This is a genomic window from Flagellimonas iocasae, from assembly GCF_042682725.1.
Lineage (GTDB): Bacteria > Bacteroidota > Bacteroidia > Flavobacteriales > Flavobacteriaceae > Flagellimonas > Flagellimonas iocasae.
In genome coordinates this window covers 692,058-807,400 of record NZ_JBHUHU010000005.1, presented here as the reverse complement: position 1 = coordinate 807,400, position 115,343 = coordinate 692,058, and the positions used below count along the sequence as shown (strand labels likewise).

The window sequence follows — 115,343 nt, the reverse complement described above, 5'->3', positions numbered from 1 at the left end:
TGAGTAGTTCAAGAGCATAATTTTACTTTTACAAGTGTGAAATTAACGCTTATTAATCGTTAAGAAAGTATCAAGATTTTGAGTGGCAATTTCCAAGAGTAGAATCAAACTGAACTAACTAAAATGTATTATGAAATTGGCTAAATTTTTATCAAAAGCATTTTTGGAAAGCAATGGGTTCAAGAAACAATTTTTCTTCCCCATTGTATGTCTATTATTTGCACAAGCAGCATTTTCACAACAACAGGTAACAGGTACAATTACCGATGCTAACGGCATTCCCGTTGCAGGTGCTTCTGTTGTGGAAAAAAACACTACAAACGGAACTGTTTCCGATTTCGACGGTAATTTTGCCATTACCACCACATCGGGATCTAATGCGGTTTTAATTTTTTCGTATTTGGGTTTTGCAACCCAAGAAGTTCCTGCATCCTCTAATATGAGTGTTGTACTTCAGGAAGACTTGGAGCAACTATCCGAAGTGGTGGTGATTGGTTATGGAACGCAAAAGCGGGCCGATGTAACCAGCTCCGTTGCTACGGTAAAAGCTGAAGATTTCGTTCAAGGTAACGTAAGGGATGCCGCCCAACTTATTCAAGGTAAAGTGGCTGGTCTTTCCGTATCCGCGCCTTCTGGAGATCCAACGGCTGGAACCCAAATCAGCTTAAGGGGTATTTCATCTTTATCAGGTGGGTCCGCTCCCTTGGTATTGGTAGATGGGGTTCCTGGTAGCTTAAACACAGTGGCTCCTGAAGATATTGAATCCATCGACGTATTGAAAGATGGTTCCGCTACAGCAATCTATGGTACGCGAGGTACCAATGGTGTTGTGATCATAACCACCAAAAAAGGAACCAATGATATGAAGTCTACCATTGAATACAATGGCTATGCTTCGTTGGCAACAATTGCTGATAGGATGGACTTTTTGGATGCTTCAGAGCTTCGCGAAAAATTTGCAGAAGGGTATACCTTTACGGGAGCCAACCTACAAGATTACGGAGCTGACACGGACTGGGTGGATGAAATTACCAGAGATGCCTTCAGCCAAGTGCACAACGTTATTTTTAGAGGCGGTAACTCTACTTCAAATATGACAGCTTCCCTTAACTATAGGGATATTGAGGGTATCTTCTTGAAATCCAACAATGAAAGATATACCGGTAGGATCAGTGTTAACCATGCCATGTTCGACAACAAATTGAAAACCAATTTGGGTGTTATCATGAGTGAGCAGGTGTATAACGCTTTGGGTGATGGAACTAGTTTCAACCCAGGGATTTACCGTCAAGCTATTATTCACAACCCAACGGAACCTGTATATAATGAAGACGGAAGTTGGTTTGAAAGACCGGTTTATTTCTATGATAACCCAGTTTCCATGATTGAGGAGACCATTGGGGAAAACCGTTACAGAGCAAGTAGGATTGATTTTTCCATGAGCTATGACTTTGGAGATCACCTTACCGTAAAAGGTTTGTACACCAGAAAAGGAGAGACCAATATTAGAGGTTTCTATCAAACCAAGAACCACGTTTCCACAACAGAAAGTGGTCAAGATGGATTTGCTTCTAGAGGTACCGACAACTACGTGGGTAACTATGGTCAGTTTACCGTTGATTATGACAATTCCTTCGGAAAACATAAAGTAACAGGTTTGGTTGGTTACAACTATGAGGACAACATGAATGAAGGGTTCTGGGCTACCAACCGTAGATTCCCAACCGATGGATTCACGTATAACAACTTGGGTAGTGGACAAGGACTACAGTTGGGTGAAGCTGGAATGGGAAGCTCCAAGAATGCCGATAAATTGATTGCATTCTTTTCTCGAGTTACCTATAACTATGATGACCGTTATTTGTTGATGGCCAGTATGCGTCGTGAAGGTTCTTCCCGTTTTGGTGAAGATTACAAATGGGGTAACTTCCCTGGTATCTCTTTAGGATGGCGTATTGACCAAGAGTCATTTGCTGAAAACTGGGATTGGTTGTCCAGCTTAAAATTAAGAACAGGTTTTGGGGTAACCGGTACCAATGCAGGTGCTAGATACCAATCCTTGAGTGGTCTCTCCTACGGAGATTATTTTTTCAACAACGGTCAATGGGTAAGACAATTGGTGCCTACACGTAACGCCAACCCAAATTTACGTTGGGAGAAGAAAGAGGAATTTAACGTAGGTTTGGATTTTGGAGTATTGGAAGGTCGTATCAATGGATCTGTTGATTACTATAACAGAACCACCAAAGATGCCTTGTTCAACTACAGTGTTCCTACGCCTCCATACTTTTATGGTAGCATTGCAGCCAACGTTGCGCAGATCCAAAACACAGGTTTGGAATTCTTGGTTAACATAATTCCTTTCCAAACAGAAAACTTTGAGTGGACTGCAAACTTGACGTATTCAACCAATACCAACGAGATTGTTTCCCTTTCAAATGATGAGTTCCAATTGACCAACGATTTCTTTGATCAAGGATACACCGGAGAGCCTATTCAGATTTCTACACACAGAGTGCAAGAAGGACAGCCTATCGGTAACTTCTACGGATTAAAGAGTGTTGATATTACTGATGATGGTATTTGGATCATTGAAAGACCTGATGGTTCCAGAGTTCCTGCCACTGAAGCTACCAACGATGATCGTCAAGTATTGGGTAATGGTCTTCCAAAGGCGTACTACAGCTGGAACAACACAGTACGTTACAAGAACTGGGACCTTATGTTCAACTTAAGAGGGGCATTGGATTACCAAATCTTGAACTTCTCACGTATGTTCTATGAAAACCCAACTATCGGATACAACACCTTGGATTCTGCTTATGACTTGGTATACGGTAAAGCCGTACTACAAGATGTACAGCGTTTCGTTAGCCATTACGTGGAAGATGGTGATTTCTTGAAAATTGACAACGTTACCTTGGGATACACACTTCCTAAGGATGCTATTAAGTTTGCTCAGACGTTCCGTATTTACGCGTCAGGTCTAAACTTGGCAACCTTTTCAAAATATAAAGGTATCGACCCAGAAGTTAACAGAAATGGATTGGCGCCAGGTAATGATGATAGGGATAAATATCCTACCATTAGGACATTCACATTGGGTATCAACTTTACATTTTAAAATAAAAAACTATGAAAAATATACTAAACAAAGTGACTACACTTAGACAAAGAATTTTGATACTGTCGGTCAGTGTGCTTCTACTGCAAATAGGCTGTACCGACCTAGAGGAGGAAGTTTTTTCCGAAGTAACGGAATCATCCTTCGTGCCAGCTGAGTCAGATATTATTTCGGTAATGGCCTCTGCCTATACACCCATGCGTTTTGTAATGGGATGGCAAGGATACTTTGACGTTCAGGAAGAACCTGCAGATATGTTTGTGACCCCAACAAGACCTAATGGTTGGGATGATGGTGGAACTTACAAAAGAATGCACTTCCACGAATGGACAGAGACCCAATGGCAACCTAGAAATACTTGGATTACTTGCTTTAACGGTATCAACAGTGCCAACCGAGTAATTCTTCAAGTAGAATTGGGAGAGCTTCCCGTTAGTGAAGCACAAGCAAGTTCAATCATTGCAGAAATGAGAGCATTGCGTGCCTTGTACTATTCCATGTTGGTGGATACCCATGGAAATGTGCCGATCATTTCTAGCTATGGTGATGAACTTCCTGTTCAGAGTACCCGTGCCGAAGTATACAACTTCATCGTTTCTGAATTGACTGATGTTATTCCTAGCCTAACCGAGACAGTGGATCAGTCTACCTACGGTCGTATGACCAAATGGGCTGCCTATCACGTTTTGGCAAGAGTTTACTTGAATGCTGAAGTGTATTCAGGTACTGCCCAGTGGGAAAATGTTATTGCCGCTTGTGATGAGATCATTGGTAGTGGTGCTTTTGAACTTTCCTCTAGCTATTCAGATATTTTCGCTACTGAAAACCAAGGAAATTCAGAGATGGTATTTGCCATTCCTTACGATCAGATCTTTGCAGGTCAGTGGAGTGCCCATATGAAAATGATGAATCCAGAACACCGATTGGTTTTTGGTATGCAAGCACAACCTTGGGGAGGATCTAGCTGTAACCCACAATTTATTGATAGCTATGAGCCTACTGACAACCGTTTGGGTGACACTTGGTTGATGGGTGATCAGTTGAACTATTCAGATGGTAGCGTTGTATTTACTTTGGAAAAAGAAATGCCAAGTATCTATTACTGTGAATTTACCGAAGGATTTAAGTGTGGTAAATACGAAATTGAGCCAGGAGCAACAGGTGGTCTTAGTGTGGATTTCCCATTCTTGAGATATACCGATGTTTTGATGATGAAAGCAGAGGCACTGCTTAGAACTAACAGAGCTGACCAAGCTGCCACTATTGTTACCCAAGTTCGTATGCGTTCTTTTGATGATCCAGCGGACGCTGCCGTAACAGGTGCTGAGTTGGAAGGTGACACTACCGTACAATACGGAACTTTGGCTGAAGATGGAACCATTGATCAGCCTGGTGACCAATCCGTAGTGCCTTACGGTCGTTTCTTGGATGAATTGGGTTGGGAGTTTGCTGCTGAGGCTAGAAGAAGAAGCGACTTGATTAGATTCGGAGTTTACCAGACCAAAAACTGGTACAATCATACACCTAAGGGAGATTACACAACACTTTTCCCTATCGGTTTAGAAGAATTGAATACGAATACAAATCTTACCCAGAACCCTGGATACAATTAAGATTTGGAATTTCTATTCAAGTGTTTTCAAATAATTGTTTGAGTTTGTTGTTAGTGAAGAAAGCGGATGGGGAGCCATCCGCTTTCGACTTTTCTATACCATTCGCTATCTTTTTTGACACAGGATTAATAAATTAATAGTTTAATTATGGCAAAGTCTTTTTTTTGGAAGTGTTTCCTAGCGTTGTTTTTCATGGGTCCATGCCTAATGATGGGTCAACACCAAATTACATCGCCGGACGGAAAGCTATCCGCGGTGGTGACTCCAGCGGAGCAGTTCAACATCAGCATAAGCTATGAGGGCCAGTTACTGATTGATGATATTGCCAGTGATATGGATATCGCTGGGAAAGGAAGTTTGTTTGGCGCATCAAGGTTCAAAAAGGCGGAAGTTACCAAGGTAAACTCGGTAATGGAGGCACTCGTTCCAACAAAAAGTAAGGAGATAAAAGATGAGTATGGTCTATTGGTGCTTCACTATACCAAATTCGACTTTGAGGTACGATGCTACAATAATGGATTGGCGTTCCGATATCGAACAAAATTGGGTTCAAAACCAGTAGAAGTCGAATTTGAAAAATTGGATTTTAGCATTCAGCCAGAGACTACTTGCTACTTGCCAGAAGAGAAGCGTCTGATTTCCCATTTTGAAAATTATTTTGAAGTCCTTCCTGTTTCTGATATAAAGTCAGGGACCATGGCCAATTTGCCCATGCTTTTCACCCAAGAGGACCAACCTAGCATCAGTTTTACCGAATCCAACATTTATGATTACCCTCAAATGTTCCTGCAAAAAGGTGCAGCAGGTTTTTCTAGCATATTCCCAAAAGTGGTCTTAAAGACCAAGGAAGGTAGACGGGATAGGGATGAGATTATTGGTGAAGAAGCCAACTATATTGCCAAAACCAGTGGTAATCGGGCATTTCCATGGCGGGTTTTCATGATATCTAAAACCGATAAGGATATTGTATCGAACAACTTGGTGTACCAACTTGCTGATCCTTTAAAGCTTGAAGATGCTTCATGGATCAAACCCGGGAAAGTGGCTTGGGATTGGTGGAATGCCAATAATATTGATGGAGTGGATTTTGAATCGGGAATTAACACCCAAACCTATAAATACTATATCGATTTTGCAGCCCATTATGGCCTGGAGTACATTATTTTGGATGAAGGATGGTCAAAGACCACCACCAATGTAAGGGAGCCCAACCCCAATATTGATGTTGCTGAGTTAGTGCGGTATGGCAACGAAAAGGGGGTAGGCGTCATTCTTTGGAGCTTGTGGCGACCCTTGGATGAAGATATGGACGGCATTTTGAATCAGTTCCAATCCTGGGGCGTAAAAGGAGTGAAAGTAGATTTCATTCAAAGGGCCGATCAATATGTGGTCAATTTTTATGAAAGACTGGCCCAAGAAACCGCAAAACGCAAAATGCTAGTGGATTTTCATGGAGCGTTCAAACCGTCTGGGCTTCGGAAAGCATATCCAAACGTAATCAACTATGAAGGCGTAAAAGGATTGGAAAATGACAAATGGGAAGATTTAATCACCTCGGAGCATGAGCTTACCATTCCGTTTACGCGAATGACAGCGGGTATTTTGGATTTCACCCCTGGAGGTTTGGATAATGTCCACAAGGAAAATTTCATGGCTCGTTTTGATAGACCTATGGCGATGGGAACCCGGGCCCACCAAGTAGCCCTTTATGTAGTGTATGAAGCGCCGCTCCAAATGTTGAGCGACACGCCAAGCAACTATTATCGGGAAAATGAAACCACTTCGTTTATCGCCAAGATTCCAACCACTTGGGATGAAACGGTGGTATTGGATGCCAAAGTATCCGATTACATTCTGCTAGCACGCAAAAATGGTGACTCTTGGTTTGTGGCTGGGATGAACGATGCCACACCTAAGGAATTCACTTTGGATTTCTCGTTTTTGGGAGAAGGGAGTTATAACGTCCAAATATTCAGGGACGGCATCAATTCAGATAAAAATGCAAGGGATTATGTTTTGGAGGAAGCCTCTGTCAATGCCTCCACAAAAATGGACATCAAGCTGAATAAATCAGGAGGCTGGGTGGCCATAGCTACAAAATTATAACAAGGTTTAAAACTGAAACTGCATGAAACAGCGATGTAATTTTTGGATTTTGGTCAATATGCTTTTGCTATTGACCTGTTCTTTTGCTTTGGGCCAAACAACCATGAACTATCAGGTTAGTTTTGTGGAACCTGGAAAGCACTATGCAGAGGTGCAATTGGATTGTAGCGGTATATCTGAAGGTCAAACCAGTTTTGTGCTTCCGGTTTGGTCCCCAGGATATTACCAAATCTTGGACTCTCCAAAACACATTATTGATTTTAGTGTGAAGAATTCCAAAGGGGCAACCGTGGGTTGGCGCAAAAAATCCAAGAATGTCTGGGAGGTGGAAAACGGAGCCAATGAGGCGGTTACCATTACCTATCGCGTATTCGCCAATCGGAAATCCGTGGCAGAATCCAAAATCGATTCCAGCAAAGCCTTTATCATGCCCAACAATATGTTCATGCATGTTCAGGATAAAATCAATCAGCCTGTGAGCGTACAGTTTTTACCCTACAAGGATTGGAGCAAAATCTCTACGGGTTTAAAATCAACCGCAGAAAACACGTTTTACGCCGAAGATTTTGACATTCTATATGATAGCCCGGTTTATATAGGAAACCAAAAGACGGTTGAATTTGAAAACGATGGTAAATTCTATCATTTGGGAGTGGTTACCCCTGAAGGGTTGAATGAGGAAAAATTTGTGGGGGATTTAAAGAAAATAATGAATGCCACCACAGAGTTGATGCAACACATTCCCTATGACAATTACAGTTTTATTATGATGGAAGCCGGAGGTGGCGGATTGGAGCATTGGAACTCTCAAGCGGTTTTTACCAGCGGTTCGTTCAATTTTAGGTCGGAGGACCACTATGTTGATTTTCTGAATTTCATCACCCATGAATATTTCCACCTTTATAATGTAAAGGCCATTAGACCTATTGAATTGGGTCCTTTTGATTACAGCAAGGAAAATTATACCGATATGCTTTGGGTCTCGGAGGGTGTCACGGTATACTACGAATATCTCATTATGATGAGAGCTGGCTTATTGGCTTCCGAGCCTGCTTTGAATTATTTAAGCAGCTCCATCCGAAGGTATGAAAACATTGAGGGGAAAAATCACATGTCGCTTTCCCGGTCCAGTTTTGATATTTGGTTGAATTTTTTGAGTAGGGATGAGAATACAAATGAAACTACCATTTCATACTACAACAAAGGACCAATAATTGGGTTGCTGTTGGATTTGGAGATTCGCCACAGTAGCAATAACCAGAAATCACTGGACGATGTCATGCGCTATTTGTACAATGAGTATTACCTAAAGCAGGGCAGGGGATTCAAAAAAGAGGAGTTCTGGTCCATTTGTGAAGAGATGGCAGGCAAACCGCTCAATGAAATTAGAACCTATGTGGATACCGTGGAGCCCATAGATTATCAAAAATATCTGGATTATGCCGGTTTACAAATAGACCTGAGTCCTTTGGAAGAGCAGGATACGGATTCGGAATTGGTAAAACGTTCGTATCAGATTTCGGAGAAGTCAGGAGCGACAAAAGAGGAACTTCAGATTCGTAATTCTTTATTCAGGACGAATTAGAACTGGGAACGGTACTTGGATGGGGTACAACCCTTCAATTCCTTGAATTTTCTATTAAAATTGGGAATGTTGGTAAAACCACATTGCTCACAAATCAGGGATATAGAAAGATCAGGTTGGTTTACGATGAGTTTACAAGCATTTTCAATACGGATCTCGATCAAAAACTGAAAAAAGGTCTTGTTGGTCCGTTTTTTAAAATAGCGGCAAAAGGCATTCTTGCTCATATTGGCCTTTTCTGAAATTTGATCTAGTGTGATCTGCTCGTGATAGTGTTCCATGGCGAACTTGAAAACATTGCTCATGCGTTTACCTTCATCATCCGAATAGATTTTCCGATAAACAAAAGAGGAAAGTGGCTGTGTTTCGGATTTGGCTATTTCATTGATTACCAATAAAAGTGAAGCGATCTGCTCCACCTTGTTTTGCTGTGACAACTTATTAAAGAGTGCGATAATCTCATCCTTGTTGGAAAGGACTTTCATGCCATGTTCGGCCAAGGTGAAAAAATCATGGGTCGGCGCAAGGTCGGCCAATTTAAAAAAGTCTTTTCCAAAGGAGCCATAGTCAAAGAACAGGGTATACATGACAGACTCATCAGAGGCATTTGCATCACTCCGAAAAACGTGGGGAATGTAACCTCCGATCACCAAAATATCACCCTCTTTGTAATCGTTGATGGAATCACCTACAATTAAAGAGCCAGAGCCTTTTTCAATGTAACTGATTTGTATTTCCCCGTGTTGGTGTAGTTGGCCATAAAAAATCTTCTCCCGGTCTACTTGGTAAACCAGCGCCTCATCCTTGGGTTTTGGGATTTTAAAGGGGAGAACTCTCAAGGTTTTATGCAATAATTATTAATAAATATACGTCAAATCAATTTATGGGTCAACATAGTATTACAAGAGGCTAATAATCAAACAAATTATTGAAGGTGTGTAATTTATTTTTGTATCAAAATATTAAGTATTATGATAAATTGGGAAGGCGTAATGCCAGCTGTAACCACAAAGTTTACCAGCGAGGATAAATTGGACCTTGCGATGTTTGAGAAGAATATTAAAGCACAAATTGATGCTGGGGTTCATGGAATCATTTTAGGAGGAACGTTGGGTGAGGCCAGTACACTTGAAAAAGAGGAAAAGGAGATCCTTATCAAGACCTCTTTGTCATTGGTGGAAGGAAAAATACCCGTTATCATCAATATTGCCGAACAAAGTACCAAGGAGGCCATTGCTGTGGCGCAACATGCCGAAAAGGTAGGTGCCCAAGGCTTGATGATTCTTCCTCCAATGAGGTATAAGGCAACAGATTTTGAAACTGTTACTTACTTTAAAAGTATTGCCAACAGTACTTCTTTGCCAATTATGATCTACAACAACCCAGTCGACTACAAGATTGAAGTGACCTTGGATATGTTGGAAGATTTGATGGAATGTGAGAACATTCAGGCTGTAAAAGAATCAACAAGAGATATTACCAATATCCTTCGTGTAAAAAGCCGTTTCGGAGACCGTTTAAAAGTATTTACCGGAGTAGATACTCTTGGTTTGGAAAGTTTGGTCATCGGTGCCGATGGATGGGTTGCCGGTTTGGTTTGTGCTTTCCCAGCTGAAACCGTTGCCATCTACGAATTGGTAAAAGCAGGAAAAATCACTGAGGCTCTTGAAATCTACAAATGGTTCATGCCATTGTTGGAATTGGACATCAGCCCTCAATTGGTTCAGAACATCAAATTGGCAGAGGTTGCCACTGGAATCGGAACAGAAAACGTTCGAGCTCCAAGATTGCCTTTGCAAGGTGCTGAAAGAACCCGTGTATTGGATGTAATTAATAAAGCAATGGAGTGCAGACCTGCACTACCTGAATATAAAAATCTCAGCAGCGTAGCCTAAATGATTACTGGGAAAAACTATATAGGAAATAAACTTAGTGAAAATGGGGGTAAAGGGTTCAAAACCATTAACCCCCATTTAAATATTGAAAATCCAACAACATTCGTAGAAGCCACAACCGAAGAGGTGAAAGAGGCAGTTGAATTGGCGTGGAGTGCATTTCGTGAGTACCGAAAAGTTTCAGGTGCGCAACGGGCAGCATTCTTAAATGCCATTGCCGATGAAATCTTGGCCTTGGACCAAGAGTTGGTGGATACCTATACCATGGAATCGGGTCTCCCAGAAGGTAGGGCCGTGGGTGAAAGGGGCAGAACCGTTTTTCAACTGCGCTCATTCGCCGATTTGGTAAGCAATGAAGATTGGAGGGAAAATACGTTTGACAAGGCAGAACCAGACCGAAAGCCACTTCCAAAGGAAGATTTAAGAAAAACCTTGATTCCCCTTGGTCCTGTGGCGGTATTTGGAGCCAGTAACTTTCCGTTGGCATTCTCCACTGCAGGTGGTGACACGGCGAGTGCACTAGCGGCTGGATGTCCGGTGATAGTTAAAGCGCACCCCATGCATGCCGGAACCTCAGAACTTGTAGCCTCGGCCGTTATTAAAGCCGCTGAGAAAACAGGTATGCCAAATGGGGTGTTTTCTTGTGTCAATGGTGGAATCGATGTAGGTGTGGCTCTTGTGGATCACCCTAAAACAAAAGCCGTAGGTTTCACAGGAAGCATCAATGGAGGTAGAGCTTTGTTCGATTTGGCCGCAAAACGGGAAGAACCAATCCCTGTTTTTGCAGAGATGGGAAGTATCAATCCCGTGGTCATAACGCCAAGCGCAATTGCCGAAAGGTCTAATGAGATAGCTAAGACCTACGCAGGTTCAATCACCTTGGGAACCGGTCAATTTTGTACAAACCCCGGTTTGTTGTTGACCATCAAGGATGAAAATACCAAAGCGTTTGTTGAGGAGTTGGGCAAACAGGTGGTTGCTATTGAGCCTCAATGCATGTTGCATCCCAATATTAAAAGTGGGTTCGATAAAAATGGGGCCGGGATTCTAGCACAACCTGGAGTGGAAGTTGTGGCAAAGGTAGAAGGTGATTTGAAGGATAATTGTGCTGCATCGGTCATAGCAACAGTTTCGGGAACCGAGTTTTTGGCTAACCCAAAACTACATCACGAGGTGTTCGGGCCTTTTTCTTTGGTGGTACAATGCCAAGATGAGGATGAATTGCTTGCAGTGATTGAAGGTTTGGAAGGTCAGCTTACCGGAACTTTGATTGCGGAAAAGAATGATAGTTCAGATTTGCAGGAAATCGTGGAAACCTTACAGCATAGAGTAGGTCGAATTTTGTACAACGGAGTTCCAACCGGAGTTGAAGTTTGTCCTTCCATGCATCACGGAGGTCCATATCCGGCATCTTCAGATTCAAGGTTTACCGCAGTGGGTACCCATGCCATCAAAAGATGGGTGCGTCCCGTAAGCTATCAATCGTTTCCCAATGAACTATTGCCAGTTTCTTTAAAAGGATAGGCATTTTAGCTTACTTTGCGTGTAAAATCATAATACTGTTTTAACAAACAACGCGTGGCAAGAAAAACATTTTTTTGTGTTGATGCCCACACCTGCGGTAATCCCGTTCGTGTTGTGGCAGGAGGTGGTCCCAACCTTTTGGGCAAGAACATGAGTGAGAAAAGACAACATTTTCTCAAGGAATATGACTGGATTCGTAAGGGGTTGATGTTTGAGCCTCGGGGTCATGATATGATGAGCGGAAGTATTTTATTTCCACCCCACCAACCCGAAAACGATTTTTCCATTCTATTCATTGAAACCTCTGGTTGTTTGCCCATGTGCGGGCATGGGACCATCGGCACAATTACCATTGCCATAGAAGAAGGGTTGATCGTACCCAAGACACCGGGGAAAATTAGAATGGAAGCCCCAGCAGGATTAGTAGAAATAGAGTATCAGCAATCTGGCAAGAAGGTGGATTGGGTACGGTTGGTCAATGTTAAATCGTACCTGGCAGCAGAAAATTTGACCGTGGAATGTCCAGAGTTAGGAGAACTTACGTTCGATGTCTCCTACGGAGGGAATTATTACGCCATTGTAGATCCACAGAAAAACTTCAGTGGTGTCCATAATTTTACCGCTGCCCAAATCATTCAGTATTCCAAAGTGGTGAGGGAACGCATCAATGAAAAATATCCCGATATGTTCATTCACCCAGACGACCCAACCATTAGGGATGTAAGCCATATGCAGTGGACAGGTGATCCATTAGATCCAACATCGTCTGGAAGAAATGCCGTTTTTTATGGTGATAAAGCCATTGACCGTTCACCATGTGGAACAGGTACATCGGCACGTTTGGCTCAATTGAATGCCAAAGGCAAGCTGAAAATTGGTGAAGATTTCATCCATGAGAGCTTTATCGGAAGCAAATTTATCGGTAGAGTGGTAGAGGAAACCACCTTGGCGGGGAAAAAGGCCATTATTCCAAGTATACAGGGTTGGGCACAGGTTACGGGATACAATAATATTATTATTGACGACGATGACCCATACGCCCACGGGTTTCAAGTGTTGTAAAAATCAGTTGTTTTAGATGAAGAGAGTAGTAGTAGTTGGCGGAGGTATTTCCGGACTCTGCAGTGCCTATTATTTGGTGCAAGAAGGATATCAAGTGACCATTTTGGACAAATCTGATGTGTCTACCGGCGCTTCGTTCATAAATGCGGGATACATAACTCCGAGCCATTTTATCCCACTGGCGGCGCCAGGTATCATTACCCAAGGTATCAAATGGATGATGAACAGTTCCAGTCCATTTTACATTAAACCCAGATGGGATGTTGATTTTTTTAAATGGACGTTATTGTTCAAAAAATCAGTCAGTGCATCAAAAGTAAAAAAAGCAATTCCCGTAATTAAGGAACTCAATCTGAAGAGTAGGGATTTGTATGAGGAAATGATTTCGGCAGTCGATTTTCCGTTTCAATTTGAGAAAAAGGGATTGTTGATGGCTTACCGGACCGCAAAAAGTGAAGAGGAAGAACTGGAAGTGGCTGAAATGGCCGCAAAGGAAGGGTTGGAAGCCATTCCGTTATCCAAAGAAGAGGTCCACAAAATGCAACCGGCATTTTCTGATGATGTTATCGGTGCGGTGCATTATACCTGCGATGCCCACATGACCCCCAATTACTTTATGGAACAAATGAAAACTTGGTTGAAATCCCAAGGTGTCGTTTTTGAATTCAATCAAACCGTGGAGGAATTTGTGGTCAATGGTAAAAAGATTACCGGTGTTAAAACCAAAGATGCTGTCTTTGGGGCTGACGAGGTTGTTTTGGCAGGTGGCACATGGACCTATGAATTGGCAAAATCCCTCAATCTGTACATTCCAGTGCAGGGTGGAAAGGGATATAGCATGGATGTCCGAAGAAATACAGGAATAACCATGCCAGCCATTTTGGTGGATGCCAAAGTAGCTGTAACACCCATGGAAGGGTTTACGCGGTTTGCCGGAACCATGGAATTTTCTGGAAACAACGACATTGTTCGTAAAGAACGCGTAGAGGCCCTAGCAGGTGCCGTAAAAAGCTACTATGCGGATTTTGAAATAAATCAAGAGGAAAAAGATAAGGCCACATCTGGGTTGAGACCCGTGTCCCCAGATGGACTTCCGTACATTGGCAAGACATCTAAATATGATAATTTGACTGTTGCTGCTGGTCACGCTATGATGGGATGGAGCCTTGGGCCCATTACCGGAAAATTGGTGACGCAGAGCATCACCGAAAGTACTCCGTCCATAGATTTGAAGCCGCTTTCTCCAGAACGGTTCAGATAAACTTAGTTTTAAAATATTTAGTGTAGTGAGTAGGTTAGAGATTGCCCCAACTTTTGGGCCAATTCCTAATTTACTCACTCTTTTTTGGTGTAAATCCACTGTTAAGAGCAATATAGTATAAGTATCAGTTAATAATGGCTGAGAACCGAACAGAGATTATCTCTAGTTTTAGGGATAATTTAAACTATGGAATCTTTTGTCAAAAAAATAAGTGTATTTTTTATACTTATTACCTGTGGAACCACACTCGCTCAAGGAACATTAAAGGAATACAAAAAAGCAATCATTGTAGACTCGCTTTTTAGGAATAAAGTATTCAATTCGCCCTCCTCTTTTCAATGGTTGGATACCAATTTAGTATGGTATGTGAACAATTCAGCCGATGGAAAAAAATACCTACTGGTTGATCCTGAAAAAAAGACCCAAAATGAATGTTTTGACCATGAAGCTCTGGCGGCCACATTGTCCAAGGAATTCGAGAAGGATATTGACCCAAAAGACATCGATATCAGTAGATTGGAGTTCAATGATGACCTTTCTGAAATCACCTTTGTCTACGGTGATGCCAAAGTGTCTTACCAACCAAGCTCCAATACCTTAAAAGTCATTGACCCACAGGGAGGTAAAAGAGATTTCAACAGAAGATATTGGGGAAGTAGATTTGATGAAAAAACAAATCCTCCTGTAGTTTCCCCCGATTCTACCATGACAGCTTTCATTAAGAACGATAACCTTTATATAAAAGATAACGCCACTGAAAAGGAAACCCGATTGAGCTACGATGGTGCTCCCGGTTTTTACTATTCCACCTACATCAAGTGGTCGCCAGATGGCAAAAAGATTATGGCGTACAAAGTACGTCCGGGGGATGACCGCAAGATTTATTTTGTGGAGTCCAGTCCCGAAGATCAATTTCAGCCCAAATTGCAGTCAAGGGATTATCTAAAACCGGGGGATGAAATGCCCTTCAAAAGTCCTCAATTGTTCTTGGTAGATTCCAAAAAGCACCTTGAGGTGCCCACAGATGAGTTTAGCCATCAATTCGGACTAAACCGCATCGATTGGAGAGAAGATAGTCGCGCCTTTACATTTGAATACAACCAAAGGGGACATCAAGCCTACAAGGTTATAGAAGTGAACGCTTCAACTGGAAAAGTGAAGGTTTTGGTAAATGAAACCAGTGAAACCTTTATCGACTACAGCAGTAAAAAATATCGTTACGATGTTGCCGATGGTAAAGAAATGATTTGGACCTCTGAGCGTGATGGTTGGAATCACATCTACTTGTATGATGCCAATGGTCAGGTAAAGAAACAATTGACCAAAGGCGATTGGGTGGTGCGCGAAGTCATTCATGTGGATGAGGATAACGGTGAGGTCTATTTTACGGCCAGCGGAATGGACAAGGATCAAGATCCTTATTTCTTGCACTATTGCAAGGTGGATTTTGATGGAAAGAACTTTACCCGTTTTACCAAGGAAGATGGAAACCACAGCGTAACCTTTTCTGATGATTACAATTACTACATTGACCAATATTCCAAAGTGGATACGCCTCCGGTCACCGTGTTGAAATCGGCCAAGGGTAGCAAAAAAATTATGGACTTGCAGAAAGCGGACCACTCCGAACTTTTAAAAGAGGGTTGGATTGCCCCTGAAGTCTTTACTGCAAAAGGTCGTGATGGTGTTACGGATATTTGGGGCATCATCATGCGTCCCACTTCTTTTGACCCCAACAAAACCTACCCCATCATTGAATATATTTATGCAGGACCGCACAGTTCTTTCGTTCCAAAGGATTTTAGACCGTATAATTGGTCCATGTCTTCCATTGCAGAGTTGGGCTTTATTGTGGTTCAGATTGATGGTATGGGAACGTCCAATAGATCCAAAGCATTCCATGATGTTTGTTGGCAAAACCTAAAAGATGCCGGTTTCCCGGATCGGAAATTGTGGATCAAGGCTGCGGCCAAGAAATATCCATACATGAATGCGGACAAAGTGGGCATCTTTGGAACATCGGCCGGAGGGCAAAACTCAGCTGCCGCATTGGTCTTCAATTCGGATTTTTATGATGTGGCGGTTTCTTCATGCGGGTGCCATGACAACAGAATGGATAAAATTTGGTGGAATGAGCAGTTTATGGGGTATCCTGTTGGTCCTCACTACGCAGCATCATCCAATATTGAAAATGCGGCCCAAATGGGTGGTGATTTAATGCTTATCTTAGGGGAGGTTGATGACAATGTGGATCCATCCACAACCATGCAATTTGCCAATGCCCTGATCAAAGCCAATAAGAATTTTGAGTTGGTGACCATCCCAGGAATGGGGCATTCATCCGGTGGCGATTTTGGAGAACGTAAGCGTAAAGACTTTTTTGTAAAGCACTTGATGGGTGTTGAACCACCTTCTTGGGAAGAAGTCTACGAATAGAAAAACAAACATAAAGATTAAGGAAGTATCAGTTATTAAACATTCTAGAAAAGGAAATGATTATGAGATTAAAGAAGTTGTTCGTTGGTGTGGTGTTGGCGTTTTGTGCTTTGAGCACGACCAGCGTGATGGCACAGGAAGGTGATCAGATATTGGATGGTATCGGTGAAACAGGAATGATTGCCAGATATACTTTTGAGGGTGATACCAAAGATTGGTCCCGAAATAATTTACACGCTACCGTTGAAGGTGCAGAGGCCAAATTTGTAGACGATGAATTTTTTGGCAAGGTCATTTCCCTTGCAAAGGACAGTAAGTCCTTCATTACAATTCCCGGTGAAGCAGTTACCAATGAGGAATCCATCAGTATAACTGGTTGGGTTCACATCGAATCGAATCAACCTGGCGCACGCCTTTTTGATTTTGGAACAAGTGCCAATTCCCACTTTTCAATTGCCCCAACCGGTACCCAAGACAAAAAAGGAGTTCAAGTTGAGCTTTCTTCCGGTAAAGGGGATGCGTATACCACTAGTTACACGGGCTTGGAAACTGGTAGATGGAACCATTTGGCCGTTGTGATCAACATTCCTTCCAAAACCGTGAATACCTATGTGAATGGAAGACAGGCTGGTGAAGCCAAAGATGTAGAACTTATTTTAGAACAAGTCTTTGACTTTACAGACGGGGATAAGAACAAACTTTATATTGGAAAATCATTGGCTGCCAATGATCCTTACCTAACGGCAAAATTGCATGATTTTAGAATTTATAGAATTCCATTGAGTGAAGGGCAGGTGACCCGAATTCTTCGCGGTTCGTTCCGGAATGCAAGTGGTGGTGGAAGAGAAAGGGAAGAGGTCAACCTTCCAGAATTTGCTCCAGAGACCCCTCAACTTTATGCCGAATACCTTACCGGAGTTTCTGATGTTCAGGTGGAAACCGTGGTTGGTTTCTTGCCAAGATTGCCTCGTTTCGTTCAAGGGACTTATGGCAACGGAGTAAAAGGCCCTAAAGAAGTACGTGTACTTTGGCCAGCACCAACCGATAACTCCCAAGTGCTTCAACCTGGTACATACACCGTTACTGGTAGTATTTCTGGGTCGGACATAAAGCCAAAAGCAACGGTGACCGTTAAAGCAGCTTCAACAGCCGCAACCCCAAGTCGTACCTTGGAAGGTTTTGAGTTGAATCAAGTATCCTTGAACTCAGATGTTCAAGGGCATCAAACAAAATTTATTGAAAACCGGGATAAGTTCATCAATACATTGGCAGAGACCAATCCTGATGCGTTTTTGTACATGTTCCGAAATGCTTTTGGGCAAGAACAACCTGAAGGTGCAGAACCATTACGTGGCTGGGATAGCCAAGAAACCAAATTGCGCGGTCATGCCACAGGACATTATTTGACGGCTATCGCACAAGCCTATGCAAGTACCGACTACGACAGAGCTTTGCAGTCGAATTTTGCAGATAAGATGAATTACATGGTGGATGTGTTGTACGAGCTATCCCAAATGGCAGGAAAGCCAAAAGTTGCTGGCGGACCTCATGTATCTGACCCAACTGCTGTTCCTCCCGGACCAGGTAAAGATGGGTATGATTCAAACTTGAGTGAAGAGGGTATCCGTACAGATTACTGGAACTGGGGTGAAGGCTTTATCAGTGCCTATCCTCCCGATCAATTCATCATGTTGGAAAATGGAGCTTCCTACGGAGGTCAACCTACCCAAGTTTGGGCACCTTACTACACCTTGCACAAGATTTTGGCCGGGTTGATGGATATTTATGATGTAAGCGGTAATGAGAAAGCTTTGGATATCGCCAAGGGAATGGGAACTTGGGTACATGCCCGTTTGAGTCAAGTACCTACCGATACCTTGATCAGCATGTGGAACACGTACATCGCTGGTGAGTTTGGTGGTATGAACGAGGCCATGGCACGTTTGTACAGAATGACCAACGACCGTCAATTCTTGGAAGTTGCACAATTGTTCGATAACATCAAAATGTTCTTTGGTGATGCAGAGCATTCCCACGGATTGGCAAAAAATGTGGATACCTTCCGCGGTCTTCATGCCAATCAGCACATCCCACAAATTATGGGCGCTTTGGAAATCTATCGTGATTCCAACGCACCTGAATATTATCACGTGGCCGATAACTTTTGGTACAAAGCCAAAAATGACTACATGTATAGCATCGGGGGAGTTGCGGGAGCCCGTAACCCCACAAACGCTGAATGTTTTATTGGTCAACCTGCAACGCTATACGAAAACGGATTTTCTGCGGGCGGCCAGAATGAGACCTGCGCTACATACAACATGTTGAAATTGACAAGAAACTTGTTCATGTTCGATCAGCGAACCGAGTTGATGGATTACTACGAGCGTGGATTATATAACCACATTCTTGCTTCCGTGGCAGAGGATAGTCCGGCCAATACCTACCACGTTCCATTGCGACCAGGTTCTGTGAAGCGTTTTGGAAATTCCAACATGACCGGATTTACGTGTTGTAACGGAACCGCTTTGGAAAGTAGCACCAAGCTTCAGAACTCTATCTATTTCAAAAGTCAGGATGAGAACGCTTTGTATGTGAACTTGTACATTCCTTCCACTTTGAACTGGACGGAGAAGAACATCACTATTGAGCAAAAAACAGCCTTTCCAAAAGAAGATAACACCCAATTGACCATCAAAGGCAAAGGAAAATTTGATTTGAATGTACGTGTACCCCAGTGGGCAACCAAAGGCTTCTTTGTGAAAATCAATGGTAAAGCTGAAAAAGTTAATGCTACCCCAGGCACCTATCTAACCTTGTCACGTAAATGGAAAGATGGTGACACCGTGGAGTTGCAAATGCCATTTGAATTTCATTTAGATCCCGTAATGGATCAGCAAAATATTGCCAGCCTTTTCTATGGACCTGTATTGTTGGTGGCTCAAGAGCCAGAACCAAGAGATGATTGGCGAAAAGTAACATTCGATGCGGAGAACATCGGAAAAAATATTCAGGGAGATCCAAAAACCTTGGAGTTCACCATAGATGGGGTTGAGTTCAAGCCTTTCTATGAAACCTATGGACGCCATTCCGTGTATTTGGATGTTACCTTGGAATAACCAAACCATGTAAAACTAGAGTGTATGACAATTAGAAAAACAGGGCTAATGTTGGTTTTCTTGATAACCACGTTGGCAACAGCACAAACCAGTAACCTGGCCGACTTGGTGGATGAGTTTAGGGCGGATACCCAAGCATTGGATCGCACCTATATCATTGACGAATCGGAGGAATATTACCAACGTTATACCGATTTCTATAACAATTGGGAAAAGAAAATCGGAGCCTTGGATTTCAATGCACTCTCACAGCAAGAAAAAGTGGACTATGTCCTTCTGAAAAATACTGTTGCAGAAGGGAAGTATTTTTTAGATCAAAACTATACAGCTTATAAAGAAGTGGCCGATGTGGCCAGTTTTGCAAAAGACCTTTTTCCTTTCATCAAAGAGCGACGAAGAGGTAAGAAGCCAGATGCAAAACTAGTTGCACAAAACTTGAATAATGCGGCCATCGCTATTGGCAAGGAAATGGAATCCAGAAAATCCAAACCCCTTGCAGATTGGAGAGTTGCTGACAAAGCATCTGGAATCATCACATCATTCCAGAAAGGGTTGGAAGAAGCCTATAAATTTTACTATAGCTATGATTCCGATTTTACCTGGTGGGCTGAAAGACCATTTGAACAATTGAATGGGAAACTTACCGAATATGCTGAGTTTTTAAAAAATAACTACTCCCAGACCAGTGTTAAGGATGATGGAAGTGGAATCATTGGGAAACCTGTTGGTGAAGCTACCCTGAATCAACTTTTGGCCATGGAATTTATTCCATATTCGCCTGCCGATTTGATCAAAACGGCAGAAGAGCAATTTGCATGGTGCAAGAACGAAATGATTAAGGCATCCCGTGAAATGGGGTATGGTGACGATTGGAGAAAAGCCTTGGAGCATACCAAGAACACTTATGTTCCTGTTGGAGAACAACCACAGGCCATTTTGGACCTTTACGATCATTCCATAAAATTTATCGAAGACAGGGACCTTATTACGTTGCCAGATTTGGCCAAAGAGACTTGGGGAATGGTGATGATGACGCCAGAGCGCCAAAAAGTCAATCCTTTCTTTACCGGAGGAAGAAATATTAGTATTTCATACCCCACAGATGGTATGGACCATGATGACAAATTGATGAGCATGCGTGGAAACAATCCTAATTTTTCATTCCCAACCGTTCAGCATGAATTGTTGCCAGGTCATAACCTGCAATTCTTTATGACCAGCCGTCATAAAAATTACCGAAGTGCCTTCTCCACACCATTTTGGGGTGAAGGATGGGCGCTGTATTGGGAGATTATTTTGTGGAACAAAGACTTTCCTGTGACGCCCGAACAAAAAATGGGAATGCTGTTCTGGAGAATCCACCGATGTGCCCGTATCATCTTTTCGCTCAAGTTCCATTTGGGTGAAATGACCCCACAGGAATGTATCGACTTTTTGGTCAACGATGTAGGACATGAATATGCAAACGCTGCTGCAGAGGTAAGACGTTCATTTACAGGAAGAACTCCCCCGTTGTATCAATTGGCGTATATGATAGGTGGATTGCAGTTCTATGCATTAAGAAAGGAAATGTTGGAGAAAGGATGGACAGAAAAGCAGTTTCATGACAGAGTAATGCATGAAGGAAGAATACCAGTGGAGTTATTGCGAGCATTGCTCCAAGACCTCCCACTGAGCAAGAATTATAAAACAAAGTGGAAGTTTTCCACAGCCTTTAATTAACCAACCTAACCCAAGCCAATGCGGTCATTTGCCCCCATTTTTATTTTGTTGATTTTCTTAGTGTCCAGCTGTACAGACAGCGAAAAGATACTTAGATTATCAACAGAAAAGGGGGCTTCCGTGTTGGACAATGGCTGGGAAAAGGAATATTGGAGCAATCAAGAAAATTATTCTTCCATTCCTTCTGAAAATCACAACACAGAAGTTTTGGTTTTAAATGCCGACACGCTTTCCGTAAGTCGTTGGTACAAGAAAATCAATATAAAACCATACACCACCTATAAAGTTTCAGGATATGTAAAAACAGAAGGTGTTGAAGGCAACCGCGAGGGTGCTGGTGCGGGAATTGGTTTAGAGCGAATGGAAATTGCACAGGATACCGTTTTTGTGGGTGACAATGACTGGACTTTGGTGGAAATGGTATTCAACTCTGGTGGCGATGACAGTTTTATGCTGGAAGGCCTCTTGGGAAAACGCGGGTTGGCCAAAGGAAAAGTCTATTTCGACAATTTTCAACTCGAAGAGTTGGATTCTAAAGAGCTACACCCCAAAGTAAGTATAGACCTTTCTGAAAAAATGGAACCCATGTCGCCCTATATCTATGGGCAGTTTATTGAGCACATGGGCAAAGGAATTTATGGGGGTATTTGGGCCGAAATGCTTCACGACCGTAAATTTTACTACCAGCCGGGGACTCAAAAATCACCTTGGAAAGTCAATGTGGATACCTTGAGCATCCAGAAAGATGCCAGTCATTCATTTGCCGAATTGGATTTACCGAAGTTTGTCTTGAATGCTGAAGGAATTTTGCTTTCACAAGACAGTTTGGCTGTCATCCAAGGAAAAAAATATGAAGGAAGAGTGGTCTTGAGCCATTCAGGAACTATCACAAATGCTTCCATTGCATTGATCACAGAAAATGGGTCATCGGAACAACCGCTAGATATTTCAGGAAGTGGATTTCAGAAAATTCCATTTCAATTGGATTCCAAAGAAACTTCCAATGCCCGTTTGGAGATTAAAATTGCAGGAACTGGAACCATTACCTTAGCAGCCGTTTCACTCATGCCTTCGGATAATGTGGAAGGCTTCCGTCCAGATGTGCTTGCACTTTTAAAAGAATTAAACTCTCCCATTTATCGGTGGCCTGGAGGAAACTTTGTTTCTGGCTACGATTGGAAAGATGGAATTGGAGACCCGGACCGTCGCCCAACAAAATATGAACGTGCTTGGAACGGATTGGAATACAACGATGTTGGTGTTCATGAGTTCATGGATTTATGCCGATTGTTGGATGCAGAGGCCAATGTGGCCGTCAATACCGGGTTGGGTACTGCAGAGTTGGCCGCCAATGAGGTAGAATATTTCAATGGAGACCAGACCACTAAAATGGGAAAATGGAGGGCGGAAAACGGCCATCCTGAACCTTATGGTGTGAAGTTGTGGGCCGTGGGTAATGAAATGTTCGGGGATTGGCAATTGGGTCACATGCCCATTGAAGAGTATGTGGTAAAACACAACAAAGTCGCCGAAGCTATGTGGGCCGTGGACCCAACTATTGATTTGATTGCTGTTGGATTTCCAGGGGAATGGAACGATATGATGTACGAGCATACGCTGGATAACATGACCTACATCAGTGAGCATTTTTATCGACAGGATTGGCATCCAGGCGGATTACTCACGCACGTAAAGCAGATTCCAGATGCCATTCGGGAAATTGCAGATGAGCATAGAAGATGCCGGGAGGAAATGCCAAAAGTGGGTGAAAAGAAGGTAAAAATCGCTTTGGATGAATGGAATTACTGGTACGGCCCCCATGTATACGGATTATTGGGAACCCGATATTTTTTGCGTGATGCTTTGGGTATCGCAGCGGGAATCAATGAGTTTTCCAGACAATCGGATATGTTCTATATGGCCAATTATGCTCAAACTGTGAATGTAATTGGGGCCATCAAAACCACAAAAACGGATTCTTGGTTAGAAGGCACTGGATTGGTTTTGAAACTATATCGAAAAGAATTTGGAACACAACCTGTGGCCGTTGAAGGTGCTCCGGAACCTCTGGATATCGCCGTAACGACCAATGAAGAGGGTACGGTAGTGACCGTTTCCATAATCAATGCTACGCACCAAGAATATCCGGTAGCATTGGATTTTAAGAATATAGAACTCCCTGAAAGCGGTACGCGCTATTTTATTTCAGGGGCTAATGATATGGTCTTCAATGATGAGTCCAGTAAAGACAGAATCTCAATTCAGGAAGAACCCATTTCATGGGATGGACAAACCCTTGTAGTTCCCAAGGAAAGTGCCAACATCTACTCATTTAAACTAAACTAATACGCAACTTGAGATGAAAAAGAAACTATTATGGATAGGATTGGTATTGTTTTTCAGTACCATTTTTAGAATGGAGGCCCAAGGGTATTGGGGCAGGATAGAACAGCGTGAGCCCACTTTGGGTATAGCAGAGGTGTATCAGAAATTCAGTACACCCGATTTTCAATTGAAATTGGTCAAGGCATCTCAGACGGTAGCGGCCCTTCGTCCAAGTACGGGAAGGTCGACCAACTTCGACTTCACTCCGGGGGACCGATTGGAACTACGGGACAAGGATAGTCTCTATCATTTGGGGGACATCAACCTTAGAATAAAGGATGCCAACGGAAACTGGATGGATTTTTCCACAGCAACCACAAGAGCAGAGGTCACACCATTGACAGTCAGTGGTAACGTTTTGGCTGCTGCCGATTTGGCCAATACCTTGCCAAAAGACATTCCCGTGTCCATAAAACGCTATTATGAACTGGACAATGACCAATTGGTCATGCGTTTTGAAATCACCAATACACAAACCACCCCAGTTGAAATTGGCGCATTGGGGGTTCCCATGATCTTCAACAATATTTTGGAAGGAAAATCATTGACGGAGACCCACGCCCAAAACGTATTCTTTGATCCTTACATTGGAAAAGATGCTGGTTATTTGGAGGTGAAGCGTCTCAGCGGAAGAGGGCCTGCATTGTTGGTGCTTCCAAAGGAAAATATGTCTTTTGAAGCATACCGACCACTTTTGGATGATCCTACACCAAGAAGTATTGTGTTTGAAGGATTCCACGAATGGATGGTATACAGCAAAGCCTATGCAGAGAATGAGTGGAAAGGCGTGGAGCAATGGAACACACCAACCTCTCTGACTCTACAACCCAACGAAACCAAGAATTTCGCATTGAAGCTGGTACTTTCAGAAGGCATCAAAAATGTTCAAGAAACCTTAGTGAAAGAAGAGCGACCTGTTGCAACTGGAGTTCCCGGTTATGTGGTGCCCCAAGATGTGGAGGCTCAGCTGTTCCTTAACTACAAAAGTGGAGTCAGTTCCATCACCGTAGAGCCAAAAGGCGCATTGGAAATTAAAGAAGAAGGTGCTACCGCATCGGGTTCAAAAAAATATAAAGTTTCTGGAAAGAAATGGGGAAGGGCTAGAGTGACCGTTACCTATGCGGATGGACTCAAACAGACTATCAACTACAAGGTAATCAAGCCGGAAGAGGAAGTAATTGCTGATTTTGGTAGCTTTTTGACCAACGAGCAATGGTTCGATGACCCCAACGACCCATTTGGGAGAAATCCATCGTCCATTACCTACGATTATGACAAAAAAGAACAAGTAGTTCAAGACAGTAGAGTTTGGATCAGCGGTTTAAGTGATGAAGGTGGGGCCGGGAGTTGGTTGGCCGCTGTAATGAAGCAATTGGTGCAACCTGATCGCGAGGAAATCGTAAAGCTTCAAAAGTTTGTGGACAACACCTTGTGGGGTGGAATTCAGTATAGCGATGGTCCGCTTAAATATGGGGTCAAGAAAAGTTTGTACTACTACGAACCAGATTCTCTTCCCAAAGGGACCTACAGTGACGAAATCAATTATAAAACCTGGGCTGCGTGGGATCACAAGCATGCCAACGACCCTGGTAGATCATATAATTATCCTCACGTAGCAGCCGCGTATTGGGTAATGTATCGTTTGGCACGATATCATGAAGGCCTGGTAGACAACAGATTATGGCAGTGGTATTTGGAAAATGCCTACCATACAAGTGTGGCCATGGTGGAAAAAGCGCCATACTATGCCCAATTCGGGCAAATGGAAGGCTCGGTTTTCCTTTTGATTTTGGAAGACCTTAAAAATGAAGCTTTCAAAGATATGGCCACCGATTTGGAAGCTAGAATGAAAAAACGAGCCGACCATTGGGAAGCATTGGATTATCCATTCGGTAGTGAAATGCCTTGGGACTCCACCGGACAGGAAGAGGTATATATGTGGTCTGATTATTTTGGCTACGATCGAAAAGCATGGGTTACGTTGAGTGCTATTTTGGCTTATATGCCTACCATGCCGCATTGGGCATACAATGGTAATGCCAGAAGATATTGGGATTTCTTGTATGGTGGTAAGGCCGGAAAAACATCCCGAGTGGAACGCCAAATCCATCACTATGGGTCTTCATTGAATGCCATTCCTGTTTTGAAACACTTCAGAAAAAACCCTGAAGATCTATATCTGTTGAAAGTTGGATACGGAGGTCTTTTGGGAGGCATCTCAAATATCACTCAAGATGGTTTTGGACCGGCTGCCTTTCACTCCTTTCCATCAACTTTGGAGATTGATGGTATCACAGGAGACTACGGTTCCGGATTTTACGGTTATGCTGTGAACTCTGCATCCTACATCACTCAAGACAAAGATTTAGGATGGTTGGCGTTTGGCGGAAACTTGACCCAAAAAGGAGACGTGGTTGAAGTGGATATCACCACCGCTTCCAAATCTAGGGTATACATCGCGCCTAAAAAATTATGGTTGACTTTGGATGCTGGAACTTTTGATAAGGTGAGCTATAACACTAAAACAGATAAAATTGAAATCACTTTGGGCGGTAAAGATGAGTATACGCCCAATGCTTTTTTAAGGGTTGAAGCGGAAAACATCAGCTTGCCCTACGAGAAAGTAAGGGGAGCTTATAAAATTGAGTTGCCTAAAAAGGGATTGACCATAACATTATAATTTTTAATCAACCTCATAATTGGATAAATGAAAAACCTTAGAACCACACTTCAAGTCGTATCGGCCCTTTTAGTCGTATTGATGATTTCTTGCAACACCAAGAAAAAGGAAGAAGAGGAACCAAGTGTCCCTAAGGAACTTTATATTCCAAAAGAGGTGTACAGGGTGCCAGAAGGGAATAACTATGATGACCCAAACAGTGATTTTAGTTATGACCGAATGATTGAAGGTGACAATATTGCCATTTTTTGGCACAAGGATTATGGCAACGACCCCATGTCCAATCAAGATTCCACATTGCGTTTCAATCCAGAGCGAATGTTGAAAGAATCCGAACGTACGTATGACGTTTTTGTGAACGATTTGGCCTTGGTGAAAAAGGATAGTTCCTATACCGACAAATACAAAGTCTTGGTTTATGTGATTCAGGCTGAGTCTCAAACTGCTTTTGGTGGCGGGTCTGAGGATAAAATCGGGATTTTCTGGACCCCTGCTATCCGTGTGAACAAAGAGCCTTATGGGGTATTGGCCCACGAATTGGGGCATAGTTTTCAATATTTGAGTCGAGCTGATTCCGGTACCGGACCCCGTGGACCCATCATGGAAATGTCTGCCCAGTACATGCTTTGGCAGGTATATCCAGAATGGATGACGTTTGAAAACTATCACTTGGTGGACTATCTCAAAGGAACACATTACGGATTCATGCACCCAACAAACATGTATCATTCGCCGTATGTGATTGAATATTGGTCTCAAAAGCACGGAAAGAAATTCTTCGGAGAGCTTATGAGAAGTACCCAAGAAGGCGAAGATCCTGTGATGACCTATAAAAGATTGAACAATCTCTCACAAGAGGAGTTCAACGCTGAAATTTATGATGCTTCAAGCAGATTCATGACCTGGGATTTGGACCGAGTGGAATCCGTAGCCAGTCAATATGCAAATATGCACTATACCAAAGTGAACCAATTGCAAAATGGATGGTATCAAATCGATATTGTAAACGTTCCACAAAATTATGGATATAATGGTATTAAATTGGAGGTGCCTTCGGCAGGAACCACAGTGGAGCTGGATTTTAAAGGAATTGCCGGAGATGATGCCTACGAAAAGGTACAGGTTGAAAAAGCGGGATGGCGTTATGGTTTTGTGGCTTCATTGAGCAATGGGGAGCGAGTATACAGCGACATGTTCAGTGATAGTAATGGAAAGGCAAGTTTTGAAGTACCGTCCAACACCGAATATTTATGGTTGGTAGTAACAGGCGCCCCAACAGAGCATTGGTCAAGACCCATGCGAAGAAGAAGAGGTGACGAAAATACAGAACCGACTCCTGATGAGGAATGGCCTTATCAATTTAAATTAACGGGAACGGAAGTTGCAGAACAATAAATAAGAGAAGGGGAAGAAGGGTATTTTTAAATTTTAAAGATAAACCCGTCTTCCTCTACTTTCTTGTTGTATTTCTCTTTATCAAAAACGTAGAGGTAGGCACCTTTTCTAGAAACGGTCATATCCTTTTCATCAAGTTTGATTAATACATCCATGGAATTGATTTTGTTGATGAAATTTCTTTTATCCAGTTTTTTGTCCAAAATGGATTCGTAAAGATTTTGAAGCTGTCTCATGGTGAATTTCTCGGGAAGCAGCTCAAAACCGATAGGTTTGGTTAGGGCTCTTCTTCGAAGTCTGGCCATGGCCTTTTTGATCATTTCGGTATGGTCAAAAATTAACTCGGGGGCTTCACTGAGTTCAAACCAACGGGCAGAATCAATTTGAATACCATCAAATTTGTGTGATTCAACATCTATCAATGCATAATAGGAAACAGAGATTGTACGCTGACCTGGATCTCGGTCAATTTTACTGTGAGTGTACAATTGCTCCATATAAATATCGGTAAGACCGGTAAGTGTATGAAGCACCCGTACTGCGGCTTGATCAAGATTCTCTGTTTTTTTGAGGAAACCACCTATAAGTGACCACTTTCCTTTTTCGGGCTCAAAATTCCGTTTAATGAGCAATATTTTCAGGTTTTCCTTGTCAAAACCAAATATGATACAGTCAACTGCCAAAAGCGCTTGATCTTCTTTATCATAAAAATTGAGTTGCATGTTTAGGTCCTCGGCTTCTTCTAGGTCGTTGATTATTTTCATAAGGACTAAAATCCTAAATCTTATTGGGTTAAGCAAATGTTTGTAAGGTAAACACAAAAAATTATTTGGGGGGGTGGAATAACATTTTTTTAACGGTAATTCTTGGAAATTCCAAAATTCTTTACGTTCTTTACTAGTGTGTAAGATACACTTTAAAATTAATCAATAGGTTTTTCGCAGCGCGAAGCCTATTTTTGAGTTAGTTTTAAGCTTAGTAATTTTAGTAAGGCCATGGTCTTGCCATGGCTTTTTAAACCTTCCGAATATGAAAACTAGTGCGTATGTTTTTAGATATGCAGTGGTCTTATTGACCGTTGTATTACCCACAATTCTCTCAGCGCAACAGCCGGTAACCGTTCAAATTGGTAAGAACACGGACTCTGTTCAAATCAGTAAACACATTTATGGGCATTTTGCAGAGCATTTAGGACGATGTATTTATGATGGTCTTTATGTTGGGGAAGACAACAAGATCATTCCCAATACTGAAGGTGTTCGTAATGACATCATCGCCGCATTAAAGGAGCTTAATATTCCCAATTTGCGTTGGCCTGGAGGTTGTTTTGCGGATACTTACCACTGGAAAGACGGTGTGGGTCCACAAGAAGACCGCCCTACAATTGTAAACCGCTGGTGGGGAGGTACTACCGAAGACAACAGCTTTGGTACCCACAACTTTTTGAATCTTTGTGAGGTTTTGGGGGCGGAACCCTACCTGTCTGCTAACGTTGGAAGTGGAACCGTACAAGAATTAGTTGATTGGATGCAGTACACCAATCATGATGGGGTGAGCCCAATGGCCGATTGGAGACGTGAGAACGGAAGAGAGGAGCCTTGGAATGTAAAATACTGGGGAGTTGGCAATGAAACTTGGGGTTGTGGTGGAAATATGACCGCCGAATACTACTCCGATATCTATAGAAAATATGCCACCTTTATGTCGGATTGGAATAATAGTGGTGGTGTATACCGAATTGCTTCGGGTGCTTCGGAAGATGATTACCATTGGACGGAGACCTTGATGAAAAACGTTCCCCACAACTTAATGGACGCCGTTGCCCTGCACGATTATGCCGTTTTCAATTGGGATGCAAAAGGTCCTTCCGTCAATTTTGATGAAGAAATCTACTTTAAAAGCATGGAGCAAGCTCTAAAAATGGAAGAGTACGTCACCAAGCATATCGCCATTATGGACAAATATGATCCTGAAGGAAATGTAGACCTTTTTGTGGATGAATGGGGTGGTTGGTATGATGCTGAACCAGAGGTGCAAAATGGGGTACTTTACCAACAAAACACCATTCGTGATGTGATGATTGCCGGTACGGTTCTCAACACTTTTAACAACCATGCTAAACGGGTAAAGATGGCAAATTTGGCCCAGATGGTGAATGTGCTTCAGGCAGTGATCCTAACCGATGAGGAAAAAATGATCAAGACGCCAACCTACCATGTCATGAACATGTATAAAGTGCATCAAGATGCTTTGTTGCTTCCATCAAAAATTGAAAACAATGCTGAATTCCGAGGACTTCCAGTAATTTCAGTATCAGCATCAAAGGCTGCGGACAATTCGGTTCATATTTCTTTGGTCAATATAGCTTCCAAAGCGGAAAAAGCGGTGGAAGTAAATTTGGGTGACCTGGACATCAAAAATATCAAGGCCCAGATACTGACTTCGGAAAAACTTCAAGACCATAACTCATTCAACGATCCAGATAACGTGGTACCAGTTGAATTTAAAGATTTTAAACTTAAAAAAGGAGTACTCTCAATGGATGTGCCTGCACACTCCCTGATCGTATTAGAAGGTAAATAGTAGTAAAATGAAAAAAGGAATTATTCTAGCAGTGGGTCTTTTGGCCCTTTTGGTATCGTGTAAGACGGATACCCAAAAACAACAAGAAGAGCCAAAGGCAGAGGTGAAGGAGGGTTATCCCATTGAAGCGGTAAACATCAGGCACGTAAAACTGACAGATGAATTTTGGTTGCCTATCATTCAAAGAGTTCAAGAAAAAACCATTGAATTCGCTTTGGAAAAATGTGATGAAGAAGGTCGATTTGACAACTTCTTGATTGCCGGCGGTGAAATGGAAGGCTCCGTAAAAGGTGCCATGCCTTTTGATGATACCGACGTATACAAAATTATTGAAGGAGCATCAAACTCCTTGATCAGTGCCCCAAACCCACAATTGGAAACCTTGTTGGATTCCTTGGTGTCCATTATAAAAGTGGGTCAAGAAGCTGACGGATATCTGACTACGTGGAGAACCATCAACCCAGCCAAACCACCTGCAGAATGGGTTAAGGTTGAAGAAGGAAAACGATGGGAGTATTTGGCCATGAGCCATGAGTTGTACAATGCTGGGCACTTGTTTGAGGCTGCAGCTGTTCACTACAAAGCTACCGGGAAGAGAAATTTCTTGGACATCGCTCTTAAAAATGCCGACCTTATGGTGAAAACTTTTGGTGATGGCGAAGGAAAAATTGCTGCGGTTCCTGGGCACCAGATTATTGAAACCGGACTCATTAAATTATATGAGGTTACCGGAAAGAAAGAATACTTTGATCTCGCCAAATATTTCCTTGATCACAGAGGGGATCCTGAAAACCACGAGCTTTTCGGACCTTACTCACAAGATCACTTGCCCGTTGTTGAGCAAGATGAGGTAGTGGGCCATGCCGTAAGAGCGGTTTATATGTATGCGGGTATGACGGATATCGCCGCCATTGAAAAGGATACGGCCTATTTGAAAGCCGTGAACGCCCTTTGGGACAACATGGTCAACAAGAAAATGTATATCACAGGAGGTATAGGTGCGTTGCATGAAGGTGAGGCTTTTGGTGAAAATTATGAGCTTCCCAATTTAACCGCTTACAATGAAACCTGTGCATCTATCGGAGATGTATATTGGAACCATAGATTGCATAACCTTACGGGTGATGTAAAATATTTTGATGTTATTGAGCGCACCTTGTACAACGGACTTATTTCAGGTCTTTCCTTGGATGGTGAGAAATTCTTCTACCCCAATGCGTTGGAGTCTGATGGAGTTTACAAATTCAATCAAGGCGCTTGTACACGTAAAGATTGGTTCGATTGCTCTTGCTGTCCAACCAATGTCATTCGATTTATTCCAGCGATGCCCGGGTTGATTTATTCCAAAACGGATGATACCGTGTTCGTAAACCTTTATGCAGGCAATGAAGCTACCGTTGATCTTAAAGATCAATCGGTAAAAGTAGCGCAAGAGACCTCATATCCATGGAATGGGAAAGTAAAACTTACTGTAGATCCTGCGGAAACTGGTGAATTTACCATGAAGTTCAGGATTCCAGGATGGGCAAGAAATGAAGTGCTGCCAAGTGACTTGTATCACTATGCCAACCAGGTTGATGAAAGCAATACCATCACAATCAATGGAGAAGCCATCGATGCAATGGCGGACAACGGTTACTACACCGTTACCCGCGAGTGGAAAGCCGGTGATGTTGTGAATTTGGAATTCCCAATGGAAGTGAGAAAAGTGATTGCCAATCCATTGGTTGAAGAAGATAAAGGTAAAATGTCCTTGGAATACGGTCCAATTGTATACGCAGTTGAGGAAATCGACAATAAAGGAGATTTTGATAACATCAAATTGACTTCAAACGAGCAGTTTAAAGTTGAAATGCAGCCTGACCTTTTAGGAGGTGTAAGTACTATTTCTAATGATAAACTGACCGCAATACCGTATTACGCTTGGTCCAACAGAGGAATCGGCAAAATGAAGGTGTGGTTGCCAGCAGAAGCTAACTAAAAATTCGTAGAAAGATGAAGAGGCGTGTAACGGTGAAGTATTTTTTGGGATTAATGGCCATGGTGAGCCTTGTCTCTTGTAAAACAGAGAACAAAGAAGCCGTTGCGGACGCCACTGCTGTAAACCGTGATTTGGTGGTTGATTTGGGTGACACCGGAATCAAGATTCAACCTACCATGTACGGAGTCTTCTTTGAAGACATCAACTTTGCCGCAGATGGTGGACTTTATGCCGAAATGATAAAGAACCGTTCTTTTGAGTTCACCCTACCAAAAACCGGTTGGATTGAACCCAATAGCGATCGGCATTCCTATAATAAGGAGTCGGGGATCATGAGTGTTGTAAAATATGCCGGTGATGCCCAAAACCATAATTACGCCAGGGTCAAGGTCAACAATGACCAAGGATACGTTCTCATCAATGAAGGCTTCCGCGGTATGGGAGTCGCCAAAGATGCCGAATACAAACTGTCGCTCAAGGCGGCGAAAAATTCAGGAAATATCCAACGCATCAAATTTCAACTATTGGATTCCTTGGATAATGTCCTTGGAGAAACAGCAATAGTTCCAGAGTCTGATTCGTGGAGCACCTACGAGTCTAAGTTCACCGCCTCAAAATCAGAAATGAAGGCCAAGGTCAAAATTACGTTTGAAGGTACAGGTGTCATAGACTTGGATATGATTTCCTTGTTTCCCACCGATACGTGGATGGGCAGGGAAAAAGGGCTTCGAAAAGATTTGGTGCAATTGCTGTATGATTTAAATCCCGGATTTTTGCGTTTCCCAGGAGGTTGTATTGTTGAAGGAAGAACTTTGGCAAGACGCTATCAGTGGAAAAAGACCGTTGGCGATATCGAAGAAAGGGAGATTTTGGTCAATCGTTGGAATACAGAGTTCAATCACAGACCCACTCCAGACTACTATCAAAGTTTTGGATTGGGATTTTTTGAATATTTCCAATTGTCTGAAGATTTGGGGGCAGAACCACTTCCTATTTTGGGATGTGGTATTGCTTGTCAATTCAATACAGGAGAGTTGGTGCCTTTGGATGAATTAGATCCCTATGTGCAAGATGCATTGGATCTTATTGAGTTTGCCAATGGCGATACCAATACCGCTTGGGGCAAGGTTAGGGCCGATATGGGCCATCCAGAACCCTTCAATATGAAATACATTGGCATCGGAAATGAGCAATGGGGTCCAGAATACATTGAGCGCTATGCCATTTTTGAAAAGGCCCTAAAAGCGAAGTATCCAGAAATCATCATCGTTTCCGGTAGTGGACCTTTCCCTGATGGTGATTATTTTGAATACGGCTGGGAACAACTCAAGCAAATGAATGCCGAAATTGTGGATGAACACTATTACCGTCCACCCCAGTGGTTCCGTGATAATGCAACTCGATATGATAGCTATGACCGAAACGGTCCCAAGGTTTTTGCGGGTGAATATGCGGCACAGAGTGTCGCCATAGCAAGCCCGGAAAACGAAAACAACTGGGATTGTGCCCTATCCGAAGCTGCTTTCATGACAGGCTTGGAACGGAATGCGGACTTGGTATACCTCACCTCATACGCTCCGCTCATGGCCCATGCCGATGCGTGGCAATGGACGCCAGATATGATATGGTTCAACAACTTGGAATCGTATGGAACGGCCAATTATCAGGTCCAAAAGATGTATTCCACCAATGCGGGAACCGATTTATTGACGATTACAGAGGATGAAAAAACACTGATAGGTCAGGATGGACTCTATGCCAGCGCGGTTAAGGACTCCACAACAGGAGAGCTTATTGTGAAAATAATAAATACGGAATCGCATCCTCAAGCGTTGAAACTTACGGCAAGCAACGGAAATCTTGGAAATACAGGAACAGTCTCAACCTTGCAGAGCAATGATCTACAAGTTGTAAATTCATTTGAATCTCCGGATAAAATAAGCCCTAAAGAAAGTACATTGGCAGTGAGCAACGGAATGGTCGAAGTTACTGCCGAACCCTACTCAATGAATGTCATAAAAATTAAAATTTTATAAACTATGTTTTCGGGGTCTGCAGAAGTCCCAGATACTAACCCAAAGAATGAAAAAGTACGTAATAGGATTGGATTATGGTTCCGACTCGGTTAGAGCGGTTTTGATTGATACGGAAAATGGAGCGGAGTTGGCCTCAGAGGTCTTTTGGTATCCCCGCTGGAAAGAGCAGAAATATTGCAAACCTGGAATCAACCAGTTTAGGCAGCATCCCTTGGATCATATTGAAGGTTTGGAACACACCATAAAAGCTGTGGTTACCCAAAGCGGAGTGAATCCAGAAACCATTGTGGGAATTTGTATTGACACCACAGGGTCGTCACCCATGCCTTTGACAAAAGAAGGAACCCCTTTGGCCTTGGTCGAAGGATTTGAAGAAAATCCCAATGCCATGATGGTATTGTGGAAAGACCACACCGCAGTGAAAGAAGCCAATGAGATCAACGAATTGGCCCGAAGTTGGGGTGGCGAGGACTACACAAAGTTTGAAGGAGGTATTTATTCCTCCGAATGGTTTTGGGCCAAGATTCTTCATGTGGCTCGGGAAGATAAAAGTGTTGTTGAGGCTACCCATACATGGATGGAACATTGCGATTACATCACGTATTTGTTGGCGGACAATAAAGATTTAGAAACATTCAAGCGAAGCAGATGTGCTGCGGGCCATAAAGCTATGTGGCACGAAAGCTGGGGCGGGTTGCCATCCCAAGAATTTCTCTCCAAGTTAGATCCTTATTTGGCATCCCTTCGAGATAAATTGTATGACGAAACCTATACGTCCAATGAGATTGCAGGTCATTTGAATGAAGAATGGGCCAACAAATTAGGGCTTACCACCAATACCATACTTGCCGTAGGAACTTTTGATGCCCATGCCGGAGCGGTTGGGGCCAAAGTAGACCATCATGCCTTGGTTCGTGTGATGGGTACTTCTACCTGTGACATTATGGTTTCCACCCACGATGCGGTAGGAGATAAAACCGTAAAAGGAATTTGTGGTCAAGTTGATGGCTCCGTTATTCCTGGTTTGATGGGATTGGAAGCAGGTCAATCTGCTTTTGGAGATGTTTTGGCGTGGTTCAAAAATGTTTTGGCTTGGCCAATGGACAATCTCGTGATGAAGTCATCAGTGTTGTCTGATGAGGTAAAGAAACAATTGCAGGAAGAAGTAGAAGCAAAGTTCATCAGAACCTTGGCCGAACAGGCCGAAGCCATTCCACTTTCAGAAGTGGTGCCCATGGCGCTCGATTGGGTCAATGGTAGAAGAACTCCGGATGCAAATCAAGAATTGAAAAGCGCCATAACCGGAATTTCATTGGGAACAAAAGCCCCACATATTTTCAAGGCGCTGGTAAATTCTATCTGTTTTGGTTCAAAAATGATCGTAAACCGATTTGAAGAAGAAGGCGTAAAGATTGAATCTGTCATCGGTATTGGAGGGGTGGCTAGAAAGTCACCTTTCATTATGCAAACCTTGGCCAATGTCTTGAATATGCCCATAAAGGTTGCTGAATCTGACCAAGCACCTGCTTTGGGAGCTGCTATTTATGCGGCTACGGCAGCTGGGATTTATGAATCCGTGATTGAGGCCAGCAAAGTAATGGGTAGTGAATTTGAAGCCGAATATTTTCCACAGGCTTCCCAAGTGGAGACTTATGCCAAATTAATGGAATCTTACAAAGCACTTGGTCAATTTGTGGAAGAACAAACCAATAAAAAAGCTTAAAATGTCAAAATATAAATCGCTGAAAGAAGAATGCTACGAAGCCAATATGGAGCTCAATGCCCTTGGTTTGGTCATTTATACCTTCGGCAATGTTAGTGCGGTTGACCGGGACAATGGTGTTTTTGCCATAAAACCCAGTGGAGTGCCCTACGAAAAATTGAAACCGTCGGACATGGTCATCTTGGACTATGACAATAATGTGGTTGAAGGCGATTTACGGCCTTCGTCCGATACCAAAACCCATAGTTACCTCTATAAAAACTGGGAAAATATTGGCGGTGTGGCCCACACCCACGCAATGTACTCCGTGTCGTGGGCACAGGCGCAACGCGATATTCCCATTTTTGGTACCACACATGCGGACCACTTGACCCAAGATATCCCATGCGCGGCACCTATGGCCGATGACCTCATTGAAGGAAATTACGAGCATAACACAGGAATCCAGATTTTGGATTGTTTTTCATCCCGAAACTTGGATTACAATGAAGTGGAGATGGTTCTCATTGGGAACCACGGTCCTTTTGCCTGGGGCAAAAACGCGGCCAAGGCCGTGTACAATACTAAAGTATTGGAGACCGTGGCGCAGATGGCCTATCTAACACTTCAGATAAATCCCAATGCCCCAAGATTAAAAGACTCTTTAATAAAAAAACATTACGAACGTAAGCATGGTAAAAATGCCTATTACGGTCAATGACCAACCAATAATTAAATAAATGAAAATAGCAGAAAAGGAGATTTGGTTTGTAACAGGAAGTCAACATTTGTACGGTCCTGAAACACTTAAACAAGTGGCCGCAAACTCAAAGAGTATTGTAGAAGGATTAAATGGATCAGGGAATTTGCCCATTTCTTTGGTGTTCAAGCCTGTGGTGACCACTCCAGATGAAATTACCGCTGTATGCAGGGAGGCGAGCAATGATGTAAATTGTATTGGGGTAGTGGCGTGGATGCACACCTTTTCTCCATCAAAAATGTGGATAGCTGGACTTACGGTGCTGAGCAAGCCGTTGTGCCACCTTCACACCCAGTTCAATGCAGAAATTCCATGGAATAGTATTGATATGGACTTTATGAACTTGAACCAATCTGCACACGGAGACCGTGAATTTGGTTTTATGATGACCCGTATGCGTAAAAAGCGCAAGGTTGTGGTTGGGCATTGGAAAGATGCACGTGTACAACAAAAATTAGGCATTTGGTCAAGAGTGGCGTTAGGCTGTCACGAACTTCAGAACATGAAAGTGGCCCGTTTTGGTGATAATATGAGGGAAGTGGCCGTTACCGAAGGTGACAAAGTAGCCGCGCAAATGCGTTTCGGAGTTGCGGTGAATGCCTACGACTCTTCCGATATCACTAAGATTATTGATACACTTGACCAAAAGTCAATTGACCAATTGCTTGAAGAATATGAATCAAGCTATACCTTGACCGATGCCCTTAAAAAAGGAGGGGCACAACGAGAATCTCTAGTTGAGGCTGCCAAGATTGAATTGGCACTTCGTGCCTTTTTGGAGGATGGTGGTTTTAAAGCCTTTACCGATACCTTCGAGAACTTGGGTGCTTTACGCCAACTGCCCGGTTTGGCCGTTCAGCGTTTAATGGCTGATGGATACGGATTTGGTGGTGAAGGTGATTGGAAAACAGCAGCCATGGTTAGTGCCATGAAAGTAATGGCCAGAGGATTGGACGGCGGTACTTCATTCATGGAAGATTACACCTACCACTTCACCCCAGAAAAAGATTATGTGTTGGGCTCCCACATGTTGGAGATTTGCCCATCCATCGCCAGTGGAAAACCCTCTTGCGAAGTACACCCGTTGGGTATCGGAGGTAAGGAAGACCCTGTACGTTTGGTATTCAATTCTCCTGCCGGTGATGCACTTAATGCTTCTTTGGTAGATATGGGAAATCGATTCCGTTTGATCGTAAATGAGGTTGAAGCTGTTGAACCTATGGCAGATTTGCCTAAATTGCCAGTTGCCAGGGTACTATGGGATGCTAAACCTAACTTGGATATCGCAGCTACGGCTTGGATATTGGCAGGTGGAGCACACCATACAGTGTATACGCAAGCGTTGACCACGGAGTACATGGAAGATTTTGCTGATATTTTTGGTATAGAACTTTTGGTAATTGACAACAATACGCGAATCAGAAGTTTCAAGGACCAGATACATGCCAATGAAGCCTATTACCACTTGTTTCAACATAACATGTAGCACATAGAATTGAAAATTTAACTGAACTAACTAATATGATGAAGACAATAAAAGCTTCTTTACTATTTTTTGTTTTTCTTGCAGCACTTTTAATAGGCTGTAAGGAAAATAAAAAAGAAAACCAACCAGAAAATGACATGGTGAAGACTGAATCTGCGAAGAGCCATATAGAGAAAAGTGCCTTTGGGGAAACACCCGATGGCCAAAAAGTGGATAAATATACCTTGACCAATACCAAAGGTATGGAGATAGATGTCATCACTTATGGTGGTATCATTACCCGTTGGACAGCTCCTGACAAAAATGGGAATTATGAAGATGTGGTCCTCGGATTCAATGATTTGGATTCGTATTTTGGAGGTGTTCCCTATTTTGGGGCATTGATTGGTAGGTATGGAAACCGTATCGCCAAAGGTCAGTTCTCCATTGATGGTGAAACCTATACGTTGGCCAAAAACGATGGTCAAAATCACCTGCATGGCGGACAAAAGGGATTCGATAAGGTGGTATGGGCTGCCGAAGCCGAAAGTACCGATGATGGTGCTTCTTTGGTGCTAACCTATACCAGTGCGGATGGCGAAGAAGGATATCCCGGGAAACTCGATGTAAAAGTTACCTACACCTTGACCGGCGATAATGAATTGGACATTCAATACGAAGCGGTAACAGACAAACCTACTGTGGTAAACCTTACCCAACACAGTTATTTCAATCTTTCTGGAGATTTTTCAAAAGATATTTTGGATAACGAGGTTATGTTGAATGCTTCTGCTTATTTGCCTGTGGACGCCGGATTGATTCCCACTGGGGAAATTCGTTCGGTGGAAGGTACTCCATTTGATTTCACAGAACCTAAAGCTGTTGGTGAGGAAATCAATGCGGATAATGAGCAGATTAAACGAGGGGGAGGATACGACCACTGCTGGGTGCTGAACGGCACTGACAAAAATTTTGGTTTGGCAGCATCTGCCTACCATCCAGAATCCGGTCGATTGTTGGAAGTGTACACAGATGAACCCGCTATACAATTCTACACCGGAAATTTCTTGGATGGTAGCCTATCCTCAAAAACAGGTGGAGTTTATGGAAAACGTTCAGGATTGTGCTTGGAGACACAGCACTATCCAGATTCTCCAAATCAGGAAGCATTCCCGACCACACGATTAAACCCTGGGGAGACCTACAGTTCTCACACCAGTTTTAAATTCTCAACCAAATAAGCTAGCATCATGCAGACATTGGATACTTTTGATTGGATTACCATATCCATATATTTTGTAGTGCTTTTAGGGATAGCCGTTTGGGTTATTGGAAAAAAGAAAGAAAATACCGAAGACTATTTCCTCGCCGGTAGAAATGTGGGATGGTTTGTTGTTGGAGCATCCATTTTTGCCTCGAACATTGGTTCGGAACACGTTGTGGGATTGGCAGGTGCAGGTGCGGGTGACCGACTGCCCATGTTGATTTATGAGATTCAAGCTTGGGTCGTTTTGATTCTCGGCTGGGTCTTTTTACCCTTCTATGCCAGAGCTGGGGTTTTCACGATGCCCGAATTCTTGGAAAAGCGTTTCGACGCCCGTTCCCGATGGATTCTTTCCGTATTTTCCATTGTGGCCTACGTGCTCACCAAAATCTCCGTGACCATTTATGCCGGTGGTGTAGTGGTTTCGGCGTTGTTGGGAATCGATTTTTGGACGGGTGCCATTGCTACAGTGGTGTTGACCGGTGTGTACACCATTTTGGGTGGAATGCGCGCGGTGGTGTATACCGAAACACTTCAAGCTATTATATTGATTATTGGTGCAGCAGCACTTACCGTCATCGGATTGGATGAAGTAGGCGGTTGGGAAAGCATGAAGCAAACAGTGACCCCGGAATATCTAAATATGTGGCGCTCCGCTTCTGACCCAGATTTTCCATGGCCGCCCCTTTTGATTGCAAGTACCATTACCGGTATTTGGTATTGGTGTACAGACCAATATATTGTGCAACGTGCCCTTACCGCGAAGAATATTAAAGAGGGAAGACGAGGAACCATTTTTGGTGCTTTGTTGAAGTTAATGCCCGTTTTCTTGTTCCTGATTCCAGGGGTTATAGCCTTGACTTTGAAAATGAGAGGTCAGTTGGAATGGGATACTCCAGACCAAGCATTCCCTGTTTTAATGAGTAATTTGTTACCATCTGGATTGAGAGGTTTGGTAGCTGCCGGTCTGTTGGCAGCTTTGATGAGCTCCTTGGCTTCAGTGTTCAACTCGTGCTCTACTTTGTTCACGGTTGATATCTATAAAAAATTGAGACCAAACACACCAGAGAAGAAATTGGTTCGGACCGGTCAGATAGCCACGGTTATTGTGGTAATCATTGGTATTATATGGATTCCGATTATGGCGAACATTTCAGGTGTACTTTACGAATATCTTCAAAGTGTGCAATCATACATTGCACCGCCAATTACTGCAGTATTCTTGTTGGGTATCTTCCATAAGCGAATCAACGCCCAAGGCGCATTTGTGACCTTGATTGTTGGATTCATAGTGGGAGCCTTGAGAATTGTCCTGGAATTGGTTAAGGAATCACTTGACCCAACCAGTTTCTGGTTTACCTTGGGTGACATGAACTTTTTAAGCTTTGCGTCATGGTTCTTCCTTTTCTGTATCATTTTGATACTGGTAGTGAGTTACGCCACTGCGGCGCCTCCGGCAGAAAAAGTAGCGAATTTGACCTATGCCACAATTTCTGAAGAAGAGAAGAAAGACAACAAAAACAGTTATAACTGGAAGGATATTGCTATTTCCATTGTAATCGTAGCCATTGTAATTTATGTGATGGTCTGGTTCAACGGGCAATAATAAAAGTTCTTATCAATAAAATAAAAAAAGCTGTAAGGTTCACTTACAGCTTTTTTTATTCAGGGATGTACCCGAAAGTGTTTAGGATTTTATCTTCTTATCCAAAATGATTTGAAGCTCACTTCGTTTCAAGCGATCATTAAAGGTTGGGATTTCCTCCTTCATGAATTTCTTGAATTTGGTATCAACATCTTTAAGTCTCTTGTTGAAAATGGAGTATACCTCTTCCTGTTGGTCCGTTGGTTTAAAGTCGACCCCGAATGCGGTAATGTCACTGGCAAGAGCACTCAAGCGACCATACAATTTCATGGGTGACCTAAAGGCATCTTCACGGGCACCTGTCAGGTGAATATCGTATAGAGATTCTGCAATGCCTTCGGCAATAACCCGAAGTTCTTCTGCTTTCTTTGCATCACTTTTATTTTTAAGCAGTGGAATCACCTCATTCAGCTCCGCCCGAATGGTTTCAATATCATTGATCATGGTAACGGCAAGGTTCATGGCATCACGCAGTTCCAACGAAAAGGCTACTTGCTTTTCAATATCCTTAATGGTGCCCTCGGTGGTTGGGTCCTTAAGAACCTCCACTTCTCTAATATATTCGTCGTCATCTACAATCAATTTGACCTTGTATGTGCCTGGAACGGTTTTAGGGCCAAATTGTCCGCGTCTTAAATCAATATCCCAAGTGACCAAAGGTCTCCATCCTTCGCCATTGAGTTGTACCCATGGTCTTCCCGGAGGGGTTGTCTTCAATTTGGATTTATAGGTGGGTTCATACCGAAGGTCCCACATTACCCGGTTGACACCTGCTTCTTTTTTACCCTGAAGTGTCCTGATCAGTTCATCATCTTCTGAAAGAATCTGTATTTCAACCTTTTCATGATCACTATCGGCCAAATAATAATTGATTTCGGCACCATAGGCTGGGTTTCTACCTGCATTTAGGCTGGGGCCGTCCGTTTTAATGCTCTGTTTATCCTGAAATCGGTAGGCTTGGCGCAAGCTGAACAAATGGGCGTCTTTGCCTTCTGCATCCATGTCGTATTCACGTAAGGGGGAAATATTGTCTAAGATGTAATAGCCCCTTCCATAAGTGCCTACTACCAAATCATCAAAACGTTCTTGGATTTCCAACCAATACACAGGGGCGGGAGGAAGGTTGTTTCGCAAACGCATCCAGCTTTCACCATCGTTGGTACTAATATAGATTCCGTTGTCAACACCAAGATAGAGCATACCTTCCCTTTTGGGGTCTTCCTTAATCACGTGGGCAAAACTATGCACGGATTTTGGAACACTTCCACTGACCAATTTCCAGCTTTGGCCATAATCTGAAGTCTTGTAAATATAGGGGTCAAAATAACCCATTTGGTGAAGGTCCACCGAAATGTAAACCGTTCCTTTTTTAAAGTGGGATACCTCAATATTGGTCACCGTTCCCCATTTAGGCAGGCCGGTAATGTTTTTGGTAACATTGGTCCAAGTTTCACCACCATCCCTGGTCAAATTCACTTGTCCATCATTACTTCCGGTCCAGATAAGGCCAGGTTCTAATTTAGATTCCACAATGCTGAATAGTACAGCTCCATCAAACGTCATTAGGTTGTCAATGGCAATTCCACCAGAACTTTGCTGATGGGATTTGTCATTTAAGGTCAAATCGGGGCTAATTACTTGCCAGCTTTGACCATTGTCATCACTTTTATGTACGAACTGACTACCTACATATACACGATGTTTGGTATGAGGTGAGAATGCCAATGGAAAGTTCCAATGCCAGCGGTATTTAAGTTTACCGGGTTCCCATCCATACCCCGCTTCTGGCCAAACACGAACTTCCTGTGCATGTCCGGTGCGTGCGTTGTATCTCGTCAAACCACCATCATAACATCCGGACCATACAATATCATTATCAAATGGGTCGGGTTGCGCGAAACCACTCTCGCATCCACCAACACCTTCCCAAAGACCTAGAGGAATATAGCCTTGCAAACTATTGCTGGGGCCTTTATAGGAATACCCATCTTGACGGTTTCCATAAACGTTGTACGGTATCTGGTCATCTACTGCGGCATGATACATTTGCGCAATGGGAAGAACCACACGTTGAAAGCTTTTACCATGATTGAGTGTGATACTGGCGCATCCATCGTGAGCTACCATCATTCGGTCTGAATTGGTAGGGTCTAACCAAATATCATGGTTGTCACCACCAGCGGCATATCCTCCGGATATGGTTTTTCCACCATCTTTGGAGGTGCTGAACTTTACACTCGCAAAAAACAGTTCGTTTGGGTCTGAAGGAGACACGGCCATTCTTGTATAATAGGGAGCACGCTCGGCAATATCGTGGTTACGGGTCTGTAAGGTCCAAGTGTTCCCGAAATCTTCGGAACGGTACAATGCAGGACTATCAATTTCGAAAAGGGCGTACACCACATCGGGCTCAGAAGGAGAAATGGCCACTGCTGTTTTTCCAACGGGATTGTCTTTTCCACCGGGCAGACCATATTTGGATAATGATTCCCATGACTCACCACCGTCGGTGGTACGGTAAACTCCACCTCCGGGGCCGCCACTGTTCAATCCCCAAGTGTTTATATGAATGGACCACATTCCAACTAAAAGTCGGTCTGGGTTTTTAGGGTCGATGGCCAGTTCGGCCGCACCGGTATTCTCATCCACAAAAAAGATTTTTTTCCATGTTTTACCGCCATCGGTAGTTTTAAAAATACCACGGTCTTGTTGCGGACCGTAGGTATGGCCCAATGCAGCGGCGTAAACAATGTCTGGATTCGTGGGATGGACAATTACACGACCAATACGGCCTGTTTTTTCCAGTCCCATATTTTTCCAAGTTTTACCGGCATCTTCAGACTTGTAGATACCGTCTCCCATGGCATGGGCGGGTCTGATGACAAAAGTTTCTCCCGTTCCTACCCAAATGATATCGGGATTGGAAGGGGTGACGGCCAAGGACCCAATGGACGAAACATCTTGGTCGTCAAAAATAGGTTGCCAATTAATGCCTCCATCGGTGGTTTTCCAAAGACCTCCGGAAGCAGCTCCAATATAATTGATCATGGGGTCTCCGGGCACACCTGCAATTGCGATGGCACGGTTACCTTCAGGTCCAATAAATCGGAATTCCAGGTCATCAAAGACAGCTGGGTCGGTTTGAGCAAAAGCGGTTAAAAAAAGGAATAAGAAAAGGGGAATCAGGGGAAATTTTGGTTTCATAGTTATTAATTCTTGCTTAAAACTACTTAAGATAGGTAATAAGCAACTATAATAAATCAGACCCAATTATTTTTGAAGGCTTTTCTGAAAATTGGCAAAACTGTTCAAGATTTTTGAAATAGAATTGAAGAAAACCAATAATGTTCTATTTTTTCTGAAAATCACAATCTATTGGCAATCAACCGAATTGATAGTATATTACCCCTTGCCTTACTTAAGTTTCAACCGTATGGGATATCCAATTTTTGACTTGGGATTTTAGGTTACGTTTACCTCTTTTACGGTGCGTCCTTTGGCCATGAGTAGTCTAATGTCCTCTAGAATTAAATAAAGGCATGGCACTATTACCAAAATGATAGTGGTCGCGAACACGATTCCAAATCCTAAGGAAATTGCCATTGGAATGAGGTAAAAGGCTTGGCTTGAGGTTTCTAGAATAATTGGTGCCAATCCACCAAATGTGGTCATGGTGGTCAATATTATGGGCCGAAACCTTCTGAGTCCTGCTTCATGTATGGATTTGTAAATCGAGTCACCTTCTTTTCGACGTTTATTGGCATAGTCTATCATAATGAGGGAATCGTTTACAACCACCCCTGATAGGGCAATCACTCCCATTAAACTGACCAACGACAAATCATACCCCAATAAAATATGGCCTATTACGGCTCCAACAATTCCAAATGGAATTGCAAACATTACGATCAAGGGTTGCACATAACTGCTGAACGCGATGGCAAGCAAAGCGTAGATCAAGAGCATGGCAATGGCAAAGCCCGCACGGAGTACACTGGTACTTTCGCGCATATCGGCTTGACTACCTTCAAAGCTCCATGTAATTCCTGGGAAATCGGCCCGAAGTTGAGGCAAGGTTTCTTCTTGTACCTTGGCAATGACCCTACCTACCGAATTGGCAGGCTCCACATCCATTCCCACATTTACCACTCGTCTTCCATCCCTTCGATTGATATTGGTAAAGGCTTCTTGTGGTTCGATTTCCACTACATCCAACAGAGGCACTTCCACGCCGTTTGGGGTTCTGATTAGAAAGTTCTCCAAATTTTTGATGTCTTTCCGTTCTTCCAAAGGTAGTTTCACCCGGACTTCTATCTCATCCATCCCACGTAGTTGGCGCATGGCAAGGGCACCAAAGAAAGCATCCCTGACCTGTCTTCCCACCTCATCAGAAGTGAGTCCAAGATTTCTACCTTGCGGCAATAGCTTAAAATTGTACTGCGTTTTTCCTTTGTTGTAATTATCGGTCACATCGCGGGTGTTGGAAAAAGCCTGCATCCGGTCAACAAAGGCAGCGCTGGCTTTCTCCAATACATCAATATTGGAATGGCTTAAATCGATGCTGATGGCCTGCCGGGCTCCGCCGGGACCTCTTTCAGCTTCAAAGGTGATTTGGTCCACCCCTTCAATATCACCAATATTATCACGCCAAAGGGAGATTACCTCTCCCGCAGTGATGTCTCTTTGATCCGGAGGAAGCATTACAATTTCAACATCGATAAAATTTTGACCTCGGACATTGGTCTTGATGCCTTCGGCCACTTCATAAAGGTTGTGTTCCTCAAACATACGTTGGGTAGATTCAGAAATATCATGGGCAACTTTAGCGGCTTGGTCTGGGGTGGTACCAACGGGCAGCCGCACTCCAGCTTCAATTTCATCCGCGGCCACTTCTGGCATCATGATCATCCCCATGTGGCCACTGTAACCATAGCCACCAACAACCAATAAGAGGGTGACCGCAATGCTCAGGGTTATGTATCTATGTTTTAGGCAAATGTCCAGCATGGGACGATACCGTTTTTCCACAAGATTGTCAAAACCTTTGGCGAAGTTTGCTTGCCATCCTTCCAGTTTCAACACCCATTTATTTTTGCTTTTTTGCTTTTTTAAATGCCCTAAGTGGGATGGAAGAATAAATAGTGCCTCGAGGAGGGAGACCGCCAAAATAACAATGACCACGGCCGGTAGAGGTTGCCAAAATTTTCCCGTTTCTCCAGGCATGAAAAGTAGGGGGACAAATGCAATGATGGTGGTGACAATACTGAAAATTACAGGTAGGGAAACGTCTTTGGTACCGGCTATGGCGGCTTTCATGGGACTCAACCCTTTCTGGCGGTATTCGTATACGTTTTCCCCAACCACAATAGCATCATCCACCACAATTCCGAGTACCACCAAAAACCCAAACATGGAAATCATATTAACGCTGACGCCAATCAAGGGCAGAATGATCATTCCACCAATAAAGGAAACAGTCATTCCAATCATGACCCAAAAGGCCAGTCGGTATTCCAAAAACAACGTCAGGATAATCAATACGATGATGATGGCCAGGATGCCGTTTTCGGTGAGCAATGAAAGTCGTTCTTGATAATCGGCAGCACGGTTGCTATCCGTACGATAATTAACACCCGGTGGCAATTGATAGTCCTTTAAAATGGTTTCAACCACCTCTGCAATCTCAAGGGGTGATTGATCCCCAATCCGGAATATCTGAAGCTCCACATAATTGGCCTGGTTGAACTGCCCATGAAATCCAGTTTCCTCAAAACCATCGGTGATGGTGGCAATATCCTTTAGGTGAATTTTTGCGCCGTCTGGTGAGGATACAATGGTGATATTTCCAAATTCTTCGGCCCATTGTTTGCGCTCTTGCATCCGCAGCAAAATCTCACCACTTTGAGTTTGAACGGCACCTGCCGGCACGTCGTTGCTGCTTTGTTGGATGATATCGGCTACTTGGCCCAAGGTCAGATTGTATTTTTGAAGGTTGAGTCGGGGGATTTCTACCCGCGTTTCAAAATCGGGTACATTGTTCAGTTCTACCTGTGTGATTTCTGGATTACTGAGCAAAATGGTGCGTAAGCGCTCCGCAATTTGCCGCAAGCTCCAAATATCAGCGTCACCATACAATCCAATTTGAAGTACATCCCTTTGCCGGGATTGGAGACTCACTTCAGGGCGCTCAATATCATCAGGGAACGTTCGGATACGGTTGATGGCTTGATCAATATCCTGAAAGGCTTTCATGCGTTCGGTACCAGCAACCAGTTCAATACTGACCTGCCCCGACCCTTCATTGGCCTGTGAGACAATTTCTTTGATGCCCTGAACCCCTCGAACGGCTTCTTCAACAGGTTGTAACACCCCTTGTTCCACCTCGGCTGGTGACGCTCCTGGATAGGCTACGGAAACTTCCACAAAATCCAACTGGAATTCTGGGAAAACCTCTTTTTGAATGGTGTACATGGTGAACAATCCGCCGCCAATCAGAACCAGCATTAGTAGATTGGTGGCAATTGAATTACGGGCCATATAGGCTATGGCGCCTTCTTTCCGTGGGGATTTCTTTTTGATGTCCTTCTCCTTCATCCTATTCCTGTATTTGGGTGGTGGATTCATTGGTTTTGGTTCGGAGATCAATGCCATCCGTAACGGTGCTGAGGTTGGTGGTCACGACCATTTCTCCTTGGTTCAATCCTTTGCTGATGTAGGAATGGGTGTCGTCCGTCAGTACAATTTCCACATCACGGATTTCCAATTTTTCATCCTTCATGACCCAAACGGTTTGGTTATTTCGGATGTAATCCCTGCTTAGTCGTACCACATTTTTCACAGAATTCCCTTGAATTTTGACTTCAACAAAGGTTCCGATCATTAATTTGGGCTGTTCCTCCATGGCCTTTGTTGTGGACAAGGGGTCCGGGACTTTAACCAATACCCGAGCCAATCGTGTTTGTCCATCCAAAGCGCCTATTTGTTTGTCCAAATACCCTTCTCGGTATGTGTTGGGTGGCCAAGCGGTTGGATTTTCGATACGGACAAGCGAACCTTTTTCGGAACTGTTGTTGGAAAAATCCAGCCACTGAAGTTTGGAAACGGGAACCGCAGCGGTGACCCAATAGTGCTCAGTGCCCACCAAACGACCCAAATCATCTCCTTGAGACACTTGGGAGCCATTTGTTACATTTTGACTGAGGATGTGAGCATCAAAAGGAGCGCGAATAGTGGTCCGCTCCAAATTGAGCTGCGCTTGACCCACTGATGCCTTTGCTGCATTGATGGTAGCTTTTACTGCGTTAAGTTGTGGTTTTCTGAGCACCAGTTGGCGTTCTTCTTCGGAAAGAGGGTTGTCACCAAAAAGGGAGTCATTGGTGATGAGTTCCAGGTCTTGTACTGCGATTTGTTGGCGACCCATTTCAGTGGCTAGAGCAGTTTCGGATTGCAAGAGCTCGCTCTTTCTCAGTTCGAGCGTGTTTCGATAATCTGAGGGGTCTATTTGCAGTAACACCTGATTTTTTTTAACAAAGCCACCGGGGGTAAACGCCGGGTCCCTTCGAATAATTTGTCCAGATACCAACGGACTCAATATCACGTCTTCCACGGGTTGCACCGTTCCAGTTGCAACGATTGTGGGGTCAAAAGTGCCGTGTTCAGCGGGGATTACATCGACCAAAATGGCGGTCTCAATGCTGGCACCCTCGCGTTGTGCTTCGGGTTCGGTGAAGAAAATTAGCGTTGTGATCAGAACGCCTCCTGCCAGAATGGCCAAACAAATCAATAGTATTTTTTTACTACTCATACAGTTGTTTTACGTTACGGTTTTGATTTTCAAGATCTCTGCCTGTTTCAAAACTTCCGGCCAATGCCCTGTACAATCCAATACGAAATTGAATGTGTTGCAGTCGTGCCGATACGTAGTCCCTTCGTAATTGCTGTTCTTGATCAAGACCTATCAATACATCCAAATAAGGGCTGAAGCCATTCAAAAACTCAACCCGCAATTGCTTGTTGCTTTTCTCGGCCAATTCCAGTTGCCGTTGAATGTTTTCCAACCGTTGTTTCTGCATGATGTCCTGTACAAGTGCATTTTCTACTTCTTGAAAGGCAGTTAGTGTAGTTTGTCCGTATTGGTAAAGTCGCTGTTGTTTTATGGCGAGGGTCCTATCAACTTCGGCATTCAATTGGCCGCCATTGAATAGGGGGGCTAAAATGTTTCCGGCCAAGGAATAAGCCCAGTTATCAAAAAGGTTGTCGAAACTATTGGAGCGCAATTGTCCTCTTGCACTCACTGAAATTCTGGGGTATTTACTTCGAACTGCCGAGGCCCAATCTTGGTCGGCGGCCAATAAGAGGGCATAGGATTGTTGAAGGTCCGGTCTACGTCTTACAAGTTCTAGGGGTAGCCCCGTTTCTGGTAATTCTGGTACTTCAGGAAGTGTGATTTCTTCAAAAATTAAGGTGTCTTGGGGTTGTTTTCCCAAAAGCACGGCCAATTGATTTTCCAAGACTTGGACATTGGTGGAAAAAATGATCTGTTGTTCTTTGGTGCTCTCCAACAACTGCCCTTGCCTAAGAATGTCCACAGCGCGTATCTGCCCACCGGTGAATCGGGACCGGATTAGTTTTATGATGGCCTCATTCGTTGCTATTTGATTTTCGGTAATTTTTAATTGTTGTTTAGCAGCAACCAATTGATACCATGTGGAGGTGATTTCTGCGGATAACGAAATGGCTGCGGCACGATAATCGAAAAGGCTGGCCTCGGCCCTAAGTTTTTCAGCTCTGACCGCTGTTCCGATTCGTCCCCAGAGATCCAACTCATAGTTTGCCAAAAATCCAAGTTGGGTATTTTCCCCTCCAACAAAGTCAGGTTCCGGTAAATTGATCGCTGACTGGGCCGATGCGTTGATTTCTGGCCATTTACTGGAAGCTTGCCCTTTTACCACTGCTTTTGCGGCCAAAAACTGTTGCCAGGTCGCAGCCAAATCCAAATTGGATTGCATTGCGCTGTCAATCAGCATATTCAATTTCTCATCTTGAAAGGAGAGCCACCACTTGTCTTCGATGACATTGGTTCCTGTTCGTGAGAATTCCCGAGGTTCCTCAATAGGCAATTCCGTGTTTGAAAATTTTGGGGCACAGCCTACCATCAAAAGGAAAATGGATGGGATAAGCAATAAGGATTTGTATTTGGCTATTTGGACCAACACGTGTTTTTAAGGAATGGTTTTTACAATCCTTAAAATAATTTTTTTGCTGAGAAACTATATTAACAAAAACATAATTGTTTCATCAACAATTAGTTTTGTAGGGTTGACATGCTTTTTTTTGATAGATTAATGGTGTAAATCTAGTGCATCAAGGCTCTTTTTTTAAGTCTTTGGATGTGGCCAATGCAATTACCCTTCCTTGGTCTCCGACGGCATTGTAAAAATGATAGACAACACCATTCCATTTTATGACCCAAGGTTTGTGGGCATAGGTTTTGTCAAAGCCTTCTGAAGGTGCAATGAGGTCTTCCCCGTTCCAATCGGTCCAATTGATAAGATCATACGAGCACGCAAACCGTTCAAAGGCACCCGGTTTCCAAAAGGCGCCAAAGTAGAACATGATGTATAGATCATTGTATTTGGCAATCTGCGCATCACCACAGATGCCTTTACCTTTGGTAATCACCGGCTGTTCGCCAAAGCGTTCCCAAGTTTGCATGTCGTCTGACACTGCCATGGCGATACTTTCGTAATCATCCTCTTTACCTTTGGCATTGTAATACATTACAAAAGGGTGGCCTGTGTGTTTTTCTGTGTCGCGAATCACTAGGCTTTTATAAATGGTTTTGTTGTCGAACCAACGGGAATCTGAATCTTCAGGCGACATGATGGGGGAATTATTGGTGTTCCATGCCTCGGCTTCCGTCAGTGTTAGGGAGCTGGCCAATCCAATTTTGAGGGTTCCTGCTTCGTACCCAGCTGTATTCCCTCCTAAATAAGTCATCCAGTAATTGTCTTCATAGCTCTCCACCGCGTAATCACCGCCCCAATCAATATCAACAAGGGAAACATATCCCGCTTTCTGGTTGGCATCCCATGTGTTTTCAGTGAAGGATAATATTTTTCCTTTGGATTTCCAGTGAAGCAAATCCTTACTTTCCGATAACCATGTTTCGTAACCTTGGCCATCAAAAACGATATAGGTCATATACCACAGGTCATTTTTTCGAAAAATAGTGGGGGAGTCAACCATTTTGGTCGTATCCGGATGCTGCACCACTACACCATATTTATATGGAGTTTTAATTTCATTGTAGACTTTCTCCATTTCTTGTTGTGATACTACTTTAGGTAGTGTAGTTTTTTCCTGTTTGCAACCGCTCAAGTACAGTGTTCCTATTGTTAAGGTTATTAAAAGAGTTATTTTTTTCATTCGGTGCTTGGTGGGTTGATGCATTTCTATTTTTCGACCATAGCTAATGTAGTGATTTTTTATATATGTAAAAAATACGTTTATATTGTTGGTTTCTGGTTTTTCACTGCGTATTGTGAAAGGTGTTTAAAGCCTATTTACCATTAAAATTTAGTCAAATCAGACTGTTTAATTCCTTTTTAGAGCCATCAGAATGATACTATATTCAATCTAGATGCCAATAAATGATGATTTTATGAAACTAAACCACTACTTTTTGGTAAATACTCACATTTTAAACGTATTTTTTACAATTATTTTTTATTTTAGCAAAAAGTACGTCACTGTCATCTGGAAACTCGATTGCACATTTCAGCTCTGGAGATAGCGCCGGTTAACTATCAAACTAAGTAAACTTATGGGTAATTTAATTTCAAAAATTGGTCTCAACCGCGTATGGTTATATTCCATTGTTATCGTTTTAGGGGCTTGTAAAACCGATACATCTAAAGAAAAAGAGGTGGCCGCTACCACCACTGCAAGCCAAGAGTACCTACAGAACAGGGCTCCCTTACTACAAAAACCGTATTTAGAACTCCCATTGGGAACCATACAGCCCCAAGGATGGCTTCAGGAGCAACTCATACGAATGAAGGACGGAATGACCGGAAACCTTGATGACTTGTACCCAGAAGTTGTCGGGCCAAGAAATGGTTGGCTCGGTGGAGATGGCGACGGCTGGGAACGGGGACCTTATTGGATTGATGGCTTGCTTCCATTGGCGTACATCCTAAAGGATGAGGCCCTTATTGCCAAGACCAAACCTTGGATAGAATGGACTCTCAACAATCAGCGGGAAGATGGCTATTTGGGACCAATACCTTTTGATCAGGAACCAGAGCCCGAAGCTGGCCTTCAACGTGGTATGCGCACGGATTGGTGGCCTAAAATGGTAATGCTTAAAATTTTGATGCAGTATTATTCGGCTACCGAGGATGCACGTGTCATTACGGCATTGACCAAATATTTTAAATATCAACACGAGCAACTTCCAGAAAAACCGCTTGACTTTTTAACCTTTTGGGCCAATCGAAGGGGAGGGGACAATCTTCAGGCCGTACTATGGCTTTACAATATTACTGGGGATGAGTTTCTATTGGAATTGGCAGACATTATATCTGAGCAAACCTTTCCATGGACTGAGGTCTTCCTAAATGATATCACCCGTGAACCATTGCCTGACGCTTGGGCGACCAGTGGGGTGAAATATCCATTTGAGCCCGAGGAAATGAAAGATATTCACGTGTCCAAATTAGGTAGTTTACACTGCGTTAATTTCGCACAAGGCGTCAAGGAACCCGTGGTGTATTACCAAATCAATCAAGATGATAAGCACCTTAAAGCTGCCAGACAAGGTTTTGCTGACATCAAATTTTTCCATGGCCAGCCTCAAGGGATGTATGGTGGTGATGAGCCACTGCATGGGCCAGACCCAACCAAAGGGGTGGAATTCTGTTCCATTTCCGAATCTATGTACTCGTTGGAGACGATGTTGCCCATCACAGGGGATATGTTCTATGCTGATTTATTGGAAAAAATAGTCTACAATGCCCTTCCAACCCAGGCCAATGACGATTATACGGCCCGACAGTATTTTCAGGCAGCAAATCAGGTAGAGATTTCGGATAAACTTCAATCCTCATATCAGACCCAAACCCATCAAGGAACCGATTTTGTATATGGACTCCTCAGTGGCTACCCTTGCTGCACCACTAACATGCACCAAAGCTGGCCCAAGTTTGTGCAAAACTTATGGTATGCCAGTGCCGACGGCGGTATGGCGGCATTTTTATATGCACCCAACACGGTCACTTTGAAAGTTAGGGGCGGTGAAGAGGTGACGGTTAAGGAAACCACACAGTTTCCATTTAAAGAAACCGTGCAGTTTGAACTTTCACTGGCTAACGAAACCGCATTTCCATTTCACTTGAGAATCCCAGATTGGACGGAGGGAGCTACCATAAACATTAATGGAAGTCCTGTTGAATTTGAGGTGGCCAATCAGGTGGCCAAAATTGATAGAACTTGGAAAAATGGGGATAAAATTACCCTGACCATGCCGATGCATTTGGAAACATCACAGTGGTTTGACTTTGCTCATACCATTGAACGTGGTCCGCTGGTATATTCCTTAAAAGTGGCTAGTCAAGAGAAGAAAAAGGACAGGGGAGACAAATATGGGGAATTCACGGAAGTGTATCCAACAGACCCTTGGAACTATGCCCTAATGTCCAGCGACCTGAATTCACTTGCTACCTCTTTTGAGGTTGAAACCAAAGATTGGGATGGTTCGTACCCTTGGAATTTGGACAATGTGCCGATTCAGCTTAAAGGTAAGGGTGTAGTGATTCCAGAATGGAAAACAGTAAACGGTGTTCCTGTTTTTCCAGCGTGGTGGGGTCATAGACAAGAATCTGTGGAAGCATCAAGAGTTAAGGACATTACCCTAGTTCCTTATGGTGCAACTACGTTAAGAATCACCGAATTTCCTGTGTTTCAGAACGACTGATTTTTCGAACCACAAAAAACATTAATTGAAGTAGCATGAAACAATTTAAATACACCCTTTTAATTGGCTTGGCTGGGGTAGTCTCCTTAGCTTTTTTAAGCTGTCAAGATAAAGGTGCAGCTCAGAATAAAAGTCAAACAGAAGGCGATGGGTTCGGATTGACTCCCATACCGTTTAATGAAGTAACCATGGAAGACCAGTTTTGGAAACCCAGATTGAAAACGCAAATGGAGACTTTGGTTCCTTTTTCATTGGATAAGACCGTTGAGGCACAAAAGGCCTTAAAATTAGCTGGGGATTTTCTTGAAGGTCTGGATTCCCCACTTCCCAAGCCACATAGGTATCAATCTTCAGATCTCTTTAAGGTCATGGAAGGTGCGGCCTATCTCTTAAAAACTGAAAAAAATCCGGCTTTGGAAAAGCGGATGGACAGTATCATCGATATCATTGCCAGAGCGCAGCAAAAGGATGGTTATTTGTATGTGCCGCATGTAACAGGTACTGCCAATGACCCAAAAATATATGGAGAGAAGCCCTATAAATATGTATTGCACAGTCATGAGTTGTACAATATGGGCCACATGTACGAAGGTGCCATTGCCTATTATCAAGCTACAGGAAAGGATAAGTGGCTTAAGGTGGCTGAGAAAAATGCCCAACACATCAACAAAGTGTTTTTTGAAGGAGACCCGAACTATAATGACGGAGTACCTGTGAATCAAGCACCGGGGCACGAGGAATTGGAATTGGCGCTCGCTAAATTATATCGATTGACCGAAAACCCACTGTATTTGGAGATGGCCAAAAAGTTTCTGGATATCCGCGGAAAAACATTTCAAACGGAGGGTGAAGGGGTTTATGCCTCAGATTATGCCCAACAGCACCTACCCGTGCAGGATCAGCGAACAGCAGTGGGTCATGCAGTGAGAGCCACCTATCTCTACTCAGGAATGGCCGATGTAGGCGCTCTCTCAGGTACAGATGAGTACAATGAAGCGTTAAATAGTATTTGGCATGACATTGTGGATCGTAAAATGAGCATTACCGGAGGATTGGGTGCTGTACACGGTATTGAAGGTTTTGGTCCTGAATACGTTCTTCCAAATAAAGAAGCATACAACGAAACCTGCGCTGCCGTTGGGAATGTGTTTTTCAATTTTAGGATGTTCTTGTTGACCAAAGACTCCAGATATATGGATGTGGCCGAGGTTTCATTATTGAACAATGCCTTGGCTGGGGTGAATATTGAAGGGAACCGTTTCTTCTACGTCAATCCATTGGAAGCCGATGGAGAAACACCTTTTAACCATGGTAGACCAGGGCGTTCCCCATGGTTTGGCACCGCTTGTTGTCCTTCCAATATTGCCCGTTTGATTCCGCAGGTATCTGGAATGATGTACGCTACCGACGCGAATACCATTTATGCCAACTATTATGCATCAAGCTCAACCACAATCCCGTTGGAAGTTGGGAATGTTGATATCAAACAAAAATCAAATTACCCGTTTGATGGTAAGGTGGATTTGGAATTGACGTTGGACGGAACAAAAGAGTTCGAAATCCGCTTTAGAATCCCAACTTGGGCAAGAACCAATCAATTTGTACCAGGAGAATTGTACCATTATACAAATTCGGATGACAAGGAATGGTCCGTTTCCGTTAATGGAGATGAAATAAGCGCTCCTTTGGAAAATGGATTTGCCATTGTTCGAGGAAAATGGAAAACTGGTGACAAAGTATCCCTTGACTTACCCATGCCTGTGCGATTCAACCAGTCCATGGACGAAGTTGAGGCCAATAATGGGCGACTGGCCGTGACACGTGGTCCTTTGGTCTTCGCTGCCGAAGAAGTGGACAACACAAGTGCGGCACAGCATTATTATTTTGAAAATGTTCCTCAGGAAAATCAGATTTCTGAAGAGACCATCAATTCAGGCGTATTGAAGAACGTCGTGAAAATCAGTGTACCCTCTAAAATGATTGCCCAAAATGGGTCTGTTGATGAAGGCTTAAAAATGATTCCATATTACGCTTGGGACAACCGTGGGGACGAATCCATGATTGTTTGGGTGCCTACTTCGGAACAAGGCGTTCAATTTTCCGATGGAACGACGGCAAGAGGTGGTAAATACAAAGCTGTGGAAGCTTCATCAACAGGAAATTCAGGCTCGCTAACTGCAATTTCAGACCCTCGAAGACCAAGCTCTTCCATAGATCGAACCATTCAGCCATGGATCAGTAAGGATGATGGAGCGCAATGGGTCAATGTGCATCTTGATAAAAGCCGCAAAATTAGAAGTGTAAATATCTATTGGTTTGACGATGGACGTGGGGTGTCAGTTCCGGCTTCATGGTCGGTTCAGTACCAAGAAAACAACACGTGGAAGGATATGCCCTTGTACGTTACGGACGACTACTCTGTGGACAAGGATGAATACAACGTAGTGCATCCTGCACAAGATGTTACCACAGCCGGAATCCGTGTAAAGATGAATCCTGAGAAAGGCAAAAACGTAGGGGTTCTGGATTTGGAAATAGACTTTGAGGACTAAATAGTCTACTATGAAAATGGAACTTCAATGGAAAAAATCCCGGTTGGTAAACCGATGGACAAAAATATTCCTATGCCTTGTGGCCATTAACCTAATTACCGTTAAAATGATGTCTCAAAAAACACTGGACGGTACCATTACATTGTTGCAGAAAGCTGATTTTGAGAAGGAGGTTAATGGTAAGAAAGTCGGACTATATACCCTATCAAACTCAAACGGACTGGTGGCCGAAATCACCAATTATGGAGGTAAGGTAGTGTCACTCTGGGTGCCCGATAGACTTGGGAATTTTGAAGATATTGTGCTTGGATATCCCACACTAGATGGCTTTTTGACCGCTAAGGAGAAGTATTTCGGGGCTTTGATTGGGCGCTATGGAAATAGAATAGCCAAAGGAAAATTTACATTGGATGGAAAACAGTACACCTTGGCCACCAACAACGATGCCAACCATCTGCATGGCGGAAACCATGGTTTTGATGATGTGGTTTGGGAAGCAAAACAATTGGATGACCATACCCTACAGTTGAGCTACACTTCCGTTGACATGGAAGAAGGGTATCCTGGAAATTTGGATGTAGTTGTAACGTATGAGATGACCGAGGATAATGAGTTGAAGATTTCCTACAAGGCCACAACAGATAAACCAACAGTGTTGAATCTCACCCATCATTCCTTTTTTAATCTCAAAGGAGCGGGTTCAGGTTCCATTAACGATCATTTACTCCAAATAAATGCCGCATATTACACTCCTGTGGATAGTGGACTCATTCCCACTGGTGAACTGGCAACGGTAGAAAGTACACCCATGGATTTCCAAAAATTGACATCAATAGGAGCAAGGGTAGACCAAGATGACGAGCAGCTAAAATATGGTATGGGTTACGACCATAACTTTGTATTGAACCAAAGTTTGGAAGGACTCAATTTTGCCGCTCGTGTCGTAGAGCCTGTATCGGGTCGTATCATGGAAGTGTATACTGATGAACCTGGGGTACAATTCTATGGAGGTAATTTTTTGGATGGGACCATCAGGGGAAAAAATGGAAAATCCTATGGGTTTAGGTCAGCCTTTTGTCTGGAGACCCAACATTTCCCAGACAGTCCAAACCATCCCCATTTTCCTTCCACTAGATTCGACCCAGGAGAAGAATATCAATCACTTTGCATCTATAAATTCACTACGCTACGGGAATAAAACCGTGGCAATCAACAACTAAACAAAAGAAGATCATGGCGAAAATCAAACTACTTTTTATAGCGCTACTACTTTCCTTCGGATATATGAACGGACAAGGAATTCCTTTGCCAGAGCATCCTAGACCCGATTTTGAACGAAGCGAATGGACCAATCTAAACGGCAAGTGGTCCTTTAAATTTGACAAAGATGACAAAGGACTGGAACAGGATTGGAAGGATGGAAAGGTTTCTTTCAAAAAAGCCATCAATGTACCCTTTCCATGGGGGTCGGAATTGTCTGGTGTTGCTGATGAGGCCGACATCGCATGGTATAAAAAAGAGATAAAAGTTGATGAGTCTTGGAAGGACAAACGCACCTTTGTGGTGATTGGAGCTTCTGATTGGGAAACCACCGTTTGGTTAGATGGAGTAAAGTTGGGAACCCATCAAGGAGGCTACACACCTTTCTCATTTGAACTTACCGATCATATCACCTACGGTCGTTCACAGCAATTGGTCATTCGGGTTGATGATGTCAGAAGGGATTTCACCCTTTATGGCAAGCAAGGATATGGAAATGCACGCGGTATTTGGCAGACCATTTATCTAGAGGCACGAGGCACCCAATATTTAGATGCGCTTCATTTTACCCCAGACATTGACAACTCCAAAGTTGTGGCAACTGCCTATCTTGTAGATGATGCTCAAGCGGACCAAACGGTTACCGTTAGTGTGGAAACTGAATCGGGTCCGTTGAACAAAACCATAACAATTCCACAAGGAAGTTATAGCGGGTCGGTAAGTATTGAAATTCCCAATCAGCATTTATGGAGTTTGGACGATCCCTATTTATATGATGCCACAGCGCAGTTGGGGAACGATGTTGTGAAAAGCTACTTCGGAATGCGAAAGATTTCGGTAAAGAACATGCCCGGAACCGACTACCCATACATTTCATTGAACAACGAGCCCATCTATTTGCAATTGGCGTTGGATCAATCCTACCACCCCGAAGGTTTTTACACCTTCCCCAGTGATCAATTCATCAAAGAAGAAATTTTACGATCAAAATCCATCGGTCTAAACGGTATCCGAACACACATCAAAGTTGAGGTCCCCAGAAAATTGTATTGGGCGGATAAACTTGGACTCTTGGTAATGTCCGACCTGCCCAACAGTTGGGGAGAGCCCGAGCGAAAAATGAAAGCCGAATCCGAATATACACTTCGGGAAATGGTAAAACGGGATTTTAATCACCCCTCCATATTTTCATGGATTGTGTTCAACGAAACATGGGGATTAAAACATGATGATGAATACGGCGGGCGCTACCTTCCCTCAACCCAAAATTGGGTGGCCTCCATGTATTATTTGACAAAATCATTGGATTCAACACGTTTGGTGGAGGATAATTCCATATGTTGTGGATATGGCCATACAGAAACGGACATCAACTCATGGCACTCCTATCTCCCGGGTTATAAATGGCAAGAATTTCTTCAACAAGTTTCGGATAGCACGTATGCCGGCAGTGGCTATGATTTTGAAGATGGATTTTATCAAGCGAATCAGCCCAATATCAACTCAGAATGCGGAAACGTATGGGGGTATGATGGCAGTACCGGTGATGTGGACTGGAGCTGGGATTATCATAAAATGATGAATGCATTCAGAGATCATCCCAAAATAGCGGGATGGCTCTACACCGAACACCACGATGTGATCAACGAATGGAATGGGTATTGGAAATTTGATCGTAGCGAGAAATTTACCGGATTGGAACAGATTTTCCCTGGAATGACCCTGAGCGATTGGCATTCAAAAGTCTACATTTCTACCGGAGGAGAAATCAGTAAATCCATGAAAGGTGGTGAACAAGCTGAAGTTCCGTTGACCATTTCGGTGATGAGTGGGGAGAATTTGGGTCAACAGCTTACGTTGAAGTATAAACTTACTGCCACCGATTACTTGGGTGAAGCGCACGAGGGAGTGGAAGGAAGCGTTCAGGTTCCATATCAGCCTTGGATGCAAAAAACCATAGATCCCATAAAAGTTACAATGCCCGATTATTCATCTGTGGCCGCACTTACCTTGGAGTTGAGTGATGCGCAAGGCAAGGTTGTGGGAAGGAATTTCATGCACTTTATCATCGATTCCGAAGAAGAGCTTTCAGGAATCACTACCCATACCGTGAGTGCCAAAGATTTTAAAGAAGCTAAATGGAGCGCTAAATCATGGGATGTTTTGGATGGGAAAAAAGTCAATGGAGCAGGAAAAGGAAAGTTTGTGTACGCTATTGAAGTCCCCAAAAAATCCATCAGAAAAGCAAAAGAAGTTTACTTTTTGGCAGAGTTGTCCGCCAAGGAACTATTTGTTAAAGATCAAGAGCAGTATCAGGAAGATCAGGATTTTATGAAAGGTTCCCGGGTGTCCAACTCCAGTAATCCCAACTCCTATCCGATGACGGACGAGACGTTGTACCCATCCGAAATTGAGGTTTGGGTGAACGGTAAAAAGGTGAAGAGCATGACTTTGACCGATGATCCTGCGGATCACCGAGGAGTGTTATCATGGCACAATCAGTTGCGGGATGGTAAGCTTCGCGAAGCAGGTTCCTACGGATATTTGGTAAAGGTTCCCATGGACTTGGATATGGTGACTAGTGCGCTAGAATCAAACAACAACAAGATCAATGTTGAACTACGATCTGTAAACGGCGGTGGTATTGCTGTTTATGGAAAGGATTTTGGGCGATATGTACTAGATCCTGGAATTGTGATAGTTGACTAATTTTAGAATAAAGCTTTTATGAGGTATACACGGCAATTGGTTTGGAGCGGTCTTGTGCTCACTTTTCTTATGACGTTTGGCTGTTCAGAGGAAGGGAAGGAGACCGTATTTCTGGATTTTGAAGACTATACCCATTATTTTGAGGACTTCAATAAAGATGACAATGAGCTTTACAAGCAATATGTTGACAATGATTCAGTAATACCATTCCTAGAGGCCAACATTCCCTTACTGGAAATCCCGGATAGTGCCATACAAAAGACCTATTATTTTAGATGGTGGACCTTTCGGAAGCACATCAAAGAAACACCGAGAGGGTTTGTGATTACCGAGTTTTTGCCTGATGTACCCTGGGCCGGAAAATACAATACCATCAATTGCCCAGCAGCATACCACATTTATGAAGGTCGTTGGCTAAAGAACAATGAGTTCGTCAAAGATTACATCGATTATTGGTTGACCGAAGCGGAGAACACACGCAGATATAGTTTTTGGGTGGCCAATGCTTCATTGGCCTTTTCAAAAGTCAATAAGGATGAAACGTACATGGAGAAACACCTTCCCCATCTTGTGGAGAATTATAAGGGTTGGGAGGAGGAGCGCCGGGATGCACCGGAACGTTTGTTTTGGCAAGATGATAATTTGGACGGAATGGAATTCAGTTCCGGGGGGCGGGTCATTGATAAAGGTGTGGATGTCTGGAGTACGTTGGCTGCACGTCCCACCATCAATAGTTATATGTATGCCGATGCAAAGGCCATAGCTGAATTGGCTTCCAACTTCGGTAATGATTCCTTGTCGGAAACCTATCAGAATAAAGCAGCCCAAATCAAAGATTTGGTCCAGAATAAATTGTGGAACGATTCCTTGAACTTTTTCACGATACTTCCCCGCGATTATTCAGATGAGGACAAGCCGGTTGCTATTCGCGAACTCATCGGTTACACCCCTTGGTATTTCAATCTTCCAGATGATAACCCTCAATACGCGAAGGCTTGGGAAAAGGTGTTGGATACCACAGGATTTTTTGCCCCGGTCGGGCTAACCACCTGCGAACAATCACATCCCTATTTTCAACTAAAATATGAAGGACATGAATGCCAATGGAACGGGCCTTCATGGCCATTTGCCACTACCCAGACCTTAAAGAGCCTTTCCAATTTTCTGAATAACTACGAATACAACGGCTCGCTGGATAAATCAGCTTACCACCGTCTGTTGAAGCAATATGCGGAGGCCCATAAAATGACTTGGGAAAATGGAGAGACCCAAATGTGGATTGATGAAAACCTGAACCCGTATACCGGTGATTGGATTTCTAGAACCCGATTGAAAACTTGGGATAATGGAACCTGGTCCGCTGAAAAAGGTGGAAAAGAACGAGGAAAGGATTACAACCACTCCGGGTTCTGCGATTTGGTCATCAATGACCTAATTGGATTTAAACCGCAGTGGGACGGTTCAATTGTGGTAGAACCACTGGTTCCGGAGGATTGGGATTGGTTCTGTCTGGACAATGTTGATTACCAAGGCAAAAAATTGACTATTCTCTGGGATAGGACAGGAACAAAGTTTCAGAAAGGCGAGGGTTTCAAGATATTTTATGATGGAACCATGGTGCACCAAGGAGCGGATGTTTCAAAAGTGAACATAAAAATTTAGCATAAATTCCTATGTAAAAGATTGCCATAGAAAGCACAAGCACATAAAACAAACTAACTAAACAATTATGGAAAATAGCTTTGAGTTTTGGGACTATTTTGTCTTCATCGCCTATGCACTTGTAATATTGGGTGTGGGACTTTGGGTTTCACGCAACAAGGAAGGGCACCAGAAAAATGCGGAGGACTATTTTTTGGCCAGCAAATCGCTCCCGTGGTGGGCCATTGGAGCATCTCTTATTGCAGCCAATATTTCTGCGGAACAATTTATTGGAATGTCAGGCTCAGGATTTGCCTTGGGACTGGCCATTGCCTCTTATGAATGGATGGGGGCATTGACCCTCATTATTGTGGGGAAGTATTTCCTGCCCATTTTTATTGAAAAAGGACTATATACCATTCCTGAGTTCGTGGAAAAGCGATTCTCCACCAACCTAAAGACCATCCTGGCCGTTTTTTGGATATGCCTTTATGTATTTGTAAACCTTACTTCTGTCCTGTATTTGGGAGGTCTTGCCCTTGAGACCATTCTTGGGATACCCATGATGTACTCCATTATTGGTCTGGCACTTTTCGCGGCGGCTTATTCGCTTTATGGCGGACTCTCCGCGGTGGCATGGACAGATATTATTCAGGTGGTGTTTCTGGTTATTGGTGGTTTGGTGACTACGTACCTTGCTTTGGATATTGTTTCGGGAGGAGATGGTCCTTTAGACGGATTGAAAACGGTGATGGATACAGCCCCAGGTCATTTTGAGATGATTTTAGAGAAGGGCCATCCCGAGTACATGAACCTTCCCGGTATTGGGGTGCTCGTAGGAGGCCTATGGGTCGCCAACCTCTATTACTGGGGATTTAACCAATACATCATTCAACGGACATTGGCGGCCAAATCGCTACGCGAGTCCCAAAAGGGAATTTTGTTCGCTGCAGGGCTAAAATTGATTATTCCTTTGGTAGTGGTTATTCCAGGTATCGCTGCCTATGTGATAGTAAATAATCCTGAGATGCTGACCAGTTTGGGAGACCATGGACTTGCCGATCTTCCTTCAAAAGGAGCTTCGGACAAGGCCTATCCATGGCTGGTTCAATTGTTGCCCACAGGATTAAGGGGAGTGGCCATTGCGGCTTTGGCTGCAGCCATTGTATCTTCCCTCGCTTCCATGCTCAATTCTACCTCTACCATTTTCACCATGGATATCTATAAACAATTGATCAATCCAAATGCAGACAACAGGCAAACTGTGGGAATGGGTCGAATTTCCGCAGCGGTTGCGTTGGGTATTGCGGTGATTGTTGCGCCACTTTTAGGTGGAATTGACCAAGCATTTCAGTTCATTCAAGAATATACCGGAGTGGTAAGCCCAGGTATTTTGGCGGTCTTTTTATTGGGACTTTTCTGGAAAAAAACCACGAACAAGGGCGCCATTGTTGGCGTATTGACTTCCATTCCTGTGGCCATGTTCTTTAAGGTTGGACCCAAGGAATGGGCATCGGGAAGTGCATTGGAAGGATTGTTTCCCAATCTGCCATGGATGGACCAAATGGGATACACCTGTTTAATTACCATACTGGTGATCATGTTGGTGAGTTACCTTCAAAATAGGGGTAAGGATGACCCCAAAGGCATTACATTGAAAAAGGAAGTGTTCAAAACAAGCCCCAAATTCAATATAGGTGCATTTGCCATCATGCTGATTTTAACAGCCATTTATGCATTGATGTGGTGATATATTGATGCAAAATCAGCATAGAATAATCATCCCAAAGAAAGGCTAAACAATAATTTAAGAAGTATAAAATCATAAAATGAAGATCAAAAATTTATTGACAATAACCCTTGTAATGACTTTTGGCCTGATTCTGGGGCAATCCGGAAAATCGGAAAAATGGTCCATAGAAAAGGCGGAGAAATGGTATGCACAGTACAAATGGATCAACGGTGCGGATTTCATACCGAGTAATGCCATCAATCAATTGGAGATGTGGCAAGAAGATACTTTTGATCCAGAGACCATCGAAAGGGAATTGGGGTATGCCCAAGGAATCGGCATGAATGTAATGCGGGTGTATCTCCACAGTCTTGTGTATAAGCAAGACCCAAAAGGGTTCAAAAAACGAATTGATCAATATTTGGACATTTCGGATAGCAAAGGAATCAAGACCATGTTCGTGTTTTTTGATGATGTATGGGGAAAGGAACCGAAAATCGGTAAGCAACCTGAGCCTATTACCGGAACCCATAATTCCGGTTGGATGCAGGATCCAGGCGACCCCGCTTCAAAGAATGTGGCTAATTTTCCCTTTTTGGAAACCTACGTAAAGGATATTTTGACCACTTTCAAGGATGACGACCGGGTGCTTCTCTGGGATTTATACAATGAACCGGGCAATACCGGTAAGATAAACGACTCCATGCCGTTGCTAAAGGCCGTATTTTCCTGGGCGAGGGAAGTCAATCCATCTCAACCCCTTTCAGCTGGAATCTGGTCGTGGGGATTGGTGGACCTAAATGCGTTTCAGGCCTTGAACTCGGACATTATTACCTATCACCACTACGGGGACACTGAAGACCATAAATTGATCATACAACTGTTGAGAACCCATGGAAGGCCCATGATCTGCACTGAATATATGGCACGAACCCGAAACAGTAGATTTTCCAACATTATGCCCATGCTGAAGGAAGAAAACATCGGAGCCATTAATTGGGGATTGGTAAAGGGAAAGACCAATACCATTTACCAGTGGAATACGCCAATTGAGAGTGGTGAAGAACCGGTTGAGTGGTTTCATGACGTCTTCAGGAAGGATGGAACCCCTTACCGTCAAGATGAGGTTGATTTGATCAAGAAGTTGAACGGAGTAGATTAACTACCGAGAAAGACAGATTCAAAACCCTCGCCTGATTTTCAGGACTACATAAATCTATGAAAGCCAAAACCCTTTATCCATTTGGGTTTTGGCTATAATGCGTTGTTGGTAATTGCTTTAGGGTGTCTGCAGCTTGTTCTGCGGTGATATCCCTTTGCGGGTTGGCGAACATTTCATAGCCCACCATGAATTTTTTGACAGTTGCTGAACGTAGCAATGGTGGATAAAACGACATGTGGAAATGCCATTCTGGGTGGTCTTTACCATCCGTGGGTGCCTGATTGATACCTGCAGAATAGGGGAAGCTTGTCTCAAAAAGATTGTCGTACAGAATGGTAACCGTCTTTATGATTTCAGCAAAGGACCTTTTTTGGCTTTCATCCAACTCCGAAATAGAGGTAAGCTTTTTAATTGGCGCTATCATGACCTCATAAGGCCAAACTGCCCAGTAGGGCACAAGGGCCACAAAATTGTTGTTAAGGGAAATGATTCGCTCGTTGGCCTCAATTTCTTGCTGTATATAATCTTCTAAAATGCTTCGTTGGTGCTGGTTCCAATACGCTTCCAATGAAGTACATTTTTTAAGGGCTTCAGTAGGGATTGACTTTTGCGCCCAAATTTGACCATGCGGATGGGGATTGCTGCATCCCATGATGGCTCCTTTGTTTTCAAAAATCAAAACATGGTTGATATCAGGCAAATTGCCCAATTCTTTATACTCCTTTTGCCACAGCGAAATGACTTTCTCAATTTCTGTGATCCTCATGACGGGCAAGGTCAGGGAATGGTCTGGTGAAAAACAGACGACCTTGCAGATACCACTTTCACTTTTCGCTTGCATTAGGTTATTCTGATGTTCTTCGGTTGCCACCTCGGGTAGCAGGGCGGAAAAATCGTTAACAAATGAATAGGGCTCATTATAATTGGGATTGGTGTCCCCGCTGGCCCTTTTGTTTCCGGGGCACAGATAGCATGATGGGTCATAAGTTTCGGCCTGTGTTGCCGGTAGGCTTTCTTTCTTTCCCTGCCAAGGTCGCTTGGTCCTGTGCGGCGTAACCAATACCCATTCATTGGTTAGTATGTTTAATCGATAATGAGAGTTGTCATATAGATCCATGTACTTATTTTCTAAGGGTTGTGCCATTGCTTAGGTTTACTTCGAAGGCACTTAGGTCAATGTTGAATTTTTCGTTGTAGGCTTTTGAGACTTCTTCGATATAAGGCTTCACAAAATCCTCATGCACTAAATTGATAGTGCATCCGCCAAATCCTCCTCCCATTAAACGAGCACCCACAATAAATGATTTTGTTTTGGCATAATCCACCAAAAAATCCAACTCGGGGCAACTTATTTGATACAGGTTCTTCAATCCATCATGGCACGCATAGATAAGTTTTCCCAATTCCTCGATATTGTTTTCCTCAAACGCTTTTGCTGCTTTTAGAACCCTTGCATTCTCTTCAACAATAAAAAGGGAGCGCTTGTAATGGATAGGGGATAAGTTGGGTTTGCAAGCTTCCAGCATGGGTAGGGTAACATCCCTTAAAAAACTGACTTCTGGAAATTGTTTTTGTATGATTGCAACAGCCTCAATACACTCATCTTGCCTTGAATTGTACTGTCCATCTGAAAGTTGATGCGAAACGTTGGTGTTCAGCATGAGTACTTTATAAGGTTTAAGAACCGCGGGTATATATTTATACTCTTTGGTTCTGCAATCCAGCAGCATAACGTGGTCTTTTTTACCGTTCACAGAAGCAAATTGATCCATAATACCACATTTTGTGCCCACAAACTCGTGCTCTGCTGTCATGGAGAGGCTAATAATTTCCTGTTTGGTCAGGTTTAAATCAAAAAGCCTGTCCAGACCATACGCCATGCCACATTCCAAAGCCGCAGAGGAGCTTAAACCGGAACCGATAGGGAGATTGGACTCGATTATACATTCAAATCCCTTTAGCGTTTTGCCCAATTTTTGGATTTGTTGAATGACCCCTAGGATATAATTTTCCCAAAGGGTACTACTTCTTTCTATTTTCGAGAGATTTATTTGTAAAGGATTGTCATATTGTTTGCTATGGATGGTTGCACGGTCCTCAGAATCGTTTTTACGGAAATAAAAATGAATCTTTTTATCTATGGCAGCAGGCAGTACAAAGCCTTTGTTATAATCGGTATGGCCTCCAATAAAATTGATTCTCCCAGGAGAATCAATCGTTATTTCGGGTGTAAAGGAAGATTCGGTTTTCTTCATGATTGGATTAAAGCTAATATAATTTAAAAGTATAAATGTAATAAAAACGTTTATTATTGAGCGAGGTAAAAAATAAATGTGTTCAAACTCATTATTAAACCGTTAAAATTCACTTCTTTGAAACGACCAATATATTACTGAAGTGTTATATTTGCATTTAACATAGCCATTCTTTTATACTTCACGTTTTGATTTCAAGTAGATATAATCCCAATCAGAGGGTCACGGTCGCAGTCGACTGTGTAATTTTTGGATTTGATTCTGAAAAGCTAAAATTATTACTGTTCAAAAGAAAAATAGATCCATTTAAAGGATCTTGGTCGTTGATAGGGGAGTTGATAGATAATGATGTTTCCTTGGAAGACAGTGCCAATCAGATTTTGTACAAGCTCTCAGGTCTGGACAACGTATACCTGCGCCAACTCAAAACGTATGGTGCTGTGGAAAGGGACCCTTTGGAGCGTGTAATATCCGTCGTCTACTACAGTCTCATACGGATTGATGAATTTAACTTGAAGTCCACCGAAAGCCATGATGCCCATTGGTTTGATTTTGAAGAAATCCCGGAACTTATCTTGGATCACGGGCAAATGGTAAAAGATGCCATTAGAAGGTTAAGGCTTCGAGCGAGGAACCGTCCAATTGGTTTTGAACTTCTCCCCGAATTTTTTACACTGCCCCAATTGCAAACACTTTACGAAAGCATTTACAATACGGAGTTCGATTCAAGGAACTTTCGAAAAAAAATTCTTTCGTTGGGCATTTTGAACAAAACAGAAAAGAAAGACAAATCGTCTTCAAGAAAGGGTGCTTTCCTATATCAGTTCAAGGAAAAGAGCTTGGACAATTCTTCCATGAACAATGGAGATTTTGATAAAATCAGGGAAGTCATCCAGTTTTAAAGGGTACTCTCTAATTTTCCAATTGATTTAAAAGCAATACCACCAAGCGATGGTGTTTTTTTCTTAGCTGTCTATATCCTTTTTTAATAGAATCAATTCGATTTAGGTTGTTTTGTTGATTCATCATGTTCTAATGTAATGGGGATGAGCTAGTTGTATCCCTTGCTTTGAAACATATTTTTCCCTTTCCGGAACACTCGTGAAATCAAGTTTTCTGTAGCCATTATATTAATAGGTATAACCCACCCATTATTTCCCCATTTGTAAAAATTGATGCCATAAAAAAAGCAGAAAAAATAAACGTATTTTTTACATATATAAAAAAAATTATTACATTAGCTAAAATGTGAACCATTTATTTGCAATCAGACAAAAAGAGAGGTGCAAAATGTTAAAAGAATAATTCCGAGATTATTCTCCAGATATAAGAATTTTTAACAACCACATTTAAAAATAGGATACGTATGAAGGACAAATAAAAAAGGGGGGACATTTTGACGCTAATCCCCCCTCAGAATACCATTAGGCCGAATATGCCATAATAATAACTAAACAAAATTATGAAAAAACTAACTTTTTTAAAAAAGAAGAAGTTACGGACGCGACTTGGGTTAAAGTCCGTACTATGCATCATCAGTGGGTTTTTAATGTTCTCGAATCTAGATGCTGCAGTTGCTTCCAAAACTCACCTCGAGTTTGTTCCCCTCAATGCACAGGCTAGCATATCAGGAATCATCAAAGATCAAGATGGCGCTCCGCTTCCTGGAGCCACTGTAATTGAAAAAGGAACCTCGAACGGAACCCAAACAGATTTTGATGGAAATTTCACCTTAAATGTAAGCGATGCCAATGCCACATTGGTTGTTTCTTATATAGGTTTCCGCGAAGTAGAGCTTCCGCTGAACGGTCAGACCTCTGTGGATATCACCTTGCAAGAAGATACCGCCAAATTGGATGAGGTGGTGGTTGTAGGGTATGGATCCCTTCAGAAAAAGGAAATTACCAGTGCTGTTGCAAGCGTTTCCACTGAAGATTTCAACCAAGGAAACGTATTTACCTCAGAACAATTATTACAAGGTAAAGTGGCCGGTTTGGATATTACCAAGGCCGGTAGTGACTTAAACCAGCCTTTTTCCATCCGATTAAGGGGTGTAAGTACCTTAGGGGCGAACTCCACACCACTTATCGTTATTGATGGGGTCATCGGAGGGAACCTTGATTTGGTAGACCCCAATGATATTGCTTCCATTGATGTATTGAAAGATGCCTCGGCAGCGGCCATTTATGGAACACGGGGTAGTGCCGGTGTAATTTTGGTGACCACCAAAAAAGGAACCTATTCCGAAAAAGCGGTGTTGAACTATTCCGCTTACGTTTCTTTTGATGAACCGCTTAACGATACAAGAATTAGACCAGCCACGGCTGAAGAAAACGTGAGTTTTGGCGGAGTTGACTTTGGTAGCAGCACCAATTTTGAGGATGAGGTCCTAAGAACAGGGGTCAGTAATGTCCACAATCTTTCGTTTTCAAGAAATAACGGATCTACCAATTATAGAGCTTCCATAAACTACAGGGATGTGGAGGGTACCCTGCTTGATCAGGGATTTGAGCAATTGAACGCAAGAATCAATATTTCTCAGAATTTCCTTGATGATAAACTTACGCTAGGTTCAATCGTGTCCTTCACACGTAGGGAAATCAATTTCTCCAATCCATCTGCGCTGCGACATGCCAGTACGTTTTCACCAACGGCTCCGGTATACATCAACAATGATCCTGCGCAAGGGTATTTTGAAACCTTCATCGAACAACAATACAACCCAGTGGCCATGATCAAGTTGAATCCACATTTGGGTGTACGTAAGAACTTTTTGGGCAACTTTAAGTTGGACTATAAACCCATTACCGGTTTGAATTTGGGTGTGAGCTACTCCATTCAATCCACCAATGAATTGCAAGGTGTTTACTCCTATTCCTATTCACGTGCTGGTGCTGAGGCCACCAATGGTAGAGCTCGTAGAAGTGCCTACGATCAGCTGAACGAATTGTTTGAGGCCACTGGTACCTATTCAGGCGATACAGGTGATTTATCCTATACCGCACTTTTGGGATATTCTTATCAAACTATTGTAGATGAGAGCTTTAGAGTGGATAATACCGACTTTATCACCAATGAACTTACGTTCAACAATTTAGATATTGGAAATGGTTTTAGAGACCCCGAAGGGATTCGGTCTACCGCTTCGAACAAGCAGGAATCACTGTTGGCTTCCTTTTTTGGAAGGGTGAACTTGAGCTATAAGGACAACTATTACTTCTCTGCCAGTTACAGACGAGAAGGTTCCTCAAAATTTGGTGAGAACAACAGATGGGGTAACTTTTGGGCCTTAGGTGGTGGTGCCGAGTTGACGGATCTTTTTCAATTGGAATCCATTAACTCCTTAAAGCTTCGTGCAGGTTACGGGGTTACCGGAAACCTTCCATCCCAAAATTATGCCTATTTGCCAACTTTGGGAACCGTATCCGGACAACAAGGATATGTTGATGGTTCTTTTGTGCCTGCCATTCAGCCCACATCCAACCCAAATCCCAATCTAAAATGGGAGGAAAAAGGCGAGTTGAACGTAGGTTTGGATTTTGCGGTGATGGACTATAAGCTTTCAGGTTCTGTGGATTATTACAAAAGGAACACAAAAGACTTGTTGAACGTTATCGACGTGCCAAGTCCACCAAACTTATTCAATCAGTCTTTGGTAAACTTGGGTGAATTGGAATCCAACGGTTTTGAAGTACAGATTAACTATCAAGTCATCAACCAGCCGGATTTTAGCTGGGACATCAGCGCCAATGCGGCAAGGAATGTCACCAAATTGATCAAGTTCAACAACGACATCCCTGAAGGCGGTGGACTATTGAGAGGTGAAGGTATCGCCCAAAACGGTTCCTATGCAGCCTACATCCAAGAAGGTACACGTATTGGTAATATCATTGCTCCAACCTTTGCAGGTTATAGTGCCGATGGATTGCCTCAATTCTTGGATGAAAACGGAAACGTGACCACCGATAACCAAGAAGCGGACATCTTTACAGTGCAAGGAAATGGTCTTCCAGACCTAACGGCTGGTTTGGCAAACACCTTTAAATACAAAAACTGGGACCTTAACTTCTTCTTCCGAGGCGCTTTTGGTCATGATATCGCCAATGGTAGAAGAGCCAGATACGAGCACTCTGGATATGTGGGCATTCAAAACCCTGTTATTTCCGATGGCTTTACCCTAGAGGACAAAGGACTATTGGTTTGGCATTCGCTATATGTTGAAGACGCATCCTTTGTGAAATTGGATAATGCCACTTTGGGTTATACTGTGCCATTGTCTGATAGCAGTGTCCTTCAAAAATTGAGACTGTACGTATCAGGTCAAAATCTTTTCGTGATCACCAATTATTTAGGCTCCGACCCAGAAGTCCGGTATTTGGATAGAGGTAGAGGTATAGGTAGAACTCCAGGATTCTCCGGAAACCCACAATATGGAGGGGATATTTTAGTGCCAGGTATCGATAGATGGGAATTGGGTCAATACCCCAATAGGACAATCACCCTAGGAGTTAATATTAGTTTGTAAAAAAAATAGGTTATGAGAAAAATAAAATTTTTGTTATTCGTCGTAGCAGTATTTGGACTGTGTAGATCCTGTACAAAATTGGACTCCGACGTCTACAGTGAAATAACACCAGAAACATTTTTTCAAGATGATGCCCAGTTGGCTTCGGCCGCTTCTTCCGCATATACAACGTTGTACCGTTGGTGGGAAGATATGTGGCTCATGGATATGCCAACCGACCAAAGTGCAATGCCCATCCGTTCCAACAGAGGTTGGGATGATGGTGGACGTTGGCCCGCAATTGTAAGACACGACTTTCCGCCAGAAGATGGCCTGTTCAACGGAGCTTGGAGTGGTTATTTTGGAGGTGTAAGTTCATGTAACCGATTGATTGAGATTTTTACGGAAAACGTTGGTGCCGATTCCGCAATTGTTATGGAATTACGCGCATTACGGGCGTTCTACTACTATACACTGCTCGATTTGTTCGGAAACATTCCATTGGAAACCAGTTTTTCCGAAGCAAATCCAACGCCGCAGCAAAGTTCTCCCGCCGAGGTTTTCGCTTTCATTGAATCTGAACTGTTGGAAGTTATTCCAAACCTCAGTGAAGATAAGGGAGCTACCTATGCCAAGATGAACAAGTGGGTTGCTTGGACCGTTTTGTCCAAAATGTATTTGAACGCGAACAATTACAATGCAGGAGATCATTGGGCAGAAGCTGCTGATGCTGCCAATCAGGTAATCAACAGCGGTCAATACCAAATAGAGCCATTGTACTTTACCAACTTTATGGTGGATAATGAAGGTTCACAGGAGAATATCTTTGTTGTTCCTTATGATAAAGTAAATACGGGCGAACAGTTTGGTATTATCAGACGTGCTACGCACCAATCAGTGACGGGTACCTTGGATTATCCTGCCGGTACCTCATGGGGCGGTGTAAGTATCCAAGAAGATTTTTACAATGCTTTTGAGGAAAATGATAAAAGACGGGGAATGTTCTTCATTGGTCAACAGTATACCATTGATGCAGGTCCATCTTGGTCTGCTGAATTTGGATTCTTCTATCAAAACCCAAGCGATGAGTATAGACTTATTGACTGCTCTGAAGATGTGGACCGATTTGTTGGTGTTTTAGACCAACTTCCTCCAGAAGCAGCCGATTGTAATGTGAACATCGTTCCAGAATATTGGTTTACCAATGATGGTAGAACCGGTTACGAGAATGGGGCACGATATGCCAAATGGGAGTTGGAAACAGGTCCTGAAAACACTGCATTGCAGTCTAATGATTATGCAATTTTCAGATATGCGCATGTATTGTTGATCAGAGCCGAAGCCTTGTGGAGACAAGATGCTGGAAATGCTGAGGCGCTTATGTTGGTGAATCAAGTAAGGGAAAGAGCTGGCTTGGACCCTCTTGGCGCACTTACGGAAGATGCCCTATTCTGGGAATTTAAAAAGGAATTGGCGATGGAAAACCACGCAAGAACAATTCTTATAAGATATGGAAGATGGTTGGAGCCATGGTTCCAAAAGGAACAACAAGATGCTTCAAGAAATCTGTATCCAATTCCTTTGAACCAGTTGAATGCCAATCCAAATCTGGAGCAAAATCCTGGTTATTAATCGCTAATTGTAACATACGATTATAGAAAGATTTAGTTAAGTTGAGTTAGTTTTAGTTCTTTTAGTGGTAAGATATGTTACCATGATGTGTAAGCTTGAAATTATCAAGAGGGAAAATTTCCCTCTTGATAACTTTCTGGCTTTTTTCAAAGTTGAATTATCAATGCAGTGAGAAGTAGGGTGTGTACATACAATTTAAAAACTGAAACTAGAGGCCTTCGGGCCAGCATTCTAGTGACTGCAATTCTTCTACTATTGGCTTCCTGCCAAAAATCACCGAATAATAAAACACCCAAACCGTTTACCTCCCTTGAAGCATCCGAAATAGGGATTGATTTTGTAAACCAACTGGAATACACCGAAGATTTCAACGTATATATTTTTAGGGCCTTTTATAATGGGTCAGGAGTTGGTTTGGGCGACTTCAACAATGATGGGCTATTGGATGTTTTCTTTACCGGAAATCAAGTGGACAATCGCCTTTATCTGAACAAAGGTGACTTCAACTTTACCGATATTACTGAAGAAGCAGGCGTTTCAAGCCCTGATGTGTGGTCTACGGGAGTAAGTATTGTAGATATCAACAATGATGGGTTGCTCGATATTTTTATTTGTAAAAGTGGTGTGAGTGAAGGGCCATATCGACACAACGAACTTTTTATCAATAATGGTGTGGATGCTGATGGAGGCATCCCTACGTTCACCGAATCTTCAGAAGCCTATGGAATAGCCGATATTGGTTTTTCCGTCCATGCGGTGTTTTTTGATTATGACAAAGATGGGGATTTGGACTTCTATCTTTCCAACAATTCCTTGGAACCCACCAGTAGTGTGGTGGATGCCACCGTTGGATTACGGGATATTCGCGACCCCAAAGGCGGAAACAAACTGTATCGGAATGATGGCGTTCCCAAATCCATGGGGGGCACTGGAACCGGTTTTACCGATGTAACCGAAGAAGCTGGTATTTATGCCAGCGCCATTGCTTTTGGACTCGGAGTTTCCATTGGGGATATCAATAGAGATGGTTGGCCCGATATTTTCGTGGCCAATGATTTTTTTGAAAAAGACTACCTCTACATCAACCAAAAGGATGGCACGTTTAAGGAATCTTTGGAAACCTCGTTGGAGGAAATCAGTTTGGGCTCCATGGGTGTGGATATCGCAGATATGAACAATGATGGGTACCCGGAGATATTTGTAACCGAAATGCTGCCGGAAGATGAAGCCAGATTAAAATCAAAGACCGTTTTTGACGATTGGGACAGCTATAAACTCAAAGTGAAGAATGGGTATTACAGACAGTTTCCCAGAAATGTCTTTCAGCTGAACAATGGCGTTGCCAATGAATCAGCTCACTTCAGTGAAATTTCGCGCTTCTCTGGTGTAGAGGCCACCGATTGGAGCTGGGGAACCTTTATGGCAGACTTTAACAATGATGGTTACAATGAAATCTTTGTGGCAAACGGAATGGTAAAGGACCTTCAAGACCATGACTTTGCTGATTATTACTTCAACCCTCAAAAGCTCAGGGAAATCTATAAAAAAGAAGGTGCCGTGATTAAAAAATTGATTGACAGCATGCCCTCCGTTCCCGTTCCCAACTATATGTACAAAAGTGAGGGAGGTTTAAAATTCACTAATGTAAGCGATGAGTGGGGTCTTGGGCAACCCGGATTCTCCACAGGTTCCGCCTATGGGGATTTAGATAATGATGGAGACCTTGACTTGATCGTGACCAACAACAATAAATCACCATTCATTTACCGAAATGAAATGACCGGAGGTCATTTTCTCAATCTAAAACTGGTCGGGCCAGAAAACAACCGTGGAGGCATTGGCAGTCAGGTCACCTTAAAAATAGGTGGAAAACAATATTTTAAAGAACTCTACCCCATGCGGGGAAGCATGTCCACCGTGGATCCTCGACTTCATTTTGGATTGGAGAGTGATGCAGCCATAGACTCCTTGGAAGTAACATGGTCAAATGGAGCCACAACCGTGCTGACCAACGTTAAGGCAGACCAATTTTTAACGGTGGAATACGATGCGACTGCTCCCCAATTTTTGGATCAAGAAAAAGAGACCGAACCTAGCCTGATGCAGGATATAGATGACAAACTTGGGTTGGACTACGTCCATCACGAAAATGACTTCATCGATTTTGATTACGATAAGCTGTTGCTGCATATGAACTCTTCCGAAGGTCCTAAAATGGTTGTGGCAGATGTGGACAATAATGGCTTGCCAGATGTCTTTGTGGGAGGGTCCAAAGGGTTTCCGGCTGGGTTTTACCAAATGCAGACATCCGGAAAATTCAAGAGGACCAATGAGGCCATCTTTGAAAAAAGCAAAGAGTCCGAAGATACAGATGCCGTTTTTGTAGATGTGGATAATGATGGGGACTTGGACTTGATTGTTGGCAGTGGAGGCTATGAATTTTCTACAAATTCCTTTGCGCTTGCAGATAGACTTTACAAAAATGATGGTAATGGAAATTTCTCAGACCCAATTCCCTTAACACCAGCCCAAAAATTGATATCAACGTCCTGTTTGGCCGTTTCGGATTATGATAATGATGGGGATATGGACCTTTTCATAGGAGGTAGATACCGACCGTTGTCCTATGGCCTTCCCGAGAGTAGCTTCATTCTGGAAAATGATGGAAAAGGTAATTTTTCAACTGCTCCAGCAGCCAAAACCGAGGATCTTAAAGACATCGGTATGGTTACCGATGCTACTTGGTTCGATATTGATAGGGATGGTGATGATGACCTTGTTTTAGTCGGGGATTGGATGTCATTAAAAGTATTTGTCAATACCAACGGGATGCTTCAAGATGAAACCGAATCTTGGGGTGTGGCCAACGAAAAGGGTTTTTGGAATGTACTGCACAAATCGGATGTGGACCAAGACGGGGACGATGACCTAATCGTCGGAAACTTAGGGATGAACACCATGCTAAGAGCTTCCAAGGACAAACCGGTTTCCATGTACATCAACGATTATGACCAGAACAGTAAAATTGATCATATCATTACAGTTTATAAAGGGGACAAGGCCTATCCCATTGTGATGAAAAAAGACATGACAGGGCAATTGGCGTACTTACGGAAGAAATACTTAAAGAGTGAAGATTATTCACTTCAGACAGTGGAGGACATTTTTAGCAAAGACCAGGTGAAAAGTTCCTTGAAACTGGATGTTTATACCACAGCTTCTGCGATTTTTTGGAATGAGAAGGATCACTTCAAAAAACAAGATCTTCCCGATGCGGCCCAGTTGGGACCAGTTTATGGGATAGAAACAGCAGATTTGGATGGCGATGGTACCAACGAAATTATTTTGGGTGGCAATTTGTTCAAGGCAAAACCCCAAATAGGAATTTATGGCGGCCTTCAAGGATGCGTATTGAAATATGTAGGGGATAAAAATTGGGAAGTTATCTCTCCGCAGCATTCCGGTTTTTTCGTCCGCGGAGAAATAAGGGATCTCAAATCCATGGACTTGGACAGGGAAAAAGCCCTGTTGGTATCTCGAAATAATGATGGATTAAAAGTTTTAAAAATCAATAAAGATTGATGTAAGCAGATGATGCAGCATAGAATAAAAGGAATTTACTTATTTATAGTTTTGGGCTGTTTTGCGGTCTTAAGCGGGTGCAGAAACTCATATGAGGATATTGTGCAAAACGAATTGGAATCAGGGGTCGTAAAAGACAGCCTCTGGTACGGCATTAAATTTAAAATGACCCGCCAACAATTTGAGGAAGATGCTTTTGAGATGAACCAAAGAGGACTTTTCAAGGAATCTGGTTTGGGCTTGATGGAGTTGAAATTCCCAGATGAATTCAAGTATCCCGTGGATTGTGAATTTTACCCAGAATTCAAGAATGAAATCATCGTTGGCATGTCTGGAAGATTCAACTACATGTACTGGAATGGATTTAACAGGGACTATGATAATATCGTCTTGCTAAAAGAGCTTTTGCCAAAAATGGAAACGTGGTTCCAAGGCGGTGAGTTTTTGGAAATGGATCTAAAGGAGCCCGCAAGCAGGGTGGGGCCGGTCTACGTGAAAGTGGATGGCAACCGAGAACTACGGGTCTGGAACGATATCAATTTGGAGCATGTTAATTTCAGTATTATGGATTTGACGGCAATACAAGATTAGTGGATAAAGGAAAAGTTGTCATACGAAGTAAAAATGGGCTTATAAAAATGAGCTTCCTTCTGGTATTGGGCCTGGTCATATCGTGCAACAGGTCCGAAGAAGAAGGCAATACCCTTTTTACATCCCTGACCATGGAAGAAACCGGGCTGGTTTTTGAAAACACCCTTGATTACACCAATGAGTTTAACATTTACAAATACCGCAACTATTACAACGGTGGTGGGGTTGGACTCGGAGATGTGAACAATGACGGTTTGTTGGATGTATTTCTCACCGCCAACCTCTTGCCGAACAAGTTGTTTTTGAACAAGGGAAACTTTCAATTTGAGGACATTACCGAAAGTGCAGGCGTAGCCGGAAAACGGGCCTGGTCAACCGGGGTTTCCATGGTGGATATCAACGGAGATGGTTGGCTGGATATTTATGTCTGCAATTCAGGGGACATCAAAGGGGATAACAAGCAAAATGAATTCTTCATCAATAACGGTGATGGCACTTTTACCGATAAAGCAGAGGAATTGGGGCTGGCAGACCAAGGTTTTTCAACCCATGCTGCCTTTTTCGATTATGATAATGATGGGGACCTTGATGTTTATCTCTTGAACAATTCATACAGGTCCATCCGTAGTTTTGATTTGGAGGCGAACGAACGCCATGTACACAACAAATTGGGAGGAGATAAGCTTTTCCGAAATGATGGCATGGTCTTTACCGATGTGACCGAAGAAGCCGGAATTTATAGCAGTGAAATAGGATTTGGTCTTGGTATTTCAGTAAGTGACCTTAATCGAGATGGTTGGCCCGATCTCTATATTTCCAATGATTTTTTTGAGAAGGATTACATCTACATGAACAATGGTGATGGTACATTTTCTGAAAATCTTGAGGAGCAAATGCGATCCATCAGCATGGGATCCATGGGGTCGGATATTGCCGATATTTCTGGTGATGGATATACAGAGATATTTGTCACCGAAATGCTCCCAGAGTCCGATGGCCGCTTAAAGACCACTATGGTGTTCGAAAACTGGGATCAATACCAAAACAACCTAAAAAATGGGTATTACCATCAATACACCCGAAATATGCTCCACCAGCACAATGGTAAAACAGATGGACAGATTACCTTCAGTGAAATTGGTCGTTTGGCGGGGATTGAGGCCACCGACTGGAGCTGGAGTCCATTGATTTCTGATTTTAATTACGATGGGTACAATGATATTTTTATTTCAAATGGACTTGTCAAAGACCTTTTGAACCGGGATTACACCAACTACGTAGTGAGCGAGGAAGTGGCCAAAATGGTGGAGAAAAAATCAGGGGTGGACTACAAACATTTAGTGGATTTGATGCCACCCAACAAAATTTCAAATTACATGTATTCGGGAGGGCCCAATCTATCTTTCACCAATACTGGCAAAGAATGGGGTTTGGCGGAGCCATCACATTCCAACGGAGCAGCCTATGGTGATCTTGACAACGACGGGGATTTGGACCTTATCGTGAATAATGCCAATATGCCCCTTTTTGTGTATAAAAACACCACCGTTGAGCAACATCCAGAGGCCCACTATTTAAAAATTAAACTAGTGGGCGCTCAAAAAAACCGACAGGCCATTGGTACAAAAGTGACCTTGAAGGCCAATGGAAAACTCTTCTACAAAGAACAATTTTTAAATCGGGGATTTCAGTCCACAATTGATCCCATACTCAATTTTGGGCTTGGTACCATCCAAAAAATAGATAGTGTCATCATTGATTGGCCCTATGGAGGCACCACATATCTGACTGATGTCCTAGCCAATCAGACCTTGACAGTTGATGAGCAAACCATTCAAAAAACAAACCCTCCGCCATCCCTTTCCGGGAATGATTCAAAATTGTTTCAAAAATTGAATAGCGATGAAGTTTTGAAGTTCATCCACAAGGAAAATGCTTTTGTTGATTTTGATTATGACCGATTGCTCTATCATTTTAAGTCCACCGAAGGACCAAAAATTGCTGAAGCCGATATAAATAATGATGGTTTGCAGGATGTCTTCATCGGAGGGGCAAAAGGAACGGCGGGATCACTGTACATCCAGCAAAGCAACGGAGCTTTTACCAAGACCAATACGGGACTATTAGAGGAGGATAAAGAATCGGAAGATTTGGGTTGTACCTTCTTTGATGCCGATAACGACGGCGACTTGGATTTGTATGTGACCAGTGGTGGAATCGAATTTACAGGAAACTCATTTGCCTTGGTGGACAGACTGTACTTCAATGATGGTAAGGGCAATTTTGAAAAATCGAAACAATTGCTCCCCAATGCAAAACCAGAAAGTACATCGGCCGTTGTGGCCGCAGATTATGATGGTGATGGAGATTTGGACCTTTTTGTGGGGGTACGCCTTAAAATCAAGAATTATGGTGTGCCGCAATCAAGTTACCTTTTGGAGAATGACGGAACAGGAAAGTTTACCGATGTAACGTCCCAAAAAGCAAGCGCTTTGTTGAATTTGGGCATGGTGACCGATGCAAAGTGGGTAGATTTTGACAACGATGTTGATAAAGACCTTTTAGTGGTCGGTGAGTGGATGCCCATAACCCTTTTGGAAAACAAGAATGGGGTTTTGGAGCCAGCTCAAAGCGCCCCATTTAAAGACACCACAGGCTGGTGGAACACATGCCAAGTGGCGGATTTGAACAATGACGGTTTTCCTGACTTTGTTTTGGGCAACCATGGATTAAATTCCCGTTTTAAGGCGAGTGCGGACAAGCCTTTGTATTGTTACATCAATGATTTTGATGGAAATGGAGACGTGGAACAAATCATGTGCAAGTACATTGGGGACAAGGCCTATGTAACCCCAATGCGGCAAGATATTGTTCAGCAGATGCCCTATCTGTTCAAAAAATATAACTCCTATGAGTCCTATAAAGAGCAAACCATTGAGCAAGTATTTTCAGCAGAAGAATTGAAAGGTGCCATTGTCCATGAAACCAAAATGCTGGAAAGTGTTGTGGCTCTAAGTGATGGAAACGGAGGTTTTACCGTAAAACCATTGCCAAAAGAAGCGCAGATTTCCCCAACATTTGCCGTATTGTTGGATGACTTCAATGATGATGGGGCTATTGATGTGATGCTTGGCGGGAATCTGTTTGGGGTCAAGCCTGAAGTGGGCAGATACGATGCAAGTTACGGAACCCTATTGCTGAACAATGGCAAAGGGGATTTTGAAGCGGCTGGAGCCAAAGAATCGGGCATAAATATGGAAGGTGAAATTAGGGACATCAAAAAACTGGAGGTGGCAGGAAAAGAACTCATTGTTGTGGCTCGAAATAATGCTTCCCTAGAGGTATATAGGAAAAACTAAAACACAGGACGGACAGATGAAAATAGAGGTAGATATAATAGCGAAAAACTTGGGAAATTCAAACCCTATGTTTTTCCGTATTGGGTTTTTGGCATCCGTTTGGGCAGTATTGTTTCTTGCAGGTTGTGCCAAGGATGAAGGCAAACTTTTCAAAAAAATGTCTTCCTATTCCACAGGAATAGATTTCTCAAATGATATCGAGGAATCGGAAGAGTTTAATATTGTGGAATACATTTATATGTACAATGGAGGCGGGGTGGCCGCAGGGGATATCAACAATGATGGACTGCCAGACTTGTTGTTCACCTCAAACCAAGGTGCGGATAAACTTTACCTCAATGAAGGGGGTCTTGAGTTCAAAGACATTACCAAAGCATCAGGTGTTGGTGGACCAGAAGGAAGCACCTCATGGACTACGGGAGTGACCATGGCGGACGTGAACGGTGACGGATGGTTGGACATTTATATCTGTCAGGTCAATGGGTTTAAAAACCTTCAAGGAAAAAACAGGCTCTACATCAACAACAAGGACAACACCTTTACCGAAAAGGCCAGTGAATATGGTCTTGACATTGCCAGTTATTCCCAGCATGCAACCTTTTTCGATTATGATAAGGATGGGGATCTCGATATGTACCTATTGAACCACTCCATACATTCCACGGAATCGTACAAACCCTCAAAGTTCAGGGAAGAACGAGATAGTTTGGCCGGTGATAGGCTTTTTAGAAATGATGGGGTCACATTTGTGGATGTCAGTGAGGAAGCCGGTATTTTTGGGGGTACCATGGGTTATGGACTTGCTGTTAGCACGGGCGATATCAACAATGATGGGTGGCCAGATATTTATGTTTCCAATGATTTTCATGAAAACGATTACCTCTATTATAACAACCAAGACGGTACCTTCAGTGAAAAAATAACAGCTTCAACGGGTCATGTCAGTGCCTTTTCCATGGGCAATGATATTTCGGATTACAACAATGATGGCTGGCTGGATATCGCTACAATGGATATGAAACCCTTTGATGAAAGCATATCCAAAAAATCTAGCGGCGTGGACCCGTACGATATTTACCAATACAAAAGGCAGTTTGGCTACCATCATCAATACGGACGGAATATGCTTCAGGCCAATGCCGGCCCTTTACTAGGCGAAGACTTGGTTCAATTCCGGGAAGTGGGGCAATATCAAGGTGTTGATGCCACGGATTGGAGTTGGAGTGTCATTTTTGATGATTTGGACAACAACGGCACCAAGGATATGTTCGTCTCGAATGGTATTCCAAAACGGCCGAACAATCTGGATTTTACCAATTATACTTCGGATGACTACATCAAGGCGGATTCCATTTCTACCCTTCAATTAATTGAATTGATCCCGAAAGGGGATATCGAAAATATGGCCTATCGGAACAATGGAGAAAAGTTTGAGGAAGTGGGCAATGTCTGGGGGCTCGATTTTAAGGGGTTTTCAAATGGGGCTATCACCGTTGACCTTGACAATGATGGTGATTTGGATATTGTAACCAACAATTTAGACGATGATGCCGGTATTTTTGAAAATCGTTTGATGGAACAACAGCCCAAATCCTTTTTAAAAGTCAAGCTGAATGGAAGCGACAAGAACAAGTTTGGTATTGGCGCGAGAGTAAAAGTGGAATCCGCTTCAGGAACTCAGATTCAAGAGGTGAAATCTACCAAAGGATGGCTGTCTTCGGCTATTGTTGATGTTCATTTTGGGTTGGGAGATGATGATAAGATCTATAAAGTAACCATCAGTTGGCCCGATGACACTGTTGAAGAAATCAAAAATGTGGCTGTCAACACCACCTTAAAAGTTGATCAGTCCAATGCTAAGAAATCCGACGGTTTCCACTTAACGCAAAAAGATTCAAAGATGTTTGTGGATGTTTCGCAGGATTCAGGGATAGATTTCACCCATGAGGAAAACTTCTTCGTCGATTTCTCCGTGGAGCAACTTATCCCACATTTAATATCCACTGAAGGTCCAAAAATTGCTGTTGGGGATATTAATGGAGATGGATTGGATGACTTTTTTATTGGGGGCGCCAAAGATCAGGCGGGGAGTTTGTTTTTGCAGCAAAAGGGAAAAGAGACCTATTTCGAAAAGGGAAATACCAACGTTTTTGAAAAGGATAAGTTCTGTGAGGATGTTGGAGCCTCATTTTTGGATGTTGATGGAGATGGTGACTTGGACCTCTACATTGCCAGTGGAGGAGGGGAGCCAGATAAAAGTGTTCGGGTAAGGGACAGGCTTTACTATAATGATGGAAAAGGAAATTTCACCTTTATGGAAGACGCTGTTCCGGGCAATCAGTTTAATGCGTCGTGCGTGGTTTCGGGCGATTTCAACAACGACGGTCACCCTGATTTTTTCATCGGGGGGCGTTCTACACCTCACGAATATGGGAACCCTGGCATAAGTCGGGTGCTAATCAATGACGGAACAGGCAAGTTCAGTGATCAAACCTCTGGTTACTTGAGCTATAATGGCCGAATTGGTATGGTGACCGATGCTGCTTGGTTGGCGACATCCCGCGAGCTTGTGGTTGTTGGGGAATGGATGCCCATTAGTATTTTTAAGTATCAGGACGACCAAGTTTTTGTCAGCACCGTTGCTAATTCTTCTGGATGGTGGAACGCCATTGAAGCAGTGGATTTGGATGGCGACGGAGATCAGGATTTCCTTCTTGGGAATATGGGACTGAACACCAACTTATCCGCTTCTCCTGAAAAACCGATAGATCTTTATTTACGCGATTATGATGGCAATTTGGCCTACGATCCTGTTATGGCCTATTACAGAAATGACAAACAATGGGTATATCCCGGTCTGGATATGCTTTCCAAACAGATTGTGAGTGTAAAAAAGGTGTACAAGACCTATGAGAAATATGCATCCAGCACTTTTAATGAAATTTTTCCAGAGAACCAGTTGGCGAACAGTTATCATCTTCAGGTGCAAACGCTCGCTTCAATTTGGTTGGAAAACAGGGGGGATTCAACATTTACGATGCATGATTTACCCATCGAAGCCCAGCTTTCACCCATTTATGGATTTTCCACTCAAGATGTTGACCAAGACGGAAACCTTGATGTACTGGCGGTGGGCAACTTTTTTGGAAACCAACCTGACATGGGTCGGAGCGATGCATCTTTTGGGGTATTTCTCAAAGGAAAAGGCAATGGGGAGTTGGAATATGTGGACAACAAAGAATCCGGTTTTTCCTTGGCAGGTGAGGTACGCGATATTAAGATTATGAAAAGTGCAAAGGGTGAATCCCTTGTTCTCGTGAGCAGGAACAACACAGATACACGGGTTTTTAAAATTCGCGATGAGCAACAATAATACCTCTGAAAGTTGATGTTGAAATTTAGTAGAGGGGTAGTTTAAACAGAAAAATAGATTCCGATGGAAGATTTCTTCGGATAAAACCTATAAATCAATGCGTTCGGCATTTAATTAATTCAAAAATGATGACAAGATTAAAATACAGTGGAGCTTTAGTATTGGCAACCTTGGCTTTCGTGGGTTGCAATTCCAAACAAGAACAAAAGGAGCAACCAAATGAAAGGCCCAACATTGTTTTGATCATGGCCGACGATATGGGCTATTCGGATTTGGGTTGCTACGGTGGGGAAATTTCCACACCTAATTTGGATGGTCTGGCTCAAAATGGAATCAAATTCACGCAATTTTACAATGCCGCCCGATGCTGTCCAACCCGTGCCAGCTTAATGACAGGGGTATATCCTTCCGAAGCGGGTATAGGGCACATGACGGGGAGTAACCAAGGTCCTGGTTATTTAGGAGTTTTGAACGATTCCGTTGTAACCATTCCCCAAGTATTGTCAGAAGTGGGCTATTCTACCGGGATGTCTGGTAAGTGGCATGCGGGAACAGAACGTGAGTCATGGCCAGAAAACCGTGGTTTTCAAAACACCTACGTGATTCATAATTGGATTGACAGTTATTTTAAGGTTTTGGAAACCTGCGAAATCTATGAAAATGGCAAAATTATAATACCGGCGACTTCTAATCCTGGGGAGTATGAGCCTCAACCCAATAATAAGGAATGGTACACCACTGATGTCTTCACCACCAAGGCTATCGAACACATCGATAAGGCACTTGAAGAGAAAAAGCCCTTCTTTGAATATGTGGCCTACAATGCCCCACATTGGCCTTTGGAAGCGCATGATGATGTTATCGCCAAGTACAAAGACAAATACTCCGGAGGATACGAAGCGCTCAGATTGGAGAAATATCAAAAAATGAAGGAAATGGGATTGGTATCCGAAGATTGGGATTTGCCGGAGCAGGACACCCCTGAATGGGCTTCTTTGCCGGATACCGTCCAGCAGGACCTAAAATTCATGAGAGCGATTTATGCCGCCCAAATTGATATTATGGATAAAAATATTGGTCGAATTGTGGACCATTTAAAGGAAAAGGGGGCATTGGACAATACATTGATTCTTTTCCTGTCTGATAATGGATGTTCCGCGGAGCCGATGGGAGAGGACTATGGTTGGAAATGGGGCACCAATACCAGTCGAAATTATGAAGACTGGAGAAAAAATTCAGCTCGGGAAGGGGCCAGTCAAGGGCGTGTTTGGACGGTTACCAGCAATACGCCATTTCGAAAATTCAAACGGTTCACCCACGAAGGCGGTATCTCTACCCCGTTGATTGCCCATTGGCCAAAAGGAATTGTAAAATCTGGTATTATGGATGCCGAACCGGGGCATTTGGTGGACATTATGGCCACTTGTCTAGACATTTCTGGGGCTACCTATCCAGAAACCTACAACGGAAAGCCTATTTTATCAAAAAGAGGGATTAGTTTGGGTGATAACTTTAAAGGCAAGGATGAGCAAAAGCACGATGTCATTTTCTGGGAACATGAAGGACATGCCGCCATACGCAAGGGCGATTGGAAGCTCGTGACAGTAGATCCTTCGGATGAAACCCTTTGGGAGTTGTACAATATTGTCAATGATCGCACGGAAACACATGATTTGGCGACCCAAAAACCCGAAATGGTCGCTGAATTGAAAGGTTTGTGGGAAAAAATGGCCTTTGAGACCAAGGCATGGCCAAAACCCTCAGGTGAAAATTCGATACCCAATCGAATCGATTATGAAGACCCCGATAACCTTACCGGTCGAGCAGAGTAATCAGGAAAAGACCTTTGTAAAGTGCCAATGGGAAACAATTAAGACCTATCTTGTATAGCCGAAAACAAACCACCTAAAATTCATTCGGGAACTATGAGTTTTGTAACATTTGGGGAAATCATGCTGCGGTTGACACCCGTGGAGCATGCCGCTAAAATTAATTCTGCACATGCTTTTGATGTGAATTATGCCGGTTCCGAATCCAATGTGGCAACTGCGTTGGGAATCCTTGGAAACAAGGTGAGCTACGTCACAAAACTTCCTGCAAATCAATTGGGCGACGCCGCTATGGCCTCGTTGCGTTCCTACGGAATAGGCACACAACATATCAGTAGGGGCGGAAAGCGTATGGGAACCTATTTTATTGAATTGGGAGCATCAATTCGCCCATCCAGCGTTATTTATGACCGGGAAAATAGTGCAATAAGTGGAATAGGGGAAAATGAGTTCAACTGGGAGCAAATCTTTGAAAATAAGAACTGGATATTTTTGAGTGGAATCACCCCGGTGCTCTCGGAACAATGCTCCATCGAAACCATAAAAGCTGCAGCTATTGCCAAGCGAAAGGGGGTTAAAGTGGCTTTTGATATGAATTTTAGGAGGTCATTGTGGCGCAAATCTGAGGACGCACGTATCATCTTTGATCAAATACTGGAGCATACCGACCTGCTCTTCGGAAATACGGGGGCTCTAAAAGACGTTTATGGTATTGAAAAACAAGCGAACAATCCCTTGGAAGAAACCTTGGAAGTTGCCCAAATAGCTTCCGAAAAATTCGGGATAAAGCAATTGGCGTTAACTGTTAGGGACCACACTTCAGCAAGTCATAATACCGTTTCGGGGGTGTTTTTATCAAACGGACAACAACATATTTCACAGGCCATTGATGTAAATGTACTGGACCGCTTTGGTACTGGGGATGCCTTTGCGGGAGCATTTTTACATGGCATTAACCTAGGATGGGATGGAAAGGAAATCATTGATTTTGCCACCGCGGCTTTTGCATTAAAACATACCGTAAAGGGGGACCAACATACCAGTACCGAACAAGAAATCCGCTCTGTAATGGACGGTAACACAAAAGGACATGTATTGCGATGACACGACAGGAAATCGTTACTAAAATAAAACAGGGGAAGTTAATGGCCATTGTTCGTCTAAAGGAGCAATCGAAAGTTTCTGTTTTTGTGGACAAACTGGTTGCTGCAAAGGTTAAGGTGTTGGAAATTACCTCGAACACTCCCGGGTATTTGGAAGAAATAACCAATGCACGGAGACGATACGCAGACAACTCCATCTTAATCGGTGCAGGAACGGTGACCGATGTGGAAATAGCCAAAAAATCGATTGCCTCGGGCGCTCAATTTTTGGTTACGCCCAATACCAATCCGGAGGTTGTCACTATTGCGCATCAAAATGAGATTCCTGTGGTGATGGGTGCGCTAACACCCACTGAAATTTGTACGGCCGCAAATCACAATGCCGATATCATTAAACTTTTTCCTGCGGGAGCCATGGGCCTTGATTATTTCAAATCGATAAAGGGGCCACTGAACAACATCGACTTTTTTGTTGTTGGGGGGATTGATTTGTCCAATGTGGAAGAATGGATGTCAGCAGGAGCTTCGGGAGTGGGCCTTGGTAGTGTGTTGACGAATTGTATTGAATCGGATGGGAGTTCCGAATCCTTGGAAAGAACTGTAAGGGCATTTTTTGAAAAAGTAAACAAATGACAATGGATCATTTAAGAATAGAAAATATTGAACTGTTCAAGGTGCCACCTCGATGGTTATTCGTAAAAGTCACTACCAAATCTGGAATAGTAGGCTGGGGGGAACCTGTGGTTGAGGGCAGGGCAGATACCGTGGCAGCATGTGTTCAGGAATTACAACCTTATTTAATTGGGCGAACAGCAAATCAAATTGAAGATATTTGGCAAGTGCTATATCGCGGCGGATTTTACAGGGGAGGCCCCATTTTAATGAGTGCCCTTTCCGGAATAGACCAGGCGTTGTGGGATATTAAAGGTAAAGCTTTGAACGTACCCGTCTATGAACTTTTGGGAGGTAGCGTTCGTGATCGAATGAAAATGTATTGTTGGATTGGTGGGGATAACCCAGATGTGATTTTGGAGCAAGCACAACAGCGGGTTTCACAAGGGTATCAGGCGTTCAAAATGAATGCGACTGGACCTATGGAATGGGTTTCGTCCATAAAAGAGGTTAAAAGTGTTGCCAGCAATATTAAACTTTTAAGAGAGGAATTTGGGAATACCATTGATATAGGGTTGGACTTTCACGGGAGGGTTCACAAACCTATGGTAAAAAGACTTATCGATGAACTTGCACCTTATGAACCCTTATTTATTGAAGAGCCTGTGCTGAGCGAAAATAGCCAAGTGCTCAAGCATATCTATTCCTATTCCAGTATTCCAATTGCCACGGGAGAGCGGATGTTTTCCCGATGGGATTTTAAGGAAATCCTTCATGAGGGGGTGGTGGATATCATCCAACCCGACCTGAGTCATGCTGGTGGCATTTCAGAGGTGAGAAGAATTGCGGCTATGGCCGAGGCCTATGATGTGGCCATTGCACCTCATTGTCCATTGGGACCCATTTCCCTTGCTTCAGCACTTCATTTGGATTTTGCGTCACCCAATGCCATCATACAAGAGAGCAGTTTGGGCATTCACTATAATGAAGGTTTTGATATTTTGGATTATGTGGACAATCCTGAAGTTTTTAATGTCAAAGATGGGTATCTGGAATTGTTGACCAAACCCGGACTTGGGATTGAAATCAATGAGAAAAAATTGAACGAAGCCAAAAAAATTGGTCACAACTGGAAAAATCCCATCTGGAGGAACAAGGATGGAAGCTTTACGGAATGGTAAGTCAATTCTGGCTTCCTAAATCAATCGTATGAGAAATTCATATCCCTAATTCAAAACTAAAACCCATAATTGTACGTATCCAATTCTCTATCTTGCGCTGGTTTTGAGCCTGATTCAAATTGTAAAACAGGTCAAATAATTGATGTGAAGAAACTTAAATCCTAGAGCAAATTGAAAAGTATCATTGTAAGGGCGCCAGGGAGAACGTGTTTGTTCGGGGATCATCAAGATTATTTGGGATTGCCCATTATTGCCTGTGCAATCAATAGGTATATTACGTTAAAAGCAGAACAAAATTCAAGCATGACGCTTGTACTGAACAAACCTGATATTGGCGAACAGCGGACTATTGATATATCGAAGCCAATTGGTACGGTCAAGAAAGGGGATTACCTCCTTGCCGCAATGAAAATCCTAGAAGGATACGGTTGTCATCCAAACCAAGGGTATGATGTCACCATTTCTGGTAACCTTCCTATAAATGCAGGGACATCCAGTTCAAGCGCTGTAATTGTTGCATGGGTACAGTTTTTACTCTCTGTATATGGATGTGACCAATCCATAACCAAAGAATTCATTTCGAAAGTGGCCTACGAAGCGGAGGTTGAGTTCCATGGTTTCCCCGGTGGAAAAATGGATCAGTACAGCATAGGATTGGGTAATATCATCTATTTGGAGACCAGTGGCCCCACTTTTTATGAGACTTTCAATTTAAAACTGCCAGGTCTCATTGTGGCTGAATCAGGAATACCAAAAGAAACAACGGGTGTATTGGGGCAGTTGAAGGAAAAAGCATTGTTGTCCATTAATCAGGTGCACCAGAAAGTTCCAGATTTTGATATAAGAGCCATTGGGCCAGCGGACCTTCCAAAATATTCCAGTTATGTATCCGATGATCTGAAAATTTATTTGAAAGCTGCCGTTCTGAATCATGATATAACCCAAAAAGCTTTGAAGGAGTTTAAAAAGTCCGATCTGGATTTTGAAATAATTGGAGATTTAATCAATCAGCATCATCAGATTTTACGAGATGATTTGCAAATCACACTTCCGTTAATAGACAATATGGTTGATGGAGCCATGACCGCAGGTGCTTTGGGAGCAAAGATTGTTGGCTCTGGACGAGGCGGGAGTATTGTGGTGCTGGCAAGGGAAGGTGAAGAGGACAGCATCATACAAGCCTTAAAGGCAGCGGGCGCTAAGAATGCCTATTCCGTTCAGGTCGATTCTGGTGTGCGGGTAATCGAACAAAATTTATAAGCATGGACCCAATTTCGAGTTTAGTGATTTTGGCTGGGGGAACCTCCTCCAGAATGAAGAGAGAAGCTTTAAATCAAGAGGGACTCAGTAGTGAGCAAATCAAACAAGCAAATGAGTTGAGTAAGGGGCTAATTGGTGTTGGGCAGAATGGGCGTCCCATGCTTGACTATGTGCTATTCAACGCCAAAAAAGCAGGATACACCAAAATCTACCTTGTCATTGGTGAAAATGGCAAGAAGTTCCGGGAATTTTATGATGCGGACCATAAGGGTATATTTCATGGTTTGCAGATATTATTTGCCACGCAATATGTGCCGGAGGGACGAGTAAAACCCTTCGGGACGGCAGATGCCCTGCTCCAAGCTGTTGAACAATATCCAGAATTGAATACGGAGCGCTACTCGGTCTGCAATAGTGACAATCTTTATTCCATTAAAGCTTTTGAAGCATTACGGAATATCTCGGCACCAAATGCCTTCATTGCTTATGATAGGGACGCCATGCAATTCTCCGAAGAACGGATAGCACGCTTCGCTTTAGCCAAATTGGATGACAAAGGTCATTTGTTGGATATCATTGAAAAGCCGGTCGCCAATGAAGTGGATGCCTACAAGGATGAAAATGGAAAGTTGAGGGTTAGTATGAACATCTTTACTTTCGATGGTCCAAAAATGTACCCTTTTTTAAAAAATTGCCCTGTTCATCCCGAGCGAAACGAAAAAGAATTGCCCACCGCACTTTTGAACATGTTGCAAGAACATCCACTTACAGTGATAGGAATTCCTTTTTCGGAGCATGTTCCTGATTTAACTGCAAAGGATGATATTATTGAAATGAAAAAGTACTTGGAAACACATTACCCTGTATTGGACTGGGATTAAAGGAGTGCCCTTTTGGTTAAATTTTGGTGTAGTGGGTGCCCTTATCACCAAGCTTTTATCTCAACTATGTGAAGGAAAAGCTAAAACAACATGCTGTATGGGTTTATGGGGCCGGAAAATGTTGTTGTTACCAAAAATATTTTATAGATTTCACGAATGTTTATTGGGAATTGTGAATTATTTCTACAATAAGAGCAGGCTTTTTTTGACCACGAAATCAACTAAGTATTGAGCATTATTTTTTTGGCAAAATTTGGCAAATGTTCTTAACTTCTCCAAGCACTTAATATTTTTTGGGACCAACATGTTGGTCTAAGCATTATGGGCAAAACCTCTAAAGATTATCTCTCAGAAGTATTACGAGTAAACTTAACTGATACTGAATACGAGTGGTTGACCACTGCGGTGGAAAAAATCCTTGATTCAAGAAGTAAAAAGGAGTTATACATTACCTACAGTTTGTCTACTTCCAAAATACAGGATAGACCCATAACTGATTTTGGGGAAAAGGACTTTGCATGGAAAACCTATTTGGAGTTGCAAGAAGCTTCCACTTTGGAGATTTCCAGAATTTATCTTCTTATCGCGGCTTTACAGTCAGATGATAATTTTCTGCAACCCGTTCAACAACTGATTCAGGTAGCGGATAAAACGGAGTTGGAAACTTTTTTAAAGTATTTGATTCTATTGCCAAATGCGGAACATTTTAAATTCGTTGCCGTAGAGGCACTGCGGACAAATATTGCCAATGTGTTTAATGCCATATCCCAAAATAACCCATATCCTTCAAAGTTTTTTGAAACGGAGGAATGGAACCAGATGTATTTGAAGGCAGCTTTTATGCAGCAGAATCTGAAAAAAATACCCGAGATTGATACCATGGCCAACAAGGAATTGGCACGGATAATCTCAGATTATGCACATGAGAGATGGGCGGCGTCACGAAGTGTTGACCCTTTGTTCTGGAGACCAGTTTCCAACTTTTTGGACGAATCTTTATTGAAAGACATTGAAAGGTTATTTCAAAGTGAGGATAAAAGGGAACAAAAAGCCGCTACGTTGGTATGCTACAATTCGGAATCTGAAAAGGCTAAAAAATTACTAAATCAATATGACACCTATTTTCAAGCGGTTGAAAATGGTGATCTAAACTGGAAAAATATAGAATAGGATGGATGATAAAATGATGATCATAGACCCCCACGTCCACATGACCTCAAGAACCACGGATGATTATGAGGCCATGGCAGCAGCTGGCATTGTTGCCATAATAGAACCTGCCTTTTGGATGGGACAACCAAGGACTCAAGTAGGTTCGTTTCAAGATTATTTCAGTAGCCTTGTGGGGTGGGAACCCTTCAGGGCATCACAGTTTGGCATAAAGCATTATTGTACCATCGGTCTAAACTCAAAAGAGGCCAATAATGTCCCACTTGCAGAAGAAGTAATGGAATTGTTGCCGCTCTATTTGCATAAGGAAAATGTTGTGGCTATTGGTGAAATAGGGTACGATGACCAAACCAAGGCAGAAGATCGTTTCTTCAGGGAACAATTGGAGTTGGCCAAGGCTTTTGGAATGATGGTGCAGGTGCACACTCCGCATAGGGATAAAAAGGCGGGTACTATCAGAAGTATGGAGGTCTGTCTTGAACACGGATTGGATCCTGGGATGGTGGTGATAGACCACAATAACGAGGAAACCGTAAAGGATGTTCTGGATCGTGGTTTTGTGGCCGCATTTACCATTTATCCCAAAACCAAAATGGGAAATCAACGGATGGTTGAGGTCGTAAAAAAGTTTGGTAGTACAGATATTATCGTGGATAGCTCTGCGGATTGGGGCGTTAGTGACCCATTGGCAGTGCCAAAAACCGCAAATTTGATGCTCCAAAGTGGGATTTCGCACGAGGATGTGGTAAAAACGGTCTATAAAAATGCCTTGGACTTTTTTGGAAGATCTGGCAAAATGAAGGAGGAACACTGGTTAACACCAGAGGCCATAGATCAACGCAAACTCTATAATGACAATAGCGTTCTTCGCGGTCAGGAGCCTAAAGTTGGGGATAACAAAATTGTTTAATGGGGCCGCGTTTAAAGGCATATTTTCAATTATGTAGACCTGCCAATCTTCCTACCGCGGCGGCGGATATCATCGCAGGAATTTCCATTGCAGGTCTGTTTGCCCATTTGGATGCATTTCAACTTCCAGTCGTGGGGTCATTTTTATTCATCCCCTTGATTTTAGCCTCCGTTTTTTTATACGCTGGAGGTGTGGTGCTCAACGATGTCTTCGATATTGAAATTGATAAAGTGGAGCGTCCCGAAAGACCAATTCCAAGTGGCGTGGTGCCCTTGGGAAACGCAAGGGCATTTGGGTTCGTGTTGCTTTTCATTGGAATTGGACTTGCCTTTTTGGTGAACAACATCTGCGGTATAGTTTCGGTTTTTTTGGCCATATCCATTCTTTCCTACGATAAGTTTGCCAAGCATCATGCATTTTTTGGACCGCTCAATATGGGAATATGCCGCGGGTTAAATCTCTTTATGGGCATCTCACTTTTAAATGGATATGGGCAGTGGCCCTATGTATTGGTGCCCATCGTATTTATTTTTGCGGTAACCATGGTCAGCAGGGGTGAGGTGCATGGTAAAAACAAGGGTAATATTATAGTAGCAGGTTTACTTTATGTAGCAGTGCTCCTTGGGGTGTATTACCTGCACTGTGTTTATGCCGAAGGAAGTCTGTGGTATCTTCTATTTTTGGGGCTTTTCGCATTTATGGTATTTAGGCCATTAATAAGGGCTTACAAGGAAAATACACCGATAAATATCAAAAAAGCAGTAAAGGCTGGAGTTTTGTCCATAATTTTGTTGGATGCTGCCCTTGCGGTCGCCCACGCCAATATCATCATTGGATTGGTTGTGCTGTTGTTGCTACCATTATCAATGTATTTGGCCAAACAATTTGCAGTTACCTAATATGGATAAAAATTCACTACCTACAATTCAGCAAGAATTTAAAGTACGGTATACATATCAACTATTTTTTACCCAGCAATTATTCGCATTGGATAATCCTTTGTTCAAAAATGTGTTGGCTTCGTATCGACCCAATGAAGCCATAAAATGTTTGTTCATTGTGGATGAAGGTGTTATGGATAACCATTCGCATCTTCAAGAAGAAATAAAAGCATATTGCCATCAATTTCAAAATCAAATCCAATTCACGGAATTGATCGTGGTTCCGGGTGGAGAGCAGAGTAAAAAGGACCAGTCCAGCGTTGAAAAATGTTTGGAGGCCATCAACAACAATGCAATTTGCAGGCATTCATTTGTGATTGCCATTGGAGGGGGCGCCGTTGTGGATATGGCAGGGTATGCATCCACCATCGCACATAGGGGCGTTCAACTTATTCGAATTCCCACCACCGTTTTGGCTCAAAATGATGCGGCTGTTGGTGTGAAAAACAGTGTCAATGCCTTTGGAAAAAAGAATTTTCTGGGAACATTCTCCATTCCGTTCGCCATCATTAACGATTTGGATTTCTTGCAAACCTTGGAGCAGCGAGATTGGGTGGCAGGCATTGCGGAAGCCATTAAAGTAGCTTTGTTGAAGGACCAAAAGTTCTTTGAATTTATCGAATCCAACGCTCAAGCATTGGCCAATCGCGAGATGGAACCCATGGCCTATCTCATTCATCGTTGTGCGGAATTGCACATGGAACACATCGCCAAAGGAGGGGACCCTTTTGAAAATGGCTCTTCCCGACCTTTGGATTTTGGACATTGGTCGGCCCATAAAATGGAATTTATGACCCAATATGCCTTAAGGCATGGGGAAGCGGTCGCTATTGGTATGGCCATCGATTTGGTGTATGCCCAGTTAATTGGTTTGTTGGGTGAAGATTTGGACAGAATCCTTTCCGTTATGAAGAAAGTAGGCTTTCATTTGGAAGTACCTTTGGAAAATGATGGGGAAATCAAGGAGCTTTTAAAAGGAATTGAAGAATTTAGGGAGCACTTGGGAGGCGAACTCACCATCACCCTAATTTCAGAAATTGGAAAACAAAAAGATGTCCACACCATTGACTACGAAGTTATGGAGCAAGCCATTCGAAGCTTCATCCTGAAACCACAGAATTCCCTATGAAAATTAACAATACGTATCATTTAACCTATTGCACTAATATTCATGCTGGCGGAGATTGGGACGAAACTTTTGCCAGTTTAAAGCAAAATTTGCCTCAAATTAAAAAAGCCGTTTCACCAAATGAGCCATTTGGATTGGGACTTCGGTTGGGCAATACAGCAAGTTTGGAGTTGAATGATGGACAACTGGAAGGATTCAAGGATTGGCTTTCAGAAAATGATTGCTACATATTTACCATGAACGGGTTTCCCTACGGGAACTTTCACGGAGAACCGGTCAAGGACCAAGTCCATGTGCCCGATTGGACGACTAAGGACCGATTGAAGTATACTTTGAGGCTTTTCCAACAACTGGATAATCTTGCACCCACAGAATTGGAATGTGGTATTTCTACCTCACCCATTTCGTATAAGCATTGGTTTAAAAGTGATGCGCAAAAACAGCAAGCTTTTGTTCAAGGAGCGAAGCATATGGCGCAAGTGGCGTTGGAATTGTATCAAACAGAAAAGGAATCTGGGCGATACATGCACCTGGATGTGGAACCAGAACCGGACGGTTTCTTGGAAAACACCCAAGAGGTGCTTCATTTTTTTGATACTTATCTCATCCCGGAAGCCAAAAAAGTATTCAAAACCTTCAATTTTGGTGAAAATAAGGTAGAGGAATTACTGAAACGCTACATTACGGTCTGTTATGATGTATGTCATTTAGCACTTGCGTATGAAGAGCCAAATTTGACCTTTGAACGGTTTAAGGAGGCAGGGATAAAAGTTGGCAAAATACAAGTGAGTGCCGCGTTGAAGATTCTCAATAATCATGATAATGAAGAGGAGCTTTGGGATACGCTGGCACAATTCAATGAACCCGTGTATTTGCATCAAGTCACCGAAAAAATAAACGGAAAGGTGGTGACTTATAACGATTTGCCCGTTGTTTTGGAAAAAAAGGCTCCATTTGATGAACTGCGTTCCCATTTTCATGTCCCCATATTTTTGGAGGACTACGGATTGTTGCAATCTACCCAAGACCAAATTATAAAGGTGTTGGCGTATTTGGAGCGAAATTTTGTCAGTAATCATATTGAAGTGGAAACATACACTTGGGATGTTCTGCCCGAACAATTGAAGCTACCTATCACAGAATCCATTGCTCGGGAGCTGGACTGGATGAAATCAAGATTAAAATGAACAAGACGGTTGTCATCAACATTGTTGGACTCACCCAAAGACTGATAGGGGAGCATACCCCATTTATAAAATCCTTTTTGGAGAAGGGGCAGGGAAGTGTGATTCAACCTGTTCTACCTGCGGTTACCTGTTCAGCCCAAAGCACTTATCTTACCGGAGAATGGCCATCGCAACATGGAATTGTGGGTAATGGATGGTATTTTAAGGATGAGTTGGAGGTGAAATTTTGGAGACAGGGCAATCCTTTGGTACAATCCCCTAAAATTTGGGATGAACTAAAAACCATCAACCCAAAATTTACCTGTGCCAATATGTTTTGGTGGTACAACATGTATAGCACCGTGGATTTCAGTGCCACGCCGCGCCCCAACTATTTGGCCGATGGTAGGAAGATTCCGGATATTTATACGTACCCAGCAGGACTGCGGGACAAATTGCAGACAAAATTGGGCACCTTTCCCTTATTCAAATTTTGGGGCCCAAAAACATCCATTGAATCCAGTAAGTGGATAGCCGATGCCGCCATTGAAATGGACAAGGAAAACAACCCGACCCTGACATTGGTCTATTTGCCCCATTTGGACTACAACATTCAACGGCACGGATTGAACTTTGATATCATTCAAAAGGATTTACGGGAAATTGATGCAGTTGCCAAGGATTTGGTAGAGCATTTTGAAAAGCAATCGGCCAACATTATGCTTATCTCCGAATATGGCATCACGGATGTTTCCAACCCTATCCATATCAATCGATATTTACGAAAGCAAGGCTATTTGGATATTCGGATAGAAAGAGAGCTCGAACTTTTGGATGCTGGTGCAAGCAAAGCTTTTGCCGTGGCGGACCATCAAATAGCACATGTATACCTCAAGGAGCCTTCCGAAGCTGAAAAACTTCACGATTATCTTAAAACCATTCCCGGAGTTGAACGGGTAATTCCTAAAAATCAGCTGGAAAGCAACCATTTAAATCATGACCGAGCGGGAGATTTTGTGCTCGTAGCGGACAAGGATAGCTGGTTTACCTATTATTTTTGGGAGGATGATGCCGTTGCCCCAGACTACGCCCGAATGGTGGACATCCACAAAAAGCCAGGTTACGACCCTGTAGAGATGTTTACCGATCCAAAGGATAAATTTGTTGTGGCCAAGGTCCTATGGAAGCTGCTAAAAAAGAAATTGGGTTTTAGAACGGTCATGGATGTCATTCCACTAAAAGCGGAACTGGTCAAAGGATCCCATGGAAGAATCCCTGAAGACAAGGACGATTGGCCAATTTTAATTACCAATAAAAAGGAAGGTCTGCCGCAAAAGGAATTGCTTTCCACCGAAGTATACGCAATTTTAAAAAATCATGTAATTGGATAAGTATGGATACATTCTTTAAAGTTTTCGCCATCATTTTTACACTGCTGTTTGGGTATGCCATTGTGGTGCAGTTCAACGACCCAGATGCATTAAAATGGATTTTGATTTATGCAGTCGCAGCCGTGGCTTCAGTATTATTTTTATTGAAGAAACTGAAACCCTTCGTCTATTTTAGTTGTACCCTATTCTTTTTGGTACTTTTTGTGGCCTACTGGCCCGAAACCTATGAGGGAGTGCAACTGAATCATGGCATGAAAACGGTAAACATTGAGGAAGGGAGAGAGTCCTTAGGCTCTTTGATAGCCGCTATAATCATGTTGGTATATGGCCTTCGAACACGATTTGTAAATAAAAAGAATTAAGAAAGGAAAAGCCTGCTGCTTGACTATCAAGAGTAGCGAACAATAAATAAAAAAGCCACCTTTTAGGTGGCTTTTTTAGTGGAGCCGGAGGCACTAGAACCTATCTCTGGAAACCCTAGTAAACAAGGGATATTCGAACTTTCGGAAATTTATGCTCACCGAATAGGTGACTTTACAATTAAAGACTCACTACAATTGACTGAAGATTGAGCGCAACATCCTAAAAGGTAATAGCCAACCCGGCCTGCTCTTAGGTTTGCGTTATTATATATAAGCATCTTAAATAGGAAAAGGATTTGTGAACTTACCTTTCGGCTATATTAACGATTCATTGTATGTAGTAGTCCCATCCTTAAATTTTTGACTGCCTGAAACCAATTAGAATTTTAGACATTAAGATCTATTTGGAGTCTTCGTCCAAAAGCAATCAAACAGGTTCTCTTAGGGCGACAGAAAAAATGTGTGTTAGTAAAACACCACAGGCTCAAATTTCCTGTCAAGAAGATTTGTAATAGGTTCAAGGTAAGCAAAAGAGCCTATGGAGCTCCTTCATGGTCCTTTTGTACAAAAAAACTATGGAGCCCCACAAATAGAAACGATTTTTATTGTCTCACTTTTGTCTGCCCGAAGTGGTAAACCATGCCCAATTTTTGCAGGCTACAACGGCATCTTTTTATTTCGTTAGAAATAAAAAGTCGATTTCTAAATTCATGAATTTCAGTAATATTAACGCATCCACTTATCCAGGTTTTCAGCTACAAAATTGTCATCGTTCAGCTCTGGATATAGTTTGTAAACCCGATCTATTTCCTCCTTTTGACCCGGGCTCAATCTTTCGTTGGGATTTATGGTATAGTTGGCTTCCAACAAACCTTGCCTGATCAAAACCTCATGGATACCTGCAATAGATCCTTTGAAACCGTTCCTGGAATCAAAAAAAGCCGCATTGGAGTCTGTTACCTTGATTCCTAGCGAAAGCAAATCCTGCAAATCTGAGGGAGAAGCATTTTTTACCTTGTCATATAGCTCAACAGCTTTTTTGTTCCATACAGCCCAATGGCCCAACAAACCACCGATGATTCTTTTTTTAATGATTTTATCGCCCACAGGGATATGATATTCGGTGAGTAGGTCCGCTACGATATTGTCATCGTTTCCAGTGTAAAGGGCAATTTCATGAGCCCTTCCAGATTCTGCCACCCCTCGGACAACATCAATGGTATGGTATCTGTCAAAAGGAGCCATTTTAATGGCGACCACATTTTCTATTTGGGAAAAACTTCTCCAAAAATCAGTGTCCAAGATACGACCGCCTACGGAAGGCTGCAGGTAAAAGCCCACTACAGGAATTATTTCCGCAACCGCTTTGCAATGCGCAACCAATTCTTCATTGGATTGATTTTTTAGGGCAGCCAAGCTGAGCAATACCGCATGATAACCTAAATCGGATGCAATTTTGGCTTCCTGGGTAGCTTGATTCGTGTTTCCTAAAGCACCCGCTATTCTAAATATTGATTTGTTGGTTTTCTGGCAATGATGGTCAATTTCTTCCTTTGCCAATTCCAAAACAGGTTGATATAGTCTGGCTTCCCGTATTTCAAATTGACTGGTATGTACTCCCACGGCAAGACCGCCCGACCCAGCGTCCAAATAGTATCTGGATAGCGCACGCTGTCTTCGCTCATCCAACTCCAAATTTTTGGTCAAAGCGGTTGGGTTGGCAGGAATGACCATTCCGCTATGCAGATATTCCTTAAGATCATTTGATAATGTGTTGTCCATTTCTTATGTATTATCAGTATTTGCCATCTCTAACTTCAAAATGGGTTGCTTTTCCCAACAGGCGATTTCCCTTATCAATCCAATCCCCTGTCCACGCTATTACTTGGTCAAGTGGGACACTTGGTTTTCCTAATATTTTATGGGATTTTGAGGTGTTGACCAGTAGGGCTGAGTCTGCCTCTTTTCCGGTAAGTTTGACATATTTGCCCATGATTTCACCCAACTTCTTTGCAACCTCAGCTACTGAAACGGTCTCTGCACCACTAACATTGAGATGATTGGCTGGAGACGAACAGAGTTGAATACTCCGCAGAATCATATCGTTGGCATCACCTTGCCAGATAACATTGGCATATCCCATGGTGAGATCAATTGTTTCACCGTCTTTTACTTTGTTGGCGATGTCGACCAAAACACCATATCGCATTTCAACGGCATAATTTAGGCGGATGAGAATCACCTCCGTACCATTTTTTAAGCTCCCATACTCAAACAGACGCTCCCTGCCCAAACAGGATTCTGCATATTCTCCAATGGGTCCCGTAGCGTCTGATTCTTTACAACCACCGGAATTGATTTTTGCCAAAGGATAAACACAACCTGTGGAGAATGCGACAATTCTGGAGTTTTTAAACCGATCAACCACAAGTCCGGGCAGATACGAATTCATGGCCCAGGTATAGCTTTCGTTGCCATCGGTGCCAAATTTCATCCCGGCCAAATAGATGATATTTTTGACATCGGGTAGGATTTTGATAAAATCCAGGTCCAACAAGTCACCTTTAATCGTCTCTATGCCACTTTCTTCCAAGAACGATTGCTGTTCGGGCGAACTGAACCTTGAAACCCCAATGATTTTTTTGCTCACTCCTGCTTCATCACAAGCACGTTTTGCCATTTTTGCCATGGAGACTCCCATTTTACCCGCTACACCGAGAAGCATAAAGTCTCCATCTAACTCCTTCATCATTTTAACCAGTTTGGGTGTTGGCCTAGAAAGGGCTTCTTCCAATTCTTCCTCGTTGGAAAAGTATTTTGGATAATTTTTCATAAACTTTTTAGTTTACTATTTTGAATAATAATTTTCTTATACAGATCAACGGCTTCATGTATTTTGTCCACATAACAGAATTCATCAGTTTGATGCGCCATTTTTGGTTCCCCTGGTCCCAAAATCACAGTAGGAGCGTTAATCCAGGGGGTAAGAACTGAAGCATCGGTTAAAAACGGAGCCGCTTTTTTGGCGTTTTTCTGCGTTGGGTCAAACTTGCAAATTGCATAGATCTTTTGAATAAACGGATGGTCTTCGTCTGTAGAGACCGCACTTAGATCCACCATTTTTTCAATCGTTACTTCCTCGCCAAGGATTTCCCTTAACTTTTGAAGGGCCTGTTTGTTTTTGTATTTTGAGGTAGATCTCACATCGATGGTAAACTCAGCCTTATCCGGCACAGAGTTTAGATTCAGGCCGCCTTCAATTTTTCCAACATTAATGGTTGGATAACCTAGGTTAGGGTCCTTTTCTGTATCAAACTTGAGTTTCTCAATCTTGGCAATGGCCCTTGCGGCTTTGTAAATGGCATTGTCTCCTAGTTCTGGCATTGAGGAATGGGCAGTGACCCCAAAGGTTTTTGCAGTAAGGTACAAACCGCCTTTATGGGCTATGTAGGGAAGGTTGGAGGTGGGTTCCCCCACAATTATGGCACTGGCTGCACCAATGTCGTACCCAACATCACAAAGGGATTTGGCTCCCAAGCAGCCCAATTCCTCATTGGCGGTAAGAATAAGTTTTACCCCTCCGGGCGGAGCTTGGTCTTCAAAACTTTCCACCGCAGCAATGATCATGGCCGCAACAGCTGCTTTCATGTCAGTTGAACCGCGACCGAACAGTTTCCCATTTTCAATCACGGCTTCCAAGGGCTTATAGCTCCATGTTTTGTCGCCCAATGGGACAACATCAAAATGCCCGGTCAACACAATGGGAGGGATGCTGTTGGAAAGTCCTTTTGTGGCAATGACATGCAGTCTGCCCTCGTCATACTTGGGATAATCGACTGCGAATCCATGGCTCTCAAGAATTCCCCCAACGTAACGGGCAATTTCTTCCTCATTGCCGGGCGGGTTTATGGTATTGAACCGTATGAGTTCTTTTGTCAGGGAAATTACATCCAATATATGTGGTTTCTGGTCAGTCACAGAAAAATATGCTAAGGTTTTTATTCAAATAATAATGTTCCAAATCTGGTTATTTCATGAAAGCTTCCCGGTAAATCTTGCCAAGACCAGTAGATTTCCTTTTCATCGAGATAGTCCATGCGATTAAAGTTTGTTCTCCATTGGGTTCCGGAATTTGGCGGAGCTTGAATCATGGGAGATAGCAAAGCGTAAGGAATAAAAAATTCCCCCATCCAGCTTTCAATATTGGCACTGCTTTCTTTTTCCCCTCCCTGAACCGAAGTCCCATGGACAATATTCCTGTCATCCTCATGATACCATGCTTGCCATCTATGGGGTTTGCCGCCAAAATTCATGACCATTAGTGGGAGTTCTTGGTTTAATGGCGACAATTCATATTCAAAGTAAATCTCTTTGGTGGTATCGGGCCATATAAAAACCTCCACCACGTCTTCTAACCACAGATGCGCTCCATCTTCAGTAATGGATGCGTTGAGCTTTGGGTCTTCACAATGAAATAAAAAGTAGATTCCGGTCTCTGAATATAGCACCTTGACCTTGGTTTGCAGGGGCGTATCCATATGTGAACGTTGCGTTATGGTTACCCATTTGGCTTTGTTCCAATTACTGGATTTTCCATCACCAGTAGGTTTAAAATCTGAAGTTTTATATGCTTTAATCTGATCCATATCTGTTGAGTCCTTTGGTTGGAAACCATAGGTAGCAGAAATACAACCTAAGAGCAAAAGCATGGTTTTCATACGTTTGCAATAGGGTGTTTTTGAAGGGAAGGATACCATGTGAGGGCATTATCCCTATATATTTTTTTGATTACCTCATCAGGTAGTTCGACTCCTTTAAATTGGCCTTTAAATTGGGGAGCTTTCATAATGTTGTTTGTTGTGAAAAACTCCCAATCCTGGGACCAAATCCAATGTGCCCTATTTTTAATTTCAGATGGATCGTTGGTTTTATCATAGATAATGTCCGTTCCATACAGTATACGATTCTGATATTTCATGAAAAAATCCCTTACGCCATTCCAATTGTCCTTGGCTTGAAACTGTATATGGCAAATCCTTTCTGCCATATCCACGGCTGTATTGGGAAATTCATCCAACCAAGCACCAATTTTTTCTATGCTCCATTCCATACTGGAGAAATGTGCACCTATAAATCTTAGGTCATGGTGTTTTCTGAGCACGTTATCCCTTGCTGCCAGTTGTTGTTCATAGGAAGGGTAATCAGGCAAGTTGGCCATGTGGTATTCTGGGTGGCTTCTAAAGTATTCCCGATCTGAATTCATGGTCATTTCATCCAAGGGAAGCCAACAATTCTTAGGTTCACCCAAATGGGCTAGTATGGGAATGTTGTTTTCCATCAGGAAGTCAAATACTGGTTCAAAACGGGGATGATCGAACATGATAAAATTGCCATTCCCATCTCTGCTGTCCATTCCGATGTTCTTCCAAAACTTAACGGCGATAGCCCCATTTTTTATCCCCCTTTTTATTTGGTCGATAGCCGTATCAAGCCAATTGGAACTGCCCCAATCTGCCATGGTAAAGGTGGTAATGTGAAGGACCCTGTTTGTATTGAGGTTCAGCACTTTTTTCTCTTGATCTATAATGGGGTCAAAAAAAGGAGCGTCTGTGTTAATACTGATCAGTGAGAAATTGTCCAATTCCGCCTGTTCCAAAAGACTGGCGTCATAATTATTGTAATGCATGTGTGCATCAATTTTCTCTAGATCGGAAAACCTCAATTTATTTTTCATTGCGGACTATGTCTAACTTGTTCTTTACAAGCTTAGTAACCTGTTCCGTTGCTGTTGGAAATACTTTTCTTAAGTCGATTTCCTCATTGGTCAACAATTTGGTCTTCAAGGTCTGCATGAAGATATTTTTGATTTCTGTGGCCAAATTTATTTTGCATATTCCTCTATCTATGGCCTGTCTCAGACTTTCATCGGGTACGCCAGAGCCTCCGTGTAGCACTAAGGTAACATCTGTGACTGCCGATATTTCCGATAGCCTTTCCAAGTCCAATTTGGGTTCCTTGTCATAAAAACCATGGGCTGTTCCAATGGCTACAGCAAGGGCATTTACTCCAGTGACTTCTGCAAATTGCTTGGCCTCTTCGGGTTGTGTGAATCCACTATTATCCTTGGCTTGGCCCAATTTGGCAATGTAGCCCAGTTCTGCTTCCACGTTGGCACCGTAGCTTTCAGCCAATTTTACCACTTTGCTTGTGATGGCAATATTGTCTTTAAACGGCTGCTCACTGGCATCGATCATAACGGAATCGAATCCAGCATCAAGACATTGTGCGGCCAATTCATAGGAGCTTCCATGATCCAAATGTACCCATCCCTCAACACCATGTTTGTCTAACATGGATTTTGCCAAATTAAAGGCAACTTTTAATCCCATATAGTCAATTGAACTTTTTGTCAATTGAAGAATAATGGGGTGATTGGTTTCTTTTGCAGCACACAATACCCCTTCCAGTGTTTCGTAATTGTAAAAATTGGTGGCCAAAATACCTTGGCGTTTCTTCCTAAGTTCAATAAACTTATCTTGTAGCTTCATTTTTAGTGTTGGATATAGTTAAATTTTTCCTTGGCTATCTTCATAATGGCGTCCAAGTCTTTAAAAGCGGCAGTTCCTCCAGAATCTGTTGTGGAAATGGCTCCGATAAGGTTTCCAAATTCTTGGCATTCTTCGGGACTTTTTCCTTTTACATATTTTGAAATGTAGCCTGCGTTGAAACTATCTCCGGCGCCAATGCTATCAACAACATTTTTATTGGTGAATGCATTTTTTTCAACTTTTTTGCCATCGTAACAGAGTACAGAACCTCTATTGCCACATTTGACGACCAATTGGTTGCATTTTTCTTTTATAACATCTATCGCCTCCGTCAAATTTTCCTGTTTCGACAGTTTTAGTAGTTCTGCTTCATTTGGAATGAATACATCCAGTGCCGGCAGGACTTTTTCCAGATCAAGGTCCCATTGGTCTGCGGGATCCCATTGTACATCCAAAGAGGTGGACAGACCTTCATTTTGGGCCATTTTGAACAAGTTGTGCAGTTCGTTGTGGAATCCGGGTTGAAAAAAGTATGAGGAAAAGTGCAAATGCTGGGCCAACCTCAGGTCTTCCTTTCTTATGTCATCAATGCCCAGATGGGTCATTGCTCCTTGATATGTTACCATGGCCCTGTCCTCATCATAGTTAAGGGCGATGGTTGCACCCGTTATAAGGTTTGGGTCTGTAATGATCAAGGATGTGTCCACACCTTTTTTCTGTAGTTCTTGAATGATGAATTTTCCAAATAGGTCTTTCCCCAACTTGCCTATAAATCCCACGTTCAGGCCTAAGGAGCTTAGGTTGCTCGCACAAATTGCAGAGGAACTCCCGAGTGCCAAAGTCATTTGATCGGCAAGAATTTCCTTTCCAATTTCAGGATAGCCCACGATTTGATTTAGAATTAAATCAACATTAAGCTCTCCTACGACTATAACATCAAACTTTTTTTTCAACTTGTTCATTTTTGTCTAAGAGACGGACTGTACATTTATTTTCCAGCAGTTCAACGTCCTTTTTATAAAACATTCCTAAATCTTCCCTCACACAGTTTGCTGCCCCGCATGAAGCGGCCAGTTTGGCGGTGTCTTCCAGATTATGCCCTTTTACATGGGCCACGGCAAGGCCGGCCATTAAACTGTCTCCACAGCCTACAGTGCTTATTACCGTATCCACTTTACTCAAAGCATGCACAATTTTTTCACCGTCTGATAAATACAGACCTTTTGCTCCAAGGGTCACTGCGATCAGTTTGCTATGTTCCCCAAGTTTTGAAAACAGTGCAAAAGGGTCATGGGTATTGTAAATTTCATAGCCCTCATTGTGATTAATGTGTATTCCAAAAGGATTTTTGACCAATGCATTGGTCAAAGAAGCTCCAGAACAGTCTATGATCGATTTTTTCTCGTGTTCTTCCGCAATGGATATCAAGTTAGAAAAATTATAATTCTCATCGTTCATGGGCCATGAACCGCTCATGCTGACTAGAGATGCGCTTTTGAGTAACTTCTTATAATCATCCACAAAGGTTTTATAAGACGTACTATCAATTTTTGGTCCGGCTCCCAAGATTTCTGTTTCATCAAACTCATCATAAGTTTTTATGGTCAGGCATGTTCTTGTCCATTCATCCAAAGTTGGGCCATAACAGGCGATGCCTTTTTCCTCGCACTGCTCTTTGATCCATTTTCCGCTTGCACCTCCCCAAAAAGCCAATAAGGCCACTTCTTCTCCCATTTCCTTAATGCCCATGGCAACATGCACACCCTTGCCGCCTGGGTATGATTTTTCTTCAAATACTCTATTTGTGGCCCCTCTTTTGAAAGTACGGATAAATACCAATTTATCAATTGAGGGATTGGGACAAACACACAATATCATTTTGGACAATCAGCTATTCTTGTTTGTAAATATTTACGCCTTCCACTACTCTGTTAATAGTGTTATTTATGGATGGGGAATCCGGGGTTAGCCCTAGGTTTAATGATTTATACATTCCCAATAGTTGGCTGGGAAGTACAGCACATACGGCAAAATATTCTTCGGGTATTTTTTCTGTTTTTGCTGCAACTTCTATGGAAAGGTCCATATTGATTTCATTCTTGCATTTTAGACGTTGCGCAATCCCAATTTCATACAATTTCTCTTCTTGGGAATTGATGGATTTTACTAAATCGTATTCATATTTGTTTACAAATTCGTCATCTGAAAAAATATACACCACTAATGTTGAGCTTTTAATCACAACTTTTGGCCCATGCCTTAACCCTAGAAAAGAATCATATTTGCAAACCACTTGGCCGTCTGTCAGTTCCTGCACTTTCAACTGAGATTCCCTTGCAATGCCCTTTAGTGCGCCAGACCCTAAAAAAACAGCACGATCAAAATTCAATTGGGCCACATCGTATATTCTTTTGTTATAATCAGCAAGAATTTTCTCACCATACTTAACTAAACGATCTATATGCTTTTTATTTTGGTCCAAATTCCCCAAATCAGATACCAACACTCCGGCCAACAGCATGGTTGTAAAGGAACTTGTCATGGCCAGCCCTTTATCATTGGCTTCTTTTGGCATCATCAAGGCGTAGGACTGTTTTAAATCGGTACCTGTGACCAGTTTTCCTTTCGGGTTGCATGTTATGATAAGATGGAATACATTATCACAATAATTTTCTGCCAGTTCAACCGCAGCAAGACTTTCAGGGCTATCTCCCGATCTTGCAAAGGATACTAGCATAGTGGGTTGGTGTCGGTTTAAAAAATCTGAGGAGTGCGAGATTAAATCTGTTGTGGCAATAGCTTCGGTGGCCCTGTTCACTTTTCGTTGAAAGCTTTTGTTCAACACCTCACCAATATAGGCTGAAGTACCGGCTCCAGTCAATATTATTTTTAGGTCTTCATGAGCAAGCGCTCCTTCTAAAAACTTGACCAGTTCTGTTCTGCTGGATTTTATTATGGAATAAGTTTTATGCCACAATCGTGGTTGTGCATTGATTTCCATGAAGGTGTTGCTGTTGTTTTTATCTATGAGGCTAAGTGTTCCTTTTTCCATGCTTAAAACTAAACTAATTTATTGTTGTTTAATTACTAAATGTAAATTAATTAGTAATCAAAGATAACTTTTTTTATAGGTTTATAAAGGAAAAATTAAAAAAAAAATTATTTATCCTTTTATTTTCTTTCACTTCACAATATCCATAAGATTAAATGAATATATTTAGTTTCAAATAAAAAAATGAACAGATGAAAAGTACGTGGATTATTGTTTTCTCCTTAGGTATATGCTTTGGAGTTTCGGCTCAAACTCCAACAGCGCAAAGGCTTGATCCAAATATGGCATTAAAACAGGTCGATGCCAGCGGTATTATTTGGCTGGATCCAAAGGAAGAACCTGTGGAAATTGTTGGTTTTGAATGGTTTGACCAGGATAGTGTATACAGAAGACTGCCCTTAAACCCAAAATGGCCAATACGGGAAGCGGTAAGCCGATTGGCTGATCATACAGCCGGAGGGCAAATGAAATTTCAAACCAATAGCAAAAGAATACAGTTAAAAGTGGAATTGGACGAACCTTCTGGTATGTACCATATGCCACCGACAGGACAAAGTGGTTTTGATCTGTACGTTCAGACGGAAAATGGCCAAGTATACCTTAAAACAGCACGTTTTGGTGCAAGGGACAGCATATACCAGACAGAACTTTTAAATACCAATATAGGTGAAATGCGGAGCTACACCATTAATTACCCCTTGTACAATGGGGTTAAATCAGTTTATCTTGGGATTGAGGAAGGTGCAGATATTAAAGAACCCATTCCTTTTGGTTTTAAAGGCAAAATTGTAACTTATGGCACTTCTATAACCCAAGGAGGCTGTGTATCTAGACCTGGAATGGTATATTCGAATATTTTGAGCCGTAAGCTGGATGCTCAATTTGTGAACTTGGGTTTCTCTGGAAACGGCATGGGTGAACCAGAATTGGCGCATTTAATCAATGAAATCTCCGATGTTAGCCTTATCATTTTGGACTACGAAGGCAATGCGCTTGATTCCATAAAAGAGAGTCTGGGGCCGTTTGTTGATATTTTAAGAAGCAAACACCCTTTTACTCCAATTTTAATAATGTCCAAAACCCGCAGGTATATATCAGCTGCAGGTGAAGGATACCGACATCAAATCGATCTCCGCGATTTTCAACGTGACCTGGTACAAGAGCGAAAAAAGTTGGGAGATGAAAATATTTACTTTTTGGACGGCACACAAGTACTCGGAGACGATTTTTTTGAATGTACGGTAGATGGAGGGCACCCTACCGATTTGGGCTTTTACAGGATAGGAGAAGCTTTGTATAATAAGATTAGGGAGATTCTAGAAAAAAAAGACTAAACTCCTAATAAGATGTTGATGGGTTTGGATAATCAATTATTCTTTTAACTTAAATGCAAAATAATAATCACCTGACTTTGTCCCCTGTAGGCCTCCGCCGCCAGCTGCAATGACCACATATTGCTCGCCATCAATGGAATAGGTTGAAGGTGTGGCATAACCGCCTACAGGCAATTGGAATTCCCATAACACCTCACCAGTTTCTTTGTCCAGTGCCCTGAACTTTTCATCCCTTGAGGCACCGATGAAAATCAACCCCCCAGCAGTTACAATACCTCCACCAAACAATTGGGTTCCGGTTGGGGGGATGCCTTTTTTGGTGAGTTCCCCATATTCACCCAAGGGAACTTCCCATTTAATTTCACCTTGGTTGAGGTCAACAGCGCATAATTTTCCCCACGGGGGCTTTATTCCCGGGTAATCATCTTGGTCGCGTAAATGTTTATAGGCTTTTAACTTGTATCTTTTAACGGTGTCTTGTCGAGTATCGGTGGGTTTTGGATTTTGGTTTTCAGAAATGGGCAACACTTCTAAGGCTGTTTTTTTGTCCAAATTATAGAGGTAGGCCAATACGGCACGTCTATTGCTTTCGGAAATGGTTTGGAATGAAGGCATCATGCCCCTCCCGTTTTTCAACAAAATGTCGGCCTCCTGTATTGTAATCTTTTCCTTTACATCAATCAATGAAGGAAAAGTGGAATTTCCTTTGCGATTGGTCCCATGGCAGGCAGCACAATTGTTGGTGTATATCTTTTCTCCCATTTCGGAAAAATCACTAAACTCATTGACTTCCTCATTGGTAGGGGTGTCTTCTACAAGCTGTACTATACTGGGCATATCGTTTACTCCAATATAAATAATGCCGGTTTCTGGGTCAAATGCCCCACCGCTCCACTCAGCACCGCCCCTAAGGCCGGGGAGCTGCACTATGCCGGCTTCGGACGGAGGGGTATAAATGCTGCCCCAAGAGTAATTCTTTATCTGTTCTTTAATATTTTTATGGGATTCTTCAGAAATATCCGTGATTAAACTCTCATCAAAGCTTTGTCTTACTAATGGCGGAGGTTTCACAGGAAATGGTTGTGTGGGCCAGGTTGATTCACCTATCATATTGGTTTGGGGAACAGGTAGCTCCTTGACCTCAAAAAGAGGTTCGCCCGTTTCCCTGTCGAGCAAGAATACCAATCCTTGTTTGGTCAGCTGTGCCACAGCATCGATTTTTTCCCCATTGTGATTGACAGTGATCAAGTTGGGAGGAGTTGGAACATCATAATCCCAAAGATCGTGATGTGAGACCTGAAAGTGCCACTTGTATTCTCCGGTTAAGGCATCCAGGGCAAGTACAGAATTGCCAAACAGTCCTTTTCCCCTGCGGTCTTTACCATAAAAGTCGTGCGTTGGGGACCCCAAGGGGGCGTAGACTATGCCTCTTTCCGTATCCAAGCTCAATCCGCTCCAGGCATTGACACCTCCACCGGTTTTATAATAATCTTTTGGCCAAGTGTCATATCCAAACTCCCCAGGGTGGGGTATGGTGTGGAATATCCATTTTAATTCGCCACTTTTTACGTCATAGGCCCGTATATGTCCAGGCAAGGAGCCGTGGCTCTCATTAACCTTGGACCCCATGATAATAAGATTTTTGTAGATGACTCCTGGAGAGGTGTTTCTTATATAAGCAGTTTCCTTATCAAAGTCTCTATCAAGATCATCCATGAGGTCTATAACACCTGTATTTCCAAAGTTTGGATCTAGTTTGCCGGTTTTTGCGTCTATGGAATGAATTTCACTCATTACGCAGTAAAACAATCTTTTGTCTTCTTCATTTTCTTCGTCTTGCCAGTAGGTAATCCCCCTACTGGTTCCACCAATACCCATTTTTGTTCCTTTTCCATTGGAAGCAGGGTCATATTTCCAGATTTCTTCTCCTGTTGCAGCATCAAGGGCAACAACTTTAAGGGAGGCTGTTGTAGCATACAAGATTCCATCAATGACCAATGGGTTGCACTGAATGGAAGAGCTTGTTTGATTATCCCCAGTACGATAGACCCAAGCGACATCCAGTTTTTCAACATTCTCAGTATTGATCTCTTCTAGGGCAGAGTAGGCATTGTTTTCATAGCCCCCCCTGTAAGCTTCCCATGGATGATTTGCTGTTTCGGTTATGTTTTTAGAGCGATTGCATGAGATTAGCGCAAGGCTCAAAAGAAGGCAATGAAAAAAAAAGTGCTTGGCTCCCATTTATTTAGAGGATTGAAAAACTAAGTACATAAAAATAAGATTTTGCAAAAAAAGCAATATTTTTGAATTAAAACAAATAAAACGTAACATTACAATATAATAAAACCTTTTATTTTATTTAAAAATGAAATATATTTATAAGGTTTTCAATCAAAAAAGAGATAAGTCATGGAGAGACGTAAAGCTGTGGTAAAAATGTCTTGGATGCTAAAATCAGCATTATTGACGCCGACGCTTGTTACCGTGTTGCAAAGTTGTCAAGATATTGTGTCCAAGCCCGTTGCTTTGGAGATGTTGAATGCTGACGAAAATGAAACGGTGATTGCAATGGCCGACACCATTATTCCAAGAACCAATACCCCGAGCGCTTCAGAAGTGAAGGTCAATTACTTTATGGATTTGTTGTTGAAGGATGTTTTTGATGAAGAAACCACGCAAAGTTTCTTGAGAGGCTTATCCCAATTCAATGAAGATTGTAAAGCTACAACCGGAAGTTACTTTTCAAAACTTGACGAAGATGACCGCTTTGAATACCTCAAAGGAGTTGATGCTGACATCATGGGTAAAAAATACGGAGAAAAGGTTCCTTTCTATTATTCGTTCAAGCACCTAACGGTAACAACGTATTTTTCTACAGAAGAGGGTGCTGTCCAAAATTTGGATTACAACCCTGTTCCCGGCCCATATATTGGAGAAGTGGATTGCGACGAAAACACAAAAATAATGATGGGAAATCATATGTAGTGCATTATGGGAGAGAAAAATTTTGAGGTTATAGTCATTGGTTCCGGCATCACTGGAGGATGGGCGGCAAAGGAATTTACTGAAAAAGGACTGAAGACCCTTGTGCTTGAAAGAGGCAGGGATGTAAAACATATTGAGGACTATACCACCACAAATAAATCCCCATGGGAGTACAAGTACCGCGGTTATGATTCCCGTGAAGTGCAAGAACAATACCCCATTCAAAGCAAAAAATACAATTTTGATGCCTCTAGTCGACAATACTTTGTGAATGATAAGGAGCATCCCTATGTAAACCCACCCGATAAGCCATTTAGATGGTTTAGGGGGTATCAAACTGGGGGGCGGAGTATTATATGGGGTAGGGGAACCTTTCGGATGAGTGACCTCGAATTTGGAGAAAACCTAAGGGATGGACATGGGATTGATTGGCCCATTCGGTACAAGGACATTGAACCTTGGTACGACTATGTTGAAAAGTTTATTGGAATTTGTGGTACCAAAGAAAACATAGCCCACTATCCAGATGGGAAAAATTTTCTTCCACCCTTTGACATGAACACGGCAGAAAAAGTGATCAAAGAAAGGATGGAAACCCATTATCCGGACCGAAAATTGATTCCCACCCGAATGGCACATTTAACCAAAGTGAAACCGGGGCAGTTTAAGGGTAGGTTTGAGTGCCAGTCCAGAAATATGTGCCATACAGGCTGTCCTTTTGGAGCATATTTCAGTACCAACAGTTCCACACTGCCTGCAGCTTACGGAACCGGTAAGTTGACTCTAAGATCCAACTCAGTTGTGGATTCCATTATCTATGATGGCAAGACCAATAGAGCCATTGGTGTAAGGGTAATAGATGCTGAGACGTTTGAGCGGATGGAATTTTTTGCAAGGGTGATTTTCCTTTGCGCCTCCACTTTGGGTTCAACAGCGATATTGTTGAATTCCAAAAACTCCCATTTTCCAAATGGATTGGCCAATTCAAGTGGAGTTCTAGGACACTATTTAATGGGGCATCATAAAAACATCAGGGGAACAGGAGTTTTAGAAGGATATCAGGATAAAATTGACAGAGGCCATCGCCCATCCGGAGTGACCATTCCAAGATTTAGGAATATAGAAGGGGAGGAGATGGATTTTTATAGGGGATATGGACTATCAGGTGGTGCTTATCGTGAAGGGATAAATCCAAATCAGGTAGGAATTGGTTCAGGCTTCAAAGAAAAACTGACCAAACCCGGTTCTTGGAAAGTCATACTTGTGGCATACGGGGAATGCTTGCCTTATTTTGAAAACAAGGTTGAGCTGGATAGTGTAAAGAAAGACAAATGGGGCATTCCTTTATTGCATATCTCCGCGGAGTTCAAAGAAAATGAAATGAAGATGAGGGAAGATATGCGAGATCAGATTCAAGAAACCATGGAGGTAATGGGATTAAAGGATATTGAAACTAGTGTGGGCTCACATATTGTTGGTGATGCAACCCATGAAATGGGCACCGCTCGTATGGGGAAGGACCCCAAATCCTCTGTACTAAACGGGTACAACCAATGTCATGATATTCCCAATCTTTTTGTTACGGATGGATCCTGTATGGTTTCTTCCAGTTATATGAGTCCATCATTGACCTATATGGCACTCACGGCTAGGGCATGTGATTATGCCCTTCAACAAATGAAAAAAGGAGTGATTTAACAGTTCATATTTGTGGCATCGATATAGATTCAACATTAAAATTTTAAGCAACGAATAACCAAGCCAATGGAAACAAAGAGCAAAAGGTTGACATCCTTGGATTTTTTTAGAGGAGCAACAGTAGCGGCCATGATCGTGGTCAATGACCCGGGCAATTGGGACACCAAGTATTATCAATTATCCCATGCAGAGTGGGAAGGGTGCACCATGACCGATTTGATATTCCCTTTCTTTCTGTTCATTGTGGGTGTTTCAATTGTACTTGCCTATAATAAGGCGTTGGGCAAGGGAATGGGCAAAAAAGACTTGCTCAAAAAAACGCTAAAAAGATCAGCCATTATTTTTCTATTGGGGTTATTTCTAAGTTTGTTTCCCAACTTTAATTTTCATGAGTTTAGAATTCCAGGGGTACTCCAACGAATTGCTTTGGTCTACCTTTTCTGTTCAATGATCTTCTTGTTTGCGGACAAAAGGAGTCATTTTATTTGGTTTGGGGGTATTTTGGTGGGGTATTACATTATTATGATGTTTCTCCCTGTTCCGGGTATTGGTCCGGCCAACTTGGACCCAATCAATAACTTTTCAGCTTGGTTTGATCGATTTATCCTAGAAGGCTACATTGGAAGCCGTGGGCAGGGACAGTACGACTCTACTGGAATATTTACCACCATCCCTTCCGTAGCATCTGGTCTTGCTGGAATTTTGGTCGGAAATTTACTTGCAGAAAAGAAAAAAGAAGAAAACGAAAAGCTGATTTGGATGTTCATATTTGGATGCTTGTCCATGGCGGTCGGATGGGCTTTTAGTTATGAATTTCCCATCATCAAAAGACTTTGGACATCATCATATGTGTTGCATACCGCTGGTATAGCAACCATATGCTTTGCCACTTCGTATTGGCTTTTGGATGTAAAAAACCGTCAAAAATATATAAAGCCCTTTTTGGCCTTTGGCGTCAATGCTTTGGCGGCTTATTTTGGAGCAGCGTTACTGGGTCAATTGGCCAGCATCCAATTCATTCCATTAAATGGCTCCAAAGTTGGCGTACGGGAATGGCTGTTCAATGAAATTTTTACTTCAATATTGAATCCATACAATGCATCTTTGGCCTATGCCATTT

Annotated in this window: 72 protein-coding genes (1 of these 72 only partly in view); 53 read left to right on the top strand and 19 right to left on the bottom strand. The window is 42.7% G+C overall.

All coding sequences use genetic code 11. From position 1 onward, the window contains the following. Positions 1-130 precede the first annotated feature (130 nt). The 4 genes from ACFSJE_RS17390 (at position 131) to ACFSJE_RS17375 (ending at position 8,428) form a co-directional block, all read left to right on the top strand. Positions 131-3,124 (top strand): SusC/RagA family TonB-linked outer membrane protein, encoded by a 2,994-nt coding sequence (locus ACFSJE_RS17390; RefSeq protein WP_379832144.1) that lies wholly within the window; start codon positions 131-133, stop codon positions 3,122-3,124. An 11-nt stretch (positions 3,125-3,135) separates the two neighbouring features. Next, positions 3,136-4,737 carry a RagB/SusD family nutrient uptake outer membrane protein gene (locus ACFSJE_RS17385; protein WP_379832143.1) on the top strand — a complete coding sequence of 534 codons (1,602 nt, stop codon included), beginning with the start codon at positions 3,136-3,138 and terminating at the stop codon, positions 4,735-4,737. A gap of 192 nt (positions 4,738-4,929) precedes the next feature. After that, positions 4,930-6,843 carry a glycoside hydrolase family 97 protein gene (locus ACFSJE_RS17380; RefSeq protein ID WP_379832142.1) on the top strand — a complete coding sequence of 638 codons (1,914 nt, stop codon included), beginning with the start codon at positions 4,930-4,932 and terminating at the stop codon, positions 6,841-6,843. Between the two features lie 22 nt (positions 6,844-6,865). Further along, positions 6,866-8,428 (top strand): M61 family metallopeptidase, encoded by a 1,563-nt coding sequence (locus ACFSJE_RS17375; RefSeq protein ID WP_379832141.1) that lies wholly within the window; start codon positions 6,866-6,868, stop codon positions 8,426-8,428. On the opposite strand, the gene ACFSJE_RS17370 is transcribed toward ACFSJE_RS17375, so the two are convergent. Then, positions 8,425-9,267 carry an AraC family transcriptional regulator gene (locus tag ACFSJE_RS17370; protein ID WP_379832140.1) on the bottom strand — a complete coding sequence of 281 codons (843 nt, stop codon included), beginning with the start codon at positions 9,265-9,267 and terminating at the stop codon, positions 8,425-8,427. The genes ACFSJE_RS17375 and ACFSJE_RS17370 overlap by 4 nt on opposite strands. A gap of 132 nt (positions 9,268-9,399) precedes the next feature. Here ACFSJE_RS17370 and ACFSJE_RS17365 point away from each other — a divergent pair, with 132 nt between their 5' ends. From ACFSJE_RS17365 to ACFSJE_RS17320, 10 genes are all read left to right on the top strand, one after another. Then, positions 9,400-10,323 (top strand): dihydrodipicolinate synthase family protein, encoded by a 924-nt coding sequence (locus tag ACFSJE_RS17365; protein ID WP_379832139.1) that lies wholly within the window; start codon positions 9,400-9,402, stop codon positions 10,321-10,323. Next, positions 10,324-11,847 carry an aldehyde dehydrogenase (NADP(+)) gene (locus ACFSJE_RS17360; protein WP_379832138.1) on the top strand — a complete coding sequence of 508 codons (1,524 nt, stop codon included), beginning with the start codon at positions 10,324-10,326 and terminating at the stop codon, positions 11,845-11,847. A 54-nt stretch (positions 11,848-11,901) separates the two neighbouring features. After that, on the top strand, positions 11,902-12,909 hold the full coding sequence (locus ACFSJE_RS17355) for a 4-hydroxyproline epimerase (RefSeq protein ID WP_379832137.1): 1,008 nt from the start codon (positions 11,902-11,904) through the stop codon (positions 12,907-12,909). A 16-nt stretch (positions 12,910-12,925) separates the two neighbouring features. After that, entirely contained in the window at positions 12,926-14,170 is a 1,245-nt protein-coding gene (locus ACFSJE_RS17350; RefSeq protein WP_379832136.1) for an NAD(P)/FAD-dependent oxidoreductase, read from the top strand. Between the two features lie 186 nt (positions 14,171-14,356). Continuing rightward, complete coding sequence (locus ACFSJE_RS17345; protein ID WP_379832135.1) at positions 14,357-16,606, top strand: S9 family peptidase; 2,250 nt, start codon at positions 14,357-14,359, stop codon at positions 16,604-16,606. Between the two features lie 62 nt (positions 16,607-16,668). After that, positions 16,669-19,725 (top strand): beta-L-arabinofuranosidase domain-containing protein, encoded by a 3,057-nt coding sequence (locus ACFSJE_RS17340; protein ID WP_379832134.1) that lies wholly within the window; start codon positions 16,669-16,671, stop codon positions 19,723-19,725. Between the two features lie 24 nt (positions 19,726-19,749). Beyond that, on the top strand, positions 19,750-21,447 hold the full coding sequence (locus tag ACFSJE_RS17335; RefSeq protein ID WP_379832133.1) for a DUF885 family protein: 1,698 nt from the start codon (positions 19,750-19,752) through the stop codon (positions 21,445-21,447). Between the two features lie 18 nt (positions 21,448-21,465). Continuing rightward, positions 21,466-23,793, top strand: coding sequence for an alpha-L-arabinofuranosidase C-terminal domain-containing protein (locus ACFSJE_RS17330; protein ID WP_379832132.1), 2,328 nt, complete (start codon positions 21,466-21,468; stop codon positions 23,791-23,793). A 13-nt stretch (positions 23,794-23,806) separates the two neighbouring features. Continuing rightward, positions 23,807-26,512: a DUF5695 domain-containing protein gene (locus ACFSJE_RS17325; RefSeq protein WP_379832131.1), complete on the top strand. Its 2,706-nt coding sequence runs from the start codon at positions 23,807-23,809 to the stop codon at positions 26,510-26,512. Positions 26,513-26,539: 27 nt separating this feature from the next. After that, complete coding sequence (locus tag ACFSJE_RS17320) at positions 26,540-27,907, top strand: DUF6055 domain-containing protein (RefSeq protein ID WP_379832130.1); 1,368 nt, start codon at positions 26,540-26,542, stop codon at positions 27,905-27,907. Between the two features lie 26 nt (positions 27,908-27,933). On the opposite strand, the gene ACFSJE_RS17315 is transcribed toward ACFSJE_RS17320, so the two are convergent. Further along, complete coding sequence (locus ACFSJE_RS17315) at positions 27,934-28,671, bottom strand: NUDIX hydrolase (protein WP_379832129.1); 738 nt, start codon at positions 28,669-28,671, stop codon at positions 27,934-27,936. Between the two features lie 265 nt (positions 28,672-28,936). Here ACFSJE_RS17315 and ACFSJE_RS17310 point away from each other — a divergent pair, with 265 nt between their 5' ends. From ACFSJE_RS17310 to ACFSJE_RS17275, 8 genes are read left to right on the top strand one after another with little or no spacing between them, the layout of a single operon-like run. Continuing rightward, positions 28,937-30,490, top strand: a complete 1,554-nt coding sequence (locus ACFSJE_RS17310; RefSeq protein WP_379832128.1) for an alpha-N-arabinofuranosidase — start codon at positions 28,937-28,939, stop codon at positions 30,488-30,490. A gap of 7 nt (positions 30,491-30,497) precedes the next feature. Next, complete coding sequence (locus ACFSJE_RS17305; protein WP_379832127.1) at positions 30,498-32,471, top strand: glycoside hydrolase family 127 protein; 1,974 nt, start codon at positions 30,498-30,500, stop codon at positions 32,469-32,471. Between the two features lie 14 nt (positions 32,472-32,485). Continuing rightward, on the top strand, positions 32,486-34,507 hold the full coding sequence (locus tag ACFSJE_RS17300; protein ID WP_379832126.1) for an alpha-L-arabinofuranosidase C-terminal domain-containing protein: 2,022 nt from the start codon (positions 32,486-32,488) through the stop codon (positions 34,505-34,507). A 46-nt stretch (positions 34,508-34,553) separates the two neighbouring features. After that, on the top strand, positions 34,554-36,230 hold the full coding sequence (locus ACFSJE_RS17295) for a ribulokinase (protein ID WP_379832125.1): 1,677 nt from the start codon (positions 34,554-34,556) through the stop codon (positions 36,228-36,230). A gap of 1 nt (position 36,231) precedes the next feature. Then, positions 36,232-36,930: an L-ribulose-5-phosphate 4-epimerase gene (locus ACFSJE_RS17290; RefSeq protein ID WP_379832124.1), complete on the top strand. Its 699-nt coding sequence runs from the start codon at positions 36,232-36,234 to the stop codon at positions 36,928-36,930. A gap of 19 nt (positions 36,931-36,949) precedes the next feature. Then, positions 36,950-38,455, top strand: coding sequence for an L-arabinose isomerase (gene araA, locus ACFSJE_RS17285; protein WP_379832123.1), 1,506 nt, complete (start codon positions 36,950-36,952; stop codon positions 38,453-38,455). A gap of 38 nt (positions 38,456-38,493) precedes the next feature. After that, positions 38,494-39,675 (top strand): aldose epimerase family protein, encoded by a 1,182-nt coding sequence (locus tag ACFSJE_RS17280; RefSeq protein ID WP_379832307.1) that lies wholly within the window; start codon positions 38,494-38,496, stop codon positions 39,673-39,675. 9 nt (positions 39,676-39,684) lie between these two features. Continuing rightward, positions 39,685-41,304, top strand: coding sequence for a sodium:solute symporter (locus ACFSJE_RS17275; protein ID WP_379832122.1), 1,620 nt, complete (start codon positions 39,685-39,687; stop codon positions 41,302-41,304). A gap of 81 nt (positions 41,305-41,385) precedes the next feature. Here ACFSJE_RS17275 and ACFSJE_RS17270 read toward each other — a convergent pair whose 3' ends face one another. The 5 genes from ACFSJE_RS17270 to ACFSJE_RS17250 form a co-directional block, all read right to left on the bottom strand. Then, positions 41,386-44,547, bottom strand: coding sequence for a WD40/YVTN/BNR-like repeat-containing protein (locus tag ACFSJE_RS17270; RefSeq protein WP_379832121.1), 3,162 nt, complete (start codon positions 44,545-44,547; stop codon positions 41,386-41,388). Between the two features lie 258 nt (positions 44,548-44,805). Then, a complete protein-coding gene (locus ACFSJE_RS17265; RefSeq protein ID WP_379832120.1) occupies positions 44,806-47,967 on the bottom strand; it encodes an efflux RND transporter permease subunit in 3,162 nt (1,053 codons plus the stop codon). Further along, positions 47,939-49,147 carry an efflux RND transporter periplasmic adaptor subunit gene (locus tag ACFSJE_RS17260; protein ID WP_379832119.1) on the bottom strand — a complete coding sequence of 403 codons (1,209 nt, stop codon included), beginning with the start codon at positions 49,145-49,147 and terminating at the stop codon, positions 47,939-47,941. Before ACFSJE_RS17260 ends, ACFSJE_RS17265 begins: the two co-directional genes overlap by 29 nt. After that, the gene (locus ACFSJE_RS17255) at positions 49,140-50,558 is read right to left on the bottom strand and encodes a TolC family protein (RefSeq protein WP_379832118.1); all 1,419 of its coding nucleotides are present in this window, start codon (positions 50,556-50,558) and stop codon (positions 49,140-49,142) included. Before ACFSJE_RS17255 ends, ACFSJE_RS17260 begins: the two co-directional genes overlap by 8 nt. Before the next feature lie 148 nt (positions 50,559-50,706). Continuing rightward, positions 50,707-51,771, bottom strand: coding sequence for a glycoside hydrolase family protein (locus tag ACFSJE_RS17250; RefSeq protein ID WP_379832116.1), 1,065 nt, complete (start codon positions 51,769-51,771; stop codon positions 50,707-50,709). Positions 51,772-52,168: 397 nt separating this feature from the next. Here ACFSJE_RS17250 and ACFSJE_RS17245 point away from each other — a divergent pair, with 397 nt between their 5' ends. The 7 genes from ACFSJE_RS17245 to ACFSJE_RS17215 all read left to right on the top strand — a co-directional run bounded on the left by ACFSJE_RS17245 (position 52,169) and on the right by ACFSJE_RS17215 (position 65,375). Further along, complete coding sequence (locus ACFSJE_RS17245) at positions 52,169-54,319, top strand: beta-L-arabinofuranosidase domain-containing protein (protein ID WP_379832115.1); 2,151 nt, start codon at positions 52,169-52,171, stop codon at positions 54,317-54,319. 35 nt (positions 54,320-54,354) lie between these two features. Beyond that, a complete protein-coding gene (locus ACFSJE_RS17240) occupies positions 54,355-56,871 on the top strand; it encodes a glycoside hydrolase family 127 protein (protein ID WP_379832114.1) in 2,517 nt (838 codons plus the stop codon). A gap of 10 nt (positions 56,872-56,881) precedes the next feature. Next, positions 56,882-58,069 carry an aldose epimerase family protein gene (locus ACFSJE_RS17235; RefSeq protein WP_379832113.1) on the top strand — a complete coding sequence of 396 codons (1,188 nt, stop codon included), beginning with the start codon at positions 56,882-56,884 and terminating at the stop codon, positions 58,067-58,069. 35 nt (positions 58,070-58,104) lie between these two features. Continuing rightward, a complete protein-coding gene (locus ACFSJE_RS17230; RefSeq protein WP_379832112.1) occupies positions 58,105-60,840 on the top strand; it encodes a glycoside hydrolase family 2 protein in 2,736 nt (911 codons plus the stop codon). Positions 60,841-60,858: 18 nt separating this feature from the next. Continuing rightward, complete coding sequence (locus tag ACFSJE_RS17225) at positions 60,859-62,502, top strand: MGH1-like glycoside hydrolase domain-containing protein (protein ID WP_379832111.1); 1,644 nt, start codon at positions 60,859-60,861, stop codon at positions 62,500-62,502. Positions 62,503-62,569: 67 nt separating this feature from the next. Then, positions 62,570-64,231 carry a sodium/sugar symporter gene (locus ACFSJE_RS17220; protein ID WP_379832110.1) on the top strand — a complete coding sequence of 554 codons (1,662 nt, stop codon included), beginning with the start codon at positions 62,570-62,572 and terminating at the stop codon, positions 64,229-64,231. A gap of 79 nt (positions 64,232-64,310) precedes the next feature. Then, entirely contained in the window at positions 64,311-65,375 is a 1,065-nt protein-coding gene (locus ACFSJE_RS17215; protein WP_379832109.1) for a cellulase family glycosylhydrolase, read from the top strand. Between the two features lie 73 nt (positions 65,376-65,448). Here ACFSJE_RS17215 and ACFSJE_RS17210 read toward each other — a convergent pair whose 3' ends face one another. Together ACFSJE_RS17210 and galK are read right to left on the bottom strand one after the other, a co-directional pair. Continuing rightward, positions 65,449-66,519, bottom strand: coding sequence for a UDP-glucose--hexose-1-phosphate uridylyltransferase (locus tag ACFSJE_RS17210; protein ID WP_379832107.1), 1,071 nt, complete (start codon positions 66,517-66,519; stop codon positions 65,449-65,451). Next, positions 66,497-67,630 (bottom strand): galactokinase, encoded by a 1,134-nt coding sequence (gene galK / locus ACFSJE_RS17205; RefSeq protein ID WP_379832106.1) that lies wholly within the window; start codon positions 67,628-67,630, stop codon positions 66,497-66,499. Before galK ends, ACFSJE_RS17210 begins: the two co-directional genes overlap by 23 nt. Before the next feature lie 188 nt (positions 67,631-67,818). Here galK and ACFSJE_RS17200 point away from each other — a divergent pair, with 188 nt between their 5' ends. The 20 genes from ACFSJE_RS17200 (at position 67,819) to ACFSJE_RS17105 (ending at position 98,606) form a co-directional block, all read left to right on the top strand. Continuing rightward, positions 67,819-68,532, top strand: coding sequence for an NUDIX hydrolase (locus ACFSJE_RS17200; protein WP_379832105.1), 714 nt, complete (start codon positions 67,819-67,821; stop codon positions 68,530-68,532). 560 nt (positions 68,533-69,092) lie between these two features. Next, positions 69,093-72,155 (top strand): SusC/RagA family TonB-linked outer membrane protein, encoded by a 3,063-nt coding sequence (locus ACFSJE_RS17195; RefSeq protein ID WP_379832104.1) that lies wholly within the window; start codon positions 69,093-69,095, stop codon positions 72,153-72,155. 12 nt (positions 72,156-72,167) lie between these two features. Continuing rightward, a complete protein-coding gene (locus tag ACFSJE_RS17190) occupies positions 72,168-73,766 on the top strand; it encodes a RagB/SusD family nutrient uptake outer membrane protein (RefSeq protein ID WP_379832103.1) in 1,599 nt (532 codons plus the stop codon). 255 nt (positions 73,767-74,021) lie between these two features. Next, positions 74,022-77,348 (top strand): VCBS repeat-containing protein, encoded by a 3,327-nt coding sequence (locus ACFSJE_RS17185; protein ID WP_379832102.1) that lies wholly within the window; start codon positions 74,022-74,024, stop codon positions 77,346-77,348. A 9-nt stretch (positions 77,349-77,357) separates the two neighbouring features. Further along, on the top strand, positions 77,358-77,939 hold the full coding sequence (locus tag ACFSJE_RS17180) for a hypothetical protein (RefSeq protein WP_379832101.1): 582 nt from the start codon (positions 77,358-77,360) through the stop codon (positions 77,937-77,939). A gap of 47 nt (positions 77,940-77,986) precedes the next feature. Then, positions 77,987-81,298 carry a VCBS repeat-containing protein gene (locus ACFSJE_RS17175; protein ID WP_379832100.1) on the top strand — a complete coding sequence of 1,104 codons (3,312 nt, stop codon included), beginning with the start codon at positions 77,987-77,989 and terminating at the stop codon, positions 81,296-81,298. A gap of 16 nt (positions 81,299-81,314) precedes the next feature. Beyond that, positions 81,315-84,671, top strand: coding sequence for a VCBS repeat-containing protein (locus ACFSJE_RS17170; RefSeq protein WP_379832099.1), 3,357 nt, complete (start codon positions 81,315-81,317; stop codon positions 84,669-84,671). Positions 84,672-84,799: 128 nt separating this feature from the next. Further along, positions 84,800-86,503, top strand: coding sequence for an arylsulfatase (locus tag ACFSJE_RS17165; RefSeq protein WP_379832098.1), 1,704 nt, complete (start codon positions 84,800-84,802; stop codon positions 86,501-86,503). Between the two features lie 93 nt (positions 86,504-86,596). Further along, a complete protein-coding gene (locus ACFSJE_RS17160; RefSeq protein ID WP_379832097.1) occupies positions 86,597-87,604 on the top strand; it encodes a sugar kinase in 1,008 nt (335 codons plus the stop codon). Next, complete coding sequence (locus ACFSJE_RS17155) at positions 87,601-88,236, top strand: bifunctional 4-hydroxy-2-oxoglutarate aldolase/2-dehydro-3-deoxy-phosphogluconate aldolase (protein ID WP_379832096.1); 636 nt, start codon at positions 87,601-87,603, stop codon at positions 88,234-88,236. The genes ACFSJE_RS17160 and ACFSJE_RS17155 overlap by 4 nt, the downstream gene beginning before the upstream one ends. Positions 88,237-88,238: 2 nt before the next feature. Further along, a complete protein-coding gene (gene dgoD / locus ACFSJE_RS17150; protein ID WP_379832095.1) occupies positions 88,239-89,396 on the top strand; it encodes a galactonate dehydratase in 1,158 nt (385 codons plus the stop codon). A gap of 171 nt (positions 89,397-89,567) precedes the next feature. Further along, entirely contained in the window at positions 89,568-90,656 is a 1,089-nt protein-coding gene (locus ACFSJE_RS17145) for a mevalonate kinase family protein (RefSeq protein WP_379832094.1), read from the top strand. Between the two features lie 2 nt (positions 90,657-90,658). Further along, positions 90,659-91,537, top strand: a complete 879-nt coding sequence (locus ACFSJE_RS17140) for a sugar phosphate nucleotidyltransferase (protein ID WP_379832093.1) — start codon at positions 90,659-90,661, stop codon at positions 91,535-91,537. Between the two features lie 321 nt (positions 91,538-91,858). Beyond that, the gene (locus ACFSJE_RS17135; RefSeq protein ID WP_379832092.1) at positions 91,859-92,707 is read left to right on the top strand and encodes an EboA domain-containing protein; all 849 of its coding nucleotides are present in this window, start codon (positions 91,859-91,861) and stop codon (positions 92,705-92,707) included. 1 nt (position 92,708) lies between these two features. Further along, positions 92,709-93,617, top strand: a complete 909-nt coding sequence (locus ACFSJE_RS17130; protein WP_379832091.1) for a TatD family hydrolase — start codon at positions 92,709-92,711, stop codon at positions 93,615-93,617. Then, a complete protein-coding gene (eboC, locus tag ACFSJE_RS17125) occupies positions 93,617-94,516 on the top strand; it encodes a UbiA-like protein EboC (protein WP_379832090.1) in 900 nt (299 codons plus the stop codon). Before ACFSJE_RS17130 ends, eboC begins: the two co-directional genes overlap by 1 nt. A 1-nt stretch (position 94,517) precedes the next feature. After that, positions 94,518-95,687, top strand: coding sequence for a 3-dehydroquinate synthase (locus ACFSJE_RS17120; protein ID WP_379832089.1), 1,170 nt, complete (start codon positions 94,518-94,520; stop codon positions 95,685-95,687). Further along, on the top strand, positions 95,684-96,874 hold the full coding sequence (gene eboE, locus ACFSJE_RS17115) for a metabolite traffic protein EboE (RefSeq protein ID WP_379832088.1): 1,191 nt from the start codon (positions 95,684-95,686) through the stop codon (positions 96,872-96,874). The genes ACFSJE_RS17120 and eboE overlap by 4 nt, the downstream gene beginning before the upstream one ends. After that, a complete protein-coding gene (locus tag ACFSJE_RS17110; protein ID WP_379832087.1) occupies positions 96,871-98,244 on the top strand; it encodes an alkaline phosphatase family protein in 1,374 nt (457 codons plus the stop codon). Before eboE ends, ACFSJE_RS17110 begins: the two co-directional genes overlap by 4 nt. Positions 98,245-98,246: 2 nt before the next feature. Beyond that, positions 98,247-98,606: a transmembrane 220 family protein gene (locus ACFSJE_RS17105; protein ID WP_379832086.1), complete on the top strand. Its 360-nt coding sequence runs from the start codon at positions 98,247-98,249 to the stop codon at positions 98,604-98,606. Between the two features lie 726 nt (positions 98,607-99,332). On the opposite strand, the gene ACFSJE_RS17100 is transcribed toward ACFSJE_RS17105, so the two are convergent. The 9 genes from ACFSJE_RS17100 to ACFSJE_RS17060 all read right to left on the bottom strand — a co-directional run bounded on the left by ACFSJE_RS17100 (position 99,333) and on the right by ACFSJE_RS17060 (position 108,206). Beyond that, on the bottom strand, positions 99,333-100,388 hold the full coding sequence (locus tag ACFSJE_RS17100) for a dihydrodipicolinate synthase family protein (protein WP_379832085.1): 1,056 nt from the start codon (positions 100,386-100,388) through the stop codon (positions 99,333-99,335). Positions 100,389-100,401: 13 nt separating this feature from the next. Continuing rightward, positions 100,402-101,439, bottom strand: coding sequence for an NAD-dependent epimerase/dehydratase family protein (locus ACFSJE_RS17095; protein WP_379832084.1), 1,038 nt, complete (start codon positions 101,437-101,439; stop codon positions 100,402-100,404). After that, entirely contained in the window at positions 101,436-102,560 is a 1,125-nt protein-coding gene (locus ACFSJE_RS17090; RefSeq protein ID WP_379832083.1) for a M20 family metallopeptidase, read from the bottom strand. The genes ACFSJE_RS17095 and ACFSJE_RS17090 overlap by 4 nt, the downstream gene beginning before the upstream one ends. Before the next feature lie 44 nt (positions 102,561-102,604). Next, the gene (locus ACFSJE_RS17085) at positions 102,605-103,252 is read right to left on the bottom strand and encodes a carbohydrate-binding family 9-like protein (RefSeq protein WP_379832082.1); all 648 of its coding nucleotides are present in this window, start codon (positions 103,250-103,252) and stop codon (positions 102,605-102,607) included. A gap of 68 nt (positions 103,253-103,320) precedes the next feature. After that, positions 103,321-104,340 carry an amidohydrolase family protein gene (locus ACFSJE_RS17080; protein ID WP_379832081.1) on the bottom strand — a complete coding sequence of 340 codons (1,020 nt, stop codon included), beginning with the start codon at positions 104,338-104,340 and terminating at the stop codon, positions 103,321-103,323. Next, complete coding sequence (locus tag ACFSJE_RS17075; protein WP_379832080.1) at positions 104,330-105,154, bottom strand: class II fructose-bisphosphate aldolase; 825 nt, start codon at positions 105,152-105,154, stop codon at positions 104,330-104,332. The genes ACFSJE_RS17080 and ACFSJE_RS17075 overlap by 11 nt, the downstream gene beginning before the upstream one ends. Before the next feature lie 2 nt (positions 105,155-105,156). Beyond that, the gene (locus ACFSJE_RS17070) at positions 105,157-106,116 is read right to left on the bottom strand and encodes a carbohydrate kinase family protein (RefSeq protein WP_379832079.1); all 960 of its coding nucleotides are present in this window, start codon (positions 106,114-106,116) and stop codon (positions 105,157-105,159) included. Next, positions 106,091-107,032, bottom strand: coding sequence for a 1-phosphofructokinase family hexose kinase (locus ACFSJE_RS17065; RefSeq protein ID WP_379832078.1), 942 nt, complete (start codon positions 107,030-107,032; stop codon positions 106,091-106,093). Before ACFSJE_RS17065 ends, ACFSJE_RS17070 begins: the two co-directional genes overlap by 26 nt. A 13-nt stretch (positions 107,033-107,045) precedes the next feature. Then, a complete protein-coding gene (locus tag ACFSJE_RS17060) occupies positions 107,046-108,206 on the bottom strand; it encodes an SIS domain-containing protein (RefSeq protein WP_379832077.1) in 1,161 nt (386 codons plus the stop codon). A gap of 281 nt (positions 108,207-108,487) precedes the next feature. On the opposite strand from ACFSJE_RS17060, the gene ACFSJE_RS17055 reads away from it, so the two are divergent. Beyond that, positions 108,488-109,540: an SGNH/GDSL hydrolase family protein gene (locus ACFSJE_RS17055; RefSeq protein ID WP_379832076.1), complete on the top strand. Its 1,053-nt coding sequence runs from the start codon at positions 108,488-108,490 to the stop codon at positions 109,538-109,540. A 36-nt stretch (positions 109,541-109,576) separates the two neighbouring features. On the opposite strand, the gene ACFSJE_RS17050 is transcribed toward ACFSJE_RS17055, so the two are convergent. Continuing rightward, a complete protein-coding gene (locus ACFSJE_RS17050; protein WP_379832075.1) occupies positions 109,577-111,745 on the bottom strand; it encodes an outer membrane protein assembly factor BamB family protein in 2,169 nt (722 codons plus the stop codon). A gap of 204 nt (positions 111,746-111,949) precedes the next feature. Between ACFSJE_RS17050 and ACFSJE_RS17045 the strand changes: the two genes are divergently transcribed. From ACFSJE_RS17045 to ACFSJE_RS17035, 3 genes are all read left to right on the top strand, one after another. Continuing rightward, on the top strand, positions 111,950-112,525 hold the full coding sequence (locus ACFSJE_RS17045) for a gluconate 2-dehydrogenase subunit 3 family protein (protein WP_379832074.1): 576 nt from the start codon (positions 111,950-111,952) through the stop codon (positions 112,523-112,525). 6 nt (positions 112,526-112,531) lie between these two features. Beyond that, complete coding sequence (locus tag ACFSJE_RS17040; protein WP_379832073.1) at positions 112,532-114,223, top strand: GMC oxidoreductase; 1,692 nt, start codon at positions 112,532-112,534, stop codon at positions 114,221-114,223. Between the two features lie 66 nt (positions 114,224-114,289). Next, positions 114,290-115,343 carry the 5' portion of an acyltransferase family protein gene (locus ACFSJE_RS17035; protein WP_379832072.1) on the top strand. It continues 68 nt past the right edge of the window, so 1,054 of the gene's 1,122 nt are visible here — the first part of the coding sequence; its start codon is at positions 114,290-114,292; its stop codon lies off the right edge, out of view.

Excerpts from the sequence above, each read along its gene's own strand:
- ACFSJE_RS17390 (WP_379832144.1), top strand. The coding sequence starts at position 131 with ATGAAATTGGCTAAATTTTTATCAAAAGCATTTTTGGAAAGCAATGGG.
- ACFSJE_RS17385 (WP_379832143.1), top strand. The coding sequence starts at position 3,136 with ATGAAAAATATACTAAACAAAGTGACTACACTTAGACAAAGAATTTTG.
- ACFSJE_RS17380 (WP_379832142.1), top strand. The coding sequence starts at position 4,930 with ATGGGTCCATGCCTAATGATGGGTCAACACCAAATTACATCGCCGGAC.
- ACFSJE_RS17375 (WP_379832141.1), top strand. The coding sequence starts at position 6,866 with ATGAAACAGCGATGTAATTTTTGGATTTTGGTCAATATGCTTTTGCTA.
- ACFSJE_RS17365 (WP_379832139.1), top strand. The coding sequence starts at position 9,400 with ATGATAAATTGGGAAGGCGTAATGCCAGCTGTAACCACAAAGTTTACC.
- ACFSJE_RS17360 (WP_379832138.1), top strand. The coding sequence starts at position 10,324 with ATGATTACTGGGAAAAACTATATAGGAAATAAACTTAGTGAAAATGGG.
- ACFSJE_RS17350 (WP_379832136.1), top strand. The coding sequence starts at position 12,926 with ATGAAGAGAGTAGTAGTAGTTGGCGGAGGTATTTCCGGACTCTGCAGT.
- ACFSJE_RS17345 (WP_379832135.1), top strand. The coding sequence starts at position 14,357 with ATGGAATCTTTTGTCAAAAAAATAAGTGTATTTTTTATACTTATTACC.
- ACFSJE_RS17340 (WP_379832134.1), top strand. The coding sequence starts at position 16,669 with ATGAGATTAAAGAAGTTGTTCGTTGGTGTGGTGTTGGCGTTTTGTGCT.
- ACFSJE_RS17335 (WP_379832133.1), top strand. The coding sequence starts at position 19,750 with ATGACAATTAGAAAAACAGGGCTAATGTTGGTTTTCTTGATAACCACG.
- ACFSJE_RS17330 (WP_379832132.1), top strand. The coding sequence starts at position 21,466 with ATGCGGTCATTTGCCCCCATTTTTATTTTGTTGATTTTCTTAGTGTCC.
- ACFSJE_RS17325 (WP_379832131.1), top strand. The coding sequence starts at position 23,807 with ATGAAAAAGAAACTATTATGGATAGGATTGGTATTGTTTTTCAGTACC.
- ACFSJE_RS17320 (WP_379832130.1), top strand. The coding sequence starts at position 26,540 with ATGAAAAACCTTAGAACCACACTTCAAGTCGTATCGGCCCTTTTAGTC.
- ACFSJE_RS17315 (WP_379832129.1), bottom strand. The coding sequence starts at position 28,671 with ATGAAAATAATCAACGACCTAGAAGAAGCCGAGGACCTAAACATGCAA.
- ACFSJE_RS17310 (WP_379832128.1), top strand. The coding sequence starts at position 28,937 with ATGAAAACTAGTGCGTATGTTTTTAGATATGCAGTGGTCTTATTGACC.
- ACFSJE_RS17305 (WP_379832127.1), top strand. The coding sequence starts at position 30,498 with ATGAAAAAAGGAATTATTCTAGCAGTGGGTCTTTTGGCCCTTTTGGTA.
- ACFSJE_RS17300 (WP_379832126.1), top strand. The coding sequence starts at position 32,486 with ATGAAGAGGCGTGTAACGGTGAAGTATTTTTTGGGATTAATGGCCATG.
- ACFSJE_RS17295 (WP_379832125.1), top strand. The coding sequence starts at position 34,554 with ATGAAAAAGTACGTAATAGGATTGGATTATGGTTCCGACTCGGTTAGA.
- ACFSJE_RS17290 (WP_379832124.1), top strand. The coding sequence starts at position 36,232 with ATGTCAAAATATAAATCGCTGAAAGAAGAATGCTACGAAGCCAATATG.
- araA (WP_379832123.1), top strand. The coding sequence starts at position 36,950 with ATGAAAATAGCAGAAAAGGAGATTTGGTTTGTAACAGGAAGTCAACAT.
- ACFSJE_RS17280 (WP_379832307.1), top strand. The coding sequence starts at position 38,494 with ATGAAGACAATAAAAGCTTCTTTACTATTTTTTGTTTTTCTTGCAGCA.
- ACFSJE_RS17275 (WP_379832122.1), top strand. The coding sequence starts at position 39,685 with ATGCAGACATTGGATACTTTTGATTGGATTACCATATCCATATATTTT.
- ACFSJE_RS17270 (WP_379832121.1), bottom strand. The coding sequence starts at position 44,547 with ATGAAACCAAAATTTCCCCTGATTCCCCTTTTCTTATTCCTTTTTTTA.
- ACFSJE_RS17265 (WP_379832120.1), bottom strand. The coding sequence starts at position 47,967 with ATGAATCCACCACCCAAATACAGGAATAGGATGAAGGAGAAGGACATC.
- ACFSJE_RS17260 (WP_379832119.1), bottom strand. The coding sequence starts at position 49,147 with ATGAGTAGTAAAAAAATACTATTGATTTGTTTGGCCATTCTGGCAGGA.
- ACFSJE_RS17250 (WP_379832116.1), bottom strand. The coding sequence starts at position 51,771 with ATGAAAAAAATAACTCTTTTAATAACCTTAACAATAGGAACACTGTAC.
- ACFSJE_RS17245 (WP_379832115.1), top strand. The coding sequence starts at position 52,169 with ATGGGTAATTTAATTTCAAAAATTGGTCTCAACCGCGTATGGTTATAT.
- ACFSJE_RS17240 (WP_379832114.1), top strand. The coding sequence starts at position 54,355 with ATGAAACAATTTAAATACACCCTTTTAATTGGCTTGGCTGGGGTAGTC.
- ACFSJE_RS17235 (WP_379832113.1), top strand. The coding sequence starts at position 56,882 with ATGAAAATGGAACTTCAATGGAAAAAATCCCGGTTGGTAAACCGATGG.
- ACFSJE_RS17230 (WP_379832112.1), top strand. The coding sequence starts at position 58,105 with ATGGCGAAAATCAAACTACTTTTTATAGCGCTACTACTTTCCTTCGGA.
- ACFSJE_RS17225 (WP_379832111.1), top strand. The coding sequence starts at position 60,859 with ATGAGGTATACACGGCAATTGGTTTGGAGCGGTCTTGTGCTCACTTTT.
- ACFSJE_RS17220 (WP_379832110.1), top strand. The coding sequence starts at position 62,570 with ATGGAAAATAGCTTTGAGTTTTGGGACTATTTTGTCTTCATCGCCTAT.
- ACFSJE_RS17215 (WP_379832109.1), top strand. The coding sequence starts at position 64,311 with ATGAAGATCAAAAATTTATTGACAATAACCCTTGTAATGACTTTTGGC.
- ACFSJE_RS17210 (WP_379832107.1), bottom strand. The coding sequence starts at position 66,519 with ATGGCACAACCCTTAGAAAATAAGTACATGGATCTATATGACAACTCT.
- galK (WP_379832106.1), bottom strand. The coding sequence starts at position 67,630 with ATGAAGAAAACCGAATCTTCCTTTACACCCGAAATAACGATTGATTCT.
- ACFSJE_RS17195 (WP_379832104.1), top strand. The coding sequence starts at position 69,093 with ATGAAAAAACTAACTTTTTTAAAAAAGAAGAAGTTACGGACGCGACTT.
- ACFSJE_RS17190 (WP_379832103.1), top strand. The coding sequence starts at position 72,168 with ATGAGAAAAATAAAATTTTTGTTATTCGTCGTAGCAGTATTTGGACTG.
- ACFSJE_RS17180 (WP_379832101.1), top strand. The coding sequence starts at position 77,358 with ATGATGCAGCATAGAATAAAAGGAATTTACTTATTTATAGTTTTGGGC.
- ACFSJE_RS17175 (WP_379832100.1), top strand. The coding sequence starts at position 77,987 with ATGAGCTTCCTTCTGGTATTGGGCCTGGTCATATCGTGCAACAGGTCC.
- ACFSJE_RS17170 (WP_379832099.1), top strand. The coding sequence starts at position 81,315 with ATGAAAATAGAGGTAGATATAATAGCGAAAAACTTGGGAAATTCAAAC.
- ACFSJE_RS17165 (WP_379832098.1), top strand. The coding sequence starts at position 84,800 with ATGACAAGATTAAAATACAGTGGAGCTTTAGTATTGGCAACCTTGGCT.
- ACFSJE_RS17160 (WP_379832097.1), top strand. The coding sequence starts at position 86,597 with ATGAGTTTTGTAACATTTGGGGAAATCATGCTGCGGTTGACACCCGTG.
- ACFSJE_RS17155 (WP_379832096.1), top strand. The coding sequence starts at position 87,601 with ATGACACGACAGGAAATCGTTACTAAAATAAAACAGGGGAAGTTAATG.
- dgoD (WP_379832095.1), top strand. The coding sequence starts at position 88,239 with ATGGATCATTTAAGAATAGAAAATATTGAACTGTTCAAGGTGCCACCT.
- ACFSJE_RS17140 (WP_379832093.1), top strand. The coding sequence starts at position 90,659 with ATGGACCCAATTTCGAGTTTAGTGATTTTGGCTGGGGGAACCTCCTCC.
- ACFSJE_RS17135 (WP_379832092.1), top strand. The coding sequence starts at position 91,859 with ATGGGCAAAACCTCTAAAGATTATCTCTCAGAAGTATTACGAGTAAAC.
- ACFSJE_RS17130 (WP_379832091.1), top strand. The coding sequence starts at position 92,709 with ATGGATGATAAAATGATGATCATAGACCCCCACGTCCACATGACCTCA.
- eboC (WP_379832090.1), top strand. The coding sequence starts at position 93,617 with ATGGGGCCGCGTTTAAAGGCATATTTTCAATTATGTAGACCTGCCAAT.
- ACFSJE_RS17120 (WP_379832089.1), top strand. The coding sequence starts at position 94,518 with ATGGATAAAAATTCACTACCTACAATTCAGCAAGAATTTAAAGTACGG.
- eboE (WP_379832088.1), top strand. The coding sequence starts at position 95,684 with ATGAAAATTAACAATACGTATCATTTAACCTATTGCACTAATATTCAT.
- ACFSJE_RS17110 (WP_379832087.1), top strand. The coding sequence starts at position 96,871 with ATGAACAAGACGGTTGTCATCAACATTGTTGGACTCACCCAAAGACTG.
- ACFSJE_RS17105 (WP_379832086.1), top strand. The coding sequence starts at position 98,247 with ATGGATACATTCTTTAAAGTTTTCGCCATCATTTTTACACTGCTGTTT.
- ACFSJE_RS17100 (WP_379832085.1), bottom strand. The coding sequence starts at position 100,388 with ATGGACAACACATTATCAAATGATCTTAAGGAATATCTGCATAGCGGA.
- ACFSJE_RS17095 (WP_379832084.1), bottom strand. The coding sequence starts at position 101,439 with ATGAAAAATTATCCAAAATACTTTTCCAACGAGGAAGAATTGGAAGAA.
- ACFSJE_RS17085 (WP_379832082.1), bottom strand. The coding sequence starts at position 103,252 with ATGGATCAGATTAAAGCATATAAAACTTCAGATTTTAAACCTACTGGT.
- ACFSJE_RS17080 (WP_379832081.1), bottom strand. The coding sequence starts at position 104,340 with ATGAAAAATAAATTGAGGTTTTCCGATCTAGAGAAAATTGATGCACAC.
- ACFSJE_RS17075 (WP_379832080.1), bottom strand. The coding sequence starts at position 105,154 with ATGAAGCTACAAGATAAGTTTATTGAACTTAGGAAGAAACGCCAAGGT.
- ACFSJE_RS17070 (WP_379832079.1), bottom strand. The coding sequence starts at position 106,116 with ATGAACAAGTTGAAAAAAAAGTTTGATGTTATAGTCGTAGGAGAGCTT.
- ACFSJE_RS17065 (WP_379832078.1), bottom strand. The coding sequence starts at position 107,032 with ATGATATTGTGTGTTTGTCCCAATCCCTCAATTGATAAATTGGTATTT.
- ACFSJE_RS17060 (WP_379832077.1), bottom strand. The coding sequence starts at position 108,206 with ATGGAAAAAGGAACACTTAGCCTCATAGATAAAAACAACAGCAACACC.
- ACFSJE_RS17055 (WP_379832076.1), top strand. The coding sequence starts at position 108,488 with ATGGCATTAAAACAGGTCGATGCCAGCGGTATTATTTGGCTGGATCCA.
- ACFSJE_RS17045 (WP_379832074.1), top strand. The coding sequence starts at position 111,950 with ATGGAGAGACGTAAAGCTGTGGTAAAAATGTCTTGGATGCTAAAATCA.
- ACFSJE_RS17040 (WP_379832073.1), top strand. The coding sequence starts at position 112,532 with ATGGGAGAGAAAAATTTTGAGGTTATAGTCATTGGTTCCGGCATCACT.